The organism is Paraburkholderia sp. SECH4 (genome assembly GCF_030511745.1).
In the GTDB taxonomy this organism is placed as follows: domain Bacteria; phylum Pseudomonadota; class Gammaproteobacteria; order Burkholderiales; family Burkholderiaceae; genus Paraburkholderia; species Paraburkholderia madseniana.
In genome coordinates this window covers 1-90,120 of record NZ_JALOCP010000032.1, presented here as the reverse complement: position 1 = coordinate 90,120, position 90,120 = coordinate 1, and the positions used below count along the sequence as shown (strand labels likewise).

Below are 90,120 nucleotides of genomic sequence, written 5' to 3'. Positions count from 1 at the left end.
GAACCCCTGTTCTCCGACGCATCTGACAATCCGGTGTGCTTTAACTAGCGCTTACATCTGAACGGAAGCAGAACACTGAATCGCCCAGGCCGTGAGCCACCAAAGGACTGGCGTCGTCTCATGGCGATAGCCACAGGGAATGCAAACATCCCCTGGACACGGGCTGGCACCAAAGTTTCTCTGGGGCGGCAATTGCCGCCAGGGCGGTCGCGGTGCATTGCGATAGCTTGATCCCGACGGGTGTCTGGTGCGATTCGGTTCGCAACCAACGAGTGAGAAAACGGTCGCGGTTAGTATTTGCAGCGGTGAAGATGGCGCGCTGTACTCGCTGTGAATTGACGCAACTGTTTGCGGCGTACTTCTTTTACCCTTGACTCCGGCCGGCTAATGGGTGTCGCTTGATATCAGCGATACCAGGTTTCCCGCCGTCTCTCGGGCGTGGTTGAGCGCGTCGGCTCGTCCCGCATATAGCGTCGCCAACGTAAGTGCGGCCATGGCAGTGGCAACGCACGTACACGTCAGCCCAGCGACGACGGGCCGGCCGCCCATCGCCGTCGATATGGCCAACCACCATCTGCGAGGCGACGGAATCATTGCATTACGCATGGCGGGAGCGCACTGGACAAGCCAAGCGGGTTCTCTTTCAGATGCATTTCAAGCAACGTTATATCTGCGAAATTTGCCATCTGGAGGTGACCGTGACGTCTGGTCGGCAGTCGCGGAATTATAACGTGCGAGTTTCGCGACCAGGCCAATCATCATTGCAGGATAAATCCCTGCTGAATAATGGCAAGACGGCCTGCACATTCAAAAGCGAACGATTTCCCCGAAACGTTGGTTTAGCTTAATTCCGGGAACGCCAACAGAAGATGGAATCTTTTCCAACTTTGCAGTGAAAGCCGTCGCACACGCATGTTGGGAATCTGGTGGAAACCCCAGGTGAATATTTGGGTTTCGCCGCCGTTTCTCCTTCCACACGACATAACGGCACTTTGGCATCAATTTTGAAGCCTCGAAAACCATCACATCGCAACCCGGCAGTCGTTTAATACCGAGGTTGCGACAAGAATCGTAAAAATCGAGTCCAACTTGCTACGAGAGCGTCTGGTCGCTGCGATTGAGGCGGTGGGGTTCCATCCTGCGGTCAGCGCATCGTCGGGGCGGCCGACGGAGGAGGTGTGGCTCCCGATATGTCTTGCGATTGCAACCACGCGTCTGCGAACAGCGAAAACGAACGGAAGGCGCACCTTTCCCCCTGGGACCAGACAATCCACGTGACGTTCTAGCGGCTCGTAGCCGCTAGAACGTCGAATTGTCAGGCGTGCATCCCACGATTTGTCTGTCCCCTTTCCCCCTCAACCCATGTGCAAGCCACCGTTGAGCGAGAAATCTGCCCCCGTTGAGAAAGCCGATTCGTTACTCGCAAGCCACGAAACAATTGATGCAATTTCCGACGCCTCTCCGAGACGGCGTATCGGAATGCTCTGGACGATTGCATCCAATACTTCGGGACGTACGGCACGTACCATATCCGTCCCGATGTACCCGGGGGAAACCGTATTCACCGTGACGCCCTTTGTGGCTACTTCCTGAGCAAGCGACATCGTGAAGCCGTGAATGCCCGCCTTGGCAGTTGAGTAGTTGGTTTGACCGAACTGCCCTTTCTGGCCGTTCACGGACGAGATATTGATTATCCGGCCCCACTCTTTACTGACCATCCCCTCAATGACCTGTTTGGTCACGTTGAAAAGGCTCGTGAGGTTTGTGTCAATGACCTCGTTCCAGTTCTCCCGCGACATTTTACGAAACACGCCGTCCCGCGTGATGCCGGCGTTATTCACCAGCACGTCAACGTCACCGACCTCCTTCTTCACTTTCGCGAAAGCGGCCTCCGTGGATTCCCAATCGCCGACATTGCCCTCCGAAGCGGTGAAGGAGAACCCAAGCACGGCCTGCTCGGCTAACCACCGTTCCCGTCGCGGTGAGTTGGGTCCGCAGCCGGCCACGACGGTTAGCCCATCCCTATGCAGACGCTGACATATAGCTGTTCCAATTCCACCCATGCCGCCGGTCACGTACGCGATTCGCTTTGTCATACTGCCCTCTCTCTTTTTTATGCTACGTTCATGGAACAAAATGACTTTAAGTGAGACGACCACGATTGACGTGGCTGTCCCGCTCATGAATCACAGGTCAGGCCATCGGACCGATTCTCCCGGGTCGCGTATTGCACTATTCTTTCACGTCGAGAACAATTCGTCTCGCGAAAAAAGCATCCATGCGTCCTGCATACTCTAGCGCGTCAGGCTGCATCATCTCGGCGCAGTCGACGCTTTTCATACGTAGTCCTATTCGCTTCCGCCTAAGCGTCAATGCGATGACGGCGCCTCCCGTTCGTCTGACGGCATGGTCGCCCACAGCCATGTTTTTTTCAGTTGCGCAGGTCAGTCTTTATTGTCGCAGCGCCCGTCATTTTGGGTGCCTGGCATTCCGTGATTGAGTACGTCGCGGCTTTGGAGCGATGGGATGGCGCGTCGAGATAGGTCCAGGCAAGTGCACCGGAAGGCGCCCCAAGGTGAGCGACCACGCCTTATAGAATCATGAATCAGCTTGCCGGCCTCCGGCTTCCCACGCTGCTCCAACTTCTGGACGAGTATGTGCGGGAGCCATTTTCATGCTGTCCCATCCGTGCCACGCCTCGGACAGAGGAACTGTTTCCTTGAACTCCGCGTGAATGCTTGCGGCGTCCGTGACGTCGGAAGCATTCACGCGGGCCGGCGACCTGATACCGCCTTGTCACCTGGCTAGCATCATCGCCAATGAGACACTCCGCAAGCACCATCCTTCGCGCTGCCGTGAGCCGTGAGCAACACGTTCGCGGACCACGTCCATCCCCAGACGCACCGCAGGCACGTATCGTTCGTTCACTCGTCGTAGAGGTCGCTGCACGGTCCGTTATATCGAACATCGAGCGATGAATGGTCCTTGAAAACAAGTCGTTTCACAACGCCACAATCCTGGACGGTGCGAACGGCATCGCGCTTCACGAAGACCCCCGGGCGTTCGTCGGGGAGAACCAGCTGCAACAGCGGACCGAACTTTTGCATGGCGTCGAAAAAGCAGGGTTCGCGCGATGGTTCCGAGACCCCAAGCCAATAAATAAGAGCGGCACTGGGGTCTCTGGAGTCGCGTGCGAGGAACCGCAGCGTCTGCCGGGTAAGGAGATTCGACGACGGTTCGACGCGTGGGACATCGCGCATGGGGGTCTCCGTTGGTTGCCTGTCCATATTCGTGATGCTTGAACCTGAAGCAGGTCTCAAGTCTTCATGTCGACCCAGATGCGTCCCCAGTAGGTCGCATACTTCAACGCCTGCTGGTCATCGAAGAAGTAGTCGAGCGCAGAAAACGATTCTGGCGAACGGCCGGGTTTTTCGATGACAAGGTCCGCGGCATGCAGACCACCGTGCGCAGGACACGCGCTGGCCGTGAGTTGATAGCCTCGATGCGTCGTCGCAACGACTGCCTTCATGAACAGTGTCTCCATTGTTTACCTTCGCGCGGGGCCGTGGATACCTTCGGCATCCAGGCGTCACACGCGACTATTACGGCAGACCATTACCCGCCTGCGACAGCCCATCTATTGGGATTTCTGACTTCACTGGCATTCTGGGTGAAAGCCATGGTCATCAAAACCGGGGTTAACGCCGAGTGATACATGGCATATCAACCACACAATGATGGGACACGTACGCTGAGCCGAGAGACGGCGCTAGCGCTGAGCAGATAGCCGCCGCGCGACGGCACCTACTTCTGAACGCTGCCCGGCCGCATGCAGAATCTACGCTCGAACTCGGCGTCTGCACGGCAGTTAGCACCTATCGATGTGTTCCACTCTGTCCATGAAACAGCGCACGACTAGCCAAGGTGGCGATAGTGGCAACAGTCACACACGTGAGCGTAGCCGACGACCACAGCCCGACGAAAATCAGGCAAAGAAAGGCCGTGGCGGAAAACGAAATCTGTAAGACACCGAGGGTAAGCCGCAAAATACCCCAGACAAGGTAATGGTTCTCGTCTGGCCCCAGGGCTCGCGCAGGATTCGAAGCGACGGCACTCCCGGCTCGATAGTGCTTGCCTCGTGCCTGCTCCCGGTGCCTGTCAGCTTTCATAATTCGGGCGCCCCTCTGGATGAAAATTTCCCGTTGCGTGAGGCTGGGTTCCTACGCTGTCCAAGCTAAGTTCAGTATTCTTCGGCGATAAGAACGGAGACCATCGTGCCCACCCGCTTTCGCCTTCAACTGCGCAACACCTCGTGCTCGCGCTGCTTTCGATGTTCGTGGCGAATGTCGGTACCGCGAACAACATAGACGACGGACTCGGCGATGTTGGTCGCATGGTCGCCGATACGTTCGATGGCCTTCGCAATGAACAGATAGTCCAGCCCAGTGGAAATTGTCCGAGGGTCTTCCATCAGGTATGTCACGAGTTTGTGCATGAATACCCTGAACTGGTTATCGATGGCTTCGTCATCCTGAATAATCTGTTCCGCGGCAGCCATGTCCATTCGAGCAAACGCATCCAAAGCCCGGCGAAGAATGTTTGAAGCCATTTCCCCCGAAATCTTGATTTCAGCAATGTTGATGTCCCGCCCGTTGGAACCCATCGCAATGCGACGAGTTCGCTTCGCAATCTTGCGCGCCTCGTCGCCTGCACGTTCAAGATTGGTGACGCATTTTGAAGCCGCCATCAGCAGGCGCAGGTCACGGGCGGCCGGTTGTCGACGGGCGATAACATTGCTAATCTCTTCATCGATTTCTATTTCCATTGCATTGAGCCGGCGTTCACCCTCGACAACGCGTTCGACAAGTTCCATGTCGAACGTATTCAATGCATCTATCGCGTGGGTAATCTGTGACTCCACGAGACCGCCCATTCCGAGCAACCGCGTTGAAAGCAGAGAGAGGTCAGCGTCAAACTGACTTGAGAGATGTTTGTCCGGAATTTTTTTCTCCTCAACCGACGCGGCCGGTGTCGTAATTTTCAGTAGCCCGCTGTGTCGAGTTCGACCAAATCTGTTCGGGCTGTACCAATCCCGACGAACTCGTCGAAATACATGAATGCCGTCCGTTCCGTGAAGCGGCCGCCTGATACATCGGTGCAGTGCCCCGGCCACTGCTAATCGCATACGCCAAGGTACGCGCAGGAGTTTTCATCCGCTACGCGGCGGCACCTTGGAACCAGGCGGCGGATTTTGAAATTCAGCGCTGAGCGCGCGCTCCGGCGTCCCTGCCTACCTACATTCCGACCACCAGGACCGTCAACATCAACCGTTTAGCCATTAGCTGAAACAGTATATACCGTATTATTGATGTGCAAAATTCGATGCGCGGCGCAATGTCGCTCTCCCGGAATGAAGTGAGCGGCCAATCCCAACGGCTCAGAGCGCGTTTGTCGATTTGGCAGACGCGCATGCTCCGCTGGGGTTCCGACGCAAGGTCGGACGGTCACACCTCCTGACCGGAGACTTTGACAGTCGTGTCCGCTCGACGCTAGTTTGAGACGGTGCGCCACCGTGGTGACATCAATGTGACGCCGCATACGGTGGGCGTTGAGGCGAGGGGGTATCGTTGCGCGTCCGTCGTTGCGCCGGGCAATCGCTGGATGCCCCAGATAACCAACGCCCCACCAGCTCGATATCAGTGACGCTCGGCTCAAGTTGTCCCCAGATTTTGTTGGCAAGGTTGTGGATAACAGGGGAGCACTTGCGTTAAATGTATGGTGAAAAACGGATATGCAGTCCCGCCCTCGGCACAGGCACAGGCACAGGCACAGGCACAGGCACAGGCACTCATGTTGACAGAGGCTGCGGGGCCTCGAGTAACCTCTCCGCCCGCGCCCTATCGTTAACCTTCAGGAGGCTCCCATGGCTGCAAAGCGCAAGTCTGAAATGAAAAACATCGCGCCGGCTGGAATTTCTAATCCGGGCGACGACCTCAAACAAGCCCTTAAGCCGATTGCTACCGCCCTGTCGGAAGAGCTCGCGGCCCTGTTAGCGGCCGTCATGGATGGTCGAAAGAAAAAGACGCTCGACCGACTATCGCAGGCGCTAGGAGATGCCCTCCCCACGCTCCTCCAGCGAGTTATCGAAGACGACCTGCTCGCAGATAGTGATGCGGCTCGCGAACGCCGGGCGACGCTTGTCGCAGCGCTACGGGCGCCTGAAATGCCTGCGAGGCCTCAGCAAACGAAGTCTGCCAGGCAAATACCGGCACACGGGGCGGACGACGGCACAGACTGGATGTCCGCCGACGCAGTCGCGAGACTTCTGAACGTATCGCCGGCACAGTTGAAAAAGCTTTCGCAGGATGGAAAGCTCGGTGATATCGACACGGATGACAATGGAGTAACGAGGTTTGAGCGCGCAGCCGTTCTCGTGTGCTACGGGCAAATGAAGCGACGGCAGCAAACGGGGCGGCAAGAAATGGTTAGCGACAATGGCCGACGTGGCGACAATGCCCTCAAGTCGACGACTTCAGCGCGTCAGCGAAAAGGTGCCGACCGACAATGATGAAATCACTGAAGGATGCGTTGGCTGGCTAAGTTATCAACTTCGAAGGCTGGCAATGGAAGACACGCCGGATTTCTCAAAGTACATACCGTCGAGAGATAGTGCTATCCCGAAAGTTGAAGTTGGTCGCCGACCTCTGGCGCCCCAGAATTCAACCTGTCCAAAGTGGTCCACAACGATTACCTCAGTTGCGCCGCCCTCGAGATAGCTTGCTATCCGGCGGTCGATGCCCTGCACCCTGTCACTATCGAGAAGCACTTCAACGCACAGGTCGGGCACGAATGGCACCGGGTCGTCGCGGTCGAATCCTTCCCACTTGTCGCACGGCATCCAGACGACGTCCGGGACCCGGATGCCAAATGACCGGGTCGAAACGGCCACCGACATGGCTGCGAGATGCCCCATGTGTTCGGTCAGGTGACAGTAAACATCTGTGAGCACTATCTGGCGTCTGGCAGACGGGGAGGGATTCAGAACAGCCTCGCCAAGTTCGTCCAGCTCATAGCGGTAACGCTCGACAAATTCTGTATTCGGAGTGACGCGACGCCAGGCTGCGAGCAGTTCGTAGTGGTCCAGAAGAGCAGGCGTGGCCATAGTCATCTCGCGGGGAAGTCACTTAAGCGTAAACCCTCCCAGAACGATTTGACAATTATTTTATTCTTGTGCGCCGCACAAATTTAACTGCGGCAATCAGCACATCTGGCATACGATTTTTTGCATTGACAGCATCGTCCGGCACGCTTTATCCCTATGGCGTGGGTAATCAAGGTCTAATGCTCACGTGGTTTCGCAGATATGTTGTGCAGCGCAGTGGCAGGGTGCGAAGACCGCAATTCACGGCTCTCGCCCTGATGCTTTACGATGTCAAACAAGGCATTGACCGCCAAGGCGTAGCACGAGCGCCATGCGCTCGCTCGCGGAACGGTTGTTAAGCCCGAACACACGGACCCTAGCGACGCCAGCCTTGGTAAGCCGTAACGCTTTTTGGCGTGCAAGCCGCGAACCTTCGCTGCGAGCGCTGGCGCTATCCGTACCTGCCCCAGTGTTATGCGTCCCTCCCGGGTGGAAGACATCAAAAAGTACCTTCGGGCGGCCAACAGGTCCCTCCGGCAACATAGGGCGGCCACGGGGAAAGCCGTGGGCCAGGTCCGTGCGGCATGAGCCGTATCGGCTGAAGACAGGAAGTCCAACATGAAACTTGACGACGCCACCTTCCGGCAACTGCGCCGTCTCGCTCCGGTCCTCGACGACTTGCTGAACGCAGGTGAGGTAGAGCATGCCGACCAGGCTGTACATCTTGCTGCACTGGCGCAACTCTGCTCGCACCTGTTCGACGCGTATCAGCGTCAGTACCCGGATGAGACGGCGCAGGCGCGTCTCGACGCTATCGAGTCGCAGTAGCGCAATCCGTCCTGGTTCATGGCCGACTCGTGTATCGACACCGGAATCAGCAGATATGCTGATTTGCCCCTGAGCACCAGGCAGCCTGCACGGCGCGATAAACGAAAGTCAGGCACCTCTTTTTGCCAGCGAGTTCGACCACCCTTCAACCTGAGCCGGGGCCGTGACAGGACTCAGACTGGCGGAAGGATTCACGACGCGCTCACCAAACGCTCGTGCCCGTTGCGAATAGACATACTGCCAACCGCCGACCGGGACGAAGCTGACGGGACGAATCATTGCTGCCGCTTCTGCGAAAGCAGGCGGTCGAATTCCTCACGCGCATCGCGCAGTTCCTGCATGGCGGCGGCAAACCGCGCGAGTTCAAGCGTCGACGGTTGCGCGGCTCCATTGCCATCAAAATGCTTTTCCAGCGCAGCCGACGCTGCCTGCACTTCCCGTGCGGCGCCAGCGATGCGCTCAAGTGCCACGGCCTCCGGCGACGCCTTGATTTCTGCCGTCATGTCTTGGTCACTCCCGCGGCTAGTGCCGCAAGGTCATGGTCGATTTGGCATCACCGTTGCCCGACTTCTTTCCGCCCACGCACGCGCCAGCTACCTAGGCGCGTTATTTCCGCGGGTCGAAGTCATCGACGGTCAGCACGATACGCTCGCTTGGCCGCGCACGCGCCTTTCGTTCCGCCAAAGCCACGATGCGCCTGCGGCCTTCCGAGAATGCTTTAAGAACGCGCGCATCAGTTGCGCCAGGTTGCACCCAGAAATGCTGCTCGAGTGTCTCGCGCGTGACGACGCACGCAATGTCGCGACCACAGAGTGATAGCGCAAATGCGACACCGTCTGTTGAAACACTGGGTTCAAGTTCAAGGGCTTCCACGATAGACGCTCGAAAGATTGCTTCCACGTACCGTCTTATCGTACGGGCGAAGCGGCAGAAATTTCAACAAAACCTGAATGGCGCTCGTCGCTTTTGCCCAACACTGTGGGTTGTGGGAACGGAAGTGGGATGCAGGCATCGCCCTGCCGGAAGAAACAAACCAGCAAGTCGAGAACGGAGAAATCGCGGCGTCGCGTTCGACGGTTAGCGTCGGATACTCTGCAGGAAAAGCCGCTAGTGTTGCGTGCTGTCTCGCGAGGACTGAAACAAAGCGGCGACGTTCATCTCTTCGTCCAGTTCCGGCCAGTACAACTGCTGGCGGTCCAAAGAGATTGCAAAATGCGCGCGCTCCGCTGTTGTAGCTGCCCACAGGACAGGGAACCGGTCCAGTGGAAACTGAACCGCCCGACCGTCAGCCAGGTCGAGGAACAGGCGTCGGCTGTCGAAATGCACACTTACCACCCTGCAGTCCATGGCCGTCTCCTGAATGAGAGCAACTTAAAGATAGGCCGCGGCAGAGCGGCGTTCAAGAAAGAATGACAGAAAAAAGGCCCGCACCAGCGTTGGAATGGAAGTGATACGTTTCTTCATTTTCAAGGTGATGTCGCCGGTCAGCGGTTTGCCAAGTTTGACCGCTGAAGTTACGGCTAAGGGAAGCTGACGGGATATCTCATCGTTCGAGCGCATGAGCCGACGCGCTTGAACTGTCCCCCTTCAGGAGAGTGCGAATCACCTTTATGAGTCGGGCTATGGACGTGGGCTTTGGCAAAAGGACATCCCACAGCGGTTCCGCCGGACGAGGCGGCGATGCGGCTGACAGCATGACCACTGGAATGTCGGCTGTGGCCGCGTCGTCCTTGAGCTGCCGGCACAATCCAACACCATCCATGCGCGGCATCATCCAGTCGGTCACGATGAGATTCGGACTCTCGACGACTGCTGCTGCCAGCGCGGCTTGCCCATCTGGCGCTGTGAGCACGCAGTATCCTTCCCGCTCAAGCAGTAGTCTAAGCGGGCGCAGAATATTCGGGTCGTCATCTACAAGCAGTATCGTCGCCAATCCAGGAAACCCCGTTTGCCCCGAGGGGGCAACCAGTAGCGCCGCAATGGGCGTTCCTGCCCCTCGGCTTTGCCACGGGCGCAAGCATCGTCGGCCTTGCCGCCATGACTCTTAAGTTGCGGGGGCTACAATTCATCCAGCACGGCAATTTCTTCCGTGCATCCTTAATACAAGTTACAACCCTGGAGCGCATATGGCCGGACCGGATGCGTCACCCGCAGCGGACCGCGCACGGCGCGCGGGCACGTTAATCACAACGGCTTTAGACGAACGCCCCCATCGCGCGCCTGACTTCGCGGCGGAAAACGACGCATTGAACTTAGCAAGCGACGAGGGAAGAACGAGAATTGAACCTCAGCGATTGTCAAGCAGGTCCGCTAGTTTGCTCGGTCGTGCTCTCACCTTGCCCGTCTTCGACCCGTTGGCTGCCGGACAACAGCGTACCGACAACGCAATCCCGGCCCATGGCTTTCGCGGCGTATAGCGCGGCATCTGCCCTTCCCATCATGTTTGCCAATGTGTCGCCTTCACGGTATTCATCCACGCCGGCACTGAAGGTGTACGCGACTTCGCCTGATGGAATAGTCAGACGCGCTGCCGCGACACGGACGCGAAGCTGGTCCATCAGACGAACGGTGTCGGCCCGCCCGGTGGACAGAGACAGGACAGCGAATTCCTCGCCGCCAAGGCGGCCGAAGATATCTCCGCAACGCAAGCCGCTTGATACCGTAAAGGCGAAATGCGCAAGCACCTGGTCGCCACCCGCATGCCCATGTTCGTCATTGATTGCCTTGAACTTATCGAGGTCCAGAATTGCAATAGACAGCCGCAACTTCGAACTTTTGGCTTCATGCAGCAACGACTCTGCCCGGACAAGGAAAGCACGGCGCACAAGCGCACCGGTCAGCCCGTCGACGTTTGCCAGCCGTTCCATACGCTCGGCCATCCGGTCGTGAGCAAGCATGAGCACGCCAATCGAGAGACATGGCAGCGCCAATATGCCGAGAACGAGGAATGCGATATTTAGCGGTGTCGGTTCCAGAAAGGCGGCCTGATGCTCCCAGCCCATTGCACAGGCGATACTGCGTGATGCGTGGACAGCCGCTCCTAGGAATGCCGCGCCCGACATAAACTGGTAGCAATATCTCGGTCTACCCGCCGGCCGTAAGCTGAACGCAATCCAGCCGATGACCAGACGGACGTACGCAAGAAACGCCGATAGCAGAGCAATTCTGGCATTGGCGTTTGGCGATATGTATCCCCAGTAGACAATCCCAAGCAGCAAGGCGCCGTACGCGACGTACTCCAACGAACGCGAAGGTCGCAGTCCAAAGAACTCCCGACAGCCCTGCAGCATCATGAGTGCCGCAGCCCCGAGCAATCCGCTCGCGGCAACGATAACCACTTGTGCCGGCGTGGGCGCCTGCAGTGCGAGAAGGACGAGCGCTATGGCTATCACGGCGTTTGCGCCAATCCAGCGAGGCAACCCTGGTATCTCCGCGTGCAGTAGGGAACCAAATACCGCCATACTCACCACGCTGGACATGATTGCGACAATGAGGAGGGTGACGGGGCTGAACATACCTATTGGCGCGAAGTCGAAACTAACAGGGATATGGATTTGATGGCATCGTAGAGCGCGGCCACGTTGAGGCGCTCCTGCGGGCTTTTCTCCTTGGGTCGGAGAGCACGCGCTCTCATATGCGTTTACGGCATGCGGCTGGAATTCTTGAATCATGGACGCCAGGCTTGGGACGACTCCGAGCTTGACATGGCACCATGCGTGGCCCGAGAAGGTTCATGTGCCACCACCACGGTACCATCATCATCGGCCGCCCCACACCACCGCCCGCCCCCTCCGCATCGCTGCTGAACTGTAGGTAGTGGCTTCGGGGCACATTGCAGACTGGCGAGGTATCAATTTGCTAGTGAAGCGGAAATGAGCTCCGTGCTTGCGTCGCATGGTCTCGCATATTCAATCTTGAAACCCATTCGCTCACCCGCCCGAAAATTGGACGCAACGCTTTGAAGATTCGGGTACCCAAGTCCGAGGCCGTACACCACGAGACGTTGACCGATGGAAATCGCAACAACTCTCGCCTCGGACACGAAGGCTGCTGAACGGGATTCTCAGCGTTCGGTGCCGTAGCACGTCTGTGCCAGATGCTTGCATGTGGTGCATTGCGATTGTCGGAGGGCACAATCCCGCAACTCGTCGTTCAACAGGGACGCATCAGGCTACATCGTCGAGATGCAGACCGTTATTGAATCCAGGCGCGAGTATTCCCCGTATATGGTCAGAGCCGTGCAATTACGCGTGGCAACTCTGGGGAGTACACCATGAAATGCAAGCCTATGTTCGTCGCTGTCGCACTGTCAGCAGCCGTCTCTGGCGCCTTTGCGGCCAGCGACACGGTCATGGTCGGTGGTCAGGCGATGTATCCGAGCAAGGACATCGTGGACAACGCGGTCAACTCGGCTGACCACACCACGCTCGTCGCTGCAGTCAAAGCCGCGGGCCTCGTCGATACGTTAAAGAGCCCCGGACCGTTTACGGTTTTCGCACCAACGAACGAGGCGTTTGCCGCACTGCCGGCTGGCACAGTCGACACGCTCGTGAAGCCTGAAAACAAGGCGACGCTGACCAGCATCCTGACATACCACGTCATTCCTGGGCGCTACGACTTCCGCAAGCTCGACCAGGCCATCAAGGCTGGTGGCGGCAAGGCGGAACTGAAGACAGTCAATGGAGAGCTTCTGACGTTCAGTGAAAACGGCCCGCACAACATCGTAGTAATGGATGCCAGTGGCCACACTGCCGACATATCGACCTACGACGTCACCCAGAGCAACGGCGTCATCATGGTGGTCGATAAGGTACTGATGCCGAAGTAAAAAGGGCAAATGCGCACGACAAGAAGTGCGAATTCAGCGCAGCGTTGTCATTTTCGGCGCTGAGTCACGACTGACTCACATGTCTCGCATCTGGACGCAGCAAATGTCTGCCCTGTTCAGATGGGAGTAGCTGCTTGCGCTCCGCCGCTGCGCAATCAGTCAGACTTTAGCGGTATATGAGACTTCGGCGCTGCTAACGCACGGGTCGACATCACAGGAGAAATACCATGGACAAGTTGACGATGAGGGCTCTGTTCGCGCGTGTCGCTGTCGCGTCACTCTGCGCGTGCGCAGCGACGTTTGCGCAGGCTGGCGGGAATGGCAACGGTGGAAATGACAGCGGCGGTGCTCACGGTGCCGCAACCGCTGGGATGACGTACCACGGCGAGCCCGTCTCGAGCCCGTGGAACCGGGTTTCCTCTTTTTCATCTCGCCCATATACCGCCTTCTGATTCGACCTGCAGCAGATGGTCTATTGGCGACAAATGACGTTCTGGCAACACCTACCTGCTTACATAGCGTCGACAGCGAAAGCTCCGGTTGCTGCCGTGACGTCACCTCCATTTTTCCAGCCGCCGCGTCATAGTCAAATACGCGACGTCCAGGGACCGTGGCTCGTTCCCGCCGGTAGCTTTCAGCTTCTACCAGCTTGACATGCCCGAGAAGCAAATTAGCTGGCGATATGCCAGCGAGCGCCGACACGCGAAGCACTGTCTCTATCGTCGGCAGACACCTTTCATAGACGCCAACTTCGCACTGCAAGGCTCTGGAGGCACTTCCTCCGGCGAATGAAAACGAGCTCGGTGAAGCAAAGCGGCATTGTCCAGAAAATGACCCGTGAATCGCCCTTTGTCGGTCAAGACTATGCCAATTCCATAGCGTTCGACCGCCTCCTCGAAAGGCGGTGACACCCACTCGCCTCCTCTCCAGGCGTATAGGGTACTGCCACCGTCGACACTGGTCTTTACGGCGTCCCCAGAAATCACGAAATTGAAATAAACATGCTTCGATTCAATGATTAGGAAGAGTGGCTTGGCGCAGGTAGAAACAGTGCGCGCCCCAAATCGCGGAACGTAACGCACACCGCGTATCGTATATGGCCGAGGCCAAGCTTCCAAAGCTGCCTTGTCCATGTCAACTTCGAATGCGCGAGGAATCTCACCACCGATATCTCGGCAATTGAATGTCATTCCCATCTTCAAACTGCGAAACTCTCCTTTGACGCGAACCTCCCCTTGATGAAGGTTGACGTTGGAGTCCGGATGCGATGCTCTTATCTCTCGCACAAGTTCGAGTCCGCCGAACGTCACGCCGGCCCGTGTACAGCTGCGTTCGACTTCAGCTTCCGGTAGCGGGCCTCGATAAGCTCCTTCAAATGTCATTTCCGTCTCCCACCAATGGTCAAGACTACAGTCGAAGCGCGAACATCATGGTGTAATCCGCGCGGACTGACTCGTTGCGCGAATGCCCTACATGGAATTGAGTCTCCTAGTGTCTCGCCACACCGAGCGCCATTGTGCGAGTGCGGTTTCCCTGATTCCAGGCTGAAGCCAAAACCAGGCTTGCCTGTGTGCCCTCCCAAGCAGGAGGCTCCGACTCCCGATGAGACATGCTCAATGTCGCTACGGGCGAAATCCCATCTATCCCCCTCGAGACCCCTGTACGGTTCAATAAGCTTTCCCAGATTCACTTCATCTCCACGCGGGAGAATTTCATCCATCAAGAAAACCAGGGCATGTGCTCCTGATTCGTGCCCAACAGTGTTACTGCAAATCGAAGGTTTGGCTGGATGCTCGTCGGATTCCACTTCCTTTCTCCTGTGACCAGCAAAAGGATAGGTCCAACACAAAGCCCCTCCAATGCTGCGCCAGCACTAAAGTACTTGCCGTTCGGAGCTTTTTAGGCGTGTCCCTTAAGACATCGAGCGAGCTTAGGTTAAGGCTGCAACGAACGAAATTTGTTTAGCAAAGCAGCAACGCAAGCGTGCGTGAGCGATAGATGCGCCGTTTTTTTGCGCATTTTTTGCGCAACGAGTTCGCGTGGTATGTGCGGTTTGTATAGCTAAATGTTGGTTTATGAACTTGAGGAGGTCGTCGGATGTTCAGTAATGAACTCGCTATGGTTGTAAAATTTTAGCTACTATAATTTTAAAACCACTTATTTATAGGGTGCTCCTTAAGACCGCGCATCCCCTTCGCTGTTTCATTTGAGCAGCGGGTTGATTACAGCTATGCCATTAAACATCCTTTCCCATGCCCAGTTGGATATCTGAGTTAGACGGGTGTGGATGCCGACTCGGTGGGTCGCCGACGTGGCTCTTCTAAAAAAAGAAACTTTTTCAGTTACATAACCTTTCGAAATTTTTTTAGCGCAATGTTTGCGGTGTTGCCCAATCTTTACGAACGGCATTATGCTGCACCGCAGCATAAGTATGACGGCCTGTTCGGGGGCTGTTAGCGGACTACTTAATCGCAAGCGCTCTCAACGGTCAGATGCACTAGAATCTGCCTGTTTATAAGACAGGTCGACGATTTCCGTGTTTTATGGGCTCGGCATTGCGTGTCGGAGGGTCTCCGGAGGGGGTAAAGACGTAGAGTTCGGTCTTTTATCAAGGGAAGAGTTTTGATACTTTTGGTCCCACCTTCACGGAGATTACGCCGCACGGTGCGGCGTGATCTCCGAACGGCGTACGGCATTCCGCACGCTCGGACAATTGAGTACTTGAGTACTGGCTAGCGGGTAACACAAGCGGCAATACGGACAAACTGCCGACGTCAAAAATTTTGTTCGGATAACTTAGCCCGACCGACACTGGACGCCAACTGCCCCCATGAACTCAAGCCCCGCCTTCTGGATGATTCCGTCCGCCCCGACGCCCGTCGGACCCTTCTCCCATGCCACCGAAGCCGACGGCTGGGTGTTCCTGACCGGTCAGATGCCGACCTCGCCGACCGACGACAGCGCGCCGCTGCCGGACGGCGTCGTCGCGCAGACTCAACGCGTGATGGACAACCTCATACTCGTGCTGCAAGGCGTCGGTCTGACGCTGCAACATGTGGTCGCCGTGCGCATTTTCCTGACCGAGTTCAAGCGCGACTATGCGCCGATGAACGAGACCTACCGCGCCTACTTTCCCGCGGACAAACTGCCGGCGAGAACCTGCATCGGTGTCACTGCGCTCGCACGCGACGCGCTGGTCGAGATCGACTTCATCGCGAAACGCCCGGATTGACCGGCCAGGACTGAAACGCCGATGGCGACGGCAATGACGATCCGGCCGGCAGAAACGCCAATCAATGCGTCGACTCTTCATCCAGCCCGAAGTGATGGCATATCGCCTCGTGCAGCGAGATCGCGCGTTCGTCCAGTTCGGTCGTCCACGGTTCGCCGTTCTCGCAGAGCCGTTGCAGTTCACGGCATTGCTGCGCGAATCGCTGCTCCTGCACAACCAGGAACCCGCCGGCCGCGCTATGCGCCCAGCCACCCAATGCTTCCCGGTCCTCCTGTTCGACAATAGCCAGCAGCCTCGGCAGATCGTTTTGAAGATGCTCCTTGAGCATGGCCGTGTAACGCGACTTGTCGTCCGCGCTGAGCGTGTTCACGGGGTCGGCGGTTGCTCCGGCTGCCGCTGGAGTCGCCGCAGCTGTCTGCTCGGCTGTTGCTGTTGCTGTTGCTGATGCCGGTGCCAGTGTCGCTGCGGTCGCCGATACCGGCTCCGCGGACGTCAACGCGAGCAGCGCCGCCTCCAACTCACCCAGCGACGCCGGCTTCGCGACATACCCGGTAAAGCCTCGCTCGCGCCAGCCTTCCTGCTGCTGGTTGTCGGTGACTGCGCTAAAAGCCAGCACCGGTAAGTCCGCATGCGCTTTACGCAATGCCGCCAGCAACGCATAGCCATCCATGACGGGCATGTGGATATCGGTCAGCACCACTTCGAAATGCCCTTGTTCGAATGCTGCCAGCGCTTGCCGCCCGTCGCCGGCAATCGTCGGCAGGCAGCCCAGCGCGTCGAGTTGCTCGACGATCAAGGTTTGGATCAGCGGATTGTCTTCGGCGACCAGCACCGTCAAGCCTTGCAAGGCCGGATTGGCTTCGGGAGGCGGCAATGCGGCGGAGGTCGGCGGCAGCGCCTCTGCGGCATCGGCGGCACCGGTGGCCGCGAGATCGACCGCGGCCAGAATCGCCTTGCGGCTGAACTCCGTCACTTCGAGCACGCCGTCGCCACACGGAGCGGGACGATGCGGTCCGGTGCGCGTGATCCACACTACGCCGGCCGGATGCACCGCACGCAACGCTGCAATCGCGTCGAGATCGTACTCGCCGGTGACCACCATCGCCTCCGGCCGGTTCACGCGCAACCACGCTTCTGCGCTGCGCATCGATACGACGGTATGAACAGACCACCCCACCAGATGCAAGCCGCTATCGATGATCTGCCCCGACTCGCGTTCCTGCGACACCACCAGCACACTGCCGCGGCGAGCCGGTTCGACAACCGGCTCGCGCAACTCGTCCGAGGGCGGAGCGAGCGGAATCGAAACACTGAACGCGCTGCCGACACCCAGCACGCTCTCGACCGAAATATCGCCGCCCATCAACTCGCACAGCCGCGCGCAGATCGACAAGCCGAGGCCGGTGCCGCCATAGCGGCTCGACGTGCTCGCTTCGCCCTGCACGAACGGACTGAAGATGCGCGCAACCAGAGCCTGATCCATGCCGATCCCCGAATCGCAGACCCGGCAGATCAGAATCGGACGTCCTTGCAGATCGTCTTTCACTTCGGCACTCAGCGTGATCTTGCCGCATGAGGTGAATTTGAACGCGTTGCTCAGCAGGTTGTTGACGATCTGCGCGATGCGCGTGCGGTCACCACGCAGCACCTGATCGAGCGTCGGCGACAGATGCGCATAGAAGCGAATAGCGCGATCCGCCGTCATGGGCGCGTAGGAGAGCGCAATGTTCTCGAAATCGTCGAGCGGGCGGAACGACTCGCTCACGAGCTTCATCTCGCCGGCATCGATCTTCGAAAAATCGAGGATGTCATTGACGATACGGCGCAGCGCATCGGCCGCAACATTCAACGCCGTGAGTCGCTGCGCGTGCGCTTCGAGCCCTGGTGTACGGGCGAACAATTCGAGGTTGCCAAGCAGCGCGTTCAGCGGCGTACGAATTTCGTGGCTCATCGACGCGAAGAAATTCGAGCGGGCCCGCATCGTGATTTCGGCGGTCTGCTGCGCGAGGCGCAACTGCTGTTCGAGCGCATGTTGCGCGGTGACATCAAGGATCGCGCAGAACAGCACGTCCTCGTCGGCGTAACGTGCCGGCGCGTAGGTAAATTGCAGAAACTGCGCTTGCGGCGAGGCGCTTTCTTCGGGCGCCGGCCGTGATGGCGGCCGTGATGGCGGCCGTGATGGCGGCTGTGACTGCGGATGCGCTTCCGGCTGCGCAGGCGCGACAAAAGCGGCGATCCTCGCGAATGCAGTGATCGAAGGACCATCCGGCGCTTGTGCACGAATTTCGTCGACGATATGCAGCGGCAGGCGACTGCGCCCGGCTTCCATATGCAGCAACTCGTCGGCCAATGCATTGGCGATGATGATCGAATAATCGCTCTGCCGGACGATGCACAAACCAACCGGCGTCGCGCTAACCAGCACGTGATTGATGGTTTCGCTTTCCAGCGCACGCGACGTTTCCGCGAAGGTGCTGCGCATCAGGCGCAGCCCCCAGAACCGCGCCGCCAGCGCGATCCCCGCCAGGACCAGCAGCGCGAGGCCGGCGAGCGCGGCCAGTTGCCAACCGAGCGCGGCAATCAGCTCACGCCACGACAGGTAGCTAACCAGCGAGCCAAAGCCTGGCATCAAAGGCTCGCTCAGAATCACGCCATCGCGGGTGTAACGGTATGCATCGGATGGCATATGAGCGACGGCGTCTTGCAGCATGGCTGCAGTCTGCGCGTCGACGGGCGGTGACGACACGATCACATGGCGATCCGCCGTCATCAGCAACTGCGTCCCCTCGCGGTCGGGCCGCGCGACATGCGCCAATAGCCCGTCAAGCGGAATGCTCATCGCGATCAGCGTGGTCGGTGTATCGCCGGCATAGTAGGCGCTCACCGTGGAGATTACCGGCACGCCTTGCAGTGGATCGCGATAGGGACCGAGCCAGATCCGCTTGCCTTTGCCGGGCATACGCGTGCCGGTTTGCGCCTGCAGTTCCTGTTCGAAGGCCTCCCGCAATGTGCTCACGATCGCCGGCTGCAAAGTCGGCGCAGCAGTCACGCTGCGATCGGCGCCCGAGTTGGCGACCGGTTGAGCGAGCGAAGGCAGAATCGCGGCGTAGTCTTCGGTCAGCCCAAGCAGGATCGCCCGTTGCGGTAGCTCGAACGCCTGCTGGGTCACTAGCGTCGACTGTGCCGCTTCGTAGATGCGCCATAGGTTCGCGCCGAATTGCGGCCCCCATGCCGCGCGCGCGGCGTCGCCGACCAGCAGGTCGAATTGCGCATCGACCCTTGGCACCGTACCGCGAGCGACGCCGCTCACGCGCACCGCATCCTCGACGCTTGCCGGCACGCGCAGTACGTTGTCGGTGTCGCGACAGTAGTCGAGCGTAAACTCAGCACGCCGCATGAACGATTCCTGCCGATGCAGGAGCCGCGAGAGGTCGGCGGCGCTCTGGGACGCGAACGTTCGCCGGTATTCGAGTTGCTTGTCCGCGGCAAGGACGGCCAGCAGCAGCGCAAAGCCCACCACGATCAGCATCAGCGAAGCGATCGTCGCGAGGTACAACCGTTGTTGGCGCTTCGCGCTATGGGCCAGCGACGCGAATGCGTGCGCCAGTGATTCCTGCGTGCGGTCGAGGATCTTTTGCATCGGCTGGCAAAGTTAGCGTGGTTCGCGCGCGCAGACCGCTGCGGCTCGGAGGAGCACGAAACACGTCTGCAGCCCTTTACGGGCGCAGTGTAGCGCTTTTGATAACAGCACGCGAAGCATCCGGCACTGATTTCCATGGCTACTCGGAACGCACGCGCATGATTTCGCGCACGAAGTCGAGCCGGAAGAATTGACATTAATCTGATAGATCGGCGTTACTCCCACCTCGACAGCCCGGAATTGACGCATCAGGATGCAACCGTCAGCGCCCAATTAGTTGCAAGGGCAGGCTGACCCGAGTAACAACGGCGTTTAGCAGCCCGCCCTCCCAAAGGACGGGCTATTTTTTCGCCGCCTGTTTCTCTCGTCGCGCCCCGCCCTAACCGACGCGCGCGTCAGCACCGTGACAGCCGGGGAGAGAAGGGCTGCACCGTCACGGGGCACGAAAAATGCAGCCGTCGGGGCGGAGAGTCGCGTTAAACTGGTTGTCACAGTCGGGCGTCACGGCTCGCATTGCCCGGCGGGCCTCGCCAGCCATTGGTCAATGCGGCGCAGCGCGAGGTCCCGGCAAGCAGATAGGTGGCGGGCGGATTCCCTACGTGTGAGCGCCGTGCGACAGACGGCGCGCCAACCTGCCCGTACAATGGTTCGATCAACAACGGAACAAGGACAACCTCGATGCGCACTACCGGGTCCTCCGGGTCAATGGCCCTGCTCACCGAATACGACGACGCAACGGCGCGCGAACTCCGCTCGCTGCGCCTCGAATCGACAGAAGACGGCAAAGGCATTCTTCTGATCGAGGTCGATGAGCGCAAGCCAGGCATTCACCGCGAAGTGCGCTACGAAATCACGCCGGCCGAACTGATTGCGGCCATTCGCGCGCATGGCGCTGAATTGCCGGGCGAACAGCACAATCATCGTCAATAAAGCTGCCACGCACGGTATTGCGCTTACGCGCGAATGCCGTGCGCCGTTTCTGCACCGCCGCCTTTGGTTTGCGTACCGAATAACGGCCTACGGGCATCCGTAGGCCGTTATTCATCATTCGCTTGCCGCGAAAGCTTCAATCCGTTCGCTTTGCTCCATTCGCGCTTCTATTCCGCGCCTTTAACCCGCGGGCAAGCCACAGTCGCGCTTTTAACACGCTAATAACTGGCCGCATTTCCGACATTTGCACGTCTTGAAAATGCGTCCATAATCCTTACATACCCCGTTGCTTTCCCTACCTGCGCCGCGCCCGAAAGGGCTGCGGATGTAAGCCGATGCTACATGATCTCGTCGAGCAATATGGACCAGCGCTCGTCTTCGTCAACGTGCTGGCCGCCTCACTCGGGCTGCCGGTGCCGGCGATGCCGTCGCTCGTGCTGTTCGGGGCGATGGCGGCCATGCATCCCGGGTCGGTGGGCACGCAACTGATGCCGGTCCTCGTGTTGTCGATCTTCGCCACGCTGATTGGCGACAGCGCCTGGTATCTCGCCGGCCGTATGTACGGCGGCAATACGCTGAAAACGATCTGCCGTCTTTCGCTGTCGCGCGACACCTGCGTAAAAAAGACCGAACGTTTCTTCGGCCGCTGGGGCGTGCGTGTGCTGGCGATCGCGAAGTTCGTGCCGGGCCTGTCGATCGTGTCGATTCCAATGGCCGGCGCAATGGGCACGCGCTACCGCACGTTTCTCACTTACGACAGCATCGGCGCCGCCTTGTGGTCGGGTACCGGTTTGATCATCGGCGCGCTGTTCGCCCGGCAGATCGATATGCTGTTCGCCATGGCCGGGCGGCTCGGGCGCACGGCCGCGCTGGTGGCCGTCGCGTTGCTGCTGCTGTATGCGGCCTATCGCTGGATTCGCCGGCGCCAGCTGATTTCCACGCTCGCGACGCAGCGGATCGAAGTCGACGAGCTGGCGGCGCTGGTCGCGGCCGGCAAAACACCGGTCGTGTTCGATATCCGCTCGCAGGAAAAGCGCGCGCTCGATCCGTTCGTGATTCCGGGCTCGCAATTCGCCGACGAGCGCCAGCTCGAGGAGATCGTCGCAACGTACCCGCACGATCAGAAGGTGGTGATCTACTGTTCGTGCCCGAATGAAATATCCGCGGCATGGATGGCCAAACAGATGAACGAAGCCGGCTTCGCCGACGTGTTGCCGTTACGCGGCGGCATGGAAGCCTGGCGCGACTCGGGCAAGGCAGTGGACGCGCTGCCCGGCATGCCACCGCCCGACGTGGCGGTCGACGATATCGCGCCGAAGGCCGTGTAGCGCAGCAGCGCATTCATATCGGCGCCCTCGCGCGCCCGCGCCGCTTCGCCCCCCGTGTCGATCAATCAGGAAGAACACAGAAGGAGCGGTTCAATGCTGTCGACTCAAGAAGTTGAAGGGCAACAAGCCGTCGTCGCCGACGCGCCGTTTTCGTCGCTTGCGACGCGCATGCATCAGATGTTCCCCGAACTCACGTGCGCAGAAATCGATCGTCTGCGCCGGTTCGGCGAAGTGGGCCACTGGGAAGCCGGTGAGCTGCTGTTCGAGACCGGCTACACCGGCCCAGGCATGTTCGTGCTGCTGGACGGGCGCGTGAAGGTTTATCAGCGCGATGGCATCGGGCGCGAGGTTGTGATCGCGGAACATGGCGCCAAGCATTTTCTCGCGGAAGTCGGTCAACTGTCCGGGCGGCCCGCGCTGGTCAACGGCATGGCCGTCACCCCGGTCGACGCTTTGCTGATTCCGCCGGACAAGCTGCGCGCGCTGATCGTCGCCGAGGCCGATCTGGGCGAGCGCATCATGCGGGCGCTGATCCTGCGGCGCGTGTCGCTGATCGAAAAGGGCGCGGGTGGCCCGATTCTGATCGGCAACAGCAGCGACGCACGGCTCGTCATGCTGCAAGGCTTCCTGTCGCGTAACGGCCATCCTCATTCGGTGATCGACGAGCGCGACGAAGACGCACTGCGTCTGATCGAGCAATTCGCCGCGCAGAAAGAAGACATGCCGCTGGTGATCTGCCCGGACGGCTCGGTGCTGCGTCATCCGAGCATGCCGGAACTCGCCACCTGCCTCGGCCTGCTACCCGATCTCGACGATTCGCATGTGTACGACGTCGCAATCGTCGGCGCCGGCCCGGCCGGCCTCGCTACCGCGGTGTACGCGGCGTCCGAAGGCCTCTCGGTCATCGTGCTCGACAGCCGTGCGCCAGGCGGCCAGGCAGGTGCCAGTTCGCGGATCGAAAACTATCTCGGCTTTCCGACCGGTATCTCCGGCCAGGCGCTGGCGGGCCGCGCGTTCGTGCAGGCGCAGAAATTCGGCGCGCACGTGGCGATTCCGGTCCACGTCAAGGCGCTGCATTGCGCGGAGTCGCCGTACCGGCTGGAACTCAAGTGCGGCGGCAAGATCACGGCCCGCACCATCGTGATCGCGAGCGGCGCGGTCTATCGGCGCCCCGCGCTCGAAGGGCTCGATCGTTTCGATGGGCGCGGCGTGTATTACTGGGCGTCGCCGGTCGAGGCCAAACTGTGCAAACGCCAGGAGATCGTACTGGTGGGCGGCGGCAATTCGGCGGGCCAGGCGATCGTCTATCTGGCGACGCACGCAGCCAAGGTCCATGTGCTGATCCGCCGGGACGGCTTTGAAGCCACCATGTCGCGCTATCTGATCGACCGCATCCGCTCGCTGCCGAATGTGTTCGTGCATCCGCATTCGGAGGTCGGCCGGCTCGAGGCGGACGACATCGGGTTGGCGTCGGTCGTGTTGAAGAAGCCGCTACCGGACGGCACCGCAAGCCTCGATACGCGCCATCTGTTCCTTTTCACCGGCGCCGATCCGAATACCGACTGGCTGCGCACCTGCGGCGTGCAACTGGACGACAAGGGCTTCGTGCTGACCGGCGCCGGCGTGGACGGCGCCTCCGTCTGCGACCTCGCTACAACTGTCGAAGGCGTGTATGCGATCGGCGACGCGCGCGCCGGGTCGACGAAACGCGTGGCGGCGGCGGTCGGAGAAGGTGCGGCGGTAGTCGCGCAGATCCATCAACTGCTGGCCGTTTCGGCGGGAGAAGCGGTCGCTTTGGGGGCTTGAGCGGCCCCCCGGGTAACCTGCTGTTACACACGTCTTCAACTGGTTGCACCTGCTTTTCTTTCTGTATCGTAAGATTGTTGTCAGCCATTCGACAGCGAATGGCTGACTCTTTCGACTGCAATCTTGCATGGGACACAGGAGACAAGCATGATCCAACGCGCGATCGTTTTCGCCGCCTTCGGCTTTGCCGCCGCCTGCGCAGCGACCTCTGCCTCGGCCCGGGTGGACGTCGGCGTGTTCGTCAACACACCCGGCCTCATGTACGCCCCGCCGCCTGTGGTTTATGCACCCCCACCGGTCGTTTATGTGCCTGTGCAACCCGCGTATGGCTATGGGTATCGCGGCGATTACTACCGCGAGTACCGCGAGCGCCATGACCATGGCCGCCACCGTGGCTGGGACAAGCACAACAGGCGCGACTGGTAAGGTCCGTTCGGGAGCGTTGCGCAATTGCGGAGTTGCAGCGCCGTTGCCATTGTGCCCACCGTGCCTCCCGCGCTGCCATGCTCCGGTTGCATTCCACGCCGATTCGTCTGCCGTATTCGCGCTAAAGTAGCGGCTGCTGATCCAGGCCGGACCTCGCGTCCGCTCCTAATCCCGTGACCGACGCCCGCGTGAAGACTCTTCCACTATCCGCCGCGCGCACCCTGCATCTGGCCGCGCAAGGTTTGTTGACGCCGCCGCGCCGCAAGGCCGTCAAAGCCGACGTGCTCGACGCGATTCGCCGCATGGCGCAACTGCAGATCGACACGATTCACGTCGTCGCGCGCAGTCCCTATCTCGTGCTGTTCAGCCGGCTCGGCGCGTATCCGCAGCAATGGCTCGACGAGCATCTCGCCGAAGGCAAGCTGTTCGAATACTGGTCGCATGAAGCTTGTTTCGTCCCGACCGAAGACTACGGCCTGCTGCGCCATCGCATGCTCGACCCGAGCGGCATGGGCTGGAAATACGCGGCGGAGTGGCACAAGAAGCACCGCAAGGACATCGACAAGCTGCTCGCGCATATCCGTGCAACAGGTCCCGTGCGTTCAGCGGACTTCGCGCGCGAGGCGGGCACGGGCAACGGCTGGTGGGACTGGAAGCCGGAGAAGCGCCATCTCGAAGTGCTGTTCGCGATCGGGCAATTGATGGTGACCGAGCGGCGCAATTTTCATCGCGTCTACGATCTGACCGAACGCGTGTTACCGGACTGGGACGACGCGCGCGACCTGCCGCCGCGGGAAACCGTCACCGAGGAAGCGTTGCGCCGCACCTGCCGCGCACTCGGCGTCGTGCGCGCCGATTGGGTCGCCGATTACTACCGGCTGCCGCGCCGCCCCTATCGCGACGAACTGCGTGCGCTCGCCGATCGCGGTGAGCTGATCCCGGTTCAAGTGGAAGGCTGGAAGCAGGACACCTTCGTCCATCATGAATTCGCGCCGATGATCGACGACGCAGCGAACGGCAAGCTCGCTTCAACCGTCACCACGGTGTTGTCGCCGTTCGATCCGGTGGTGTGGGACCGCAAGCGCGCCGCCGCGCTCTTCGATTTCGACTACGCGATCGAATGCTATACGCCGGCCGCGAAACGCAAATACGGCTATTTTGTGTTGCCGCTGTTGAGCCGGGGGCGTCTGGTCGGTCGCGTGGATGCGAAGGCGCATCGGACCAACGGCGTGTTCGAACTGAAATCGCTGCACATAGAACCCGGCGTGCGCCTGAGTGCGAGGCTTGCGGGCGATTTGCGCCGTGCTCTGCAACGCTGTGCGGACTGGCATGGCACGTCGCAACTGGAAATCGCATCGGCGCCGCCGGAATGGCTCGAGGCGTTGAGCGCGGACAGCAGGATGGAAGCTTAAGCGCGCGGCATAAGAGGCGTCATTAATGCAGCGCCGCCCATGCAAGCGACAAGGAAAACACGCCCAGCACGATTGACGCGCCGCGCTGCATCTTCACCGGATTCAGCCAGGTGAGTTTGCCGCTGCCGAGCGCCGCGCCGAACGCGATCCACGCGAGCGCGATGGGCACCAGCAGGCAGGCGAACATCAGCATCGCCATGGTATACGCGGGCACATGCGCGAACGCGACGACGGGAAAAATCGTACCGGCGAACAACAAGCCTTTCGGGTTGAGCAGCGTCGCCACGAATAGCGTGCGCATGCCGCTCGCCCGCTGCGTCGAATCGGGCAAAGCCACCGCCGCGCGCCACATATCGACGGCGAGATATGCGATGTACACGCCGGCCGCCACGCGTAGCTGCGACGGCAACCACGGCAGCGCGTGCGCTGCCTGCGCGAGAAAGTGTCCCCACACTGAAATCGACAGAAGATAGCCGGCGAGTTCGGCGGCGATCAGCGGCAAAGAACGGCGCACGCCCTGACGCAAACCGGCAGCCGCAAGCAGCGTATTGGTCGGACCCGGCGTAATCAACACGACGATAATGCCGATGGCCAGCAACGCGATAGCGGACGTAGAAAGCATAAAAAAGGCGCAATGTTGGAAACAATGCGCCTTTTTATCACAGAGAACCGGGCCGCCGAAATACAACGGCTATTCACAAGGGCAAAGCAAAGACAAATGGCAACGGGCGGCATGCTGTCGTCAATCGCGACAACAAACCAACAAATGCCCGCGCCACATGGGACCCTCGAGCCGAGGTGAACCACGCCGCCCGCAGACGGCGCGTCTTTGCCTTCAGCGGTCCAGTTTCGCCCGCAATTCGCGAGCGGCTTCCAGCAGTCCGTTGTAACCCGAACGCGCATGCTCCGGCAGATCCGGATCGCCGACGAACGCGCCAAGCGTTTCGATCAGGCTATACAGAATGCCCTTTGCGGCACCGGAAGCAATGCTGCCGGACGACACCTGCTGGTCCACGTGACTCAGCGCTGCATCGAGGTGTTCCAGGTCGGGCCGCTCGCCCGTGGGCGGCTGAGGCGTTACGTCTTGCGTCATGATGAAACTTCTCTCGGGTTGATGCGTCAGTGAACAAAGCCATCCTTTCACGTTGTTATATACCGATCGTGCGCTGGCGTCTATTCGTGCTCGGACTCAGCGCGATCCACGCGATTCACGTCAAGGCGTCCACCGATACATCAGGATTTTCGCGCGCGCGTCGTCTTCCAGCAGAACGCCGTATTCGCCATTGCCGCGCTGCACCGCGCTGATGCCGAGATAAACATCCACCCAGCCGCTGGTATTGCCGACGCTCGCGCCCGGCGTCATATAACCGACCGCTTGCCCTGTGCGCGCGTCGTACACGTCCACCTTCGCGGTGTACAACTCGGCGACGAAAACGTAATTGCCCGCCACCGCGACGCCGACCGTTGTCGTCTGCGGATTGGTTTGCGTGTTCCATGGCAAGGAGACCGTGTATTGCTGCGCCGGTGTGCCGGAACTCCAGTTGTCATAGCGCGCGAGCACCGGGCCAGCCTCTTTCCAGTGGGTCGAATCCCATGGGATCGCACTGGTAAAGCCCGATATGTACATCGTGTCGGTCTCGACGATGTAGACGATCCGCGCGATCCGCGTGAACGGTTGCGGCATCGCGAACATCTTCGAGCTCGCGTACGTGTAGATCGGATTGCCGGCTGAGTCGAGACCTTGCAGCGGCATCTCGCGAATGCCGCTCGTCGGCGTGGCGAGCCACACGTTGCCTGGCGTATCGACCCACCAGAAGCCGTTGCCGACCGTGCTGCCCGTCGACGGATTGCTGCTGATCTCGCTGGCGTCGACGGTGCCGTTGCCATTGCTGTCGCGCCATAACCATTCGCCGTAGGTGGGCTGCGCTGCGGGCCATGTGCCAGGCAGCGGATTTTGCGCCAGCAAGCCGGACGGAATCGCCATTTCTGCGTGCGCCGCATCGAAGCGATAGACGTTCAGATAGTGCGCGCCCGGATCGAGCGTATAGAGAAACGGCAGGCCGTTGATTCGCCGCACCATCGGCTCACCGCGCACACCGCGCGGCTCGTGAAAGGCGGGGTCGTCGGGATAATCGAAGCGGTCGAGCGTGAAGCCCGCATACGACCATTCGTGGCCGACCGGTTGGTTGTAGTCGAGCGTGAAACGCTTCGAGCCCGTGTAGACGGAATTCGGCGTTGCCGGATCGAACGCGGCGCTATCGACGAAAGTCAGCCCGTACAGGCGCCAGTTGAGTGCATGCTTGCTGTACACGTAGCTCTCGAGCACCGCACCTTGACCGACCGATGCCGAGCCGAGCGGCCGCGGCCCTTCGCCGTTCTGCGCGACGTACAGATTGCCCGCCGGATCAAGTCCGATGCCCGTGATGCCGTTGAAGCGCCAGTTGCCCGGCACGCCCTTGACCGGATGGAAGATGCCGTTACGCGTGCCGATCGGCGCGGCAGCTTGCGGCTGGCCGCTGGCGTCCTTGTTGTAGACGAGGATCTGCTGCGACGGTCCGTTGTCGGCGACAAGGATTTGTCCGGAAGGTGTAATCGCGATGTCGGTTGGCACTGCGCCGGCGGGCAACGCCAAGGTGCCGGAGAGCGCGGTGCCGTTGGCGGCGTAGTGAAGAATGCTTAGGTTTCCGGATGAAACACCGCTCATCACCCACAGCGTTGAATCCGTGTCGATTGCAATGCGCCCCGGCGAAGGCACGCTCCACGATCGTAAACGCTGCATCGATGCCGCGTCGAACACGAGGATCCGGCTGTTGATGGTATCCGCGACATACAGTTCGGTATCGGTGGCAGCCATGCCGCGAATGCCAGCATCGGTACCGGTCGTCACCGTGTCAAGCAGCAGGAAACTGTTCTTCGTCGCGTTGGCACTATTGCCGATGCCACCCGTGAAAGGCGCGCCGGCCGCCAGATTGGCAAGCGTGCGGCGCGTCACGCCGAACCATGTCTGATTGGCCGGCGGATAGTCCGCGCCGACCAGTCCATTGTTCTCGTTGCCGATCGACATTGCCGCGTACAGGTAGGTGTGGTTCGTCGCGACCGCATCGCCGCCGGCGGCGCCCCAGCCATGCGTCGAACCGGCCACGGCGATCTTGTCGCCCGCACGGTACGCGGCGATTTCGCTACCGCTTTCATCCCAGGGGGCATTGGTATAAACGGTGCCGTCAGCGCCGACGCTGATCGCCTGAATGTCCTGCTGCATCCACTTGCCATCGCCGAAACCAAAGCTATTGCCGATCCACGACGTGGTGTAGGTGAGTTGCGATTGCGCGGATGCGTTGAGAGGAAGCAGACTGTGGACGACAAGAACTGCCACGCCAAGGCGAGAGAAGAGTTTCACGACGGGTTTTCCTTGCGAGGTGCGAAGCGCGCACGGCCGGCGTGTCCGGCGCGCTATCGCGAGTATGCGGATCGGCTAGCTATCGCGCATACGTGAACATTGTTGGCGTTTTATCCTCGCATGGAAAAAGCGGAAATTTATTCGCAAAAAATTCGCGGTAAGCAATTGATCGTCTAAACAATTCGAAGCGCATAAACATGCGCTGTAATGCAGCGCTATTTGCTCTTGGGCTTCACGCGATAGGCACACCGTCGCGCGCCGGCGAGCACATGCTCCTCGCGCTCAATCGATCCTTCCCCACCGACGATCTCCGCAAACAACTGCAGCTCCGCACGGCAAAAACCCTGGCAGGTGCGCGCCGCCGCGCAGATCGGGCAGTGGTTCTCCAGCAGCAGCCAGTCGCGCCCGTCTTTCTGCAACTCGGCCATATAGCCTTCGGTGCTGCGAATCTCCGCGAGCCTGGTCAGCCGCGCCTTGAGGCCCTTGATCGGCTTGAGCGCCGCGAGATAGTTCGCGCGTGTTTCGACTGCACGCTGATCGATCAACTTGTCGAGCCCCTCTTCGCCGAATAGCTGACGGATCGAGCCGAGCAACTGCACGGTCAATTGCGGATGCGTATCCGGAAAGCGTGCGTTGCCCGCTTCCGTCAAACCCCAACTTTGACTCGGCCGCCCTGGCCCCGCCTGCGACGCCTGACGCCCTTCGATCAGGCCACCTGTCAGCAGCTTCTGGATCTGCTGCCGCGCGGCTTCGACCGTGATGCCGAGTTCGCCCGCGATCGATGCCGTCGATAAAGACCCCTGCGTCTTCAACAGATTCAGGATGCGATCCACCGGCGCAGCCGCTGACGCGGCTTGCGTAACGGCCGGTGAATTTTCCAAGCTTTCATTTGCATATCTCATCGGAGCGCATTATTATCCAAGCCAATACTTGCATAATAAGCCAACCTCGCACGGCTGTCCATGACATGAAAAATCTGCAATCGGATGTGCCGGCATGGAGTGATCTGCTCAGCGGCAGTAACGGCTGGCGGGCGTTGGGTCTCGCGGGCGGTGTCGCACTGCACGCCACCAATGTGTATGTGGCGACGACGATTCTGCCGTCGGTCGTGCACGACATCGGTGGGCTCGAACTGTATGCGTGGAATACGACGCTGTTTGTGGTCGCGTCGATTCTCGGCTCGGTGTTGTCGGTGCGCCTGCTCGCAGTGCTCGGCGCGCGCTCCGCGTACTTCAGCGCGCTGGCGGTGTTCGCGCTCGGCACCGTCGTGTGCGCGACTGCACCGTCAATGCTATGGATGCTCGGCGGCCGCACGCTGCAAGGTTTCGGCGGCGGAATTCTGCTCGCGCTCAGTTACGCGCTGATTCGCGTGGTGTTTGAAGAGCGCCTGTGGCCGCGCGCGATGGGCTTGGTGTCGGGCATGTGGGGCGTGGCGACGTTATGCGGGCCGGCGGTCGGTGGCATCTTCGCGCAGCTCGGCGATTGGCGGCTGGCGTTCTGGGTATTGCTGCCGGTCGTGCTGCTGCTCGCCATGATCGTGCATCGCGAGGTCGATGACAAACGCGCCCACGGTGAAGCGGCTCAACCGATCCCGTTGCTCAAGGTCAGCTTGCTTGGCGCCTCCGTCCTCGTGATTTCGCTCGCCGCATTAACCGACGACATGCGCTGGAACGCGCTCGGCGTTATCGCTGGCCTTGGCTTCGTATGGCTGCTTGCGAGACTCGAACGCAGCGACGCCCACACGCGCTTGTTGCCGAGCGGTTCGTTTTCGATTCGCACGCGGCTCGGCCGCATCTACGCCTGCATGAGTCTGCTCGGTATCGGCGTGACCAGTGAGATCTTCGTGCCGTATTTCTTGCAGACGATCCACGGACGTTCGCCGCTCGCCGCCGGTTATCTGACCGCGTTGATGGCAGCCGGCTGGTCGGTCGGCTCGATGTTTAGCGCCGGCCGCTCCGCCACTGCCGCGCAACGCTTGAGCCGCGCGGGTCCGGTGGTCGCGGCACTCGGACTCGCCGCGCTCGCATGGCTGATGCCGATAGCAGGTTTGTTCGACGGTTTGCCCGGCACGGCCGCATTGTGCGCGGCGCTCGCGAGCGTGGGGCTGGGTGTCGGGATCGGCTGGCCGCATCTGCTTACTCGTGTGTTCACCGCCGCGCAACCGGGCGAAGAGAATCTCGCGTCCCTTTCGATCACCACCATTCAACTGTTCGCGATGGCGTTCGGCTCGGCGCTCGCGGGTCTCGTCGCGAACGGCGCCGGTCTCACGACCCTCGCCCCGCTACCCGGGGCGCAACAGACCGCGCTCTGGCTGTTCGCGACGTTCGCGTTCGCGCCCCTGCTCGCAGCCGGGCTGACCCGCCACAACCCGCGCCTTACCGGAGAAGCATCGTGATAGATCGAGTACAAGCCATGCGGATCTTCGTGCGAATCGTCGATGCCAGCAGCTTCACGCGCGCCGCCGAGTCGCTCGAGATTCCGCGCGCCACCGCGACGACCACCGTGCAGGCGCTTGAGTCCCTGCTTGGCGTGCAACTGCTGGTGCGCACGACGCGCAAGGTCACGCTGACCGCTGAAGGCGCCGCGTATTACGAACGCTGCGCGCAGATTCTCGCCGCTATCGAAGAAGTCGAATCGGGCCTGTTCAACCGCCCGGAGAATCTGCGCGGCCGCTTACGTATCGCGATGCCGGGCATGATCGCCGCGTCGATCGTGGTACCTGCTCTGGCGTCGTTCCGTGCGCTGCATCCGCATGTCGAACTGGCGCTCGGCGTGGGTCAGCGCACGCTCGATCTGGTTGGCGAAAGCGTCGATTGCAGCATCGAACTGGGCGAGTTGCCCGATTCCCGGCTGCTCGCGCGCCGCCTCGGGTTGCTCGAACGCGTCACCTGCGCGAGCCCAGCGTATCTCGCGCGGCACGGCGAGCCGCGTCATCTAGACGATCTCTCGGACCACGTCTCAGTGAACTGGCTGTCGACGCAGACCGGCCGGCGCGTGGACTTCGACTTCAGCGTGGCGGCGCGGACAAGCAAGGTCAAAGTGGACGGCTTCATTCAGGTGAACGACGAACACACGTACCTCGCGTGCGGGCTCGAAGGCCTGGGACTGATTCAGCCTGGACGCGCCGCCGCTGCGCCGTACCTTGCATCCGGACAGTTGATCGAAGTTCTGCCGAAATGCAAGCCGGCGCCGGTCGCCGTCTCGGTGACGTATGTGAAAAGCCGGCAGATTTCGCCGCGCGTGCGAGCCTTTGTCGACTGGCTCGCCGAGGTGTTCGACAACGCGCCGGGAATGGTCAAGGCAGCGCCGCCGCTGGCCGATCCGCCGTTGTGGCCGGTGCTGGATACGCAGCGTCTAAACGAACTCAATACGGCGTCGCACTAAACGCATCGACGTGCGAATACGAAATGAAGTGCACTAGTGCGACTCAACGCGCCTGCGCGAATTCTTCTGCCACCGCGGCAATCAGCACCTGCATCCGCGCGCTCTTGTAGAGATCGGCGTGCGCGACCACCCAGACATCGAATGGCTCCGCGCGATGCGGCATCACGCGCACCAGCTCCGGCTCGTAATCAGCGCGAAAACGCGGCAACTCGGCGATACCGAAGCCGGCAAGGGCTGCCTCGAACAGCATCGCAGTGGATTGCGTCTGGAACACGAGACGCCCGCGCGAAGTGGGCTCGCCGCACAGAGCCGCCCACATCGACGGCGAGGCCGGCTGTTGATACATCACCAGATCGTGACCGTCGAACGCCTCGCCTTCGCGCGGCTCGCCACGCGCGGCAATGTATTCGCGTGACGCGTAAATACCGACCTCCAGTTGCGCGAGCTTGCGCGCGATCAGGTCGGGTGCATCGGGCCGCAGCGTACGGATCGCCACGTCCGCTTCGCGCCGCGTCAGATTGGCGATCTGCGCGGATGTCACGCAGACGATCTCGATGCCCGGATGCGCACGCCGTAGCTTGGCGATGGCCGGCACCACGAATTGTTTGCCGAGCGAATCCGTCGTGGCGACACGGATCGTGCCGGCCAGTTGATCGTCGAGCCCGGCAATTCGCCGTTCGATCGACAAGGCGGCCTGCTCCATCGTCTCGGCCGCCCCGAGCAGGGCTTCGCCGGCAGGCGTCAGCACGAACAACGCGGGGGTGCGCAGAAACAGCGTTGTCGAAAGCGTTTCTTCGAGCGCGGCGATCCGTCGGCCGACCGTCGCCTGATCGACGTCGAGTTGCGCCGCCGCGCCGCGCAGCGTGCCCGTACGCGCCACGGCGAGAAAAAATCGTGCGTTGTCCCAGTTGATCATTGGCTGCGCTGTCCGTCATGCATATTTGCATCATACACATGCGCAATCACTGCTTTATTGCATTCGCGTATGTGACTAGACTTCGTCGATCGATTCAATTGCAGTTTTAGCCCGAGGATGTGTAATGACCGAATGCGCCGCTGAACAACCGCTGCCCACCAAGCTGGCCGGCACGGAGCGGGCCGCCAGGCGTCCGCGCCTGACGCTCGCGCTGGTGGCAAGCGGCATGTTCATGGCCGTGCTCGACACCACCATCGTCAACGTCGCCCTGCCCGCGATGCACGTTAGCCTGGGTGCATCCGTAGGCGGTCTCGCGTGGATCGTCGATGCCTACACGCTGAGCTTTGCCGCGCTGATCCTCGCGGGCGGCGTCGCGTCCGACCGTTTCGGCGCGAAGGCGGTGTATCTGTGGGGCCTCGCGTTGTTCGTCGCGGCCTCGGCGGCTTGCGGGCTGGCGCCGAACGTCGGCGCACTGGTGGTCGCGCGCTTCGTGCAGGGCAGCGGCGCGGCGTTATTCCTGCCGGCGTCGCTCGCCATCGTGCGCAGCACCTTCGACGACCCGGTGGAGCGCGGGCGCGCCATCGCGACGTGGGCTGGGATTGCCTCGGTCGCCGCCGCAATCGGGCCGGTGTTGGGCGGCCTCCTTGTGCAAGGGTTCGGCTGGCGTAGTGCGTTTCTGATCAATGTGCCGACTGGTCTCGTTGCCTTTGCGGGAGCTTGGGTCGTGGTGCGTCACTCGACGCGCAGCGTTGGGCGTCATTTCGATTGGGGTGGGCAGTTGGCGAGCATCGTCGCATTGGGCGCGCTCTGCTATGCGGCGATTGAGTTGCCGTCGCGTGGGATCGCTGCGCGAGAGGTGTGGGGGGCGGCGTTGCTTGCCGTGCTAGCTGCGCTGACGCTTGTTGTTGTCGAGCGGCGTGCGCAGCATCCGATGGTGCCGGTTGAGTGGTTCCGTAATCGGATGTTTGTGACGATGAATGCGATGGGGACGCTCGTTTATGTTGGCTACTTTGGATTGTTGTTTGAGTTGAGTCTTTATTTGCATGGCGAGTTTGGGTTTAACGCGCGGGAGATTGGGCTTACGTTGTTGCCGCTGGCGGGGAGTTTGTCGATCGGGAATGTGGTGGTGGGTAGGTTGCATGGGCGGTTTACTGCGACGCAGTTTATGACAACCGGGCTCGTGCTAGCCGCCGTTGCGGTGCCGGCGATGGCAATGAGTCTGGAATGGCGCGCGCCTTGGTTTTTTACTTATGCGGCGATGGTGATGTTCGGTGGTGGGACGGCGTTGTCGGTGCCGCCGATGATTTCCACGGTGTTGGAACAGGTGCCTGGTGAATTGGCTGGTGTGGCATCGGGATTGCTGAATGCGTTGCGGCAGGCGGGGGGGCTTGTAGGGGTTGCGATGGCGGGGGCGGCGACGATTTTGGCGCCGCATGTGGCGGAGGCGTTGTGGTGGGTTGCTGGTATGGGGCTGGTGACTTATGCGGCGGCGGCGGGGTTGGCAGCGAGTGCGGCGTAAGTTTTTTGCTCAACTGGCTCGCTCCCGGAAAAGCTCACCGGTCACATCTCCAGTCCACTTTTGCCCCCCGGAAAGACTCACCTTTAACGCTGCCAGCGAACGCGCGATCGCTCAGGGCATCACCGCTCCTTGAGACGCCATGCCGTCAGCCCGCCGGCCCTCTGGATGCCCTCACCCGCCGCACAAAGAGTCGCCGCGTGAGATCGAACGCCACCAGATTGCCCGCTACCACCAGCAGGAGCCCGAGCACCGCCAACGCGGACCATCGGTAGCCCTCGAATACCGTCGACGCCGCCAGCGCCACAATCGGAAACAGCACGGTGCAGTAGGCGGCCCGCTCCGGCCCGATGCGCCCGACCAGCATCAGGTACGCGGTAAAGCCAATCACCGAGCCAAATATCGCCAGATAGGCGAGCGCGCCGAGATAACGCGCGTCGGATTCGATGGAGGAAGAAAAGCCGGCCAGCGCGCTTCCCACCGTCAAGACGCCGGCGCCGATCAGCATTGCCCAGCTATTGGTGGCGAACGGGTGCAAACCCATCGATTGCATCCGGCTCGACAACAGATTGCCCGCCGAAAAGCACAAGGTGCCAAGGAACGCGATCGCGAGCCACGCGAACTGACACTGGCCGATCGCACCTATTTCGAAGACGCCCGCATCGCGCACCTGTGTCAATCGCTCGCCAATGAAGACTGGCAGGATCCTGATGGCCTGCTGCGGACCAATGAAACCGCGCACGAGGTGTTGAGTCTGCTGCTGCGCGCACAAGGCGTGCGTCGCACGGATACCTTGCTCAAGGGCGGGCTGTCGGTCGCTACTCGGCGACGCTTGCGCGACTACATCGAGAACCATCTCGCGCAGACGCTCACGCTCGGTGAACTTGCCGGTGTAGCGGCGCTCTCGGAATTTCATCTGGCGCGCATGTTCCGCACGTCGTTCGGACTACCGCCTGCTGCCTGGATCGCGCAACAACGGCTCGAACGTGCACGCACGTTGCTGCGCACTACGAGACTGCCGCTCGCACAAGTCGCCGAACAATGCGGCTATGCGAACGCCAGCCATTTCAGCCATCGTTTCCGTGAAAGCGTCGGCGTGGCGCCGGCGGCGTATCGGCAGGTGGTGGGCGCGGGATAGGGGCCGACCGCCCTCACTGCAAGGCCATTGCCAATACGCGTGCCACATGGATTGCGTCCACGCCCGCGCCGTCGTGAATCTGATGCCGACAACTCGTGCCGTCCGCCACCATCACCGTATTGCCGTCGATCTTGCGCACCGCGGGCAGCAGTGAGAGTTCCGCCATCGCCTGCGATGTGGCGTAGTGCTCGGCTTCGTAGCCGAAGCTGCCCGCCATCCCGCAGCATGACGACTCGACAGTCGACACCTTCAATTCAGGAATCCAGTTCAGTACGGTTTGCACGGGCGTGAACGCGTCGAAGGCCTTTTGATGGCAGTGGCCATGTACAAGCGCCTGCTCCTTCGCCAACGGTTTCAACGCAAGCTGCAAGCGCCCGGCCTTTTCTTCGCGCACCAGAAACTCTTCGAATAGAAACGCCTGTTTCGAAAGGCGTCGCGCTTCGTCACCGAAACCGTAGTGCAGAAACTCGTCGCGCAACGACAGCAAACACGACGGCTCCAACCCGACGATCGGCACGCCCCGCTCCACGAACGGTTTGAACAGATCGAGCATGCGCCGCGCTTCCTGCTTCGCTTCATCGACCAAACCGGCCGCGAGGAAAGTGCGGCCGCAACACACCGGCCGCTCGCCCTGGCGCGTATTGAAGTGCACCGTGTAACCGGCAGCTTCCAACACCTGCTGCGCGGCGCGCGCGTTTTCCGGCTCCATGTTGTTGTTGAACGTATCGACGAACAACAGCACTTCTTTCAGCGCGCCGCCTTGAGGTGGTTTGGTCGCCGACGCACTCGCCAGGAATGATTTCTTGAACCGCGGCAACGTACGTTCAGGCGCAAAGCCCACCGAGCGTTTGAACCACGCCGACAACACCGGCACGTTATCAGCCAACGCCATCAAACCCGGCACGCGGCCAGCCGTTGCCGCATAGCGCGGCATGAAGGCCACGAGTCTGTCGCGCAGACGCAAGCCATGCCGTTTGACACGCGCCGCCCGCGCTTCGATCTTGAACTTCGCCATGTCGACGCCCGTCGGGCAATCGCGCTTGCAGCCCTTGCACGAGACGCACAGGTCGAGCGTGTCCTTGACGTCGTCGCTGGCGAGTCCTGCTTCGCCGAGTTGCCCGGAGATCGCGAGACGCAACGTGTTCGCACGTCCCCGTGTCACATGCTGCTCATCCTTCGTCACGCGATAACTCGGGCACATGGTGCCCGCGTCGAACTTGCGACAATGGCCATTGTTGTTGCACATCTCAACGGCCTTCGCGAGACCGCCCGACAGATCGTTGCCACTGCCCGGCAGCGTCTCCTGCCCCGTCAGCGGATCGCGTTCAACGTTCCATGCGGACCAGTCGAGCGCGGTCTCGATCCGCTGCGCCTCATAGCCCGGCGCGAAGCGGAAATTGCGCGCGTCGTCCATCTTCGGCGGACGCACGATCTTGTCGGGATTGAAGCGGTTGTCCGGATCGAACAGCGCCTTGATCTCAGTGAACGCCTGATTCAGACGCGGCCCGTATTGCCACGCTACCCATTCACCGCGGCACAAACCGTCGCCGTGCTCGCCGGAATATGCGCCCTTGTATTCACGCACCAACGCCGCCGCTTCTTCGGCGATCGCGCGCATCTTCACCGCGCCGTCGCGCCGCATATCGAGAATCGGCCGTACGTGCAGCGTACCGACACTCGCATGCGCATACCAAGTGCCTTCGGTGCCGTTGCGGTGAAAGACTTCGGTCAGACGGCTCGTGTATTCCGCCAGATGTTCGAGCGGCACCGCGCAATCTTCGATGAAGGAGACCGGCTTGCCGTCGCCCTTCATGCTCATCATGATGTTCAGCCCAGCTTTGCGGACTTCCCACAGCGCTTTCTGTTCGTTCGCGGCAGGCATCTCGACGACCGAATCGGGCAAACCGAGATCGGCCATCAGTTCGGTGAGTTGTTTGAGCGACGCGAGTTGCTGGTCGCGGTCCTCGCCTGCGAATTCCACTAGCAGGATGGCTTGCGGCTCGCCGACCAACGCCTTCTCGATCACCGGACGGAAGGCAGGATTGCTCATCGCCAGATCGATCATGGTGCGATCGACCAGTTCCACGGCCACCGGCTTCAGCTTGACGATGTGCTGCGTGAGATCCATCGACTGCCAGAAGGTCGGGAAGTTGACCACGCCCAGCGTCTTATGCGTCGGCAACGGCGCGAGCTTCAGCGTCAGTTGCCGGCTGAACGCGAGCGTGCCTTCCGAACCGACCAGCAGATGCGCGAGATTCGCGCTGCCGTCGTCGGTATAAGCGCGCGGGTTCTGGCAATCGAACACGTCGATGTTGTAGCCCGCGACGCGACGCAAAACCTTCGGCACGCGTTCGACGATTTCAGCATGCTCTCGCTCAGCAATCCGCTTCACGCCTTCGACGATCTGCTGCAAGCGCACGCCTTGCGGCGCCTCGCGCAATGAGGCGAAACGTGCTTCGCTGCCGTCGGCGAGAATGGCGTCGATCGCTTCGACGTTGTGCACCATGTTGCCGTATTCGATCGAGCGCGAACCGCACGAGTTGTTGCCGGCCATTCCCCCAATCGTGCATTGCGCCGCCGTCGAGACATCGACCGGAAACCACAGGCCATGCGGCTTCAACCATACATTCAGATGGTCCAGCACGACGCCCGGCTCGACCGTCACCGTGCGCGCGTCGGCATCGAATTCGACGATGTTGTTCAGCCACTTGCTGGTGTCGATCACCAGCGCCTCGCCGACAGTCTGGCCGCATTGGCTTGTGCCTGCGCCACGCGCGAGCAACGGTACTTTCTCGCTGCGTGCAATTTCCAGCGCAATGCGCAGATCGTCCTGATCGCGCGGCACCACCACGCCGATCGGCGTGATCTGATAGATCGACGCATCGGTGGAATAACGGCCGCGGCTGGCCGCATCGAACAACACGTCGCCACGCAAAGCCTTGCGCAGATGTTGCGCGAGCGGCGACGTCAGCCGTGCAGCGGACGGCACCAGATGGATCGGCTTGACGAGTAAAGCGGAAGTGGGGTTCGTCATATCGTCGGCCTATAAGAAAGCGGGCTAGTACAGCGTCAGGCTGATCGGCGCGAGCCCTTCAATACGCCCGCTCGCTGTGCCCGCGCTCTGCGGAAAAAACATGCCGGTGTACGAACCGGTGGTGACGACCATCTCCGGCGTGACCGCGATACCGCGCGACGTGGCGTGATTGACGAGCCATGTCAGCAGGCGTCGCGGATCGCCGGCCGGATTGGCGGGTGTTGTTTCAACCACGTCACGCTCTTCAAAGCTGAACTGCAACGAAGGCGTCACAAACGGAAAGTCCTCGCGATATGGCGTAAATTCGCCGACGACCAACGCGCCGTGATTCTGCAAATCCGCGAGTTGGGCAAGCTTGTCGACCTTGGGCCAGTCAGCGTAACGGCTCGCCACGATCTCGATGGTCGCGCCGATCGAGCCGATACCTGCGTGCACGTCGGCTTCGCTATAGGGTGTTGTCGACGGCTCGAAGCGGCGGCCGAAGCGGAATGCGATCTCCAGTTCGAGTCCCAGCGGAGCGAAGGCTTCACGCGGCAATCGTGCGCCGTCGGCATGCAGATCGTTCGCAGGCAGCGGTGCGCCCTGGATCGGGCCGCTGTCGGACTTCGCGCCGATCTTCCAGCCGCGGATGGGTGCGTCCAGTACGCGCAGGATCTCGTGCTGGATCGCGTAGGCGGCGACGCTGTCGGCGGGCGTTTGCTCAGGCGGCAACGCATCGAGCGTGAGGTGATGGCGGCGCGCGTCGGCGAGACGTTGACTCAGTGATGTTGTCATTGCTTTAAAGGCGAAGAGAGGGAACCGTGCGTTTCGAAACGGTGTGTTCCGAAACAGCGCATTCCGAACGTTGAATTCCGTTTACGCGCCCACGCCGGTCGTAGCGTGCGCTTTGTCGGCCGCGTTGAGTTCGAACTTGCTTTCCGGCTGCATGCGGAACGCGAGCACCACGCCGATCGCCATCAACAGCATGCTGCCGACGAACGGCAACTCCCAACTGCCGAAGTAGTCGATCAGAAATCCGCCGACCACCGGCGAGATGATCGCGGCCAATGCCGAGCCGGTGTTCATCATGCCGCTCGCAGTCCCCGAGTATTCCGGCGCGATGTCCATCGGAATCGCCCACATCGGGCCGATCGTCATTTCGGCGAAGAAGAAGCCTGACGCGAGACACGCCATCGACAGATACAGGCTGTGCGTGAACATCAGCGGAATGAGCGAGAGCAGACAGAACAGCATGCACACCGATACCATCCAGCTTCGCGCACGCTTCAGGCTGCGGGTCCGCGTGAAGATCCAGTCGGTCACAATGCCGCCGAGCGTGTCGCCGAGTACACCGGCAAAGAACACGACCGATGCGAAGATCGCCGACTTTTGCAGTTGCAGGTGATAGCTGTGCAGGAAGTACTGCGGAATCCAGCTAAGGAACAGCCACAAGGTCCAGCCGTAGCAGAAGTACACGATCGTGACCGGCCACATGCGGCGAAACAGTTTTCCCCACGGCACACCGGCCGCTTTCGGCTTCGGCGCGGGCAGGACTTCGAGTTCCTCAGTCGTGATACGCGGATGATCTTTCGGATGTTCCGTGAACGTGAACGCCCACACCGCCACCCACAGCAGGCTGAACACGCCGCAAATGTAGAACGATTCGCGCCAGCCCCAGGTCGCCATCACCAGCACGATCAAACCGGGTGCCACCGCGTTACCGATACGCGATGCCGCGTGGGTGATGCCCTGCGCGAAGCCGCGTTTTTCTTTCGCGACCCAACGCGCCATCGCGGACGTCGCAGCAGGAAACGTGGCACCTTCGCCGAAACCGAGCAACACGCGCGCGGCCAGCAACGAGACGAGACCACCTGCGAAACCGGTCAGCAAAGTCGCCACGCCCCAGATAGCGCCGCAGAAAATCAGCGTGCGTTTTGCACCGAAGCGGTCACTGACCCAGCCACCGATGATTTGAAAAATCAGATACGGGTAAGCGAAGGCGGAGAACACCAGGCCCACTTCCGTATGGGAGAGGCCGAACTCCTTGCCGAAACCTGCGGCCGCGGTGCTGACGTTGACGCGGTCCAGGTAAGTGATGAAGTACATGACGCTTAGCATCACTAGAACGATACTGGTCGCACTGCTCACACGAAACCGCCTCATCGTCTCTCTCCATTGCAGTCTATCGACGGCGCGCCTGGAATGGCGCGCTGCGTCGTCGCCCGTCAGCGACCTGCGCTGCGGGAACATCGCATGTTGTTCAGGGGCCGCGTTCTATGCGCGGCTTCGTGTGGGAAGTGCTCTCCGCCTTCCCTTGCTGCGAGATGCCTGTTACTTGCTGCCTGCTACTTGCTGCCTGTTAGGCAGATGCGCTGACGCACCGATGCGGCGAGCACCGATGCGCGTGGCGCCCCGTCGCTTAAGCCGCCGCTTTCAGCCCCGAGGCTTTGGTCGGCTGGCTTAACCACTCCATAGCGGCAGGCAAGCCACTTTCCTTGAGCGGCACACCCGCGAGCCGCAGGCCCATTTCGCAACCGGCCAGCGTCGCCAGCAGCATCAGGTCGTTGCAGTCGCCGAGGTGGCCGATGCGGAACATGCGGCCTTTCATCTTGCCGAGACCCGTGCCGAGCGACATGTCGAAGCGTTCGTAGATGAGCTTGCGCACCGCGTCGGCATCGATGCCTTCGGGCATCATCACGCCGGTAAGCACCGGGCTATACACAGCGGGATCCGCGCACTGAATCTCCAGACCCCACGCGCGGACCGCACGGCGGGTGGCTTCGGCGAGACGCTCGTGACGGGCGAACACGTTGTCGAGCCCTTCGCCGAGAATCATCTCCAGCGCCTCATGAAGCCCATACAGCAGGTTCGTGTTCGGCGTGTACGGCCAGTAACCGGTCTTGTTCATCTCGACGATGTCGGTCCAGTCCCAGAAGCTGCGCGGCAATTTGGCCTGCTTGCTGGCGGCCAATGCCTTCGGCGAGATCGCATTGAAGCTGATGCCCGGCGGCAGCATCAAACCCTTTTGCGAACCCGACACGGTGACGTCGACGCCCCATTCGTCATGGCGATAGTCGGCGCAGGCGAGGCCCGAAATCGTGTCGACCAGCAGCAGCGCCGGGTGACCGGCGGCGTCGATCGCGCGGCGCACGGCGGCGATGTCCGAGGTAACGCCCGTCGAGGTTTCGTTATGCACGACGCACACGGCCTTGATCGCGTGTTGCGTGTCGGCGCGCAGGCGCTCTTCGATCATGTCCGGCTGAACTCCGCGCCGCCAACCTTCGATACCAGGCAGGCCGAGGAACTCCGGCTTCAGCCCGAGGCTTTCCGCCATCTTTTTCCACAGCGTCGCGAAGTGACCGGTTTCGAACATCAACACGTTGTCACCGGGGCTCAGCGTGTTCGACAGCGCCGCTTCCCACGCACCGGTACCGGAGGCCGGATAGATCACCACCGGTTGCTGCGTCTTGAAGATTTTCTTGATGCCTTCGAGCACTTTCAGACCAAGTTCGCCGAACTCGGGGCCGCGGTGATCGATGGTCGGATAGCTCATCGCACGGAGAATGCGATCGGGCACCGGGCTCGGACCCGGGATCTGCAGGAAGTGACGGCCGGCGGGATGAAAGTCTAGCTTGAGCATTGGGCTCCTCCGATTGAATTTTGCATTCAAAAAACTATATCAGACGATCTGTGACGATCCCAAGCCGAAAATTGCTTACTGACACCAGTGTTTACCCGCGCTATTAACTAATCTTTTGGCTTCCGATAAAATCCCATGTGACACGATGTTGAGGGCTTTTGTATGCAAAATTCGGATTTCGATGCGGGTGTGACCGCTTCTCCGCTGATGCCGAAGGTTGAGCGTCAGCGTTTGCACGACACGGTGGTGGAGCACATTCGCCGCTTTATCGTCGAAGGGGTGCTCGAGCCGGGCAAGAAACTGAACGAGCGCGAGTTGTGCGAGACGCTTGGGATTTCACGCACGCCGTTGCGGGAGGCGCTGAAGGTTCTGGCTGCGGAAGGGCTGATCGAGATTTCGCCGAATCGCGGTGCGTCGGTGTCGAAGATGTCGGAAGCGGAGTTGCGCGAGACCTTCGAGTTGATGAGCGGTCTTGAAGCTTTTTCCGGCGAACTGGCGGCGGAGCGGATGACGGCTGCGGAGCTTGCCGAGATCAAGGCGTTGCATTACGCGATGCTGGCTTGCCGGACGCAGAACGATCTGGCCGGGTACTACAGCCGCAACCAGGCGATTCACGACAAGATCAATGAAGCGGCGAGGAATTCAGCACTGCGGCAGACTTATGTCGCGGTTAATCGACGCTTGCAGGCGCTGCGGTTCCGGTCGAATTTTCAGATCCCTAAGTGGGATAGTGCGATTCATGATCATGATGAGATGTTGAAGGCGCTCGAGGCACGGGATGGGAAGAAGTTGAGCGCGATTCTTCGGCAGCACTTGCTCGATAAGCGGGATGCGGTGTTGCAGGTGCAATCGCGGGAAGACGTGGCGGCTTCGGTGTTGAAGGCTTGAGGAGTCTTTTGCGCGTTTTCTCGTTTGCCTTTGGCGAAGGCGTTCGTTGACCGCAGGCGCCAAAGGCGAAAAACTTGTCCACGCAAAATGTTAGCAAGCCTGTGGACAAGCTTCTGACATTCCAGCCAAGTCGTTGAAGCGGCAGACATATCGCCTTGCGGTTCATGCGTAAGCATCACCCGGTGCTTGACCGTTGGCGTGACCCAAAAACCAGAGCAGCGGGTGCGAAGCCTTAAGCACGGCAGCCCAACTCCTAGTTGTCCACATAATTTGTTCACAAGGCTGTGGACAACTTGCGCACAGGCCAGCCAAGTGCTTGATGCCGCACCCGTATCTCCCGTCGGCTCAGCCGCAGGCAATGACCTTGCTCTGTGATAAAAAGTAATCCCCAGCCACCCGCCGAGGCTCCCGCATGTCCTCCGTCATGGGCTTCAAACTCGTCCTGCTGTCGCTCGGCGCGATGATCGGTCTCCAACTGCTCGCCAAGCGGCTACGGCTCCCACCGGCTGCAGCGCTTCTGGTCGGCGGCGCCGCGATGGCCTTCGTGCCTGGACTCCCTCGCATCGACCTCGATCCCGAACTGGTTCTGGTCGTGTTCCTGCCGCCGCTCCTCATGGACGGCGCCTACTTCTCCGTATGGGACGAATTCAAGCGCAATTTTGGCGGCATCCTGCTGCTCGCGATCGGCGCCGTCGCCTTCACGACCCTCGCGGTCGGTATGGTCGTGCATTGGGTCGTGCCGTCCCTACCGTGGAGCGCGTGCTTCGCGCTGGGCGCGATCGTCTCGCCGCCTGACGCCATCGCCGCGAAGGCCGTACTGGAACGCGTCGCGCTGCCGCGCCGGTTGATGGTGCTCCTCGAAGGCGAAAGCCTGCTCAACGACGCCGCCGGCATCGTGCTGTTCCGCTTCGCCGTCGCGGCCGCGCTGACCGGCACGTTCAACGCTCAACACGCGGTCGAGCGGTTTGCGGTGCTCGGCCTGGGTGGCGTGGCGGTGGGCATCGCGATCGGCTTCGTGGTCGTCAGGCTGCTGCGCTACCTCGACGACGTCTACCTCATCATCACCGCATCCGCACTCTCCCCGTGGCTCAGCTACATCGCTGGCGACATGCTGGACGTCTCGGGCGTCATCGCGACCGTCAGTTGCGGGATGGTGCTCGGATGGCATCAGCATGAAGTTTTCTCTGCCTCGGTGCGCATGCGCGGCACAGCCTTCTGGCAAGTCCTGATCTTCCTGATGGAAGCGCTCGTGTTCCTTCTGATCGGGCTGTCGCTGCGCGGCGTGATCGTGCGGCTGGGTGGCGTCGGCGACGCGTTGACCGCGTTTGCACCCGCAGTCGGCGCAGTGATCGCGGCCGTCGTGCTGTCGCGCTTCGTGTGGGTGTTTGCCGTCGAATGGTTGAAGGGACTCGTGTGCAAGGTGACGCGGCGCGCAAACATTGCACTCGATTGGCGCTCGTCGACGGTGACGAGTTGGGCCGGTATGCGTGGCGTGGTGACGCTGGCGATCGCGCTCTCGTTGCCCGAGGCGATGCCGGGACGCGATCTGATTCTGGTCGCGTCGTTCGCGGTGATTCTCGTGACCGTGCTTGGACAGGGGACCACGATCGGCGCGTTGATTCGCTGGGTCAATCTGGATAGCGTGAAGGAACGCAACGAGCAGCATTTGACCGAGCCTCAGGCGTGGGCGAGGCTCGAAGCGGCACAATTCGCCGCGATCCAACCGCTCGTGCACGACGCCGAGGGACAAGTGATTCATCCTCGCCTGCTGGAGCAATACAGCTATCGAGCGCAGATGACGGACACCTATCAGGACGTGACGGAATATCCCACCGATGTTCGCGCCGCGCATTACGACGTTGTGCTCGCCGCCGTGGCGGCCGGTCGCAGCGAGTTGTTGCGGATGCATCGGTCGGGCTTGATCCACGATGAACTGCTAACCGAACTGGAGCGGGATCTCGATTTGCAGGAGATCGCCGCGTTGCATGGAAGGGGATGACCGGACCGCGCCTGACGCGAGTCCACACGCGAACCGGTCGAACCGCGGCGAGCGTCAATGGCCCTTGAAGATATCCAGCAGTTGATTTTGCATTTGCATCATCTCGTGCGCGTGCTTCATCTCCATCTGCGCCATCGTGTCGTGATACTCCATGTCCATCTGCATCATTTTTTGCTGGATGCCGATGGCCTGAGCGCGCTGCTCAGGGGTCAGCTTGTCCATCATCATGCTGTACTCAGGCGGCATCAGATAGGTGCCGGCGCGCCCTATTCCCTGTGCTTGCACAGACCCCGCTACAAGCGCGAGCGGCAGCAATCCGCACATCAGTATGGCTCGGATCGATTTCATTTCATCTCCAGTCTTACGTGAGCAGCCCGGCTTCAACAAGGGCTGCATAAGCGACCTTCAGGTACTCAGACTGGCTTGCCGCGGTGGAGCAGTTGCACATGCCGGGTCTGAGGATGCAACACCCGGGGCTGACCGCTGCACACGATCGACCGGGTGTTTCATGGGTTTAGTCGCGAACGCTGACTGGAAATGACATGCTGGATGAAAATCGTGCCGATGATATTTCTTCTGCGCGGCTGTCATTTTCGCCGCGGCACGCCGACTAATTAATCCTTCCAGGCCGACCCCAGAATCATCGTGCAGAAATTCTCCCGATGGTAATGCGGGTCCTTCAGCGCCAGCACGTCCGCCTTCACGTTACCGAAGGTCGTTTCCGGCTTGTGGATCGTGCCGTGCGCGAACGCGTCGATGATGCCTTCCTTGAAATGCGCGCCGCGCGGGTGGGCGTGGATCACTTCATGGCGCTGGTGTTCGGTGAATTCGTCATAGGCGAGGCCCAGCACGTCCATCTCCACACCTGCGGTAACCAGCGCGACCACCGGCTTCATATATTGCGGAATCCCAGGCGTGGTGTGCAGCGCAATCGAGTTCCACACCTGCTCGATATCGTCTTCGCCGATGCCGTGACGCTTCAGAAAATCACGCGCCGCGTTCGCGCCGTCCACCTCGAAGCGATCATGCTCGCTGCTATACGGCACGACGAGCCCCATGTCATGAAACATCGCGCCGATGTACAACAGCTCGGGGTCATACTTGAGTTGCTTGCGCGCGCCGGCCAGCGAGCCGAACAGGAACACGCGCCGCGAATGGTGATAGAGCAACTCAGTTTCGGTATCGCGCACGAGCTGCGTGGCTTCGCGCGCCATCATGCTGTCGGGAATCTGGATGCCTGCGATCGTGGTCATGTGATGTGCTCCATGAAAGACTTGAATGAACGGGACGCGCGGTCTTTGTGAGTCGATAGCGCGTTTGATATGCTGGTCCGCGATGCTCTTTCTGGCTGCTTATTTGACCCGTCGAGCAGCGCGTCCGATGAAGTTCAGTATTGGTCAGCAGGCTGTCGCGGGCAATCGTTGCGGACCGTTGAACACTGCCAAACGCACCGCGTTGACTGCCGCGGGCCGCGGATTCCCATCCATCGTCAAAGGAGGTCATTCGATGCCTACCGTCGCGATCGCGATCTTTCCCGGCGTGCAGGCGCTCGACGTCGCCGGTCCGGTCGATGTGTTCTCCGAAGCCAATCGTTTCATCGCGCCGCAGGATCGCTATGAGATCACGCTGCTCAGCGCGGAGCCGGGTCCACTGCGTGCCTCCAACGGCATGACGCTCATCGCCGATGCCACGTTCGACCAGGCACGCCGACCATTTGACCTTGCGTTGGTTGCCGGCGGCCCTGCGCTGCCCGGCGATGCCACGCCCGACACGCGTTTGCTGGAATGGTTGTCGCAAGCCGCCACGCAGTGCGAGCGTTTCGGCTCGATCTGCACCGGCGCGTTCGCACTCGGCCACGCGGGGTTGCTCGACGCACGCAACGTCACGACGCACTGGCAGCACGCGGCGCAACTCGCCGAGCAGTTTCCGCGAGCCCATGTCGATTTCGACCGAATCTATCTGCGTGACGGCAACTTGGTCACGTCAGCGGGCGTGACGGCGGGCATCGATCTATCGCTTGCGTTGGTCGCCGAACATCGTGGGCCGCATACGGCGCTCGCCGTCGCCAAACGGCTGGTGGTGTTTGCACAGCGACAAGGCGGTCAATCGCAGTTCAGCCCGTACCTGACCGCACCCGCGGACGACACCTCGCCGGTCGCCAAAGTGCAGGCGCACGTCATGGAACGGATTCGCGAGAGCTTTACGGTCAAACAGCTGGCGGACGTCGCCGGAATGAGCGCACGGAATTTCGCCCGCGTGTTCGTGCAGGAAACCAGGGTGACGCCGCATGAATTCGTCGAACGTGCTCGCGTGGATGCGGCGCGCAAGTTGCTCGAAAGCAGCGATGCCGCGCTCAAGGCGATTGCCTATGACTGCGGCTTCGGCACCGCGGACCGGATGCGCATCGTCTTCACGAAGCGAATCGGCGTCACGCCGATGCAATATCGCGAGCGCTTTCGCTCTGCCTGAGGGACGCGGAATGGCGGCGGTGTAGGCGCCAGGCAGGAAAGCGGCTAACGCGCCGCCGGAATCCAGCTTGAAGACCGGCGCCGCTGCAAGCATCAGACATAGCGTGAGAAAATGACGGCCTTCTCAGGCGAACGATCACAAGGAACGACATGTCTCCCTCTTCTCCGATCCGTGCGATCGTTACCGGCCACAATCGCGGCCTCGGCGCATCCCTCGCTGAACAACTGCTGACGCGCGGCGTCGCGGTACTGGGTTTGTCCCGCTCGCGTCACACCACACTTAAAGAGCGTTTCCCTGCACTGCTCGACGAAATCGAGCTTGAACTTGCGGATCCCACGCGCGTCGCGCAGTGGGTCGCTACCGATGCACTGCGCAGCTTCGTCAGCGGCGCGCAGAGCGTACTGTTGATCAACAACGCAGGCATGGTCCAGCCGATCGGTCCGATCGAAGGCCAGAACGCCACCGACATCGCGACCGCCGTGAGCCTGAACGTGGCCACGCCACTGATGCTGGCGAGCACACTCGCCGCGGCCAGTGTCGACGCGAACGACCGGCGCATCATGCATATTTCCAGCGGCGCGGCGCGCAATGCGTATCCCGGCTGGAGCATCTACTGCGCGACCAAGGCCGCGCTTGATCATCACGCGCGCGCCGTTGCACTCGACGCGAATCGCGCGCTGCGTATCTGCAGCCTGGCGCCGGGCGTCATCGATACGAATATGCAGGCGGAAATTCGCAGCAGCGGCGAGGAACAGTTCCCGATGCGCGAAAAATTCGAAGACCTCAAGCGCAACGGTCAGCTTTCGACGCCCGAACAATGCGCCACCCAGTTGCTCGATTACGCCTTCAGCGATGCATTCGGTCAAACGCCGGTGGCCGACATTCGCGAGGTCGCGAAGCAGGCCTGATACGCGAGCTTCGTGCTCCCGTAAAACCTCACCTTTCCGCTGATCTTTCGGCCAAGAGGCCGAACCTCACACGCCGGGCGCAACCATCGCGCCGCGCTCGGCCGCTCCAATCTCGCCGTGCGGCACGAACACATAGCCGCGTCCCCACACCGTCTGCACATAGCGCGGCTCGGAAGGATCGATCTCGATCAGACGCCGCAGCCGCCAGATCGATACATCGAGACTCCGCCCTTGATGCAGCACGCTATTGCCGCGCAATTTCTCGTTGAGTTGCACGCGCGTGAGCACAGTCATTGCGTGATTGACGAAGATTTTCAGCAAAGCGAACTCGGAGCTGCGCAGCGCGAAATGCTCGTTGTCGCGGCGCAATTCGCGTGCGGAGAAGTTCAGCTCGCAACGCCCGAAGCGGTACGGCGGTCGCGTTTCCGGCGCGCCTGGCGCGAGCGCGCCACGCCGGCGCAGCAGCACGCGGATACGGGCGAGCAATTCGGCAGGGTCGGCGGGCTTGCTCATGAAATCGTCGGCGCCGAGTTCGAGACCGATCACGCGATCGATCGCCTTGCTGCTCGCCGACAGCAAAATCACCGGCACGTCGTTGCCGCTCATGCGCAAGTCGCGCAATACGGCAAGGCCGTCGCCGTGCGGCGCTGAGACGTCGAGCACCAGCAACGCCGGCCGTTCCGTCTCGACCACGTGCTTCAGCCCGGCGCAACGCGGACGTGCGGACACACCGCAGCCCTGCCCGCGTAAAGATTCGCCCACTACTGCCGTTAAGCCGGCATCGGCGCCAACAAAGAGAATGTGCTGACTCATCCAACTGATTCCAGGAGACGATCGGTTTTCAGAGACAGGCGATGGCTTGCAGGAATAGCAAATCCGCTGACCGCTTGTCGTCCGCGTCGCCATCTTCCCTGTATGCCGCTGTTCTCAAAACGCGGAACAGCCCCCAAGGTTGGCAATTTCTTCCCAACTCTTTCAACGCTGAACGTGATATGGGAAGGCTCGCAAAGTCACCCTGCGATGCGCGCATCAACTCCCGAAAAATCTCACCTTTGGTGCGTAGCGAGCGGGGCGGGGCGTGAAGTGCACATCGGAGCGCTCCCGAAAACGCTCACCTTTCGAGCTTGGGGGCAGGCCGCAAAGGCATGCTGGGCGGGCCACCGATGGTTCCTAACCGGCTACTCCCGCAAACCCTCACCTTTGGAAGGGGTCGAGTAATCTGCATACCCAGGTAAGAGGCAGTGTGTGTCAGGCGCTCGCGTTCCGCACCGGTGGCGGATCTCTTCAGCAAATGCTTGCGCGAGTCTCGGCAGAATTGTCGGAAGGTGAGGAGGAGTGATACGGTGCGGCTCACGTGTGCGCTGAGGCATCACGCTCCCGAATATGCTCACCTTTGAGCTTTGTGAAGACATTCGGAACGCCGGCCGCCATCAAGGCAACCGGCTCATTCAATCAGGCAATCAGTACTTTTGACGAATCCCCACCACCGCCACTTCCTGGCTGTTGGTCCCTGAATTCACGCCATAATCGCCGATCGACGCCGGGGCGCTCACCACCTTGCCGCTAACAAATTCTTCGATGAATATGAAAGTGCCGCTAGCGCGGGCGCCTCTAAGGCCACGCGTCGGCGCGATGTCACGCCGGGATGGCGGACAGTTCGGAAGGTGCGTATTTCGCGGTCGCGAGGATTTCGGCGGGAACGGGTACATGCGCGCGCCGCAATAGTGCGCCGCTGCGGAACATCAGCAGATCGCCTGGTTCGCAGGCGGTCCAGACTTCATCGGTGAGCGGCGTGGTGGCGATCACTGCCGTGCGATCGGCCGGCGTGCCACGCTCGGCGAAATCAACTGAGAGGTCGCCGTCGACGAGACGCGCGCTCGAAAACGGCCAGTGACGTATCACGTATGACAGACGTGTCGAGCAATACGCGAATTGTGCCGTGCCGTTCGAAAGCACGAAGTTGAAAATGCCATACGGGTTCAGTGCGTGAGTTGCCTGCTCGATGACGTCGAACACGGCGTCGATATCGTCCGTGTCCGGGTGATCGGCAAAATGCGCATAGAGGCGATTCATGATGAAGCAGAACGCCGCTTCGCTGTCGGTCGTGCCGACCGGTGCATACGGACCTTGCTCCGGCTCACCGAGCCGTTGCAGGTCGCCGTTATGCGCGAACACCCATTGCTGGCCGCGCAACTCGCGCATGAACGGGTGGCAGTTCTCCACGCGCGCGCCGCCTTGGGTCGCCTTGCGAATATGCGCGACGACGTTGCGCGACTTGATCGGATGGCTCTTCAGAAATTCGGCCACCGGCGACTGATACGCGGGCTTTTCATCGACGAACACGCGGCACGCGCGATCTTCGTAGAACGCCACGCCCCAGCCGTCCACATGATGGTCGGTGAGGCCGCCGCGTGCGGCAAAGCCCGTCAGCGAGAAACTGACGTCGGTGGGTTCGGCGCAGCTGAGGGCGAGCAGTTGGCACATGCTCGGAGACTAGCGTGTTTCAACCGCCGCCGTTATAGCGAATCATGCTTTGCAAATCACCGGCGCACGGGCTCCCGAAAACCCTCACCTTTGGCCGGCCCGCCACAGCGTGCAGCGTCTAGCTCGCCAGCTTGCGGAACGTTTCCAGCACCGCGTCGCCCTTGAACGGTTTGACGATCCAGCCTTTCACGCCCGCCGCCTTGCCGCGCTCTTTCATCGCCGGGCTGCTCTCGGTTGTCAGCATGATGACGTTGACGGTCGTGTTCGCGAGTTCGCCGCGAATCTTTTCGACCATCGTCAGGCCGTCCATATTCGGCATGTTGACGTCGCTGATCACCAGCTTGATGCCCGGGCTGGCCTTCAGTTTCGCGAGACCGTCCTTGCCGTCCACTGCCGTGTCGACGTCCAGACCGTTCTTCTTCAGAAAGCCGGCCACTTCGTCGCGCACGGTGCTCGAGTCATCTACCACCAGAATTTTCGACATGTTTGTTTCCTATGACAACATTCAGAACAGATCCAGTTCGCCCGCTTCGACCATCGCGCCGACATCGTCCGTGACTTCCCTGAAGTCCTCCGGCGACCAGCTCAGGCTGAACACAAAACGTTGATGCAACTTGACCGAGCGGCTCGTCTGCGGGTCCGTCAGCGAGTACATGAAACACAGCTGCGGATTGCCGCTGCCGAACGAGATGTACTTGTGCTTGTGATTCACCAGCAGCGGCACCTGCACCTGGCTACGCAGCCAGGCGTCCGCATCGCCGACATAGCGGTTCTTGAACGAACCCCAGATCAGATTGGTCACTTCGCCAAGCACACCATTCAGATCGCGGAAGTTTGCTTCGCCGTCTTCCGCGTTCTCGCTCATCCGATAGCGATCGAGCAGTTCGAGAATCGGCGCCTCTTCCGCTTGCATCATCATGTAACCGCGGCACCACGCGCTTTCCAGCGGAATCAGGCTGAACACCTCACCGAAGATGATCCGGTCGCGCACGATATAAGGCGTGTCGCACGTGATGGTCAGGTCCTTGAATACGTCGCCGAGAATCGCCTGCGTCATGTCGGCGATGCCACGCACGAGCGCGTTCGGATAATCCAGACTGAAGATGTATTCGTCGATCACCTTGCGCAAGGGCGCCATATCGTGCGCGACGTAGGCCGCGCAGACCACACGGCGCAAGCTCTCCGGCAGACTCTCGACGCTGGGATCGTCATCGCGCCGGATGATGATCGGCAACTCGGGGCGCACCGCGTTGATCCTGATCGCAATCTCGGCGCTCGCTTCGGCTGAGCCACCGTAGCCTTCAGCAAACAGAACCGCGCCCAGATCGATGTTCGAGCGCAGCACCGATTGCAAGCGGTTCTTGCCGACTTTCACGCCGACCAGATTGTTCTCGTCGCAAAAGCGCTTCAGCGCCTCTTTGTGCACGGGGCAATCGTCGAGCACCAGCACCTTGCTGACCGGCTTGTTCATGTTCATTTCGCGTTCCTGCTCGCTGCGGATATCGACGTCATGGTCAAAACCCGACACTCAAAACAACTCCAGCTCACCGCTGGATTCTTCGATTGCGCTCGTGTCGGCTACGAAGTCGATCGGCGCATGGGCGCACACGCATACCGTCGCGGCAAGCTGCACGGAACCGTTCAGCGTGACCGAATACGACGACAGCAAACCTGGCTTCAATGCCGGCAGATGCCCCAGACACCGCGCGCTCAGCACATAAGGCGTCGACATGCCGAGGTCCGGGAAATAGCGCAGCAGTTCCTGATTCATCGCGCCGCAGCACAGATTGCAGATTTCCAGAAAAGCTTCCTGAAATGGCCGCTCGTCGGCCTCTTTCAGGTAGTAGTCGCGGGTGCTGTCGTTTTCGTCGAAGTGCAGGATCAGCAGCAGTCTGAACACGATCGACGAGATGGTCAGCACGACCACCTGGGTGTCCTTCGTTGCGCCCACACCGGCCTCGGCAAGCGGCACGATCTCACACGTATCGCCGGAATCCCGCGGCAGGCGCGCCTGTGCCGCCTTGCGGAAAATGCGTTCGAAGCTGTCCTTCGCCTGGCTCGTGATCACGCCGGCACCTGGTGCAGCTTCGAGTGGAACTGATTGGCGAGCGATTCGACGCTGGAAAGCGACGCCGCGATCATCTTGCCGCCCGCCTGGATGTCCTGAAACGTGGAAGTGGTGGTCAGATCGTTGCGGTGCAGGCTGTCGCGATAGCTCTTCGACAATTCCTCAGAACGCGCGGCGAGCGCCCGAACTTCGCTCGCCACCACCGCGAAGCCGCGTCCGGCCGGACCCGCGCGCGCGGCCTCGATCGACGCATTCAGCGACACGATCACCACGTGCCGGACGATCGACGACAGCTCCTGATTCTTCGCGTGCATGTCGTGGTTCTGCGTCATCAGCGAGATCATCTGCTCGTGCCAACGCTCGAATGTCGCGCCGAGGCTCTTCAGACGCGCGGCTTCGCCGGCGATCTGTTGCGCCTGATGCGCCCACTGGTCTTTGTCGTCAGTCGCTGCTTTCAACGTTGCGCGCAGCTCGTCGACGCTGGCCGATTGCTGCCTCAGTTCCTCACGCAACTGTGCGGCCAATGCTTCCATCTCCTGCGCGGCCTGTTCGCGTTCGCGGATCGCTTCACCGTGGTCCGCCTGTTCCGCCGTCAGCGCTTTGATCCGGGCATCGGCTTCGGCGGAGAGCCGTGCCGTCAGCTTCGTGCTTTGCAACTTGTGCGCGACAAAGGCCAGCAGCGCGGTTACCGCGCTGCCTGCCACCGCCGCCAATACGTACTGTTGAATCACAACCTATCCTTCCGAAGTCCGTCGCGAAGCGCGTCAATCAGCGTTCGACCAACGTTCAATCCGCCATCGCGTCGAGTTGCAGTTCGCCGGCATCGCCGCGCGCCGCCACACCCAGCGTGTCGACGGCGAAGCTATCCGGCAGGCAGACGATCGTCTGGAACTGGCGGAACGAAGCGCCCTTGTGGTCGTCGGTGAAGCGCAGTTCGATGCGGCCGTTCTCGCGCTTGAGGAAGTCGCGCACCGCGTCCATGCCGACGCCACGGCCCGATACTTCCGTCACCGTTGCGGCGGTCGAGAAGCCCGGCCGGAAAATGAACTCGGCGATGGCTTCGTCGCTCAAGTGTTCGTCGCTGCCGATCCAGCCGCGCTCGACGGCAATGCCGCGAATCCGTTCGAGTGCGAGGCCGCGGCCGTCGTCGCTGAGGGTAATCTGCAGCGCGCCGCTGTCCACGCCCACTTCGATATCGATGGTGCCGGCCGGCGTCTTGCCGTGTGCGCTGCGCGCCTCGGCGGTTTCGATGCCGTGGTCCATCGAATTACGCAGCAGATGCATGAACACGTTGTTTAACGTACCGCCCGCCTGGCCGCGCAGACGGTAGCCGTTGTCGTCGATGCGCACGGCCGGCGCCGGCTTGCCCAGTTCCTGCGCCAACGAAGGCAGCGAATCCAGCACACCAGACAGTGCGTCGCGCACGCTTTCGCTGCCCAAGGCGCGCAAGGTCTGGCGCAGCGCATCGCGCATCGACTGCAATTCGTGGAGTTCGCTGGCGTTCGTCTTGTCCAGCATGCTCAGGGTCTGTTGAATCTGATCCTTCTCGACCATCACGTAGCGGCCCGCATTGCCGACGTTATTCGCTCCTGCTTTGCTCTTGCGGCCGAGGCTATGTTCGTTGATCTTCGCGTAGCTCTCGATCGCCTCGCGCACGCGCGTCAACTCCTGCATCAGGTGTTCCTGATCCCACGAGCGGTCCGCGTCCGGTTGGCGCAGTTCGTGATAGCTCTGCTCGGTTTCATGAACGACGTCAGTCAGGTGCGCCAGGTTGTAGGTCCGCGCATTGCCCTTGATGGTGTGCATGTTGCGGAACAGCTCGGCGATCGCCGCATGGTCCGCTTCCGAGTGCTTGCGAATGATGCGCTCGTTCTCGCTGACAAACCCCGCGGAGCTTTCAATGAAATGATGGAACTTCTCTTCGCTCACCGCGAGAATCTCGCCGATCATGTCGAGACGGCGGCGCTGTTCGCTGGCTTCCGCGGCGAGCTTGCGCAGTTCGGTGACGTCGCGCACGCACAGCATCAAGCGCCCGATAACGTCGTTTTCGTCGGTGATCGCCGACCAGCTTAGGTCGAGAATCTTCACGCGGCCATCGGGCATGCGCTTCGAAATTTCGCCGACCAGCAGATGCTGATTGAACGCGAAGTTGATGCAATCTTCGCCGAGGCATGCATGCGCGGCCGCATCGACTTGCGAGAGCACGTCCGAGCCGAGATCGGTATCCGAGAACACCAGATCCATCAGGCCGCGCCCGGCGATGTCTTTCGTTTCGAAGATGTCTTCCAGATACGCCGAGTACTCGGAGTGGATCACGGCGCCGTCGATTACCGTCAAGATACCTTGCTGCATGTTCTGCAACATCGCCTGGATGTCAGCGGTCTTCTGCTTGAGTTGCGCCGAGCTTTCCTGGATCTTTTCGATCATGCCGTTGAAGGCGACGATCGAATGGCCGATTTCATCCAGCCGGCCCACCGGCACGCGGCGCGTGAAATCCTGGCTCGACGCGATCTCGCTCATCATGGCTTGCATGCGGCTGAGCGGGCGGGTGATCTGACGGTAAAGCAGCGTGCCGATGAAGGTCAGCAGAATGATCGCAATACCGGTAACGATGGCGATGGCCGTCGTGGTTGTAGAAAGCGTGGCGTTCAGTGCGGTGATTGCATCGTCTTTCTGACGGTTCTTCTCGACACGCAGGGTCTCGACGATGCCTTCGAGTTCGTCGCGATACTGGGCGACGTTGGCGAACAGATACGCTTGCGCGAGTTCGTTCTTGCCGTCGGCCTTCATTTTCGCCGTCTCGGCGATCGCGGTGAAGTAGTTCTCGAGGCTGTCATTAGCCTGGGAAACGAGGCCTTGCTGGGCATGGCTCGCGGCATCTTTGCCTTGCAGCGCGAGAGCCTGTTGCAACGAGGCTTTTTTCTTCTTCAGTTCGTCTTGTGCCTGGGCGACCATGTTGGCGTCCGGCGCGTAGACCAAGGTCATGGTCGCGAGCTGTACGTCTTTGACTTGCGAGACGAGGTCAGCGGAAGCCAGCGCACTGGGGACGACGCCCTCGGTCACCTTGCGCACTTCGCCTGCGCTGCCACGCGTTTGATACACGGCGTAGCCACCGATTGCCGACAAGGCGACGAACATCAAGATAACCAATAGCGTGATGCGATGACGGATAGTCATGTGAAACCCCCGGGGGTATGGCCTTCGCGTCAGCCCTCGATCGGGGCAGCGCGTTATTTGCGAAATCTGGTCGTGTGTACAGCACAGGCCATTATTCTGGCCGCATGTTACTAAGCGATGACTACGGGGTTTTTGGCCACGTCCGGAGGGTTAAATATTCTTCTAAAGTTCTTGGTTTTAAGGCCGTTAACACAGGCCTTTTTGATTTGCGCGTTGTAGTGCGCAGTGCTTTTGCAAAAGCGTACATTGCGTTGACATACGCCGTCAGGTGAACGGGTAACTGAACAGCAAATCGAGCGGCAAATGTTCTGCGCCAGGTGCGTCAGCGAATCGGCGGCAGATGCTTCGACGCCTCGCGCACGGTAAGCGGCGACATGATGTCCCGCGAAGCGGAAAGAAAGGTGCTCACCGCGTCGGGAGCATGCCACGCGTAGTCCCGCAACGCCCAACCGATGGCCTTACGGATGAAGAAGTCGCTTTCCGCGGCCAGCGAACGCGCGTACCCGAACAGGCGCTCTTCGTCGGTATGCTCGCGCCAGCCGAGTTGATGAATCATGGCAATGCGCCGAACCCACAGCGATTCGTGCTGGAGTGCCGCGTCCATTGCGGCCTGCACATCCGGCGTGTGTGCTCGCGCCGCTTTCAGAATGTCGCCGACGACACCCGCCAGCGGATCGATCGAATCCCACCATGCGCTCCGCTGTGCGAGCGTCAATAAGTGCGCGATGTCTGCTGCCGCAAGCGTCTTCCATTTACGCGCCAACAGATCGGTCGCGACGTACTGGAATTCGCGTTCCGGCATCCACCATAGGACATTCGCACACGCCAGCAGATGATCGGTATTCTCCACCGTCAGCCGCTTGAACACCGGCAATACCGCTTGGCGCCGCAGTGGTGTCGGCACACCGATGAACTCGAAGTGGTCACGCATGTAAGCGCGCATCGCAAGCGCGCGTTGAGCGTCGGCGTGCGGCACGAGTGCCGCCTTGATTTCTTCACCGAAAGCGTCGGGCGTCATTGGGGAAATGCTCCGTGTGAATGGAAAGTAACGCGCAGGTGGCTGCGTTCGGGCGGCCTCCCGAATCTTCTCACCTTCGAATCGAAAGTGCGTCGACAGGTAGCAACATTATCACCGCACACGCTCCCGAATGTTCTCACCTATCGGCTTTTAGCTTCCCTCCCAACCGCCGCCTAATACCTTGTACAAGGTCACTAGATTGGCCTGTCGCGACAGACTATCCGACGCGAGTTGCTGTTGTGCGGTGTAGAGCGTGCGCTGCGCGTCGAGGAAAGTGAGGAAGCTGTCCGTACCCGCCTTGTAGCGCGCCTGAGCAAGTGTGTAGTACCGCTGCGATGACGTCACATAGTCGCGATCCGCCTCCACCTGATCAACGTAAGTGGCACGCGCTGTCAGCGCGTTCGCGACTTCTTTGAATGCTGTCTGAATCGTGCTCTCGTAATCGGCGACCTCGATCTGTTTCTCGATCTTGGCGACGTCGAGCGAAGCCTTGTTGCTGCCGTAATCGAAGATCGGCACCGACACGCTCGGCGCGAATGCCCAGGCACCTGTACCAGCTTTGAACAAACTTGAAAGCGTCGAACTCGACGTACCGGCCGAAGCCGTCAACTCGATCTTCGGAAAGAACGCCGCGCGCGCCGCGCCGATGTTCGCGTTCGCCGCCTTCAGCGCATGCTCCGCCTGCACGATGTCGGGACGACGGGTGAGCAGCAGTGACGGCACGCCCGCACCGATGTCGGCGAACATCGATTCGTCGTCGAATTCACGAGCGGGTGGAAGGTCGTCGGGAATCGGCGCGCCGAGCACAGCGACCAGGTTGTTGCGGTCCTGCGCTACGACACGCCGGTAAGACGCAAGGCTCGCCTTCGCGCTCGCCAATGAGTTTTGCGCCTGCTGCACGTCGAGCATCGACGAATTGCCCAATTCCTGGATGCGTTTTGTCACGTCGTACGTCGACTGATCCGCCTTGACGGTGTCTTCGGTGATTTGCAGGAGACGCTCGTCGGACAGGAGCGTCAGGTAGTCGGTCGCCACCGTCGCGATCAGGCTGATCTGCGTGCTCTGCCGCGACGCATCCGTCGCGAGATAGTTTTCCAGGGCCTGACGCTTAAGGCTGCGCAAGCGTCCGAAGAAGTCGATCTCCCATGACGTGGTGCCGACGCTCACGTCGCTGGAACTGGTCGTCACGCCTGAAGCGCGCTCGCGGGTCAGGCTGCCGCTCGCGCTGATCGACGGCGCGAGCGCGGCGCGCGTGATGCGATATTGCGCTTCGTACTCGGCCACGTTCAACGCGGCGACACGCAAGTCGCGGTTGTTGTCGAGCGCGATCTCGATCAGCCGTTGCAAACGCTCGTCGCGAAAGAAGCTGCGCCAGGCCATGTCGGCGCCGAGCGGCGGTGGGGTAGTTGTCGTGCCCGGCGTCGCGGTTCCTGAAGCCGTTCCCGAAGCCGTAACCGCGGTGGCGGCTGCCGCGGCGCTCGTGCTCTCGTACGCCTCGCCTTTTGGATAAGCCACCGCGACGGGTGCCGCAGGTCGTTCATAGTGCGGGTCCAGCGTGCAACCCGTCAGCATGGCAACGGCAAACGCCACCATGCATGCGCCCAATTTGAGTCTCATCATTCAACACCTTCCTGTTGCTTGGCATCGCCGTGTTCGCCAAACACGCGGCGCACGACGACAAAGAACACCGGCACGAAAAAGATGGCGAGCAGCGTCGCGGCGATCATGCCGCCCATCACGCCGGTGCCAATCGCATGCCGGCTCGCCGAGCCGGCGCCCGTGCTGATGACCAGCGGCAGTACGCCGAACACGAAGGCTAGCGATGTCATCAGAATCGGCCGCAGACGCAGTCGCGCGGCTTCCAGCGTGGCGTCGATCAGGCTGCGGCCCTGCGCTTGCAGGTCCTTGGCGAATTCGACGATCAGGATTGCGTTCTTCGTGGAGAGTCCGATGGTTGCGAGCAAGCCGACCTTGAAGTAGATGTCGTCGGACAGCCCGCGAATATGCGCGCCCAGTACCGCGCCGAGCACGCCGAGCGGCACGACCAGAATCACCGCGATCGGAATGGACCAGCTCTCGTACAGACCGGCCAGACAGAGGAACACCACGACCAGCGAAATCGCGTACAGGTAGATCGCCTGCGATCCGGCAAGGCGCTCCTGGTACGACTGCCCGGTCCAGTCGATGCCGAAGCCGGCGGGCAGCTTCTTCACGAGCGCGTCGACGGCGGCCATTGCCTGGCCCGTGCTGGTGTTCGCACCGGTTTGCGCGGTGACTTCCATCGCCAGCGTGCGGTTGAAGCGTTCGATCTGCGGCGGCCCGAAGGTCCATTTGCCGGTAGCGAACGCGGAGAACGGGACCATCTGACCGTCGTAGCCTGCGGTGGTCGTACCGCTCGTACTGGTGGTCGAGGTGCTGCTTGAAGTACTCGAACTGCTGGTCGTGCTGGACTTCACATACCATCGTCCAATATCGGACGGCATCATCCGGTAAGGCGCGTCGGCCTGCACATAGACCTTCTGGATGCGTCCCGTATCGACGTAGTTGTTCACGTAAGTCGAGCCGAACGCCGTCTGCAACGTGTCGTTCACATCAGCGATTGAAAGTCCGAGCGCACTCGCCTTCTCGCGATCGATATCGACATGGAACTGCGGCGTATCGTCGAGGCCACCGGGACGCATGCCGGCTAGCGCGCTGTCCTGCGCGGCGAGCGCGATCAATTGCTGGCGCGCGGCCATCAGCTTGTCATGACCCTGCCCGGCGCGATCTTCCAGTTCGAAGTCGAGACCGCTCTGCGTGCCGAGTTCCTGAATGGCCGGCGGATTGAGCGCGAAAATCTGGGCGTCGTGCGAAGCGGCGAAGTGCATGTTGGCGCGCTGGATGATCGCCGCCGCCGAACCGTCGCTGCCGCGCCGCGTGCTCCAGTCCTTGAGCCTGACAAACGCCAGGCCGTTGTTCTGCCCCGAGCCGTTGAAGCTGAAGCCGGTCAGCGCGATGATCTTGTCCACCTGCGGAAGACCGAGGTAATACGCCTCGACCTGTTTCACGACTTCCAGCGTCTGCGCGGCAGGTGTGCCGGCGGGCGCGGAAATCGACGTGATGATGAACCCCTGATCCTCGTCCGGCAGATAGGACGACGGCAGCTTCATGAAGAGCAGCGCAACCACGCCTCCAATCAGCAGGTAGATCACCATATAGCGCATCGGCTTGCCGATCACACGCGCAACCGTCGAGTCGTAACGATCGGTTCCACGAGTCAGCACACGGTTGAACCAGCCGAGCACGCCGCGCTTCGTGTGGTGCTCGACGTCCGCGCGCCGCAGCATGGTCGCGCACAGCGCCGGTGTCAGCGTCAATGCGAGGAACACGGAGAGCAGCATCGCCGCGACGATCGTGATCGAGAACTGCCGGTAGATCGCGCCCGTGGACCCCGAGAAAAACGCCATTGGAATGAACACGGCGATCAGCACGGTCGTAATGCCGACCAGTGCGCTGGTGATCTGCTTCATCGCCTTGCGCGTGGCTTCGATCGGCGATAGACCCTCTTCCGCGATCAGCCGCTCGACGTTTTCCACGACCACGATCGCGTCGTCCACCAGCAGGCCGATGGCGAGCACGAGCCCGAACATCGACAACACGTTGATCGAAAATCCCACCGCCGACATCACCGCAAACGTGCCGAGCAACGCAACGGGCACGACAATGGTCGGAATCAACGTCGCGCGCAGGTTTTGCAGGAACACGTACATCACGACGAAGACCAGCATCACCGCTTCGATCAGCGTCTTCACCACTTCTTCGATCGAGATGCGCACGAACGGCGTAGTGTCGTACGGATAGTCGACCACCACGTTGTGCGGCAATTGCCCGCTCATTTCGTTCAGCTTCGCGCGCACCGCTTTGGCTACGCTCATCGCGTTCGCACCGCTCGCCAGTTTGACCGCGAGCGAGGCCGCAGGCTTGCCGTTCAGTCGCGAGTCCGTGCTGTAATCGTCGCCGCCGACCTCGACCCGCGCGACGTCTTTCAGCATGACCTTTGAGCCGTCGCTATTCACGCGCAGCAGGATCGCGCCGAACTGCGCGGGCGTGGTGAGCAGGCTCGATGCCGAAATGGTCGCGTTCAGCGCCTGCGTCTTCGTGGACGGCGAGCCGCCAATCTGGCCGACCGAGAGTTGCACGTTCTGATTCGTGATCGCGGTGGTGACGTCGCCGGCAGTCAGACCGACTGCCTGCAGCTTCACCGGATCGAGCCAGATGCGCATGGCGTGCTGTGCGCCGAACAGCGTCACGTCGCCGACGCCGTCGATCTGCGTGAGCGGATCTTCAATCTGCGTTGCGATGATGTTGCCGAGATCGATGGAATTCATGCTGCCGTCAGAGGACGACAGCGACACGATCATCAGAAACGCATTGGCTGCCTTCGCAACCTGCACACCCTGGTCCTGAACCGTCTGCGGCAGCGACGAACTCGCCTGCTCGACTTTGTTCTGCACCTGCACCTGGGCAATGTCGGCATTGGTGCCCTGCTGGAACGTCAGCGTGATGGTGGCCTGTCCGGCCGAACTGCTGGTGGACGACATGTAGAGCAGATGATCGATGCCGCTCAGTTTCTGCTCGATCACCTGCGTGACGGTGGTCGCCACGGTTTCAGCCGAGGCGCCCGGATAAGTCGCCGTGATCTGCACGGAGACCGGCGCCACGCTTGGATACTGTTCGACCGGAAGCGTCCCGATGGAGGCGCCGCCGATCATCATGATGACGATGGCGATAACCCACGCGAGGATCGGTCGGTTGATAAAGAAACCTGCCATGAGTGTCTCGCTTTAGCTGTGTGCGGCCGACGTGGTGTCCGCGGTGGCGGGTGCGCCCGATATGGCGGGCGATTCGACCGGCTTCACAATGCCGCCCGCGCGCGCTTTCTGCGAACCAGCGACGATCACGCGATCGCCCGCCTTGAGGCCGCGCGTGACGAGCCAGTTGGCGCCTGAAGCGGTGTCGGCCGTGACGGGTGTCTGCGTGACCTTGTTGTCGGCGCCGACCGTCAACACGCTCGCCGAACCGTCGGATGCACGCGAGACTGCGAGTTGCGGCACCGTGATCGCCTGTTGGTTCACGCCCTCTTCAAGCCGTGCGCGCACGAACATGCCGGGCAACAACACGCCGTCCGGATTCGGGAACACGCAACGCAAGGTGACCGAACCGGTGGTGGCGTCGACGGTGATATCGGAGAACAGCAGCTTGCCTGGCTGCGTGTAAGTGCTGCCGTCTTCCATCACGAGATGAACGACCGCGCCGTTCGAGCCCGCCTGTTGCAACTGGCCACTGGCGAATTCTTTCTGCAGCCGCAACCAGTCGGCGGAAGAGCGTGTGACGTCGAGATACATCTCGGTCGTCGCCTGGACCGTCGCGAGTGCGGTGGTCTGCTCCGTGGTGACGAGCGCGCCTTCAGTCACGCTCGATTTGCCGATCCGTCCCGCGATGGGCGCGACGACTTTCGTATAGCCGAGATTGATCGCGGCAGTCTTCAAAGCGGCACGGTCGGCGACCACGTCCGCCTTCGCTTCCTCCAAGGCGGCGACAGCGTCGTCGTAGTCCTGTTTGCTCACGCCTTCGATCTTCGACAGTTCGGCGTAGCGGGTGGCCTTGGTCTGCGCGGCGCTCGCTGTCGCCTCGGCTTTGGCGAGCGTGCCGACGGCCTGGTCGTAGGTTGCCTGGTAGCTGGACGGGTCAATCTGGTAGAGCACGGCGCCGGCCGCGACCTGTGAGCCTTCCGTGAAGAGGCGCTTTCTGACGATGCCTTCGACCTGCGGCCTGACTTCGGCGACGCGGATTGCCGACAGTCGCCCGGACAATTCGGTACTCGACACCACAGGGTGCGGCGCGATCGTTTGGACGCCTACTTCAGGAACGGACTGTGGTGGTCCATGGGGCGCCTGCTGGCCGCAAGCCGCCAACAAAAAAGCGGCGACGACTGCAGCAGCAAGATGTGTGAATCTCGGTACGCGCGAGGAGGGTCCGGACGCGATAGGGTTATTCGGCATGCTGTGGGCATCCTTCGACTCAATTCGACAAAGGGCCGTCTGGCATGCGTTGTTCGCTAAAGCGGGGCGAGTGAAAACGTATCGGCCGACCACGCGCTTGACACTGCACGCAAACCAACACACCGAGCCCGAAGGAAACCGCGTAACGCCACCAGCGGCGAGAGGTGGCCCAGCATAGTGAGCGGCGTCTTACGGTGGCTTAGGCGAGGATTACGAGTTGTAACGAAGCGCGTGGTGTTGCGAAGAGTCGGGCGGTGTGACGTTGACTGGTCTTGGTTGCTTCACGCAGCCAGATAGAACCGAAGGCAGCCACCGTAATAAACTGTAAGCGCAGATAAGAACCCGAAACCGCTGTCTCCGCGCGATTCGCTATATTGCGACGTGCGATAGGCGCGCGGCCGCGCCGTCCGTCAATTGTCCTCATCGATCAGGGCTCAGCCATGTCAGACACGCCCATCCAGGTTTTACTGGTCGACGACGACGCCGACCTTCGTGACCTGCTCAGAACCTTCTTTCAACAACGCGGCATCGAGATGTCCGTGTTGCACGACGCGAACCATCTGGCACGCCGGCTGGAACGCGAACGGCCCTCGATCATCGTGCTCGATCTGATGATGCCGGGCGTCGACGGACTCAGTGCGCTCAGGCAATTGCGTGCGCATGGCGACACGATTCCCGTGATCATGCTGACGGCGCGCGCGGACGGCGTGGATCGCATAATCGGTCTGGAACTCGGCGCCGACGACTATCTCGGCAAGCCGTTCATGCCGCAGGAACTGCTCGCGCGTATTCATGCGGTGTTGCGCCGGCACGCGCAGCCATCGTCGGGGTCCACGGCTACGGCGCTCGAAAAGCGTGAAGCGCTGCGCTTCGGCCGCTTCCGGCTCGACTTCGCGAGGCGCACCCTGTTTCGCGATGACGAAGCGCTCAAGCTGACCGGCGGCGAATATGCGCTGTTGGAAGTGCTCGCCGCGCATCCAATGGAAACGCTGTCGCGCTCGAAGCTCGTCGATCTGCTGCATGGGCCGCACTCGGAAGTGACCGAACGCGGCATCGACGTGCCGGTGTGGCGCCTGCGCCGTCTGCTTGAAGATGACCCGGCCAATCCGCGCCGGATCCAGACCATACGCGGCATCGGCTATATGTTCGTGCCCGGCAGCAATGAAGATGAAGAATCCCTTTAACACACTGTTTGGCCGGCTCTCGTTGATGACGGTGAGCCTGATCGTGCTGGTGCACATCACCGCAATCGTTCTCGTGGACCGTGACCGCGGCCAGATCGACGCGGGTCACGCGCAACGCGCTTTGCTGCTCGCGATTGAGGCGGGACGCGACGGCCCGCTCGCCGCTTCCCACGTCGCGGCAACGCTCGGTGTGTCCTATGTGAGCGCGCAAGACGCGATCCGGTATGGCTGTCCCGCGCCGTGTGAGAACAACTCGGGTCCGTTCGAACGCGACTTGCGCGGGAAGTTGCCGGCAGGCAGCCAGGTCGTAGCCGACGGCGAGAACGGCACGGTCTGGGTCCATTACGCGGGCAATCCAGGCTGGCTCAAAATGCAAAATGCGACGCTGCCGGCGCGTCTCTTCCTGGGCGCGTCGGCGACGATGCTGGTGCTGGCGGTGATCATCGCGCTGCTCGGCGCGTGGCAATTGCAACGGCCATTGCACCGGCTCGCACTCGCAGCGCGGGAGTTCCGCATCGGCCATCGGGCGCCGGTCGTGGAGGCGAGCGGCCCGCGCGAATTGAAAGAGCTGATCGGCGACTTCAATCAGATGGTGCACGAACTTGCGCAGGCCGAGCAGGAGCGCGCGGTGATGCTGGCCGGCGTGGCGCACGATCTGCGTGCGCCGATCACGCGCATGCAGGTGCGCGCGGATCTGCTGCCTGATGAAGCGAATCGCCGCGGCTTTTTGCGGGACGCGGAGTCGTTGTCACGCATCGTCACGCAGTTTCTCGACTTCGCACGTGAGACGGCGGATACCTCGCCAAGCACCGGCGTCGATGCCCACTGTCGCCGGCATTACGGCGACAGCCTCGCGGACGATTCGCTCGTGCGCCTCGATCTACAAGCCGGCGATGGTTTTGGTCTGCCGCTTGTCGACCTCGACCGGATTCTGACCAATCTGATCGAGAACGCACTCACTTACGGCGAGCCGCCGGTGGAAATTTCGACGGCCCGCCGCGACGGCCAATACACGCTCGAGGTACGCGATCACGGCGGCGGCATTCCAAGCGGTCAACTGAATCGTGCGCTGCAACCGTTCGTGCGACTCGATGAAGCGCGTAGCGGCGACGCGCACTGCGGGCTCGGGCTCGCGATCGTGCGGCGCCTCGTGCGGTACAACGGCGGCGCTTTTCATGCCGATAACGCCGCCGACGGCGGGTTTGTAGTGACGCTTACGTTTCCCGCCTAGTTTCTGGCCTAGGCCTGAGCGGCCTGGCCAGGGACGACGATCGCACCGTGCGGTCCGCCGCCGCCAGGTCCACCCCCGCCCGGGCCTCCGCCGCCCCAACCTGGAGGCTGTCCCCACCAGCATCCGCTCAAGGTTGCGCTCAGTGCGGCCAGCGCCGCGATTGCCAACAGGTTCTTCATGCTTTCTCCATCGATAGATCTACGGTGACGCAAAGTCGTTGCTCGAGTGGCGACGACACGCGTTATCCGCAACTTATCAATCGGCGAAAAATCATGTTTTACGAGAGCGTTACAAGATGACGAGGGCGTGGTCACTTCTGCCGCGCAGAGTCCTGGTGTGCATCGCCGCGTGGCGCAGTTCACGCGGCTTTTACGGCGTGGCGCTGAGCAAGGTGTCGCGCTCACGCTTTGTTTGTATATGGAAGAGGATGTAAGGAGATTGGCGGTATCAGTCCTGCGCCGGCGCACACTAGGGTGAGGGTTGGAGCACTCGCTGCGTCACCGTCGGCGACCATGACGAGGACTCCCTGGAAATCCTCACCTTATTTGAGGTGCGCGCTCGGCAAGGCGATTTCTCACCTCCTGGAATCGCTCACCTTTGCAGATCATCTCCTGGAATTCCTCACCTTAGTACGGCTTTGCATGCTCCCAAGGTGCTGTTCGACTCATGGAGTGACTCACCTCTGACGGAGATGATGTCGTCTCCTGGAATTCCTCACCGTTGGTCGAGGTGACGTTGCCTCCTGGAATTCCTCACCGTTGATCGGGGTGGCGCCATCTCCTGGAATTCCTCACCATTCTTCACTGCTCGATGAACTCCCGGGCGAGCTTTCGTGCCGCGTTCGCAAACATAAGGATGTCCACGCCGGTCGCGACGAATGTGCATCCAAGCTCGAGATAGCGACGCGCGAGCACCGGGTCCGAGGTCAACGTGCCGGCCGCCTTGCCGGAAGCGATGATGGTGCGCATCGCCGCTTCGATCGCGTTCTGCACTTCCGGATGGGCGGGCTTGCCGCGATGGCCCATCGACGCAGCCAGATCCGCAGGCCCGATGAAGACGCCATCCACGCCGTCAACCGCGCATATCGCTTCGAGATTATCGAGCGCCGTAACCGTCTCCGCCTGCACGAGCAGACAGATTTCACTGTCCGCGATGTCGAGGTAGTCAGTACGCGAGCTCCAGCGCGACGCACGTCCCACCGCACTGCCCACACCACGAATTCCATGGGGTGAATAGCGTACGGCGGCCACGCAAGCGCGGGCCTGAACCGCGGTATCGATCATCGGAACGAGGAGGTTACGTGCGCCGATATCGAGTAAGCGCTTGAGCAGCGCCGGATCACCGTTCACGGGTCGCACGACGGCTTCGGCGGAATACGGCGCGACCGCCTGCAATTGCGCAAGAATGCTGCGCACGTCGTTCGGGGCGTGTTCGGCGTCGATCAATAGCCACTCGAAGCCGGCGGTCGCACTGACTTCCGCCAGGTAGGCATCGGCCATGGAAAGCCAGAAGCCGATCTGTCGTTGACCGTTTGCAAGCGCCGCCTTGAATGGGTTAAGCGCTGACGTCGACATTGCGTTCATCACGATTTCTAGCCTCCGCGGGGACTTGATTGAATTGAATAGGCTCCACCTTTCCGAGCAGGAACAGGTAATTGAGGATCGCGATCACGATCAGCCCCGACGAGAACAGCAGCGCAGGAATGAAAGAGCCGGTTGCCCCGACGATCGCACCGGTGACGATCGGACCAACCACGCCGCCCATGTTGGAAACGGTGTTCTGAATGCCCGCAACCCGCGACACCATGTTCCCCGGCGCGACATCGCCCGGTAGCGCCCAGACCTGGGATGCGGCGACGGTCGTGCCCGACTTCGCCACGCAGAGCAATGCGACGGCCACGAGCGGAGAAGTGGCGAACGCCGCGAGTCCAATGCTCGACGCCATTACCAGGCCGACGACGAGAAACAGTTTTCGGGTCGCGGTGAGCGACAACTTTCCGGAGGCATACACACGATCGGAGGCCCAGCCCGCGAATACCTCGACGATCATCGAAAGGACGAGCGGTAGCGAAGCCATGAAGCCCATCTCCATCAGGCTCATGCCGCGTTCTTTGACGAGATACGTCGGCAGCCAGGTGATGAAGAAGTACGAGTTGTAGTTGATCATGAAGAAGCCAATGCACATCGCCCAGATATTCCGATGCGCGAAGAGCCTGTGCCAGGGTACATCGGCGGCCGCGCCCACGCTGTCGCTGCGCGACACCGCTTCGCCATCGTGGATATGGGCAAGCTCGGCCGCATTCACGCGCCGGTGATCAGCCGGCGAGTCCCTGAACACCAACACCCAGACGACGCACCAGATGAGACCCAGCGCACCGGTGATCGCAAAGGTGACCTTCCAGTCAAACGTCGCCAGCAGCCAGGCGATCAGCGGCAGCGCCACCGCGCCCCCAAGCTTCGATCCGCTATCGAAGATGCCCGCCACCGTTGCGCGTTCCTTGCGCGGAAACCATCGCGAGGCGATGCCCGCGTTACTGGGGTAGGCGCCCGCTTCGCCGATGCCCAGCATGACCCGCAGGAGCACGAGGGACTTGAAGCCGGTAGCGAGTCCGGTTACGGCCGTCGCAAGCGACCACCAGAATACGGACGCACCCAGCACGATCTTCTGTCCGAAGCGATCGGCGAGCATGCCTGCAGGCAATTGCAGCAATGCATACGACCAGAAGAACGCCGACATCACGATGCCCATCTCCATCGCACTGAGATGGAACTCCGTCTGAAGATGGGGGGCTGCGGCGGACAGCACCGTCCGGTCGATATAGTTGATGGCGATAGCCGACCACATCAGACCGGCCACCAGCCAGCGCACTTTGCTGCGTGGCGCCTGTTGCAAGGCTTGGTTCAATCTCTGTCTCCGCTTTTTTTGTAGGAATGAGGTGGCGTTTCAGCTCACGATGCCCATATGCCAGGGCACAAACTCGTGGTCGCCCAGCCCGAGCAATTCACTACGGGTGCGCTCACCCGACGCGGCCCGGAGGATGTGCTCGAAGATATCCTTCCCCATCTCCTCGACCGACCGCTCACCATCAAGGACAAGTCCGCAATTGATGTCCATGTCGTCGCGCAACCGCTTGAACATCGGCGTGTTGCTCGCGAGCTTGAGGGTGGGCGCGGGCTTCGAGCCGAACATGGAACCGCGGCCGGTCGTGAAGCAGATCAGGTTTGCGCCGCTTGCAATCTGCCCGGTCACCGCAACGGGATCGTAGCCTGGTGAATCCATGAAGACGAAGCCGGCCCGGTCGATAGGCTCGGCGTATTCATAGACGGCCTGCAGCGGCGTCGTGCCGCCTTTCATCGCCGATCCGAGCGATTTTTCAAAGATGTTGGCGAGTCCACCCTTCTGATTACCCGGCCCGACGACACCGTTAAACTGACCGTTGTGGCCGCGCGTGTAGCGCTCCCACCATGCGAGCCGGTCGAGCAGTTTCTGGCCGACCTCCGGTGTCACCGCACGGCGCGTCAGCATGTATTCGACGCCGTGAATTTCAGGGGTTTCGGAAAGAATCGCCGTGCCGCCGTGACGCACCAGAAGGTCCATGGCTGCGCCTAGAGCTGGATTGGCCGTGATGCCCGAAAAGCCATCGGAGCCGCCACATTCCAGACCGATTTTGAGGTGGCTCGCCGACACCGGACGACGCTCGATATCGTTAGCCGACGGCAGCATCTTCTGTATGGCAGCGATCCCCGCTTCGATCGTTACCCGGGTGCCACCTTCGTCCTGCATCACCAACGCGTGGACCGACGTACCGACATGAAGCCCTTGTGAATCGAGCAGGTCGCCCACCTGATTGCGCTCGCAGCCTAGCCCGACGATCAACACCCCGGCGAGATTGGGATGACGCGCATAGCCGGCGAGCGTCCGGCGCAGGACGTCGAAGTGCTCGCTGGGCGAGGACATCCCGCAGCCACTTGTCTGCGCGAACGCGACCACGCCATCGACATTCGGATAAGGCGCAAGCCGCTCCGGCGTAAACCAGGCGGCGATATTCTTGATAACGGTCGACGAACAGTTGACCGATGCCAGAATCCCAATGAAGTTGCGCGTCGCGACTCGCCCATCGGGCCGAACAATGCCGTTAAATGTGGCCCGTTCAGCTTCTGCAACGTACTCAACCGGACGCACATCGAGACAGAAGCCCGGATCGCGCTCGAAATCGATCAGTTCGATGTTGTGCGTGTGGACGTGATCACCCGCCTCGATGTCGCGAGCCGCAAGGCCAATGACCGTGTCGTATTTACGGATCGGCGCACCACGCCAAATGCGGCAGGCGGCGACTTTGTGGCCCGCGGTGACCTGCGCGCGGATGCGGATCGTCGCCTCGCCGATGCAGAGTTGCTGTCCGATCGACAGCGATTCTCGCGCGATCAGTACATTGTCCGCGGCGTTAAGCCGGATCAGCGGCTCGCTCAACACCGTACCAGCCTGCGACATGCTGCTCTCCTGTCTCTCAAGTTCTGGGCGCACGCACTCGGGTCGCGCCAATCGCCTTTCTTCTAATTGATGTTACCGGTTCATGTAACCGGTAACATACGACGCATGGTAGTATGGTTTTGCCATAATCGCCAGCAACTTTTTTCGGGCCTGAGTGATCAACGTCGTGAGCAAACCGCCTACTACCCTGCTTGCCCCTGTCGAACGCAGTGCCTCCCGGCGCGCCCGCAAGAATTCCGGCCGCGTGACCCTGAGCGATCTCGCGGCGCTCGTCGGCGTGACGAAAGTGACCGTCTCACGCGCACTGAACACGCCGGAGCTGGTTTCGGTCGATACGCTGGAGCGCGTCCAGGCGGCCGTCCGGCAAACCGGGTACACCCCTGACCTCATCGCCGGTTCGCTGGCGTCGACTCGCAGCCGTCTCATCGTCGCGTTGATCCCCGCGATGGCCGGGAGTGTGTTTCAGGAAACCGTCGGCGCCCTGACGACCGAACTCGCCGCGTCGGGCTACCAGTTGCTGATCGGACAAAGCGGATACGACGAGTCGCGCGAGGACGCCCTGCTTGACGCGGTGATTGGCCGCCGGCCCGCCGGCATCGTACTGACCGGCGTCATTCATTCCAAGAGTGCGAGGCAAAAGCTGCGCGCGTGCGGCATTCCTGTCGTCGAGACCTGGGACCTGACACGCGAGCCTATCGACATGCTGGTCGGCTTCTCTCATGAGAACGTTGGGAAGGCTGCTGCGGATTTTCTGAAGACGCGTGGCGTGCGGCGGCCCGCTGTCGTCACACCCAGCGACCGGCGCGCGAAGGCCCGTACCAAAGCGTTCCTCAAAGCGTTCGGAAACGGCAAAACACTTTCCTCCATCCCTGTCGTGACGGTTGAGTCACCTGCGAATCTGGGCGACGGGCGACGGGCGCTGAAAGGCTTGCTCGACACGCACGCCGATATCGACGCCGTTTTTTGCGGCGCGGATATTCTGGCGCTGGGCGTGTTGATGGAAGCTGAGTACCGGGATATCTCAGTGCCAGAGAAACTGCGTGTGATTGGCTACGGTGATCTGAATTTTGCGAAGGACACCACACCGCCGTTGTCGACCATGAGAGTCGACGGCACGAGAATTGGAACGCTTGCGGCAACCATGCTTGTCGATCGGATTGAGAATCGTGCTGGAGGCGAACCAATCGTCGATGTGGGGTTTAGTCTGATCGAGCGGGAGAGCACCTAGTGTCGTGGTGTTCTGTTAGCTCTGTGGGCGCAACGGAATAATCCGCAGCGATTCCGCCGTTCGAACCGTCGGCGGCTATGGCAACGACTCCCTGGAAATCCTCACCTTATTTCAGGTGCGTACTCAACGCGGCGATTGCTCACCTCCTGGAATCACTCACCTTTGGCGAGCGATCTCCTGGAACGCCTCACTTTGGCGTGGCTTTGCTTGCTTCCACGGTCACGGTGCAGTTCGGCTCACGAGACGACTCACCTCTCGCTGATCTGGCGACACCTCCTGGAACCGCTCACCTCTCACCGAAGTGATGTCATGTTCCCTGGAACAGCTCACCTTTCGTCGAGGTGGTTGCGTCTCCTGGAATTCCTCACCTTTGACAGTGTTGACGATATTTCCTGGCGATCCTCACCTTTGACTACGATGACGCCATCTCCTGGAATTCCTCACCATCCTGGAATCGCTCACCTTTGCAGACTAGAACTTCACCTTCACCTGAAACCCGATCGTGAACGGAAGTTTGTCCGAGGGGATCGGGGGAATCACAATAAAGTTAGCCCCAACGCGCTTGTAGTCGACCATCACGATCGGCGCGACCACTGGCCCGATCGTGTGGTTGCGGCCGAGGCCCCAGTTGCCGTAGTTATAGCCCGAGATGATCCCGCCGATCGCAGCAATCCGCACGATGCCCCAGTGCGCGAACTCGGGTGCCCAGACACCGCCGCCATAATAAGAAGGGCGCCGCAGCGAGTTGCGAAAACCGCCGGCAGTCAGCGCCCATTGATTGTTGAGCCAACATTCGACGCCAAGGCCCGGATTGAACTCCTCGAAATGAGTGTTGGGGTCGGGATTGATGTGATACGAGCCAAGCATTGCGTCGACCCATACGCCGCCCTCGCACCAATTGCCCGCATGCGCAGCGGACGCTGCGGCCAGGCTCGCGACGAGCGCTACGACCGCGTGTCGAATCTGCTTTTTTGTCTGACGAAAATGCATGTATTCTCCGCCACCGATCGAACGCCGGTGTCATCTATGTTCTAGGTATTCTTGCTTGTCGTCCGTCGCGCACTGTACCTCAACCCGCACGGGCGATGTGGAGGACACGCTCGGACGCGCGGGCACGGGACGTGCCCCACGGCGCAGACGCAACGATAACGGAGAACCGATGGCAGAGCGGTGAACACCCGGCAGGTGTCCACTTTTCAATTGCTGGAAGAGCTCTAGAGGCCGAGGTCGGACAGGCCCGGATGGTCGTCAGGACGGCGGCCGAGCGGCCAATGATAAAGACGGTCGGCCTCGCGGATCGGCAGATCATTGATGCTGGCATGACGACGCGCCATCAGCCCGTGCTCATCGAACTCCCAATTCTCGTTGCCGTAAGAACGGAACCAGTTGTTCGAGTCGTCGTGCCACTCATAGGCAAAGCGCACGGCGATGCGGTTATCCGTGAATGCCCATAGTTCCTTGATCAGGCGGTAGTCGAGTTCCTTTGCCCATTTGCGACGCAACAGGCCGACGATCTCCGCGCGGCCATGCGTGAACTCGGCACGGTTGCGCCAGACGCTATCCGGTGTGTACGCGAGCGACACGCGTTCAGGGTCGCGGGTATTCCAGCCGTCTTCTGCGGCGCGCACCTTCTGGATCGCGGTCTCGCGTGTGAAGGGCGGGAGTGGCGGGCGGGTTTCGATCGGGTCGGCCATGGTGTGTGTTTCCTCAGTCAGGTTTCTGTGCGCCGGGATGGCGGTCGTTTGCTTCGGGCTTCACTTGGGGACCTGCTCGCGGATTTACCTGCGAGTGGGTTCGATTCGCTTGCGGACTCGGTATTGAGCAAGGCTTCAGCGGCGGCTCGCGCGTCGAGCGCGGCATCGGCCTCGCCGCTCACCAGCGCCACGGCGATGGCGCCGTCGAGCAGGATCAGCCATTGGCGCGACAGGCGCGCGGCGCGGCGCGCGTCCATGCCCGATTCGGCCGCGTAGTCATCGCACTGGCTTCTCACGAACACGAGCAGGCGTTCCTTGTGTTCACGCGCGACGATCCGGATCGGATCCTCCGCGGAGGTGATTTCGCCGGCCGCGTTCAGAAACGCGCAACCGTGAAAGTCCTCCGACGCAAACCATTCGCGCAGCACATCGAACATGCCGAGCAGGTGCGTGCGCGCAGTCTTGCCGTGCTGCAACGTGCCCGCGATAAACCAGTTCATCCAGCGTTCGTCGCGCCGCTCCAGCGCGGCGGCGACAAGCGCGTCTTTCGATTCGAAGTGCGTGTAAAAGCTTTTACGCGCAGTACCGGATTGCTTGACGATTGCATCTACGCCGGTGGCATGAATGCCGCCGGCGTAGATCAACGCCTCCGCGGCATCGAGCAGCCTTTCACGCGCGCTGCTGCCGGACGCAGCCAATTCAGTTGGGTTTTGAGTAGCCATGTGCGAAGGGTAGAACGATCATTCTCCTTCGTCAAGTTTTTGTGCGCTTCGGCGGATTGCTATGCTTACTGCTATCGTGGTGATGGTCGATCAACTGGAACGAATTTCATGAGCCTCTCTATTGTCCGCGTCACATTTGTGCGCGCGTTGCTCAGCGCAGCGCTGCTGACTTCGGTAGGTTGCGTGCCCGTTCGAGTACTCACCCATACGGTCAGCCAGAACGAAGCACGCGTACCGGCCGGTCGCTACGATCTCGATCGGGACCATTGCAGCATCACCTTCGACATCGATCACTTCAAGTACTCGCGCTTTACGATGCGCTTCGATCGCAGACAGGGACAACTCGACTGGAACGAAGGCGGGATGGACAAGAGTACCGTGGCGATCACGATCGACGCCGCGAGCATCGATACGAATGTGCCGCTACTCGACAAGATGGTAAAAAGCGACAGCATGCTCGACGTCGCACGCTATCCGGAGGTGCGCTTCACCAGCACGCACTTTGAGCGCACCGGCGAATCGCGCGGCACGTTGACCGGCGATCTGACGATTCACGGCGTGACGCAACCTGTGACGCTCGATGTGACCTTCAACGGCTTCGCGCCCGATCCGCTCACGAAAAAAGACACGCTCGGCTTTTCCGCGGAGGGTCATTTCAGCCGCGCGAAGTTCGGTTTGTCGACGTGGTATCCGGCTGTCGGCGACGATATTCATGTGCGTATTCAGGCTGAGTTCGAAAAAACGCCCGCAGGCGCGTGAGCGCGGTGCGGGCGTTTTATTTCAGCGGTTGCGCTTGAATGCAGCGCTTTTTCAAATCATGCAGCGGTCCAGTCGAGAATGACCTTGCCGCTCTCGCCTGAGAGCATCGTGGCGAACGCTTCCTGATAATCGTCGACCTTGAAATGGTGCGTGAGGATCGGCGACAGATCCAAACCACTCTGCAGCATCGCGACCATCTTGTACCAGGTCTCGAACATCTCGCGGCCATAAATGCCCTTGATTTCGAGGCCTTTGAAGATCACCTGGGTCCAGTCGATCGCGGTCTGCGCGGGCGGAATGCCGAGCAGCGCAATCTTGCCGCCGTGGTTCATCGCTTCGAGCATGCTGGTGAAAGCGCTCGGTACACCTGACATTTCCAGCCCGACGTCGAAACCTTCGGCCATGTGCAGATCGGCCATCACGTCGCGCAACGATTCACGCGAGACGTTCACCGCACGCGTTGCGCCCATCTTGCGCGCGAGTTCGAGGCGATAGTCGTTGACGTCGGTAATCACCACATTGCGTGCGCCGACATGTTTCGCAATCGCCACCGCCATGATGCCGATCGGTCCGGCGCCGGTGATCAGCACGTCTTCGCCAACCAGGTTGAACGACAGCGCCGTGTGCGTGGCGTTGCCGAACGGATCGAAGATCGCGGCGAGATCGTCGGAGATTTCAGGCGGGATCTTGAACGCGTTGAACGCGGGAATCACGAGGTATTCGGCGAATGCGCCTTCGCGATTCACGCCAACGCCTACCGTATTGCGGCACAAATGCCGGCGTCCTGCACGACAGTTGCGACAGAAGCCGCAGGTGATATGGCCTTCGCCCGACACGCGATCGCCGATCGCAAAGCCGCGCACTTCCTGACCCATTTCCACAATTTCACCGACGTATTCGTGGCCGACATGCATCGGTACCGGAATCGTCTTCTGCGCCCAGTCGTCCCATTTCCAGATGTGGATATCGGTACCGCAGATCGCGGTGCGCGTGATGCGGATCATCACGTCGTTGTGACCGACTTCGGGCTTCTTCACATCCGTCAGCGTGAGGCCCGGTGCGCGTTCGAGTTTTGCCAATGCTTTCATGTGCGCCTCCGCTTCAGATGACACCGAGTTGACGGCCGACGCGCGCAAATGCGTCGACAGCTCGATCAATTTGTTCCGGCGTGTGTGCGGCGCTCATTTGCGTGCGAATTCGCGCGCGGCCTTTGGGCACCACGGGGAACGAGAAGCCGATCACGTACACGCCTTCCTTCAACAACGCGTCGGCCATGTTCGATGCAAGTTGCGCGTCGCCGAGCATGACCGGAATGATCGGGTGTTCGCCGGGCACGAGCGTGAAGCCGAGCGCGCTCATCGCGCGGCGGAAATGCGCGCCGTTTTCGCGCACGCGCGCACGCAGTTGCGCGCCTTCGTCGCTGGCGAGCAATTCAAGTACTTTCAGCGAGGCGGCGGCGATGCTCGGTGTCAGCGTGTTCGAGAACAGATAGGGACGTGAGCGTTGACGCAGCAGATCGATGACTTCCTGGCGCGCTGCAACGTAGCCGCCCGATGCGCCGCCTAGTGCTTTACCTAGCGTGCCGGTAATGATGTCGACGCGCGACAGCACACCGCAATGTTCCGGCGTGCCGCGCCCATGTTCGCCGACGAAACCGACCGCGTGCGAATCGTCGACCATCACGAGTGCGCCGTAGCGGTCGGCGAGATCGCAAATGCCTGCGAGGTCGGCGATGATGCCGTCCATCGAGAAGACGCCGTCGGTGGCGATCAGCTTGAAGCGTGCGCCGGCGGCATCCGCTTCTTGCAGCCTGGCTTCGAGATCCACGAGGTCATTGTTCTTGTAACGAAAGCGCTTCGCCTTCGAAAGCCGCACACCATCGATGATGCTCGCGTGGTTGAGTTCATCACTGATGATGGCGTCGTTGTCGTCGAGCAGGGTTTCGAACAGACCGCCGTTCGCATCGAAACAACTGGAGTAGAGGATGCAGTCGTCGGTTTGCAGAAATGCGGCCAAGGCCTTTTCGAGGTCTTTGTGCACGGTTTGCGTGCCGCAAATGAAGCGCACCGACGCCATGCCGAAGCCGTCGTTATCCAGGCCAAGCTTGGCGGCCTCGATCAGCCGTTCGTCGTTAGCCAGACCAAGATAGTTATTCGCGCAGAAATTCAGCACTTCCGTGCCGTTCGCAAGACGCACGTCAGCCGACTGGGGGCTAGCGATCACGCGCTCGTTCTTGTAAAAACCGTCAGCGCGGATCTGCTCGAGTGTGCCGCGCAGATGGGCGAGGTAAAGGTCACGCATGAACCAGACTCCTGAAAGGGTGGTGCGCCCACGCGCGACATGCTCGGCACTTGCGGCATGTTCGGCGTCGAGGCGGGCTGTTATAGTCGGCTGTCAGTTTTATCGGATATTTTCGTTTTTCCGAACTAAAATCCGGTATGTCGAACAACTCTAAACGATAGGTCAGTAAATGGCAAGTTCGGGAATCCGCCGCGCAGCAGCCAACGCGGCACCCAGTTCAGGCGCGAGTCCGGTCCCGGCGATCGCGGCGCCGCCTCGCGTCGGCGAGCAGATTCAGCGTCTGCGCGCCGAACGGCGAATGACGCTCGACGACCTGTCGCGCGCGGCCGGCGTGTCGAAATCGATGCTCTCGGAAATCGAACGCGACAAGGCCAATCCGACGATCGCGGTCGCGTGGCGTCTGACGAACGCCCTCGGCGTCAGCCTCGATTCGCTGTTCGCGCCGCAGAAGGCGCCGGAGGCGATTGCCGTCTCGGGTCCGCACGACATCCCGACTTTGAGCGGGCACGAAGCCAAGTATCAGTTGCGTGTCTGGGGCCCGATCGAATTGGCCGGCAAGTTCGAGTGGTACGAACTGACGTTGCAGCCAGGTGGGGCGCTGGTGTCGAACGCGCACGAACCCGGCACGCGTGAGCATTTGACGGTGCTGCAGGGATCGATCGAGATCGAGGCGGCGGGCGCGACGAAGCGGCTCAAGGCCGCGGACACCGCGCGCTATGTCGCTGACGAGCCGCACGCGATCCGCAACGCCGGGAAGGGCGAGGCGAAAGCGCTGCTGGTGGTGATTCACGGCTGAGGGGCAGACGCACCGTTGTAGGTTGATGTCTGAATTGGACTGAATTGTCCGCTCGGCCGAGGTTGCGCGAGACACTGTATATTTGTACAGTACAGGGTGTCGACTGGAGCCGATAATGAACGACCTGACCACCGAACAAGCCGAGCATGCTCTGGCCGCGCTGCGCTATCAAACCGCGGCGCGCGATCTTGAACACATCGTGCGCAACATCGCCGCGCGCTACATCGTCCAGCAGGTGCCGCTCTCATGGCGCCTGCTTCATGCAATCGAAGCCGAAGCGTTGGCGGACCTCGGGTTTGCCAGCCGGCACGACGCGATCATGCTCGGACTGTTCCAGCGCCCGTCCGAGTTGCCTTATCCGGAAACGGACGAAGCGGTGGACTTCGGCACATCCACCGCATTGCCGGCAGTGTTCGCGTTTGCCGTCTCGGCCTATGAAGAGGCGGCACGCCGCGCCGCACAACCTGCATCTAAAGACGCGCCGCTAAAGCACGCGCGGGCGTGGGGCGACTGACTCAGGCGCTGTACTTTCATCGGTTGCCACCTACAATATGCGCAACTAACGGAAGGATAGCGTATGCCACCTCCCAATCTGTCCGACCCGGTTCCACGCCCTGCACCGTCAACTGATCTCTTCGATCAGGAACGGGAAGACTGGCGCCGCGATCCGCAAATCGCGTTCGACGCGTGGCTTGCCAAGCAACATTTCAGGCACTCTTCTGCTGAAGTCTATCAAGCGCAGTGGGGGCTTTTCCTCGACTGGCTGGCGGTTCGCCAAAAGAGTCTGGTCACGGTCGATACGCAAACCATCGCCGAATTCGTGGGCGGCCTTGAGATCCGAAAACCGCAACGTGTCAGGTATTTGCGGCTCATTGAACGGGTACTGGACCACGTACGCGAAATTGAATCCGCGTCGACCAATCCTGCGCGCTTCATTGCTCAGGATGGCGAAGCAGCATGGCGGAATGCACGCGATAACGAGCCGACCGGGTTTCTCAATCATGCAGAACGCGCGGCGCTCATTGCACATCTGTTTTCGCCCTTGCCGGCCTTGTCAGCCGCGCAGCGCTGGAGAGAGCGACGTGACCGTGCATTGATCGCTGTGTTTCTCGGCGGCGGCGTCAAGACCGGCGAGGCGGCAGCACTTACGGTTAGTTGCGTGAACGTCGGCTCACCGTGGGTCACGATCGAGTCCGCGAATCCGATGCTGACGCGCCGTACCCGACTCGCGCCCTTCGCGGCCGCCGTTCTCGATGCATGGCTTGCGGAACGGCGCCTTTCCGAACTGGCCGGCAATCTGGTCTTTCCCGCTTCGCCTTCGGGACGCCCAATGCACAAGGCGACCATGCTGCGCGGCGTCGATGCGTTGATCGACGCCGCAGGCATCGCCGCGTCGCGAGCCTCACGCGCCAGTCCACAAACTTTGCGCAACACCTTCGCCGCAGATCTGTTCGAGAGCGGGGTTGAGGCGGAACAGGTCGGGCAGTGGCTGGGATTTGTCCAGGCCGTGTCTGCCAACCGTTTGTATCGGGCATGGCAAAGGTGGATGGATCAGCAGGATTCGCCAATCGTCGATGAACCGGATCCAGCCGCTCCGCCATTACCCACGCCTAGCAGGCTGCGGAAATACCGACGCTGATGAGTCAGCGGATGAGACGGCTGAAACGTTATTGTGATGAAGCCCTAACCCCGAGAGATGATGCGCGGCGCTGATACCTTCACCGAGAGCCTGTTCACGATGCGCAAGCTGGAAGACTTTGTTCCCGCGAGTCACCCGCTGCGCGCGATTCGCAAGATGGCCAATGCTGCGCTGGCGAAGATGGAGCCGTTGTTTGCCCGCATGTACGAGGCCGACATCAAAGGCGGCCGGCCCAGCATTGCGCCGGAGAAACTGCTGCGGGCGATGCTGTTGCAAGTGCTCTACAGCGTGCGCTCCGAGCGACAGTTGATGGAGCAGGTCCAATATAACCTGCTGTTCCGCTGGTTCATTGGGCTGTCGATGGACGACAGCGTGTGGGTGCCGACCGTGTTCACCAAGAACCGGGAACGGCTGATTAAACATGACGCGGTCATCGAGTTCTTCAATGAGGTGCTGGCCATTGCACAGCAGAAGGCGTGGCTATCAGGCGAGCACTTCAGCGTCGACGGTACGCTGATCCAGGCCTGGGCCGGCCATAAGAGCTTTGTGCGCCGTGACGATGACGACCAGGCCAACGGCGATGGGGGCAACTTCAAAGGCGAGAAGCGCAGCAACGACACCCATGAGTCGAAGACCGATGCCGATGCACGACTCTATCGTAAAGGCGGCGCAGCCAGTGAATTGCGCTACATGGGCCATACCTTGAGCGACAACCGCCACGGTCTGGTGGCCAATGCCGTGGTGACGATCGCTGATGGTTATGCCGAGCGCGAAGCCGCCAAGGTGATGATTAACGATGCCAGACAGGCGCTCGATGACCCGGCTCGTGAGATCACGCTCGGAGCTGACAAGGGCTATGACGCCCAGGAGTTCGTGGAAGCCTGTGTGGACATGAAGGTCACGCCGCATGTGGCGCAGAACAAGTCGGGACGCCATTCGGCGGTGCCGGATGCGATTGCCCAAAGCGCGGGCTACGCCATCTCGCAGCAAAAGCGCAAGCTGATCGAGCAGGGATTCGGCTGGGCCAAGACGGTTGGGGGCATGCGTCAGGTAATGGTGCGCGGCCTGAAGAAAGTGGATCAGATATTTGTGCTGACGATGGCGGCGTACAACCTGGTTCGTATGCGCACCTTGGGACAAATCCGTGCGCAGGTGGCGCAATAAGCTAAATCGGGGCTAAAAACGGCACCGACCAACCACCAGAGACGGGAATCGGGCAATCAATTCCCGGATGGTGAAAAAAACGACTCCAGCTTCCCCTTCGGGAGGAAAGCCGCTCGTGATTGCTTCGGGTATTTCCGCAGCCTGCTAGGCGCGACGGGCGTTTGACGAGGAAAGGGTGAGTAGACGGGTCCTGAAAATACTCACCCCTCAGGTCCCGAATTTCCTCACCTTTGGCGATTTATCCGTTATGACACCCGCGCCGGGCGGTCATGTCGACGCTGCAATCGATCCGCTCGACAAAAACCGGCTAACCGCCTCCAGCCTTGATTCGCCGGGTCCTGACGAGTGATCGCATTCCGGACACTGCAGCTCGAAGCGGTGATCCACTTGCGACAGCTCCGGCTCACCTTCCTCACATTTTGGGCAGCGCAGCGGCAGCGTGACATGACCGTCCACCGCGGTGCCGATCATCGCCAGCTCGTCGGTCGTGAGCCTGCCCGCTTCAACCAGCGAACACAACAGGTTCGCGACGGCGGGATCGATGTCCTGCTGGCCGCGCAGCGCCGCAACTTCTTTTGCCAAAACATCCACTTCGTCCGACTGCTCGCGTAGTTGCGCGTCGAGCCGGTCGCCGCGGGCCTTGGCTGAAGCGAGTTGCTGAATAAACTCGAATTCCTTGCGACTGGCGTCACGCACCCCCGATTGGTAGGTGGCCGCCATACTGCGCAAGGAATCGAGTTCGACCAGCATTGGCTTCACACGGCGCTCAGCTTCGGAGACGGCGTCCTTGATCTGTTGCGCATAGTGCTCGGTGCTTTGGCGCAATTCGACGTGCAGCGCATCGATCCGGTCGCGGAGCGCCGCGTTAGTCGCCTGTTCGGTATCGAGGCGTTGGCGCAATGTTTCGTTTTCGCCGTCGAGTCGACGCACCGTGGCCTGCAAGCCTTCTTGGTGAGCGGTCCCATGTGTGGTGGTGCTGGATAGTTCAGTCTCGAGCGCGCGAACGCGTTCCCATGCGGCTTCAGCTCTGAGTTCGCTGCGCTTGATTGCTTCTTCCGACACGTCGCGGCGAATTTCTGCTTCTCGTGCGCGTTGGTCGGCGACGGTGATTTGGGCTCGAATTTCCTCGCGTTCGCTGTCGAGGGTCGAGCGAGCTTGCACGACGGCTTCTTCGAAAAGGGCGCCCAGCAATTCGCCGGCGCGATCTTCCAGTGCTTTCGGGATAGCGCCGGCGCCGACCTTTACGCGCGACACCGTTCGAATGCGTTCCCAGAAATGGTCGATGTCCTTCGGGATGTCGCTCGCGCTGCCTGTTTGAGTCAGGTCGCGAACGGCTGCCATGGACGGGCGAATGCCCAAATCAAAGAAAAGTCGCTTGCAAGCATGCAGTGACAGTTCTTGCCGCCGTGCCCCGCTAGCCCTCAACGATTCAAGCTCGTCACGAATGGCTTGCCGTTCCTGGTCCAGATTCATGTATACCTCGATGTCGCTCGAATTGGATGAATCATAACAATTTACGTATTGTTTGCTACGTATTTGTTTGGGGCGAGTGCTATTTCGCCAATTGGCGTGTTTTGAGGTTACTGATGGCTCTCGAGATCGGAGCAAGCCGAATTTTTCCGTGAAACAAAACGAAGACTAGCCAATAAGCTCTTGTAAATAAAGAGGTTTCAGCGGTTTTTTTCTGATCGCTCACTGTTTCACGAGGGCGTCATGGGAACTGTGGGGTGGAGTGGTCTTGTCCGAAGGGCACACGGGGAACGTCTAGAGAGTAATAAAAGTAAACACCTTTGAACCCATGTTAAAAACGTTAACGCCATGGCAAACCCTTACCAGGCAGGCGTTCTAGCCCGACAAGGTGAAGCTTTACGGGAGTGGTGGTGAGGTCTTGCGGGAGTGTTGAGTGATGAGGTTCGGGGGCCTCGGTGAGGGGGTCCGGGACAGAACGTGAGGGGGTTCAGGAGCTGCCCCAAAAGTGCGGTTTGGCTAAAGGTGAGATTTTGCGGGACCTGAGCGTCCGGGATCGCCCGGCAGTACTCAGATGTAGGTGCGGAGCGCAATGGGCCTGAAGGTGAGCGCTTTCGGGACCACCGTGGGCCACAGATTTTGACCTTATTTTGGCCTCGTAAACCCCATTGGTGAGTCAAGACAGGAGAAAACGCGAACCGAAGGTGAGACTTTCCGGGGCCGAGGCGTCATTTTTGCCTCAATTTTGTGCATTCGGGCGCTTAAGGTGAGTCTTTGCGGGAGCTGAACCGGATTTCGACCGAAATTCGGTTGGGTGCGTCGATGGGGTCGTTGATCAGCCCTTGCGGAAAGGTGAGCGAATTCGGGAGACGTGGATCGAGGCGATAGCCGACTCGTCAAAATGCCTGTTTTGGGCCCGAGGTGAGGTTTTTCGGGAGCCTTTTGGGACGTTTGTGTTCGCTAAGGTGAGGAAATACAGGACCAAAATCGCCACAACGGGCCGGAAAAGCCCTACGGACGCTGTCAGAGCCGTTCCGATTTCGTGGCTACGAAAATCTTAAGGTGAGGTTTTTCGGGGCCCTTTGGGTTGCGACCGGAAACGTCAGATTTCACTGAAAAGCTGTTAAAGGTGAGGATATACGGGAGTGAGGACCCATCGCCCGGCGAATGGCGACCCAATAAGTCAATGAAATCATTGAATAATTTTTGTGCGCTGCGCAAAGGTGAGGTTTTTCGGGGGCGCTTTTCCAGGAGCTGCACAGGGCTGTTCCGGGCTCTTAGGTGAGGCTTTTCGGGACTATTTATCGGTGTTTTTTCAGTGCCCCAGGTCTGGAGGCCGCGTCGTTCCAAGCGCTCAGCTAGCGTTAAGGTGAGCTTTTTCGGGGGAGGTTGTCGCGACTCGGATCTCACTCTCGCATGAATGAGGTGTCGTGCTGCCTGGTTCGGCGGCCATTTACTCAATTGGACACGCGGCGATTGCCGTGTACGTCTGCGCGGCGAAGGCCACATGGCCTCAATCGACGCGTGTGCGTGCCGGCGAGCTTCGGCGTGGCGTCTGCTTAGGGAGGAGGCTCGGCGCGTTTGCCGGGTTTCTCCCCTCCCCTATCCGCTGAAATCGGCAGAAGTGCGTCCGCGCCAACGATTGGGTGCGAGTGCACCCTACTCGCAACCTGCGTGCAGCCAAAATTCACGAAATTTTTTTGAGGTGAGAAGATTCGGGATCGAATGACTCCCGTTCGCGACAGGTCAGAAATAGGTCAGTTTTCGGGAGGCCGCGACCTATAAGGATGCCCTGAACCTGGCGCGAAACGGGTGAGGTGAGAGTTTTCGGGAGTGGCTCGAGGTGAGTTGTGCCTCGTAAACTCACTTCACCGGGAACGGTGAGACCCATGCTATAGACGTGTATCACCACAGCCGGTATGCTCTCGCCAAATCCCTCTCCGACCAGACGCATGGCCACGAAGCGCGCGAAGAAGACAGATGTAGTCAGCCCGAGCTCGGCCGAATTACGCAAGGCCGTCGAGGCGATCGCCATCCAGCCCAAGAGCGGCAAGATCACGCTCCTCACCCGCAAGCTGTTCAACGTTCTCCTTGCCGTCGCTCAGCAAGCTGACGAGTCCGGCGATACCTATCGGGCCTTGCTGTCCGACATCGTCGCCAATTCCGCATTCGATTCGAACGACACGGCGCTCGTGAAAGAGCACCTGCGGCGCATGGTGTCGGTGCAGGTCGAATGGAGTACCGGCACGTCCAGCCAGAAGCCGGGCCGGAAATGGGGTATTTCCACGCTGATTGCCGACGCGGAAATTCTCGAAGATCCCACCACCCGCCGCGTGTGGGTGGAGTTCTCGTTTGCGCCGAAGATCAAAAAGAAGCTGCTCGATCCGGTTCAGTATGCGCGGTTGAGTCTGCAGTTCCAGAGCCAGTTGCGCAGTAGCGCGGGGCTCGCACTTTACGAGATTTGCGTTCGCTACCTGACTAACCCGAGCCATCTGACGATGCGCGAAACATGGGAATGGTGGCGCCCTATTCTGTCCGGCACGCCAGACACCGAAGCGGGTGACGAGGCGAAGCGCGAGTACAAGTACTTCAAGCGCGATTATCTGCGCCCGGCCATCGCCGAGGTGAATGCGGTCACCAACATCTTCGTCGAGTTGATCGAGCACCGCGAAGGACGGCGGGTCGCCGAGATCCAGTTCCGCGTGACCGAGCGCAAGCAGCCCATGCTAGCACTCGACGAACACCCGAATGTGTTCGACAGCACGCTGGTCGACCGGATGGTGAAGATCGGCATTCCGCTGAAAGAAGCGCAAACACTGTACGCCGATAGCGAAGAAAACCGAATTCGCGCGGCGCTGCAGATGACCGAGCAACGCATGCGCAGCACGTCCTTGCCCGCTGTGCGTAGCGCACCGGCTCTGTTCAAGGATGCGTTGAAGAAGGGCTATGCGCCGCCGGTCGAAGCGCTGCCGTCCGGTAGCGGAGGCAAGGCTGCGGTGGCCGCGCCGGCGGACGACCTGAAAGCGCGGCTGCTTGGCGAGTACTCGGCGGTTCGGCGCAAGGAAGCGCGCGAGCTTTACGACGAGCAAGGTGAGTCCGAACGGGAGATCGCGCGGAAGTCGTTTGAGGACGACGTGTTACCGGATCTCGGCACGCACATGCGTGACGACTGGCGTCGTCGTGGGCTGGACTCGAAGATCGTCGAAACCGCGTTCTTCGATTGGCTGGCTCGCAAAACCTGGGGTGAACCCACCGATGGCGACCTGCTCGCCTTCACGCTGAGCCAATCGCGCGCGGCGTAATTATCGAGATCACATCAAGAAAAACGGCGGCCACTTTCGTGTGCCGCCGTTTCTTTTCCTGCTGATACTTTCCCCTCTGTTACTTCAGCATCTTTTCAATCTGACGAAGTATGTCGTCACGCTTTTCACGTGTGAGACCCTTCAGGCGCAGTTCGATTCGATCGTCTCCATACGATTTCAGATCGCCGACCGAGACGCCGCCGAGCTTGATTTCCAGACGCTGCGCATAGCGCTGCCGACCGGCCGGCTTGGTGCTTTCCTGTGCGCTCGCCCTGCCCTTGACGATGTCCGCCACTTGTCGCGTGCTCAGGTCGTCCGAGAGGATTTTGTTGATCAGGCGGAGCGTAGCGTCCGCGCCGCGGGCAGTGTGATAGCGGCCCACCTGATACGCCATGTTCGAACCAAAGCGGTCAGGCCTTGCGACCATCTCATGCATCACCACCTCGGGTAGCTTCGCAATCGACAGGGCGACCGCGACGGTCGACTCGTCTAGTCCGAGATGTTCGGCGAGCTCCTTTTGGCTCTGGAAATGCCGATCGTCGAGAAAGCGTTTCCAGACGACGGCGTTGTCGAACACGGTCTGCGAATCGCGCTGGACGTTGAGGTCGTAGCCGAGCTTATAGCTTTGGATGCCGATCGGCAGATCGATGACGATCGCCTTCACCGATTCCTTGTTCGCTTCTTTAAGCGCCCGCACACGTCGGCCGCCGTCGCTGACGAAGTAGGTGCCGGGGTTGTCGTAATCGGGAATGACGTGAATCGCCTGCTGCTGGCCCTGCTTCGCCAGATTGACAGCAAGCTCGGCAATCGACGCCTTCAGATAGAAATGGCGCGGATTGAACGGGCTCGGTTTGATCGTCTTGAGCGCGAGCTCGATGACCTGACCCGGCCGGTAAGCGTGTTCGATTCGCCAGGCACGGTAGGCCGCCGACTCATTGGCGATATCCGCCGCTTCGGCTTCCGTGACGTCCTGGGACAGGATCGGCTGGATGACGCGGTTCGGTACGTCGCCAGTCGGGGCGCCATTCTTGACCAAACCGTCGATCGCGTTCAGGCGGTCGAGAGCGGTTCGCTTTTCGCTGCTAGTCGTATCAGGACGTGCTTGAAAGCCTTTGGCGAATTGGGAGGGTTTCATTCAGGGTCCTTTATGCGCATAAATTCAGGGGAGCAGGGCTGCGATCTCGTTGGCGCACGCCCGTACTTCGATGGCGGCGAGCTTGGCGCCGCGATCGTTCATCTGAAGCACTGTCTGCCCTAACGCCATTGCCTGCTTGTAGGCTTCGCGCGTCGGGATCTGGGTCTTGAGCAGTGGGAAACCGAGCTCTTCCAACGCACGCTTCAGTTCGCGCGTCAGCATCCGTTTCTCTTCGGTCTTATTCAGCAGAAAGACGGCGCGCAGATCCTCGTTCATGACCTGGGCCTGCTGCACGAGTTTCACCAGTCCGACGCTTGACCAATAGTCCGCGGGCGACGACGACGTTGGCATGATCGCGACGCTCGCCGCGAGCAACACGACGCCGGACACTTTCTCGGTGATGGAGGGCGGGCAGTCGACCACGATGATGTCGTAGTCAGCCACGAATTTCTTGATCTCGCGGTGGATCTGGCTGCCGGCTTCGGAGAGGTTGACGACCGGGAAGGGAATGCCGGTTTCGCCGTCTGATGATGCACTGGCCCAATGGACCAGTGTGTTTTGACCGTCTGCGTCTACGACGAGGACGCGTTTGCCTTTTTCATGGAACGCAGCCCCGAGGTGCATCGCGATTGTGCTCTTCCCGACCCCACCCTTCTGCTGAGTTACCGCGATGATTTCTGCTGCCAATCTTCACCTCCTCTTTTTAGACGCAAAAGGATTTTACCTGGATGAATTCGCATTTCAATCGTTTTTGTGTAAACGCGAGAAGAATTAGCCGTTTGGGATAGGTTTATGCGCATAAAGGGTGTGGCGTGACTGCGTGAAAGCGCTGCGGCTGTCACGCGCGTATCAACGGCAATAGGTTTGCGACGTCGGGAGATATCAGACGCTGTGGGGTATCGAATAGGGGAAGCGGCCACAGGATCCAATGCGATGTGAAGCTACGCCCTCGGGTATGGATCGTGGTGCATCAGTTGTCTCGGATTCGACGCTGTCCCGTTTGTCCAGGTTTGGCGTTGCCGGGTCGCATCGCTTTTGCATGGTCCAACTGTTGGTGGCATCGAGGCATACCTGGGCCACGTCTTGCCCCGCGAGCTGTCACCTGTAGACACCTCTTTATGCGCATAAACTCCTCGGGCATTACTCACGCATGGAGCGGCCGCTGCCGTTGGGATCTGACCGTGCGGATCGATGCATGATCCTGCGGCACGGCACGGCACGGCACGGCACGGCACGGCACGGCACGGCACGGCACGGCACGGCACGGNTCGTCTCTGGGACTGGCGGCTGCACGAAGCACCACGTTCATGCATGCAGCGGCCGGCGCATGATATGAGTCGAAGCGTTCAGCAGAGCGACGAGGTCGCCCCAAGGAGGCGCGTGAAGACAACTTCACGCAGGCGCTTTATGCGCATAAACCGAACTACACAATCACCAACAGACAGCGCCCCTTTTCCGTCCCGACGAAACCCGTCCGCCCGCGCCGGACATCCACCCAACTCCCCGCACCCGCTAAAATCCCCCACGAAAAAGCACCCTGCACCCCAACACAAGCAACGCTTACCCAACCAACCATGATCACCATCTACCACAACCCTCGCTGTTCAAAATCGCGAGCCACTTGCGACCTGATCGCCGCCACCTACAACAGCGCCAATGAACCAACGGAAATTGTCGAATACCTGAAGCAACCTCTCACGGTCGCGCAGTTACAGCAACTCAACACGCAGCTAGGCTGCACAGTCCGCGAGATGATCCGCGACACCGAAGCCGAATACAAAGCATTCGACCTCTCCGACACCACGCTTAGCGACGCTCAGTTATACGAAGCATTGGCAAAGCACCCAATTCTCCTGCAACGACCGATCGTCGTGCGAAACGGGCGAGCCGTGATTGGCCGCCCGCCGGAAAATGTCGAAGTGCTATTCGCTTAGGCGTCGAAACATCGCGGTCTACGTGACCTGAGCCCAAGTGACCTAGGCCTTGGTAGGCAATGTAGCGTCCTTCGTCACGATTTTTGTCGGGATGATGCGCAGCTCGCTGAATGTGTCGGCAATACGTTGTTGTTCTGCAAGCACGTCCGCGTCGATGGGTTTGTAGATATGCGCGTAGTGCCGCAAACCCGCTTCGATCACACCTGCGTCAAGGCCCTGAATCGGCGCGAGCTGAGCGGCGGCTTCGCTGTAGTGGCCACGTACCCACGCCCCCTCTTTACCTACCTCGTCCATCACGATCGCGAGCACGTCACCGTTTTGCTCCGCAAACGGCCGCGCGCTCAGGAAGAACTGATGGTGACTGACGATGCCTTCGGCGTCGGCGAGCAAGCGGGCATTCGACTGGCGTTTTGCGGCCTCGAGGAACGGGTCCCAGATCGCCCATGCGTCGATCGCTCCGCGTTCGAAGGCCGCACGCGCATCGGCGGGCGCCAGAAAAACGGGCTGGATGTCGCTGTATTTCACGCCGCTCTTCTGCAACGCGGCGACCAGAAACCAGTGAACGTCCGAACCTTTATTGAACGCGATCTTTTTGCCCTTCAGATCGGCGAGCGTTTTGATCGGCGCATCCTGATGGACCAGGATGCCTTCGGCATGCGGCGTCGGGATTTCATACGCGGTATAGACGAAGTTCGCGCCGGCCGCCTGCGCGAACACCGGCGGCGCCTCACCGACATAACCGAAGTCGATCGCGCCGACATTCAATCCTTCGAGCAACTGCGGGCCGGCGGGAAACTCAGTCCATTTGACCGTGATGCCACGCGGTGCGAGCAGCTTTTCGAGCGTGCCGTGCGCCTTCAGCAACACGAGCGTATTGGCCGCTTTCTGATAACCGATGCGAAATTCCTTCGCATGCGTATCCGCGGCGAAGACTGACGTGGAGACAACGGGCAAGGCCGCGGCGGCCAGCGAGGCGCTCACGCCTGCGATGAACGCTCGGCGCGTGAGCAACGGATGACGGGACATAAAGGTACTCGTTAAAAAAACGGACGCGAAACGGACCGATTAGCTTCGACGATAATTCGTCTGCAAGCCTGGACGAACCGATAAATTCGCATAAGCAAATCACGCCGGAGAGGCCGGGACATCCCAGAGGTCCCGCTCTGCGTGTCTGACTGCGTCAAGTCGCCTTGCCCCGCTACAATCCGTCATCCGCGAGTATTTCGGGCTGCAATTGAAGCAGACGGTGATGGTCTGGTCGGTGCTGCAGACGATCGTATCTGTCGTCGGCCTCGCATTGACGTTCGCGTTGTGGACCGTGTTGACCTGAGCCTGCCGTGGGGATCGCAAACGGTGGCAGGAATTGACGGCTGGCTGTCAATTCCGCTTAGCCGGAAGTTCCGCCCAACTTGTAGTCCGTTGATGGCGGCAAATGCCTGTCGGGAC

General features: G+C 60.8%; 73 protein-coding genes and 4 pseudogenes. 28 read left to right on the top strand and 49 right to left on the bottom strand.

Translation table 11 applies throughout. The annotated features are described in order from the left end of the window. Nucleotides 1-1,355 precede the first annotated feature (1,355 nt). The 4 genes from M0D67_RS32060 to phoU form a co-directional block, all read right to left on the bottom strand. Entirely contained in the window at nucleotides 1,356-2,096 is a 741-nt protein-coding gene (locus M0D67_RS32060; RefSeq protein ID WP_266240988.1) for a 3-ketoacyl-ACP reductase, read from the bottom strand. An 828-nt stretch (nucleotides 2,097-2,924) separates the two neighbouring features. Next, nucleotides 2,925-3,260, bottom strand: a complete 336-nt coding sequence (locus tag M0D67_RS32055) for a hypothetical protein (RefSeq protein WP_266240987.1) — start codon at nucleotides 3,258-3,260, stop codon at nucleotides 2,925-2,927. A gap of 56 nt (nucleotides 3,261-3,316) precedes the next feature. Beyond that, nucleotides 3,317-3,529: a hypothetical protein gene (locus M0D67_RS32050; RefSeq protein ID WP_266240986.1), complete on the bottom strand. Its 213-nt coding sequence runs from the start codon at nucleotides 3,527-3,529 to the stop codon at nucleotides 3,317-3,319. 765 nt (nucleotides 3,530-4,294) lie between these two features. Next, complete coding sequence (gene phoU, locus M0D67_RS32045; RefSeq protein WP_266240997.1) at nucleotides 4,295-5,002, bottom strand: phosphate signaling complex protein PhoU; 708 nt, start codon at nucleotides 5,000-5,002, stop codon at nucleotides 4,295-4,297. 921 nt (nucleotides 5,003-5,923) lie between these two features. Between phoU and M0D67_RS32040 the strand changes: the two genes are divergently transcribed. Continuing rightward, nucleotides 5,924-6,568, top strand: coding sequence for a hypothetical protein (locus M0D67_RS32040; RefSeq protein WP_266240985.1), 645 nt, complete (start codon nucleotides 5,924-5,926; stop codon nucleotides 6,566-6,568). Between the two features lie 36 nt (nucleotides 6,569-6,604). Here the strand turns inward: M0D67_RS32040 and M0D67_RS32035 are convergent, their stop codons facing one another. Then, nucleotides 6,605-7,162 (bottom strand): Uma2 family endonuclease, encoded by a 558-nt coding sequence (locus M0D67_RS32035; RefSeq protein ID WP_266240984.1) that lies wholly within the window; start codon nucleotides 7,160-7,162, stop codon nucleotides 6,605-6,607. A gap of 597 nt (nucleotides 7,163-7,759) precedes the next feature. On the opposite strand from M0D67_RS32035, the gene M0D67_RS32030 reads away from it, so the two are divergent. Continuing rightward, complete coding sequence (locus tag M0D67_RS32030) at nucleotides 7,760-7,969, top strand: hypothetical protein (protein WP_266240983.1); 210 nt, start codon at nucleotides 7,760-7,762, stop codon at nucleotides 7,967-7,969. 275 nt (nucleotides 7,970-8,244) lie between these two features. Here the strand turns inward: M0D67_RS32030 and M0D67_RS32025 are convergent, their stop codons facing one another. The 6 genes from M0D67_RS32025 to M0D67_RS32000 form a co-directional block, all read right to left on the bottom strand. Then, nucleotides 8,245-8,472, bottom strand: a complete 228-nt coding sequence (locus M0D67_RS32025) for a hypothetical protein (protein ID WP_266240982.1) — start codon at nucleotides 8,470-8,472, stop codon at nucleotides 8,245-8,247. A gap of 103 nt (nucleotides 8,473-8,575) precedes the next feature. Next, complete coding sequence (locus M0D67_RS32020) at nucleotides 8,576-8,842, bottom strand: DUF1488 family protein (protein WP_266240981.1); 267 nt, start codon at nucleotides 8,840-8,842, stop codon at nucleotides 8,576-8,578. A 234-nt stretch (nucleotides 8,843-9,076) separates the two neighbouring features. After that, a complete protein-coding gene (locus M0D67_RS32015) occupies nucleotides 9,077-9,316 on the bottom strand; it encodes a DUF2442 domain-containing protein (protein WP_266240980.1) in 240 nt (79 codons plus the stop codon). A 24-nt stretch (nucleotides 9,317-9,340) separates the two neighbouring features. Then, nucleotides 9,341-9,529, bottom strand: coding sequence for a hypothetical protein (locus M0D67_RS32010; protein ID WP_266240979.1), 189 nt, complete (start codon nucleotides 9,527-9,529; stop codon nucleotides 9,341-9,343). After that, the gene (locus M0D67_RS32005; RefSeq protein WP_266240978.1) at nucleotides 9,513-9,902 is read right to left on the bottom strand and encodes a response regulator transcription factor; all 390 of its coding nucleotides are present in this window, start codon (nucleotides 9,900-9,902) and stop codon (nucleotides 9,513-9,515) included. Before M0D67_RS32005 ends, M0D67_RS32010 begins: the two co-directional genes overlap by 17 nt. 364 nt (nucleotides 9,903-10,266) lie before the next feature. Beyond that, on the bottom strand, nucleotides 10,267-11,484 hold the full coding sequence (locus tag M0D67_RS32000) for a GGDEF domain-containing protein (protein WP_266240977.1): 1,218 nt from the start codon (nucleotides 11,482-11,484) through the stop codon (nucleotides 10,267-10,269). Between the two features lie 773 nt (nucleotides 11,485-12,257). On the opposite strand from M0D67_RS32000, the gene M0D67_RS31995 reads away from it, so the two are divergent. Further along, nucleotides 12,258-12,797 carry a fasciclin domain-containing protein gene (locus M0D67_RS31995; protein ID WP_266240996.1) on the top strand — a complete coding sequence of 180 codons (540 nt, stop codon included), beginning with the start codon at nucleotides 12,258-12,260 and terminating at the stop codon, nucleotides 12,795-12,797. Nucleotides 12,798-13,513: 716 nt separating this feature from the next. Here M0D67_RS31995 and M0D67_RS31990 read toward each other — a convergent pair. Next, nucleotides 13,514-14,179, bottom strand: coding sequence for a hypothetical protein (locus tag M0D67_RS31990; RefSeq protein ID WP_266240976.1), 666 nt, complete (start codon nucleotides 14,177-14,179; stop codon nucleotides 13,514-13,516). A gap of 1,448 nt (nucleotides 14,180-15,627) precedes the next feature. Between M0D67_RS31990 and M0D67_RS31985 the strand changes: the two genes are divergently transcribed. Further along, nucleotides 15,628-16,029 (top strand): RidA family protein, encoded by a 402-nt coding sequence (locus M0D67_RS31985; RefSeq protein ID WP_266240975.1) that lies wholly within the window; start codon nucleotides 15,628-15,630, stop codon nucleotides 16,027-16,029. A 61-nt stretch (nucleotides 16,030-16,090) separates the two neighbouring features. Here the strand turns inward: M0D67_RS31985 and M0D67_RS31980 are convergent, their stop codons facing one another. After that, nucleotides 16,091-19,669: an ATP-binding protein gene (locus M0D67_RS31980; protein ID WP_266240974.1), complete on the bottom strand. Its 3,579-nt coding sequence runs from the start codon at nucleotides 19,667-19,669 to the stop codon at nucleotides 16,091-16,093. 678 nt (nucleotides 19,670-20,347) lie between these two features. On the opposite strand from M0D67_RS31980, the gene M0D67_RS31975 reads away from it, so the two are divergent. The 5 genes from M0D67_RS31975 (at nucleotide 20,348) to M0D67_RS31955 (ending at nucleotide 25,571) form a co-directional block, all read left to right on the top strand. Continuing rightward, nucleotides 20,348-20,599, top strand: a complete 252-nt coding sequence (locus M0D67_RS31975; RefSeq protein ID WP_007178686.1) for a hypothetical protein — start codon at nucleotides 20,348-20,350, stop codon at nucleotides 20,597-20,599. Between the two features lie 335 nt (nucleotides 20,600-20,934). Further along, nucleotides 20,935-21,927, top strand: a complete 993-nt coding sequence (locus M0D67_RS31970; protein ID WP_154565021.1) for a DedA family protein/thiosulfate sulfurtransferase GlpE — start codon at nucleotides 20,935-20,937, stop codon at nucleotides 21,925-21,927. A 93-nt stretch (nucleotides 21,928-22,020) separates the two neighbouring features. Beyond that, entirely contained in the window at nucleotides 22,021-23,733 is a 1,713-nt protein-coding gene (locus M0D67_RS31965; RefSeq protein WP_266240973.1) for an FAD-dependent oxidoreductase, read from the top strand. A gap of 147 nt (nucleotides 23,734-23,880) precedes the next feature. Beyond that, nucleotides 23,881-24,159 (top strand): hypothetical protein, encoded by a 279-nt coding sequence (locus M0D67_RS31960; RefSeq protein WP_154565025.1) that lies wholly within the window; start codon nucleotides 23,881-23,883, stop codon nucleotides 24,157-24,159. A gap of 188 nt (nucleotides 24,160-24,347) precedes the next feature. Continuing rightward, the gene (locus M0D67_RS31955; RefSeq protein WP_171926581.1) at nucleotides 24,348-25,571 is read left to right on the top strand and encodes a winged helix-turn-helix domain-containing protein; all 1,224 of its coding nucleotides are present in this window, start codon (nucleotides 24,348-24,350) and stop codon (nucleotides 25,569-25,571) included. A 22-nt stretch (nucleotides 25,572-25,593) separates the two neighbouring features. Here the strand turns inward: M0D67_RS31955 and M0D67_RS31950 are convergent, their stop codons facing one another. From M0D67_RS31950 to M0D67_RS31935, 4 genes are all read right to left on the bottom strand, one after another. Continuing rightward, a complete protein-coding gene (locus M0D67_RS31950; RefSeq protein WP_266240972.1) occupies nucleotides 25,594-26,193 on the bottom strand; it encodes a LysE family translocator in 600 nt (199 codons plus the stop codon). Nucleotides 26,194-26,406: 213 nt separating this feature from the next. Beyond that, nucleotides 26,407-26,664 carry a hypothetical protein gene (locus tag M0D67_RS31945; RefSeq protein WP_154565029.1) on the bottom strand — a complete coding sequence of 86 codons (258 nt, stop codon included), beginning with the start codon at nucleotides 26,662-26,664 and terminating at the stop codon, nucleotides 26,407-26,409. A 120-nt stretch (nucleotides 26,665-26,784) separates the two neighbouring features. Beyond that, nucleotides 26,785-28,968 carry a hypothetical protein gene (locus tag M0D67_RS31940; protein ID WP_266240971.1) on the bottom strand — a complete coding sequence of 728 codons (2,184 nt, stop codon included), beginning with the start codon at nucleotides 28,966-28,968 and terminating at the stop codon, nucleotides 26,785-26,787. Nucleotides 28,969-29,183: 215 nt separating this feature from the next. Next, nucleotides 29,184-29,849, bottom strand: a complete 666-nt coding sequence (locus M0D67_RS31935; protein ID WP_266240970.1) for a metalloregulator ArsR/SmtB family transcription factor — start codon at nucleotides 29,847-29,849, stop codon at nucleotides 29,184-29,186. A gap of 86 nt (nucleotides 29,850-29,935) precedes the next feature. Between M0D67_RS31935 and M0D67_RS31930 the strand changes: the two genes are divergently transcribed. After that, a complete protein-coding gene (locus M0D67_RS31930) occupies nucleotides 29,936-31,363 on the top strand; it encodes an MFS transporter (protein ID WP_266240969.1) in 1,428 nt (475 codons plus the stop codon). Beyond that, nucleotides 31,360-32,352 carry a LysR family transcriptional regulator gene (locus M0D67_RS31925; RefSeq protein WP_266240968.1) on the top strand — a complete coding sequence of 331 codons (993 nt, stop codon included), beginning with the start codon at nucleotides 31,360-31,362 and terminating at the stop codon, nucleotides 32,350-32,352. Before M0D67_RS31930 ends, M0D67_RS31925 begins: the two co-directional genes overlap by 4 nt. A gap of 43 nt (nucleotides 32,353-32,395) precedes the next feature. Here the strand turns inward: M0D67_RS31925 and M0D67_RS31920 are convergent, their stop codons facing one another. Continuing rightward, nucleotides 32,396-33,265, bottom strand: a complete 870-nt coding sequence (locus M0D67_RS31920) for a LysR family transcriptional regulator (protein WP_266240995.1) — start codon at nucleotides 33,263-33,265, stop codon at nucleotides 32,396-32,398. Nucleotides 33,266-33,392: 127 nt separating this feature from the next. Here M0D67_RS31920 and M0D67_RS31915 point away from each other — a divergent pair, with 127 nt between their 5' ends. Further along, nucleotides 33,393-34,787: an MFS transporter gene (locus M0D67_RS31915; protein ID WP_266240967.1), complete on the top strand. Its 1,395-nt coding sequence runs from the start codon at nucleotides 33,393-33,395 to the stop codon at nucleotides 34,785-34,787. Nucleotides 34,788-34,932: 145 nt separating this feature from the next. Here M0D67_RS31915 and M0D67_RS31910 read toward each other — a convergent pair. After that, nucleotides 34,933-35,397, bottom strand: a pseudogene (locus M0D67_RS31910) (EamA family transporter); the annotation flags it as partial. On the opposite strand from M0D67_RS31910, the pseudogene M0D67_RS31905 reads away from it, so the two are divergent. Next, nucleotides 35,389-35,922 (top strand): annotated as a pseudogene (locus M0D67_RS31905) (helix-turn-helix domain-containing protein); the annotation flags it as partial. The pseudogenes M0D67_RS31910 and M0D67_RS31905 overlap by 9 nt on opposite strands. Nucleotides 35,923-35,935: 13 nt before the next feature. Here M0D67_RS31905 and M0D67_RS31900 read toward each other — a convergent pair. The 4 genes from M0D67_RS31900 to M0D67_RS31885 all read right to left on the bottom strand — a co-directional run bounded on the left by M0D67_RS31900 (nucleotide 35,936) and on the right by M0D67_RS31885 (nucleotide 42,575). Continuing rightward, a complete protein-coding gene (locus M0D67_RS31900; protein WP_266240966.1) occupies nucleotides 35,936-38,956 on the bottom strand; it encodes an FAD-binding and (Fe-S)-binding domain-containing protein in 3,021 nt (1,006 codons plus the stop codon). A 24-nt stretch (nucleotides 38,957-38,980) separates the two neighbouring features. Continuing rightward, nucleotides 38,981-39,730, bottom strand: coding sequence for a 2-keto-4-pentenoate hydratase (locus tag M0D67_RS31895; protein WP_266240965.1), 750 nt, complete (start codon nucleotides 39,728-39,730; stop codon nucleotides 38,981-38,983). Between the two features lie 81 nt (nucleotides 39,731-39,811). Beyond that, nucleotides 39,812-41,098, bottom strand: coding sequence for an MFS transporter (locus tag M0D67_RS31890; RefSeq protein WP_154565043.1), 1,287 nt, complete (start codon nucleotides 41,096-41,098; stop codon nucleotides 39,812-39,814). Nucleotides 41,099-41,354: 256 nt separating this feature from the next. After that, the gene (locus M0D67_RS31885) at nucleotides 41,355-42,575 is read right to left on the bottom strand and encodes an alanine--glyoxylate aminotransferase family protein (RefSeq protein WP_154565045.1); all 1,221 of its coding nucleotides are present in this window, start codon (nucleotides 42,573-42,575) and stop codon (nucleotides 41,355-41,357) included. 162 nt (nucleotides 42,576-42,737) lie between these two features. Between M0D67_RS31885 and M0D67_RS31880 the strand changes: the two genes are divergently transcribed. Then, nucleotides 42,738-43,463 (top strand): GntR family transcriptional regulator, encoded by a 726-nt coding sequence (locus M0D67_RS31880; RefSeq protein WP_266240964.1) that lies wholly within the window; start codon nucleotides 42,738-42,740, stop codon nucleotides 43,461-43,463. Between the two features lie 412 nt (nucleotides 43,464-43,875). Then, on the top strand, nucleotides 43,876-45,462 hold the full coding sequence (locus M0D67_RS31875; RefSeq protein WP_266240963.1) for a Na+/H+ antiporter: 1,587 nt from the start codon (nucleotides 43,876-43,878) through the stop codon (nucleotides 45,460-45,462). A gap of 54 nt (nucleotides 45,463-45,516) precedes the next feature. Here M0D67_RS31875 and M0D67_RS31870 read toward each other — a convergent pair whose 3' ends face one another. Both M0D67_RS31870 and M0D67_RS31865 read right to left on the bottom strand, forming a co-directional pair. Further along, a complete protein-coding gene (locus M0D67_RS31870; RefSeq protein ID WP_266240962.1) occupies nucleotides 45,517-45,810 on the bottom strand; it encodes a hypothetical protein in 294 nt (97 codons plus the stop codon). Nucleotides 45,811-46,076: 266 nt separating this feature from the next. Beyond that, complete coding sequence (locus tag M0D67_RS31865) at nucleotides 46,077-46,715, bottom strand: HD domain-containing protein (RefSeq protein ID WP_266240961.1); 639 nt, start codon at nucleotides 46,713-46,715, stop codon at nucleotides 46,077-46,079. 253 nt (nucleotides 46,716-46,968) lie between these two features. Between M0D67_RS31865 and M0D67_RS31860 the strand changes: the two genes are divergently transcribed. Next, nucleotides 46,969-47,931: a GlxA family transcriptional regulator gene (locus tag M0D67_RS31860; protein ID WP_266240994.1), complete on the top strand. Its 963-nt coding sequence runs from the start codon at nucleotides 46,969-46,971 to the stop codon at nucleotides 47,929-47,931. Nucleotides 47,932-48,080: 149 nt separating this feature from the next. Then, nucleotides 48,081-48,839, top strand: a complete 759-nt coding sequence (locus tag M0D67_RS31855; RefSeq protein WP_266240960.1) for an SDR family oxidoreductase — start codon at nucleotides 48,081-48,083, stop codon at nucleotides 48,837-48,839. 66 nt (nucleotides 48,840-48,905) lie between these two features. Here M0D67_RS31855 and M0D67_RS31850 read toward each other — a convergent pair whose 3' ends face one another. The 11 genes and pseudogenes from M0D67_RS31850 to M0D67_RS31800 form a co-directional block, all read right to left on the bottom strand. After that, nucleotides 48,906-49,652 carry a winged helix-turn-helix domain-containing protein gene (locus tag M0D67_RS31850; protein WP_266240959.1) on the bottom strand — a complete coding sequence of 249 codons (747 nt, stop codon included), beginning with the start codon at nucleotides 49,650-49,652 and terminating at the stop codon, nucleotides 48,906-48,908. A gap of 736 nt (nucleotides 49,653-50,388) precedes the next feature. Further along, nucleotides 50,389-51,323: pseudogene (locus tag M0D67_RS31845) on the bottom strand (class II glutamine amidotransferase). 118 nt (nucleotides 51,324-51,441) lie between these two features. Next, a complete protein-coding gene (locus M0D67_RS31840) occupies nucleotides 51,442-51,807 on the bottom strand; it encodes a response regulator (RefSeq protein ID WP_028196001.1) in 366 nt (121 codons plus the stop codon). A gap of 21 nt (nucleotides 51,808-51,828) precedes the next feature. Continuing rightward, the gene (locus M0D67_RS31835; protein WP_266240993.1) at nucleotides 51,829-52,800 is read right to left on the bottom strand and encodes a chemotaxis protein CheX; all 972 of its coding nucleotides are present in this window, start codon (nucleotides 52,798-52,800) and stop codon (nucleotides 51,829-51,831) included. 51 nt (nucleotides 52,801-52,851) lie between these two features. After that, on the bottom strand, nucleotides 52,852-53,391 hold the full coding sequence (locus M0D67_RS31830) for a hypothetical protein (RefSeq protein WP_168435886.1): 540 nt from the start codon (nucleotides 53,389-53,391) through the stop codon (nucleotides 52,852-52,854). After that, a complete protein-coding gene (locus M0D67_RS31825; protein ID WP_168435887.1) occupies nucleotides 53,388-54,122 on the bottom strand; it encodes a methyl-accepting chemotaxis protein in 735 nt (244 codons plus the stop codon). The genes M0D67_RS31830 and M0D67_RS31825 overlap by 4 nt, the downstream gene beginning before the upstream one ends. A 55-nt stretch (nucleotides 54,123-54,177) precedes the next feature. Beyond that, on the bottom strand, nucleotides 54,178-56,568 hold the full coding sequence (locus M0D67_RS31820; RefSeq protein WP_266240957.1) for a HAMP domain-containing protein: 2,391 nt from the start codon (nucleotides 56,566-56,568) through the stop codon (nucleotides 54,178-54,180). A gap of 322 nt (nucleotides 56,569-56,890) precedes the next feature. Beyond that, nucleotides 56,891-57,586, bottom strand: a complete 696-nt coding sequence (locus tag M0D67_RS31815; RefSeq protein ID WP_266240956.1) for a DNA alkylation repair protein — start codon at nucleotides 57,584-57,586, stop codon at nucleotides 56,891-56,893. A 150-nt stretch (nucleotides 57,587-57,736) separates the two neighbouring features. Next, the gene (locus M0D67_RS31810) at nucleotides 57,737-59,203 is read right to left on the bottom strand and encodes an efflux transporter outer membrane subunit (protein ID WP_266240992.1); all 1,467 of its coding nucleotides are present in this window, start codon (nucleotides 59,201-59,203) and stop codon (nucleotides 57,737-57,739) included. Continuing rightward, nucleotides 59,203-62,397: an efflux RND transporter permease subunit gene (locus tag M0D67_RS31805; protein ID WP_266240955.1), complete on the bottom strand. Its 3,195-nt coding sequence runs from the start codon at nucleotides 62,395-62,397 to the stop codon at nucleotides 59,203-59,205. The genes M0D67_RS31810 and M0D67_RS31805 overlap by 1 nt, the downstream gene beginning before the upstream one ends. 12 nt (nucleotides 62,398-62,409) lie before the next feature. Next, the gene (locus tag M0D67_RS31800; RefSeq protein ID WP_266240954.1) at nucleotides 62,410-63,627 is read right to left on the bottom strand and encodes an efflux RND transporter periplasmic adaptor subunit; all 1,218 of its coding nucleotides are present in this window, start codon (nucleotides 63,625-63,627) and stop codon (nucleotides 62,410-62,412) included. 440 nt (nucleotides 63,628-64,067) lie between these two features. Here M0D67_RS31800 and M0D67_RS31795 point away from each other — a divergent pair, with 440 nt between their 5' ends. Continuing rightward, nucleotides 64,068-64,811, top strand: coding sequence for a response regulator (locus M0D67_RS31795; protein ID WP_266240953.1), 744 nt, complete (start codon nucleotides 64,068-64,070; stop codon nucleotides 64,809-64,811). Beyond that, nucleotides 64,795-66,042 (top strand): ATP-binding protein, encoded by a 1,248-nt coding sequence (locus tag M0D67_RS31790; RefSeq protein ID WP_266240952.1) that lies wholly within the window; start codon nucleotides 64,795-64,797, stop codon nucleotides 66,040-66,042. Before M0D67_RS31795 ends, M0D67_RS31790 begins: the two co-directional genes overlap by 17 nt. Nucleotides 66,043-66,050: 8 nt before the next feature. Here the strand turns inward: M0D67_RS31790 and M0D67_RS31785 are convergent, their stop codons facing one another. The 4 genes from M0D67_RS31785 to M0D67_RS31770 all read right to left on the bottom strand — a co-directional run bounded on the left by M0D67_RS31785 (nucleotide 66,051) and on the right by M0D67_RS31770 (nucleotide 70,533). Further along, nucleotides 66,051-66,221, bottom strand: coding sequence for a hypothetical protein (locus M0D67_RS31785; protein ID WP_266240951.1), 171 nt, complete (start codon nucleotides 66,219-66,221; stop codon nucleotides 66,051-66,053). 621 nt (nucleotides 66,222-66,842) lie between these two features. Beyond that, nucleotides 66,843-67,616 (bottom strand): 4-hydroxy-2-oxoheptanedioate aldolase, encoded by a 774-nt coding sequence (gene hpaI / locus M0D67_RS31780; protein ID WP_266240991.1) that lies wholly within the window; start codon nucleotides 67,614-67,616, stop codon nucleotides 66,843-66,845. Beyond that, nucleotides 67,597-68,886: an MFS transporter gene (locus M0D67_RS31775; protein WP_308112622.1), complete on the bottom strand. Its 1,290-nt coding sequence runs from the start codon at nucleotides 68,884-68,886 to the stop codon at nucleotides 67,597-67,599. The genes hpaI and M0D67_RS31775 overlap by 20 nt, the downstream gene beginning before the upstream one ends. A gap of 99 nt (nucleotides 68,887-68,985) precedes the next feature. Further along, entirely contained in the window at nucleotides 68,986-70,533 is a 1,548-nt protein-coding gene (locus M0D67_RS31770) for a UxaA family hydrolase (protein WP_266240949.1), read from the bottom strand. Nucleotides 70,534-70,783: 250 nt separating this feature from the next. On the opposite strand from M0D67_RS31770, the gene M0D67_RS31765 reads away from it, so the two are divergent. Next, nucleotides 70,784-71,761: a LacI family DNA-binding transcriptional regulator gene (locus M0D67_RS31765; protein ID WP_266240990.1), complete on the top strand. Its 978-nt coding sequence runs from the start codon at nucleotides 70,784-70,786 to the stop codon at nucleotides 71,759-71,761. 471 nt (nucleotides 71,762-72,232) lie between these two features. On the opposite strand, the gene M0D67_RS31760 is transcribed toward M0D67_RS31765, so the two are convergent. The 3 genes from M0D67_RS31760 to M0D67_RS31750 all read right to left on the bottom strand — a co-directional run bounded on the left by M0D67_RS31760 (nucleotide 72,233) and on the right by M0D67_RS31750 (nucleotide 74,177). Further along, nucleotides 72,233-72,751, bottom strand: coding sequence for a hypothetical protein (locus M0D67_RS31760; RefSeq protein ID WP_266240948.1), 519 nt, complete (start codon nucleotides 72,749-72,751; stop codon nucleotides 72,233-72,235). Nucleotides 72,752-72,975: 224 nt separating this feature from the next. Further along, on the bottom strand, nucleotides 72,976-73,455 hold the full coding sequence (locus M0D67_RS31755) for a nuclear transport factor 2 family protein (protein ID WP_154566433.1): 480 nt from the start codon (nucleotides 73,453-73,455) through the stop codon (nucleotides 72,976-72,978). A gap of 17 nt (nucleotides 73,456-73,472) precedes the next feature. Further along, the gene (locus M0D67_RS31750; protein ID WP_266240947.1) at nucleotides 73,473-74,177 is read right to left on the bottom strand and encodes a TetR/AcrR family transcriptional regulator; all 705 of its coding nucleotides are present in this window, start codon (nucleotides 74,175-74,177) and stop codon (nucleotides 73,473-73,475) included. 108 nt (nucleotides 74,178-74,285) lie between these two features. On the opposite strand from M0D67_RS31750, the gene M0D67_RS31745 reads away from it, so the two are divergent. Beyond that, a complete protein-coding gene (locus M0D67_RS31745) occupies nucleotides 74,286-74,936 on the top strand; it encodes a YceI family protein (RefSeq protein ID WP_171926615.1) in 651 nt (216 codons plus the stop codon). 56 nt (nucleotides 74,937-74,992) lie between these two features. Here M0D67_RS31745 and tdh read toward each other — a convergent pair whose 3' ends face one another. Next, on the bottom strand, nucleotides 74,993-76,024 hold the full coding sequence (gene tdh, locus M0D67_RS31740; protein ID WP_028195988.1) for an L-threonine 3-dehydrogenase: 1,032 nt from the start codon (nucleotides 76,022-76,024) through the stop codon (nucleotides 74,993-74,995). A 13-nt stretch (nucleotides 76,025-76,037) separates the two neighbouring features. Further along, the gene (locus tag M0D67_RS31735; RefSeq protein WP_154566437.1) at nucleotides 76,038-77,237 is read right to left on the bottom strand and encodes a glycine C-acetyltransferase; all 1,200 of its coding nucleotides are present in this window, start codon (nucleotides 77,235-77,237) and stop codon (nucleotides 76,038-76,040) included. 169 nt (nucleotides 77,238-77,406) lie between these two features. Between M0D67_RS31735 and M0D67_RS31730 the strand changes: the two genes are divergently transcribed. The 4 genes from M0D67_RS31730 to M0D67_RS31715 all read left to right on the top strand — a co-directional run bounded on the left by M0D67_RS31730 (nucleotide 77,407) and on the right by M0D67_RS31715 (nucleotide 80,836). Then, nucleotides 77,407-78,033: a helix-turn-helix domain-containing protein gene (locus M0D67_RS31730; RefSeq protein ID WP_154566438.1), complete on the top strand. Its 627-nt coding sequence runs from the start codon at nucleotides 77,407-77,409 to the stop codon at nucleotides 78,031-78,033. Nucleotides 78,034-78,148: 115 nt separating this feature from the next. After that, the gene (locus tag M0D67_RS31725; RefSeq protein WP_054034709.1) at nucleotides 78,149-78,547 is read left to right on the top strand and encodes a DUF2471 family protein; all 399 of its coding nucleotides are present in this window, start codon (nucleotides 78,149-78,151) and stop codon (nucleotides 78,545-78,547) included. A 63-nt stretch (nucleotides 78,548-78,610) separates the two neighbouring features. After that, nucleotides 78,611-79,672 (top strand): tyrosine-type recombinase/integrase, encoded by a 1,062-nt coding sequence (locus M0D67_RS31720; protein ID WP_266240946.1) that lies wholly within the window; start codon nucleotides 78,611-78,613, stop codon nucleotides 79,670-79,672. 60 nt (nucleotides 79,673-79,732) lie between these two features. Further along, a complete protein-coding gene (locus M0D67_RS31715; protein ID WP_266240945.1) occupies nucleotides 79,733-80,836 on the top strand; it encodes an IS5 family transposase in 1,104 nt (367 codons plus the stop codon). A 267-nt stretch (nucleotides 80,837-81,103) separates the two neighbouring features. On the opposite strand, the gene M0D67_RS31710 is transcribed toward M0D67_RS31715, so the two are convergent. Continuing rightward, complete coding sequence (locus M0D67_RS31710) at nucleotides 81,104-82,309, bottom strand: DNA-binding protein (protein ID WP_266240989.1); 1,206 nt, start codon at nucleotides 82,307-82,309, stop codon at nucleotides 81,104-81,106. Between the two features lie 1,946 nt (nucleotides 82,310-84,255). Here M0D67_RS31710 and M0D67_RS31705 point away from each other — a divergent pair. Continuing rightward, on the top strand, nucleotides 84,256-85,605 hold the full coding sequence (locus M0D67_RS31705) for a replication initiation protein (RefSeq protein WP_074289157.1): 1,350 nt from the start codon (nucleotides 84,256-84,258) through the stop codon (nucleotides 85,603-85,605). Between the two features lie 79 nt (nucleotides 85,606-85,684). Here M0D67_RS31705 and M0D67_RS31700 read toward each other — a convergent pair whose 3' ends face one another. Then, nucleotides 85,685-86,740 (bottom strand): ParB/RepB/Spo0J family partition protein, encoded by a 1,056-nt coding sequence (locus M0D67_RS31700; protein WP_266240944.1) that lies wholly within the window; start codon nucleotides 86,738-86,740, stop codon nucleotides 85,685-85,687. Nucleotides 86,741-86,764: 24 nt separating this feature from the next. Beyond that, nucleotides 86,765-87,427 (bottom strand): ParA family partition ATPase, encoded by a 663-nt coding sequence (gene parA / locus M0D67_RS31695; RefSeq protein WP_054034704.1) that lies wholly within the window; start codon nucleotides 87,425-87,427, stop codon nucleotides 86,765-86,767. An 887-nt stretch (nucleotides 87,428-88,314) separates the two neighbouring features. On the opposite strand from parA, the gene arsC reads away from it, so the two are divergent. Further along, nucleotides 88,315-88,674 (top strand): arsenate reductase (glutaredoxin), encoded by a 360-nt coding sequence (gene arsC, locus M0D67_RS31690; protein WP_266240943.1) that lies wholly within the window; start codon nucleotides 88,315-88,317, stop codon nucleotides 88,672-88,674. A gap of 42 nt (nucleotides 88,675-88,716) precedes the next feature. On the opposite strand, the gene M0D67_RS31685 is transcribed toward arsC, so the two are convergent. Next, a complete protein-coding gene (locus tag M0D67_RS31685; protein WP_266240942.1) occupies nucleotides 88,717-89,700 on the bottom strand; it encodes a sulfonate ABC transporter substrate-binding protein in 984 nt (327 codons plus the stop codon). Nucleotides 89,701-89,881: 181 nt separating this feature from the next. On the opposite strand from M0D67_RS31685, the pseudogene M0D67_RS31680 reads away from it, so the two are divergent. Then, a pseudogene (locus tag M0D67_RS31680) lies at nucleotides 89,882-90,004 on the top strand (gluconate transporter); the annotation flags it as partial. Between the last annotated feature and the right edge of the window lie 116 nt (nucleotides 90,005-90,120).

Coding starts and splice junctions, on each gene's coding strand:
- M0D67_RS32025 (WP_266240982.1), bottom strand. CDS start 8,472: ATGACGGCAGAAATCAAGGCGTCGCCGGAGGCCGTGGCACTTGAGCGC.
- M0D67_RS31840 (WP_028196001.1), bottom strand. CDS start 51,807: ATGTCGAAAATTCTGGTGGTAGATGACTCGAGCACCGTGCGCGACGAA.
- M0D67_RS31820 (WP_266240957.1), bottom strand. CDS start 56,568: ATGACTATCCGTCATCGCATCACGCTATTGGTTATCTTGATGTTCGTC.
- M0D67_RS31805 (WP_266240955.1), bottom strand. CDS start 62,397: ATGGCAGGTTTCTTTATCAACCGACCGATCCTCGCGTGGGTTATCGCC.
- M0D67_RS31815 (WP_266240956.1), bottom strand. CDS start 57,586: ATGACGCCCGACGCTTTCGGTGAAGAAATCAAGGCGGCACTCGTGCCG.
- M0D67_RS31705 (WP_074289157.1), top strand. CDS start 84,256: ATGGCCACGAAGCGCGCGAAGAAGACAGATGTAGTCAGCCCGAGCTCG.
- M0D67_RS31685 (WP_266240942.1), bottom strand. CDS start 89,700: ATGTCCCGTCATCCGTTGCTCACGCGCCGAGCGTTCATCGCAGGCGTG.
- M0D67_RS32030 (WP_266240983.1), top strand. CDS start 7,760: ATGAAACTTGACGACGCCACCTTCCGGCAACTGCGCCGTCTCGCTCCG.
- M0D67_RS32000 (WP_266240977.1), bottom strand. CDS start 11,484: ATGTTCAGCCCCGTCACCCTCCTCATTGTCGCAATCATGTCCAGCGTG.
- M0D67_RS32050 (WP_266240986.1), bottom strand. CDS start 3,529: ATGAAGGCAGTCGTTGCGACGACGCATCGAGGCTATCAACTCACGGCC.
- M0D67_RS31795 (WP_266240953.1), top strand. CDS start 64,068: ATGTCAGACACGCCCATCCAGGTTTTACTGGTCGACGACGACGCCGAC.
- M0D67_RS31965 (WP_266240973.1), top strand. CDS start 22,021: ATGCTGTCGACTCAAGAAGTTGAAGGGCAACAAGCCGTCGTCGCCGAC.
- M0D67_RS31875 (WP_266240963.1), top strand. CDS start 43,876: ATGTCCTCCGTCATGGGCTTCAAACTCGTCCTGCTGTCGCTCGGCGCG.
- M0D67_RS31865 (WP_266240961.1), bottom strand. CDS start 46,715: ATGACCACGATCGCAGGCATCCAGATTCCCGACAGCATGATGGCGCGC.
- M0D67_RS31785 (WP_266240951.1), bottom strand. CDS start 66,221: ATGAAGAACCTGTTGGCAATCGCGGCGCTGGCCGCACTGAGCGCAACC.
- M0D67_RS32015 (WP_266240980.1), bottom strand. CDS start 9,316: ATGGACTGCAGGGTGGTAAGTGTGCATTTCGACAGCCGACGCCTGTTC.
- M0D67_RS31950 (WP_266240972.1), bottom strand. CDS start 26,193: ATGCTTTCTACGTCCGCTATCGCGTTGCTGGCCATCGGCATTATCGTC.
- M0D67_RS31850 (WP_266240959.1), bottom strand. CDS start 49,652: ATGAGTCAGCACATTCTCTTTGTTGGCGCCGATGCCGGCTTAACGGCA.
- M0D67_RS31870 (WP_266240962.1), bottom strand. CDS start 45,810: ATGAAATCGATCCGAGCCATACTGATGTGCGGATTGCTGCCGCTCGCG.
- M0D67_RS31945 (WP_154565029.1), bottom strand. CDS start 26,664: ATGACGCAAGACGTAACGCCTCAGCCGCCCACGGGCGAGCGGCCCGAC.
- M0D67_RS31885 (WP_154565045.1), bottom strand. CDS start 42,575: ATGCTCAAGCTAGACTTTCATCCCGCCGGCCGTCACTTCCTGCAGATC.
- M0D67_RS31800 (WP_266240954.1), bottom strand. CDS start 63,627: ATGCCGAATAACCCTATCGCGTCCGGACCCTCCTCGCGCGTACCGAGA.
- M0D67_RS31880 (WP_266240964.1), top strand. CDS start 42,738: ATGCAAAATTCGGATTTCGATGCGGGTGTGACCGCTTCTCCGCTGATG.
- hpaI (WP_266240991.1), bottom strand. CDS start 67,616: ATGTCGACGTCAGCGCTTAACCCATTCAAGGCGGCGCTTGCAAACGGT.
- M0D67_RS31715 (WP_266240945.1), top strand. CDS start 79,733: ATGCGCGGCGCTGATACCTTCACCGAGAGCCTGTTCACGATGCGCAAG.
- M0D67_RS31890 (WP_154565043.1), bottom strand. CDS start 41,098: ATGAGGCGGTTTCGTGTGAGCAGTGCGACCAGTATCGTTCTAGTGATG.
- M0D67_RS31960 (WP_154565025.1), top strand. CDS start 23,881: ATGATCCAACGCGCGATCGTTTTCGCCGCCTTCGGCTTTGCCGCCGCC.
- M0D67_RS31775 (WP_308112622.1), bottom strand. CDS start 68,886: ATGTGGTCGGCTATCGCCATCAACTATATCGACCGGACGGTGCTGTCC.
- M0D67_RS32010 (WP_266240979.1), bottom strand. CDS start 9,529: ATGCGCTCGAACGATGAGATATCCCGTCAGCTTCCCTTAGCCGTAACT.
- M0D67_RS31970 (WP_154565021.1), top strand. CDS start 20,935: ATGCTACATGATCTCGTCGAGCAATATGGACCAGCGCTCGTCTTCGTC.
- M0D67_RS31750 (WP_266240947.1), bottom strand. CDS start 74,177: ATGGCTACTCAAAACCCAACTGAATTGGCTGCGTCCGGCAGCAGCGCG.
- tdh (WP_028195988.1), bottom strand. CDS start 76,024: ATGAAAGCATTGGCAAAACTCGAACGCGCACCGGGCCTCACGCTGACG.
- M0D67_RS31730 (WP_154566438.1), top strand. CDS start 77,407: ATGGCAAGTTCGGGAATCCGCCGCGCAGCAGCCAACGCGGCACCCAGT.
- M0D67_RS32040 (WP_266240985.1), top strand. CDS start 5,924: ATGGCTGCAAAGCGCAAGTCTGAAATGAAAAACATCGCGCCGGCTGGA.
- M0D67_RS31860 (WP_266240994.1), top strand. CDS start 46,969: ATGCCTACCGTCGCGATCGCGATCTTTCCCGGCGTGCAGGCGCTCGAC.
- M0D67_RS31995 (WP_266240996.1), top strand. CDS start 12,258: ATGTTCGTCGCTGTCGCACTGTCAGCAGCCGTCTCTGGCGCCTTTGCG.
- M0D67_RS31895 (WP_266240965.1), bottom strand. CDS start 39,730: ATGACAACATCACTGAGTCAACGTCTCGCCGACGCGCGCCGCCATCAC.
- M0D67_RS32035 (WP_266240984.1), bottom strand. CDS start 7,162: ATGGCCACGCCTGCTCTTCTGGACCACTACGAACTGCTCGCAGCCTGG.
- M0D67_RS31745 (WP_171926615.1), top strand. CDS start 74,286: ATGAGCCTCTCTATTGTCCGCGTCACATTTGTGCGCGCGTTGCTCAGC.
- M0D67_RS31770 (WP_266240949.1), bottom strand. CDS start 70,533: ATGTCGCAGGCTGGTACGGTGTTGAGCGAGCCGCTGATCCGGCTTAAC.
- M0D67_RS31835 (WP_266240993.1), bottom strand. CDS start 52,800: ATGAACATGAACAAGCCGGTCAGCAAGGTGCTGGTGCTCGACGATTGC.
- M0D67_RS31900 (WP_266240966.1), bottom strand. CDS start 38,956: ATGACGAACCCCACTTCCGCTTTACTCGTCAAGCCGATCCATCTGGTG.
- M0D67_RS31700 (WP_266240944.1), bottom strand. CDS start 86,740: ATGAAACCCTCCCAATTCGCCAAAGGCTTTCAAGCACGTCCTGATACG.
- M0D67_RS31855 (WP_266240960.1), top strand. CDS start 48,081: ATGTCTCCCTCTTCTCCGATCCGTGCGATCGTTACCGGCCACAATCGC.
- M0D67_RS32055 (WP_266240987.1), bottom strand. CDS start 3,260: ATGCGCGATGTCCCACGCGTCGAACCGTCGTCGAATCTCCTTACCCGG.
- M0D67_RS31985 (WP_266240975.1), top strand. CDS start 15,628: ATGAACTCAAGCCCCGCCTTCTGGATGATTCCGTCCGCCCCGACGCCC.
- M0D67_RS31810 (WP_266240992.1), bottom strand. CDS start 59,203: ATGAGACTCAAATTGGGCGCATGCATGGTGGCGTTTGCCGTTGCCATG.
- M0D67_RS31755 (WP_154566433.1), bottom strand. CDS start 73,455: ATGGCCGACCCGATCGAAACCCGCCCGCCACTCCCGCCCTTCACACGC.
- M0D67_RS31930 (WP_266240969.1), top strand. CDS start 29,936: ATGAAAAATCTGCAATCGGATGTGCCGGCATGGAGTGATCTGCTCAGC.
- M0D67_RS32060 (WP_266240988.1), bottom strand. CDS start 2,096: ATGACAAAGCGAATCGCGTACGTGACCGGCGGCATGGGTGGAATTGGA.
- M0D67_RS31735 (WP_154566437.1), bottom strand. CDS start 77,237: ATGCGTGACCTTTACCTCGCCCATCTGCGCGGCACACTCGAGCAGATC.
- M0D67_RS31790 (WP_266240952.1), top strand. CDS start 64,795: ATGAAGAATCCCTTTAACACACTGTTTGGCCGGCTCTCGTTGATGACG.
- arsC (WP_266240943.1), top strand. CDS start 88,315: ATGATCACCATCTACCACAACCCTCGCTGTTCAAAATCGCGAGCCACT.
- M0D67_RS31915 (WP_266240967.1), top strand. CDS start 33,393: ATGACCGAATGCGCCGCTGAACAACCGCTGCCCACCAAGCTGGCCGGC.
- M0D67_RS31760 (WP_266240948.1), bottom strand. CDS start 72,751: ATGCATTTTCGTCAGACAAAAAAGCAGATTCGACACGCGGTCGTAGCG.
- M0D67_RS31990 (WP_266240976.1), bottom strand. CDS start 14,179: ATGACATTTGAAGGAGCTTATCGAGGCCCGCTACCGGAAGCTGAAGTC.
- M0D67_RS31725 (WP_054034709.1), top strand. CDS start 78,149: ATGAACGACCTGACCACCGAACAAGCCGAGCATGCTCTGGCCGCGCTG.
- M0D67_RS31710 (WP_266240989.1), bottom strand. CDS start 82,309: ATGAATCTGGACCAGGAACGGCAAGCCATTCGTGACGAGCTTGAATCG.
- M0D67_RS31975 (WP_007178686.1), top strand. CDS start 20,348: ATGCGCACTACCGGGTCCTCCGGGTCAATGGCCCTGCTCACCGAATAC.
- M0D67_RS31980 (WP_266240974.1), bottom strand. CDS start 19,669: ATGCAAAAGATCCTCGACCGCACGCAGGAATCACTGGCGCACGCATTC.
- M0D67_RS31720 (WP_266240946.1), top strand. CDS start 78,611: ATGCCACCTCCCAATCTGTCCGACCCGGTTCCACGCCCTGCACCGTCA.